The 115,343-nt window shown below is 53.4% G+C and carries 106 protein-coding genes (1 of these 106 running past the window's edge); 47 read left to right on the forward strand and 59 right to left on the reverse strand.

Features of this window, described 5'->3' with window-relative positions; translation table 11 throughout:
* Positions 1 to 111 precede the first annotated feature (111 nt).
* From hemG to pepQ, 4 genes are read right to left on the reverse strand one after another with little or no spacing between them, the layout of a single operon-like run.
* A complete protein-coding gene (hemG, locus tag J5067_RS18415) occupies positions 112 to 651 on the reverse strand; it encodes a menaquinone-dependent protoporphyrinogen IX dehydrogenase (protein ID WP_264645512.1) in 540 nt (179 codons plus the stop codon).
* 31 nt (positions 652 to 682) lie between these two features.
* Complete coding sequence (gene trkH, locus J5067_RS18420) at positions 683 to 2,134, reverse strand: Trk system potassium transporter TrkH (protein WP_264645511.1); 1,452 nt, start codon at positions 2,132 to 2,134, stop codon at positions 683 to 685.
* A 44-nt stretch (positions 2,135 to 2,178) separates the two neighbouring features.
* Positions 2,179 to 2,787, reverse strand: a complete 609-nt coding sequence (locus tag J5067_RS18425) for an IMPACT family protein (RefSeq protein ID WP_264645510.1) — start codon at positions 2,785 to 2,787, stop codon at positions 2,179 to 2,181.
* Positions 2,787 to 4,118, reverse strand: coding sequence for a Xaa-Pro dipeptidase (gene pepQ / locus J5067_RS18430; RefSeq protein ID WP_264645509.1), 1,332 nt, complete (start codon positions 4,116 to 4,118; stop codon positions 2,787 to 2,789). Before pepQ ends, J5067_RS18425 begins: the two co-directional genes overlap by 1 nt.
* Before the next feature lie 183 nt (positions 4,119 to 4,301).
* On the opposite strand from pepQ, the gene fadB reads away from it, so the two are divergent.
* Positions 4,302 to 6,482: a fatty acid oxidation complex subunit alpha FadB gene (gene fadB, locus J5067_RS18435; protein ID WP_264651732.1), complete on the forward strand. Its 2,181-nt coding sequence runs from the start codon at positions 4,302 to 4,304 to the stop codon at positions 6,480 to 6,482.
* Between the two features lie 20 nt (positions 6,483 to 6,502).
* On the forward strand, positions 6,503 to 7,666 hold the full coding sequence (fadA, locus tag J5067_RS18440; protein ID WP_264651733.1) for an acetyl-CoA C-acyltransferase FadA: 1,164 nt from the start codon (positions 6,503 to 6,505) through the stop codon (positions 7,664 to 7,666).
* Positions 7,667 to 7,723: 57 nt separating this feature from the next.
* Here the strand turns inward: fadA and J5067_RS18445 are convergent, their stop codons facing one another.
* Positions 7,724 to 8,746 (reverse strand): LacI family DNA-binding transcriptional regulator, encoded by a 1,023-nt coding sequence (locus tag J5067_RS18445; RefSeq protein WP_264651734.1) that lies wholly within the window; start codon positions 8,744 to 8,746, stop codon positions 7,724 to 7,726.
* Between the two features lie 294 nt (positions 8,747 to 9,040).
* Here J5067_RS18445 and J5067_RS18450 point away from each other — a divergent pair, with 294 nt between their 5' ends.
* Complete coding sequence (locus tag J5067_RS18450; RefSeq protein ID WP_264645505.1) at positions 9,041 to 10,228, forward strand: L-talarate/galactarate dehydratase; 1,188 nt, start codon at positions 9,041 to 9,043, stop codon at positions 10,226 to 10,228.
* 134 nt (positions 10,229 to 10,362) lie between these two features.
* Here J5067_RS18450 and fre read toward each other — a convergent pair whose 3' ends face one another.
* On the reverse strand, positions 10,363 to 11,064 hold the full coding sequence (gene fre / locus J5067_RS18455) for an NAD(P)H-flavin reductase (protein WP_264645504.1): 702 nt from the start codon (positions 11,062 to 11,064) through the stop codon (positions 10,363 to 10,365).
* Between the two features lie 54 nt (positions 11,065 to 11,118).
* Positions 11,119 to 12,606: a 4-hydroxy-3-polyprenylbenzoate decarboxylase gene (gene ubiD, locus J5067_RS18460; protein ID WP_264645503.1), complete on the reverse strand. Its 1,488-nt coding sequence runs from the start codon at positions 12,604 to 12,606 to the stop codon at positions 11,119 to 11,121.
* Between the two features lie 147 nt (positions 12,607 to 12,753).
* On the opposite strand from ubiD, the gene rfaH reads away from it, so the two are divergent.
* Positions 12,754 to 13,242, forward strand: coding sequence for a transcription/translation regulatory transformer protein RfaH (gene rfaH, locus J5067_RS18465; RefSeq protein WP_264645502.1), 489 nt, complete (start codon positions 12,754 to 12,756; stop codon positions 13,240 to 13,242).
* Between the two features lie 81 nt (positions 13,243 to 13,323).
* On the opposite strand, the gene hemB is transcribed toward rfaH, so the two are convergent.
* From hemB to argC, 12 genes are all read right to left on the reverse strand, one after another.
* Positions 13,324 to 14,346, reverse strand: coding sequence for a porphobilinogen synthase (gene hemB / locus J5067_RS18470; RefSeq protein ID WP_264651735.1), 1,023 nt, complete (start codon positions 14,344 to 14,346; stop codon positions 13,324 to 13,326).
* 15 nt (positions 14,347 to 14,361) lie between these two features.
* Positions 14,362 to 15,144, reverse strand: coding sequence for a 3'-5' ssDNA/RNA exonuclease TatD (tatD, locus tag J5067_RS18475; protein ID WP_264645500.1), 783 nt, complete (start codon positions 15,142 to 15,144; stop codon positions 14,362 to 14,364).
* A 108-nt stretch (positions 15,145 to 15,252) separates the two neighbouring features.
* Entirely contained in the window at positions 15,253 to 16,041 is a 789-nt protein-coding gene (tatC, locus tag J5067_RS18480; RefSeq protein WP_264645499.1) for a Sec-independent protein translocase subunit TatC, read from the reverse strand.
* A 3-nt stretch (positions 16,042 to 16,044) separates the two neighbouring features.
* Complete coding sequence (gene tatB / locus J5067_RS18485) at positions 16,045 to 16,674, reverse strand: Sec-independent protein translocase protein TatB (RefSeq protein WP_264651736.1); 630 nt, start codon at positions 16,672 to 16,674, stop codon at positions 16,045 to 16,047.
* Positions 16,675 to 16,677: 3 nt separating this feature from the next.
* Positions 16,678 to 16,959, reverse strand: a complete 282-nt coding sequence (tatA, locus tag J5067_RS18490) for a Sec-independent protein translocase subunit TatA (protein WP_195316054.1) — start codon at positions 16,957 to 16,959, stop codon at positions 16,678 to 16,680.
* A 240-nt stretch (positions 16,960 to 17,199) separates the two neighbouring features.
* Positions 17,200 to 18,843: a ubiquinone biosynthesis regulatory protein kinase UbiB gene (gene ubiB / locus J5067_RS18495; RefSeq protein WP_264645497.1), complete on the reverse strand. Its 1,644-nt coding sequence runs from the start codon at positions 18,841 to 18,843 to the stop codon at positions 17,200 to 17,202.
* On the reverse strand, positions 18,840 to 19,448 hold the full coding sequence (locus J5067_RS18500; protein WP_264645496.1) for an SCP2 domain-containing protein: 609 nt from the start codon (positions 19,446 to 19,448) through the stop codon (positions 18,840 to 18,842). The genes ubiB and J5067_RS18500 overlap by 4 nt, the downstream gene beginning before the upstream one ends.
* Positions 19,449 to 19,472: 24 nt before the next feature.
* Positions 19,473 to 20,228 carry a bifunctional demethylmenaquinone methyltransferase/2-methoxy-6-polyprenyl-1,4-benzoquinol methylase UbiE gene (ubiE, locus tag J5067_RS18505; RefSeq protein WP_264645495.1) on the reverse strand — a complete coding sequence of 252 codons (756 nt, stop codon included), beginning with the start codon at positions 20,226 to 20,228 and terminating at the stop codon, positions 19,473 to 19,475.
* Between the two features lie 263 nt (positions 20,229 to 20,491).
* A complete protein-coding gene (gene rmuC, locus J5067_RS18510; RefSeq protein WP_264651737.1) occupies positions 20,492 to 22,042 on the reverse strand; it encodes a DNA recombination protein RmuC in 1,551 nt (516 codons plus the stop codon).
* 215 nt (positions 22,043 to 22,257) lie between these two features.
* Positions 22,258 to 23,628: an argininosuccinate lyase gene (gene argH / locus J5067_RS18515; RefSeq protein WP_264645526.1), complete on the reverse strand. Its 1,371-nt coding sequence runs from the start codon at positions 23,626 to 23,628 to the stop codon at positions 22,258 to 22,260.
* Between the two features lie 109 nt (positions 23,629 to 23,737).
* Positions 23,738 to 24,511: an acetylglutamate kinase gene (gene argB / locus J5067_RS18520; RefSeq protein ID WP_264645493.1), complete on the reverse strand. Its 774-nt coding sequence runs from the start codon at positions 24,509 to 24,511 to the stop codon at positions 23,738 to 23,740.
* Positions 24,512 to 24,533: 22 nt separating this feature from the next.
* Positions 24,534 to 25,538, reverse strand: coding sequence for an N-acetyl-gamma-glutamyl-phosphate reductase (gene argC / locus J5067_RS18525; RefSeq protein ID WP_264645492.1), 1,005 nt, complete (start codon positions 25,536 to 25,538; stop codon positions 24,534 to 24,536).
* Between the two features lie 270 nt (positions 25,539 to 25,808).
* Between argC and argE the strand changes: the two genes are divergently transcribed.
* A complete protein-coding gene (argE, locus tag J5067_RS18530) occupies positions 25,809 to 26,957 on the forward strand; it encodes an acetylornithine deacetylase (protein ID WP_264645491.1) in 1,149 nt (382 codons plus the stop codon).
* Positions 26,958 to 27,192: 235 nt separating this feature from the next.
* Positions 27,193 to 29,841: a phosphoenolpyruvate carboxylase gene (gene ppc, locus J5067_RS18535; RefSeq protein WP_264651738.1), complete on the forward strand. Its 2,649-nt coding sequence runs from the start codon at positions 27,193 to 27,195 to the stop codon at positions 29,839 to 29,841.
* A 61-nt stretch (positions 29,842 to 29,902) separates the two neighbouring features.
* On the opposite strand, the gene J5067_RS18540 is transcribed toward ppc, so the two are convergent.
* Positions 29,903 to 30,688, reverse strand: a complete 786-nt coding sequence (locus J5067_RS18540) for a tyrosine-protein phosphatase (RefSeq protein WP_264645489.1) — start codon at positions 30,686 to 30,688, stop codon at positions 29,903 to 29,905.
* Between the two features lie 28 nt (positions 30,689 to 30,716).
* Positions 30,717 to 31,484, reverse strand: coding sequence for a uridine phosphorylase (udp, locus tag J5067_RS18545; RefSeq protein ID WP_264651739.1), 768 nt, complete (start codon positions 31,482 to 31,484; stop codon positions 30,717 to 30,719).
* A gap of 172 nt (positions 31,485 to 31,656) precedes the next feature.
* Between udp and J5067_RS18550 the strand changes: the two genes are divergently transcribed.
* Positions 31,657 to 32,484 (forward strand): dienelactone hydrolase family protein, encoded by an 828-nt coding sequence (locus tag J5067_RS18550; RefSeq protein WP_264651740.1) that lies wholly within the window; start codon positions 31,657 to 31,659, stop codon positions 32,482 to 32,484.
* 53 nt (positions 32,485 to 32,537) lie between these two features.
* On the opposite strand, the gene metE is transcribed toward J5067_RS18550, so the two are convergent.
* On the reverse strand, positions 32,538 to 34,805 hold the full coding sequence (metE, locus tag J5067_RS18555; protein WP_264651823.1) for a 5-methyltetrahydropteroyltriglutamate--homocysteine S-methyltransferase: 2,268 nt from the start codon (positions 34,803 to 34,805) through the stop codon (positions 32,538 to 32,540).
* A gap of 103 nt (positions 34,806 to 34,908) precedes the next feature.
* Between metE and metR the strand changes: the two genes are divergently transcribed.
* Positions 34,909 to 35,847: an HTH-type transcriptional regulator MetR gene (gene metR, locus J5067_RS18560; RefSeq protein WP_264645486.1), complete on the forward strand. Its 939-nt coding sequence runs from the start codon at positions 34,909 to 34,911 to the stop codon at positions 35,845 to 35,847.
* Here the strand turns inward: metR and J5067_RS18565 are convergent.
* Entirely contained in the window at positions 35,750 to 36,649 is a 900-nt protein-coding gene (locus J5067_RS18565) for a carboxylate/amino acid/amine transporter (protein WP_264645485.1), read from the reverse strand. The genes metR and J5067_RS18565 overlap by 98 nt on opposite strands.
* Positions 36,650 to 36,745: 96 nt before the next feature.
* Positions 36,746 to 37,264 carry a lipid IV(A) palmitoyltransferase PagP gene (gene pagP / locus J5067_RS18570; protein ID WP_319801689.1) on the reverse strand — a complete coding sequence of 173 codons (519 nt, stop codon included), beginning with the start codon at positions 37,262 to 37,264 and terminating at the stop codon, positions 36,746 to 36,748.
* A gap of 130 nt (positions 37,265 to 37,394) precedes the next feature.
* Between pagP and J5067_RS18575 the strand changes: the two genes are divergently transcribed.
* Positions 37,395 to 37,652, forward strand: a complete 258-nt coding sequence (locus tag J5067_RS18575) for a hypothetical protein (RefSeq protein WP_264651741.1) — start codon at positions 37,395 to 37,397, stop codon at positions 37,650 to 37,652.
* Here the strand turns inward: J5067_RS18575 and cysE are convergent.
* From cysE to J5067_RS18595, 4 genes are all read right to left on the reverse strand, one after another.
* Positions 37,618 to 38,439, reverse strand: coding sequence for a serine O-acetyltransferase (gene cysE / locus J5067_RS18580; RefSeq protein WP_264626276.1), 822 nt, complete (start codon positions 38,437 to 38,439; stop codon positions 37,618 to 37,620). The genes J5067_RS18575 and cysE overlap by 35 nt on opposite strands.
* 280 nt (positions 38,440 to 38,719) lie before the next feature.
* Entirely contained in the window at positions 38,720 to 39,739 is a 1,020-nt protein-coding gene (gene gpsA / locus J5067_RS18585) for an NAD(P)H-dependent glycerol-3-phosphate dehydrogenase (RefSeq protein ID WP_264645483.1), read from the reverse strand.
* Positions 39,739 to 40,224 (reverse strand): protein-export chaperone SecB, encoded by a 486-nt coding sequence (secB, locus tag J5067_RS18590; RefSeq protein WP_264645482.1) that lies wholly within the window; start codon positions 40,222 to 40,224, stop codon positions 39,739 to 39,741. Before secB ends, gpsA begins: the two co-directional genes overlap by 1 nt.
* A gap of 173 nt (positions 40,225 to 40,397) precedes the next feature.
* Positions 40,398 to 40,829 carry a rhodanese-like domain-containing protein gene (locus J5067_RS18595; RefSeq protein WP_264645481.1) on the reverse strand — a complete coding sequence of 144 codons (432 nt, stop codon included), beginning with the start codon at positions 40,827 to 40,829 and terminating at the stop codon, positions 40,398 to 40,400.
* Between the two features lie 332 nt (positions 40,830 to 41,161).
* On the opposite strand from J5067_RS18595, the gene envC reads away from it, so the two are divergent.
* Both envC and J5067_RS18605 read left to right on the forward strand, forming a co-directional pair.
* Positions 41,162 to 42,490: a murein hydrolase activator EnvC gene (envC, locus tag J5067_RS18600; RefSeq protein WP_264651742.1), complete on the forward strand. Its 1,329-nt coding sequence runs from the start codon at positions 41,162 to 41,164 to the stop codon at positions 42,488 to 42,490.
* Positions 42,491 to 42,515: 25 nt separating this feature from the next.
* A complete protein-coding gene (locus J5067_RS18605; protein WP_264651743.1) occupies positions 42,516 to 43,451 on the forward strand; it encodes a divergent polysaccharide deacetylase family protein in 936 nt (311 codons plus the stop codon).
* 41 nt (positions 43,452 to 43,492) lie between these two features.
* Here J5067_RS18605 and tdh read toward each other — a convergent pair whose 3' ends face one another.
* Together tdh and J5067_RS18615 are read right to left on the reverse strand one after the other, a co-directional pair.
* Entirely contained in the window at positions 43,493 to 44,518 is a 1,026-nt protein-coding gene (gene tdh / locus J5067_RS18610; RefSeq protein ID WP_264645478.1) for an L-threonine 3-dehydrogenase, read from the reverse strand.
* A 13-nt stretch (positions 44,519 to 44,531) separates the two neighbouring features.
* Positions 44,532 to 45,728, reverse strand: coding sequence for a glycine C-acetyltransferase (locus J5067_RS18615; protein WP_264651744.1), 1,197 nt, complete (start codon positions 45,726 to 45,728; stop codon positions 44,532 to 44,534).
* A gap of 243 nt (positions 45,729 to 45,971) precedes the next feature.
* Between J5067_RS18615 and rfaD the strand changes: the two genes are divergently transcribed.
* The 15 genes from rfaD (at position 45,972) to coaD (ending at position 61,336) form a co-directional block, all read left to right on the forward strand.
* Complete coding sequence (gene rfaD, locus J5067_RS18620; protein WP_195316079.1) at positions 45,972 to 46,904, forward strand: ADP-glyceromanno-heptose 6-epimerase; 933 nt, start codon at positions 45,972 to 45,974, stop codon at positions 46,902 to 46,904.
* 127 nt (positions 46,905 to 47,031) lie between these two features.
* Positions 47,032 to 48,081 carry an ADP-heptose--LPS heptosyltransferase RfaF gene (gene rfaF / locus J5067_RS18625; protein ID WP_264651745.1) on the forward strand — a complete coding sequence of 350 codons (1,050 nt, stop codon included), beginning with the start codon at positions 47,032 to 47,034 and terminating at the stop codon, positions 48,079 to 48,081.
* On the forward strand, positions 48,081 to 49,100 hold the full coding sequence (gene rfaC / locus J5067_RS18630) for a lipopolysaccharide heptosyltransferase RfaC (RefSeq protein WP_264651746.1): 1,020 nt from the start codon (positions 48,081 to 48,083) through the stop codon (positions 49,098 to 49,100). The genes rfaF and rfaC overlap by 1 nt, the downstream gene beginning before the upstream one ends.
* A gap of 164 nt (positions 49,101 to 49,264) precedes the next feature.
* Positions 49,265 to 50,458, forward strand: coding sequence for an O-antigen ligase (locus J5067_RS18635; RefSeq protein ID WP_264651747.1), 1,194 nt, complete (start codon positions 49,265 to 49,267; stop codon positions 50,456 to 50,458).
* Positions 50,459 to 50,648: 190 nt separating this feature from the next.
* The gene (gene rfaQ / locus J5067_RS18640; protein ID WP_264651748.1) at positions 50,649 to 51,731 is read left to right on the forward strand and encodes a lipopolysaccharide core heptosyltransferase RfaQ; all 1,083 of its coding nucleotides are present in this window, start codon (positions 50,649 to 50,651) and stop codon (positions 51,729 to 51,731) included.
* A 10-nt stretch (positions 51,732 to 51,741) separates the two neighbouring features.
* Positions 51,742 to 52,866 (forward strand): glycosyltransferase family 4 protein, encoded by a 1,125-nt coding sequence (locus J5067_RS18645; protein WP_264651749.1) that lies wholly within the window; start codon positions 51,742 to 51,744, stop codon positions 52,864 to 52,866.
* Positions 52,867 to 53,676, forward strand: coding sequence for a lipopolysaccharide core heptose(I) kinase RfaP (gene rfaP / locus J5067_RS18650; protein WP_264651750.1), 810 nt, complete (start codon positions 52,867 to 52,869; stop codon positions 53,674 to 53,676). It abuts the gene before it with no gap.
* A 20-nt stretch (positions 53,677 to 53,696) separates the two neighbouring features.
* The gene (waaB, locus tag J5067_RS18655; protein ID WP_264651751.1) at positions 53,697 to 54,773 is read left to right on the forward strand and encodes a lipopolysaccharide 1,6-galactosyltransferase; all 1,077 of its coding nucleotides are present in this window, start codon (positions 53,697 to 53,699) and stop codon (positions 54,771 to 54,773) included.
* A 23-nt stretch (positions 54,774 to 54,796) separates the two neighbouring features.
* Entirely contained in the window at positions 54,797 to 55,810 is a 1,014-nt protein-coding gene (waaO, locus tag J5067_RS18660; protein ID WP_264627594.1) for a lipopolysaccharide 3-alpha-galactosyltransferase, read from the forward strand.
* 23 nt (positions 55,811 to 55,833) lie between these two features.
* Positions 55,834 to 56,823, forward strand: a complete 990-nt coding sequence (locus J5067_RS18665) for a glycosyltransferase (protein ID WP_264627595.1) — start codon at positions 55,834 to 55,836, stop codon at positions 56,821 to 56,823.
* A gap of 12 nt (positions 56,824 to 56,835) precedes the next feature.
* On the forward strand, positions 56,836 to 57,855 hold the full coding sequence (locus J5067_RS18670; RefSeq protein WP_264627596.1) for a hypothetical protein: 1,020 nt from the start codon (positions 56,836 to 56,838) through the stop codon (positions 57,853 to 57,855).
* A gap of 85 nt (positions 57,856 to 57,940) precedes the next feature.
* Positions 57,941 to 58,837 carry a hypothetical protein gene (locus J5067_RS18675; protein ID WP_264627597.1) on the forward strand — a complete coding sequence of 299 codons (897 nt, stop codon included), beginning with the start codon at positions 57,941 to 57,943 and terminating at the stop codon, positions 58,835 to 58,837.
* Positions 58,838 to 59,222: 385 nt separating this feature from the next.
* Positions 59,223 to 59,390, forward strand: coding sequence for a hypothetical protein (locus J5067_RS18680; protein ID WP_264627598.1), 168 nt, complete (start codon positions 59,223 to 59,225; stop codon positions 59,388 to 59,390).
* A gap of 148 nt (positions 59,391 to 59,538) precedes the next feature.
* Positions 59,539 to 60,825: a lipid IV(A) 3-deoxy-D-manno-octulosonic acid transferase gene (waaA, locus tag J5067_RS18685; protein WP_264645524.1), complete on the forward strand. Its 1,287-nt coding sequence runs from the start codon at positions 59,539 to 59,541 to the stop codon at positions 60,823 to 60,825.
* 22 nt (positions 60,826 to 60,847) lie between these two features.
* Complete coding sequence (gene coaD / locus J5067_RS18690; RefSeq protein WP_264645465.1) at positions 60,848 to 61,336, forward strand: pantetheine-phosphate adenylyltransferase; 489 nt, start codon at positions 60,848 to 60,850, stop codon at positions 61,334 to 61,336.
* A 46-nt stretch (positions 61,337 to 61,382) separates the two neighbouring features.
* On the opposite strand, the gene J5067_RS18695 is transcribed toward coaD, so the two are convergent.
* From J5067_RS18695 to radC, 5 genes are all read right to left on the reverse strand, one after another.
* Entirely contained in the window at positions 61,383 to 62,180 is a 798-nt protein-coding gene (locus J5067_RS18695) for a glycosyltransferase family A protein (RefSeq protein WP_264645523.1), read from the reverse strand.
* Positions 62,181 to 62,359: 179 nt separating this feature from the next.
* The gene (gene mutM / locus J5067_RS18700; protein ID WP_264651752.1) at positions 62,360 to 63,169 is read right to left on the reverse strand and encodes a bifunctional DNA-formamidopyrimidine glycosylase/DNA-(apurinic or apyrimidinic site) lyase; all 810 of its coding nucleotides are present in this window, start codon (positions 63,167 to 63,169) and stop codon (positions 62,360 to 62,362) included.
* An 81-nt stretch (positions 63,170 to 63,250) separates the two neighbouring features.
* The gene (rpmG, locus tag J5067_RS18705) at positions 63,251 to 63,418 is read right to left on the reverse strand and encodes a 50S ribosomal protein L33 (protein WP_026738454.1); all 168 of its coding nucleotides are present in this window, start codon (positions 63,416 to 63,418) and stop codon (positions 63,251 to 63,253) included.
* 11 nt (positions 63,419 to 63,429) lie between these two features.
* Complete coding sequence (gene rpmB / locus J5067_RS18710) at positions 63,430 to 63,666, reverse strand: 50S ribosomal protein L28 (RefSeq protein ID WP_195314938.1); 237 nt, start codon at positions 63,664 to 63,666, stop codon at positions 63,430 to 63,432.
* Between the two features lie 238 nt (positions 63,667 to 63,904).
* Positions 63,905 to 64,600, reverse strand: a complete 696-nt coding sequence (gene radC, locus J5067_RS18715; RefSeq protein WP_264645463.1) for a DNA repair protein RadC — start codon at positions 64,598 to 64,600, stop codon at positions 63,905 to 63,907.
* Positions 64,601 to 64,768: 168 nt separating this feature from the next.
* Here radC and coaBC point away from each other — a divergent pair, with 168 nt between their 5' ends.
* From coaBC to slmA, 3 genes are all read left to right on the forward strand, one after another.
* A complete protein-coding gene (gene coaBC / locus J5067_RS18720; protein ID WP_264645522.1) occupies positions 64,769 to 66,010 on the forward strand; it encodes a bifunctional phosphopantothenoylcysteine decarboxylase/phosphopantothenate--cysteine ligase CoaBC in 1,242 nt (413 codons plus the stop codon).
* Positions 65,979 to 66,437: a dUTP diphosphatase gene (gene dut / locus J5067_RS18725; RefSeq protein ID WP_264645462.1), complete on the forward strand. Its 459-nt coding sequence runs from the start codon at positions 65,979 to 65,981 to the stop codon at positions 66,435 to 66,437. The genes coaBC and dut overlap by 32 nt, the downstream gene beginning before the upstream one ends.
* 136 nt (positions 66,438 to 66,573) lie before the next feature.
* A complete protein-coding gene (gene slmA, locus J5067_RS18730) occupies positions 66,574 to 67,170 on the forward strand; it encodes a nucleoid occlusion factor SlmA (RefSeq protein ID WP_264645461.1) in 597 nt (198 codons plus the stop codon).
* A gap of 179 nt (positions 67,171 to 67,349) precedes the next feature.
* Here slmA and pyrE read toward each other — a convergent pair whose 3' ends face one another.
* The gene (gene pyrE, locus J5067_RS18735; RefSeq protein ID WP_264645460.1) at positions 67,350 to 67,997 is read right to left on the reverse strand and encodes an orotate phosphoribosyltransferase; all 648 of its coding nucleotides are present in this window, start codon (positions 67,995 to 67,997) and stop codon (positions 67,350 to 67,352) included.
* 148 nt (positions 67,998 to 68,145) lie between these two features.
* Positions 68,146 to 68,883: a ribonuclease PH gene (rph, locus tag J5067_RS18740; RefSeq protein ID WP_264645459.1), complete on the reverse strand. Its 738-nt coding sequence runs from the start codon at positions 68,881 to 68,883 to the stop codon at positions 68,146 to 68,148.
* 222 nt (positions 68,884 to 69,105) lie between these two features.
* On the opposite strand from rph, the gene J5067_RS18745 reads away from it, so the two are divergent.
* The 8 genes from J5067_RS18745 to J5067_RS18780 all read left to right on the forward strand — a co-directional run bounded on the left by J5067_RS18745 (position 69,106) and on the right by J5067_RS18780 (position 78,326).
* Positions 69,106 to 70,071 carry a dipeptide epimerase gene (locus J5067_RS18745; protein ID WP_264651753.1) on the forward strand — a complete coding sequence of 322 codons (966 nt, stop codon included), beginning with the start codon at positions 69,106 to 69,108 and terminating at the stop codon, positions 70,069 to 70,071.
* Positions 70,072 to 70,106: 35 nt separating this feature from the next.
* Complete coding sequence (locus J5067_RS18750; RefSeq protein ID WP_264651754.1) at positions 70,107 to 71,972, forward strand: ABC transporter ATP-binding protein; 1,866 nt, start codon at positions 70,107 to 70,109, stop codon at positions 71,970 to 71,972.
* A gap of 86 nt (positions 71,973 to 72,058) precedes the next feature.
* Positions 72,059 to 73,600 (forward strand): glutathione ABC transporter substrate-binding protein, encoded by a 1,542-nt coding sequence (locus J5067_RS18755; RefSeq protein WP_264645456.1) that lies wholly within the window; start codon positions 72,059 to 72,061, stop codon positions 73,598 to 73,600.
* A gap of 18 nt (positions 73,601 to 73,618) precedes the next feature.
* Positions 73,619 to 74,539: an ABC transporter permease subunit gene (locus J5067_RS18760; protein WP_264651755.1), complete on the forward strand. Its 921-nt coding sequence runs from the start codon at positions 73,619 to 73,621 to the stop codon at positions 74,537 to 74,539.
* Between the two features lie 8 nt (positions 74,540 to 74,547).
* Positions 74,548 to 75,450, forward strand: coding sequence for an ABC transporter permease subunit (locus tag J5067_RS18765; RefSeq protein WP_264645455.1), 903 nt, complete (start codon positions 74,548 to 74,550; stop codon positions 75,448 to 75,450).
* Between the two features lie 7 nt (positions 75,451 to 75,457).
* Positions 75,458 to 76,516, forward strand: coding sequence for a P1 family peptidase (locus J5067_RS18770; RefSeq protein WP_264651756.1), 1,059 nt, complete (start codon positions 75,458 to 75,460; stop codon positions 76,514 to 76,516).
* A 10-nt stretch (positions 76,517 to 76,526) separates the two neighbouring features.
* The gene (locus tag J5067_RS18775) at positions 76,527 to 77,348 is read left to right on the forward strand and encodes a M55 family metallopeptidase (RefSeq protein ID WP_264651757.1); all 822 of its coding nucleotides are present in this window, start codon (positions 76,527 to 76,529) and stop codon (positions 77,346 to 77,348) included.
* A 15-nt stretch (positions 77,349 to 77,363) separates the two neighbouring features.
* Complete coding sequence (locus J5067_RS18780) at positions 77,364 to 78,326, forward strand: isoaspartyl peptidase/L-asparaginase family protein (protein ID WP_264651758.1); 963 nt, start codon at positions 77,364 to 77,366, stop codon at positions 78,324 to 78,326.
* Positions 78,327 to 78,372: 46 nt separating this feature from the next.
* Here the strand turns inward: J5067_RS18780 and J5067_RS18785 are convergent, their stop codons facing one another.
* From J5067_RS18785 to J5067_RS18810, 6 genes are read right to left on the reverse strand one after another with little or no spacing between them, the layout of a single operon-like run.
* Positions 78,373 to 79,893, reverse strand: coding sequence for a serine hydrolase (locus J5067_RS18785; protein WP_264651759.1), 1,521 nt, complete (start codon positions 79,891 to 79,893; stop codon positions 78,373 to 78,375).
* Positions 79,890 to 80,630, reverse strand: a complete 741-nt coding sequence (locus tag J5067_RS18790; protein WP_264645450.1) for an ABC transporter ATP-binding protein — start codon at positions 80,628 to 80,630, stop codon at positions 79,890 to 79,892. Before J5067_RS18790 ends, J5067_RS18785 begins: the two co-directional genes overlap by 4 nt.
* Complete coding sequence (locus J5067_RS18795; RefSeq protein WP_264645449.1) at positions 80,627 to 81,457, reverse strand: ABC transporter ATP-binding protein; 831 nt, start codon at positions 81,455 to 81,457, stop codon at positions 80,627 to 80,629. The genes J5067_RS18790 and J5067_RS18795 overlap by 4 nt, the downstream gene beginning before the upstream one ends.
* Positions 81,458 to 82,360, reverse strand: a complete 903-nt coding sequence (locus J5067_RS18800) for an ABC transporter permease (protein ID WP_264626697.1) — start codon at positions 82,358 to 82,360, stop codon at positions 81,458 to 81,460.
* A complete protein-coding gene (locus tag J5067_RS18805) occupies positions 82,357 to 83,367 on the reverse strand; it encodes an ABC transporter permease (RefSeq protein WP_264645448.1) in 1,011 nt (336 codons plus the stop codon). The genes J5067_RS18800 and J5067_RS18805 overlap by 4 nt, the downstream gene beginning before the upstream one ends.
* Entirely contained in the window at positions 83,367 to 84,962 is a 1,596-nt protein-coding gene (locus tag J5067_RS18810; RefSeq protein ID WP_264651760.1) for an ABC transporter substrate-binding protein, read from the reverse strand. The genes J5067_RS18805 and J5067_RS18810 overlap by 1 nt, the downstream gene beginning before the upstream one ends.
* 200 nt (positions 84,963 to 85,162) lie before the next feature.
* Here J5067_RS18810 and J5067_RS18815 point away from each other — a divergent pair, with 200 nt between their 5' ends.
* The 5 genes from J5067_RS18815 to J5067_RS18835 all read left to right on the forward strand — a co-directional run bounded on the left by J5067_RS18815 (position 85,163) and on the right by J5067_RS18835 (position 89,054).
* Positions 85,163 to 86,242: a dipeptidase gene (locus J5067_RS18815; RefSeq protein WP_264651761.1), complete on the forward strand. Its 1,080-nt coding sequence runs from the start codon at positions 85,163 to 85,165 to the stop codon at positions 86,240 to 86,242.
* Between the two features lie 88 nt (positions 86,243 to 86,330).
* Complete coding sequence (locus J5067_RS18820; protein ID WP_264645445.1) at positions 86,331 to 87,239, forward strand: LysR family transcriptional regulator; 909 nt, start codon at positions 86,331 to 86,333, stop codon at positions 87,237 to 87,239.
* 116 nt (positions 87,240 to 87,355) lie between these two features.
* Positions 87,356 to 88,219: a YicC/YloC family endoribonuclease gene (locus J5067_RS18825; RefSeq protein ID WP_264645444.1), complete on the forward strand. Its 864-nt coding sequence runs from the start codon at positions 87,356 to 87,358 to the stop codon at positions 88,217 to 88,219.
* A 224-nt stretch (positions 88,220 to 88,443) separates the two neighbouring features.
* The gene (locus tag J5067_RS18830; RefSeq protein WP_264628901.1) at positions 88,444 to 88,665 is read left to right on the forward strand and encodes a type II toxin-antitoxin system Phd/YefM family antitoxin; all 222 of its coding nucleotides are present in this window, start codon (positions 88,444 to 88,446) and stop codon (positions 88,663 to 88,665) included.
* A complete protein-coding gene (locus J5067_RS18835; protein ID WP_264645442.1) occupies positions 88,662 to 89,054 on the forward strand; it encodes a type II toxin-antitoxin system death-on-curing family toxin in 393 nt (130 codons plus the stop codon). Before J5067_RS18830 ends, J5067_RS18835 begins: the two co-directional genes overlap by 4 nt.
* Before the next feature lie 44 nt (positions 89,055 to 89,098).
* On the opposite strand, the gene J5067_RS18840 is transcribed toward J5067_RS18835, so the two are convergent.
* From J5067_RS18840 to J5067_RS18855, 4 genes are all read right to left on the reverse strand, one after another.
* Positions 89,099 to 91,729 carry an inverse autotransporter beta domain-containing protein gene (locus J5067_RS18840; RefSeq protein ID WP_264651762.1) on the reverse strand — a complete coding sequence of 877 codons (2,631 nt, stop codon included), beginning with the start codon at positions 91,727 to 91,729 and terminating at the stop codon, positions 89,099 to 89,101.
* 312 nt (positions 91,730 to 92,041) lie between these two features.
* Positions 92,042 to 92,674: a helix-turn-helix domain-containing protein gene (locus J5067_RS18845; protein WP_264627758.1), complete on the reverse strand. Its 633-nt coding sequence runs from the start codon at positions 92,672 to 92,674 to the stop codon at positions 92,042 to 92,044.
* 70 nt (positions 92,675 to 92,744) lie between these two features.
* Positions 92,745 to 93,122: a hypothetical protein gene (locus tag J5067_RS18850; RefSeq protein WP_264627757.1), complete on the reverse strand. Its 378-nt coding sequence runs from the start codon at positions 93,120 to 93,122 to the stop codon at positions 92,745 to 92,747.
* A 13-nt stretch (positions 93,123 to 93,135) separates the two neighbouring features.
* Entirely contained in the window at positions 93,136 to 93,705 is a 570-nt protein-coding gene (locus J5067_RS18855; protein WP_264645440.1) for a helix-turn-helix transcriptional regulator, read from the reverse strand.
* A 1,254-nt stretch (positions 93,706 to 94,959) separates the two neighbouring features.
* Here J5067_RS18855 and J5067_RS18860 point away from each other — a divergent pair.
* Entirely contained in the window at positions 94,960 to 96,123 is a 1,164-nt protein-coding gene (locus tag J5067_RS18860) for a phosphoadenosine phosphosulfate reductase family protein (RefSeq protein WP_264651763.1), read from the forward strand.
* Between the two features lie 45 nt (positions 96,124 to 96,168).
* Here the strand turns inward: J5067_RS18860 and J5067_RS18865 are convergent, their stop codons facing one another.
* The 6 genes from J5067_RS18865 to J5067_RS18890 all read right to left on the reverse strand — a co-directional run bounded on the left by J5067_RS18865 (position 96,169) and on the right by J5067_RS18890 (position 101,977).
* Positions 96,169 to 96,510, reverse strand: coding sequence for a GlpM family protein (locus J5067_RS18865; protein ID WP_264645438.1), 342 nt, complete (start codon positions 96,508 to 96,510; stop codon positions 96,169 to 96,171).
* A gap of 148 nt (positions 96,511 to 96,658) precedes the next feature.
* Entirely contained in the window at positions 96,659 to 97,198 is a 540-nt protein-coding gene (cueP, locus tag J5067_RS18870; protein ID WP_264645437.1) for a copper-binding periplasmic metallochaperone CueP, read from the reverse strand.
* Positions 97,199 to 97,285: 87 nt separating this feature from the next.
* Positions 97,286 to 98,101: a sugar phosphate isomerase/epimerase gene (locus J5067_RS18875; protein WP_264628254.1), complete on the reverse strand. Its 816-nt coding sequence runs from the start codon at positions 98,099 to 98,101 to the stop codon at positions 97,286 to 97,288.
* Positions 98,102 to 98,185: 84 nt separating this feature from the next.
* Complete coding sequence (locus tag J5067_RS18880) at positions 98,186 to 99,463, reverse strand: ABC transporter substrate-binding protein (RefSeq protein ID WP_264645521.1); 1,278 nt, start codon at positions 99,461 to 99,463, stop codon at positions 98,186 to 98,188.
* Positions 99,464 to 99,488: 25 nt separating this feature from the next.
* Entirely contained in the window at positions 99,489 to 100,664 is a 1,176-nt protein-coding gene (locus J5067_RS18885) for an oligogalacturonate lyase family protein (protein ID WP_264651764.1), read from the reverse strand.
* Positions 100,665 to 100,666: 2 nt separating this feature from the next.
* Entirely contained in the window at positions 100,667 to 101,977 is a 1,311-nt protein-coding gene (locus J5067_RS18890; RefSeq protein ID WP_264645434.1) for a Gfo/Idh/MocA family protein, read from the reverse strand.
* A gap of 129 nt (positions 101,978 to 102,106) precedes the next feature.
* On the opposite strand from J5067_RS18890, the gene J5067_RS18895 reads away from it, so the two are divergent.
* Entirely contained in the window at positions 102,107 to 103,702 is a 1,596-nt protein-coding gene (locus tag J5067_RS18895; RefSeq protein ID WP_264645433.1) for a hypothetical protein, read from the forward strand.
* Between the two features lie 257 nt (positions 103,703 to 103,959).
* On the opposite strand, the gene argG is transcribed toward J5067_RS18895, so the two are convergent.
* Positions 103,960 to 105,315 carry an argininosuccinate synthase gene (argG, locus tag J5067_RS18900; protein ID WP_264645432.1) on the reverse strand — a complete coding sequence of 452 codons (1,356 nt, stop codon included), beginning with the start codon at positions 105,313 to 105,315 and terminating at the stop codon, positions 103,960 to 103,962.
* A gap of 487 nt (positions 105,316 to 105,802) precedes the next feature.
* On the opposite strand from argG, the gene J5067_RS18905 reads away from it, so the two are divergent.
* Entirely contained in the window at positions 105,803 to 106,378 is a 576-nt protein-coding gene (locus J5067_RS18905; protein WP_264645431.1) for a DJ-1/PfpI family protein, read from the forward strand.
* 38 nt (positions 106,379 to 106,416) lie between these two features.
* Here the strand turns inward: J5067_RS18905 and xylR are convergent, their stop codons facing one another.
* From xylR to xylF, 4 genes are all read right to left on the reverse strand, one after another.
* Positions 106,417 to 107,601, reverse strand: coding sequence for a D-xylose utilization transcriptional activator XylR (gene xylR, locus J5067_RS18910; RefSeq protein WP_264645430.1), 1,185 nt, complete (start codon positions 107,599 to 107,601; stop codon positions 106,417 to 106,419).
* A 130-nt stretch (positions 107,602 to 107,731) separates the two neighbouring features.
* The gene (xylH, locus tag J5067_RS18915; protein ID WP_264651765.1) at positions 107,732 to 108,934 is read right to left on the reverse strand and encodes a xylose ABC transporter permease XylH; all 1,203 of its coding nucleotides are present in this window, start codon (positions 108,932 to 108,934) and stop codon (positions 107,732 to 107,734) included.
* The gene (locus J5067_RS18920; RefSeq protein ID WP_264645428.1) at positions 108,912 to 110,453 is read right to left on the reverse strand and encodes a xylose ABC transporter ATP-binding protein; all 1,542 of its coding nucleotides are present in this window, start codon (positions 110,451 to 110,453) and stop codon (positions 108,912 to 108,914) included. The genes xylH and J5067_RS18920 overlap by 23 nt, the downstream gene beginning before the upstream one ends.
* Before the next feature lie 84 nt (positions 110,454 to 110,537).
* A complete protein-coding gene (gene xylF, locus J5067_RS18925; RefSeq protein ID WP_264645520.1) occupies positions 110,538 to 111,533 on the reverse strand; it encodes a D-xylose ABC transporter substrate-binding protein in 996 nt (331 codons plus the stop codon).
* A 361-nt stretch (positions 111,534 to 111,894) separates the two neighbouring features.
* Between xylF and xylA the strand changes: the two genes are divergently transcribed.
* The gene (gene xylA / locus J5067_RS18930) at positions 111,895 to 113,214 is read left to right on the forward strand and encodes a xylose isomerase (protein ID WP_264645519.1); all 1,320 of its coding nucleotides are present in this window, start codon (positions 111,895 to 111,897) and stop codon (positions 113,212 to 113,214) included.
* Positions 113,215 to 113,318: 104 nt separating this feature from the next.
* A complete protein-coding gene (gene xylB, locus J5067_RS18935; protein ID WP_264645427.1) occupies positions 113,319 to 114,782 on the forward strand; it encodes a xylulokinase in 1,464 nt (487 codons plus the stop codon).
* Here the strand turns inward: xylB and J5067_RS18940 are convergent.
* Positions 114,779 to 115,343, reverse strand: partial view of an acyltransferase gene (locus J5067_RS18940; RefSeq protein ID WP_264651766.1) — the 3' portion only. It continues 428 nt past the right edge of the window; the window shows 565 of its 993 coding nt (coding positions 429-993); its start codon lies beyond the right edge, outside the window; the stop codon is at positions 114,779 to 114,781. The genes xylB and J5067_RS18940 overlap by 4 nt on opposite strands.

The raw sequence follows: 115,343 nt of genomic DNA on the forward strand, positions 1-115,343 counted from the left end.
TGCCGTGTCAGTGGAGGCGCAGTATAGACACTTCTCGTGCCCTGACAAGGGCTAATTTCAATTTTATTTCTGAGTGCGTATTTTTTCGGCATTGCGTACTAAACATCAGCATTAAACGCGTTTTTTTGCGCCAAGCTGAGCAAATTCATGTGCGAAATGCTCAACCTGTTGCCAATCGGTGTATTCAATCTCTTTACTGCTGTCCGTCTCACCGCCGGTCATTCGCATAATAAGCTGAATCATCACCCGATCGAGCCAACCATAGCGCGGGTAGCGCAATGCACCAGCAAACACACCGCACAGTGCGGGTTGCCACGGTGAGCGCAGCAAAAACTTCCTGGTGTAGGGATTGGTTTGTGCAGTGCGCTTTTCTGGCTTACGAGCGGTCAGATTCACAGAGAAGAAAGCATTTGGCAGACGCTGCAATTCCGCCAAGTGTTGTTTTATAAAGGTGTAGACCTCCGGCTGGAAATGGCCGTAACGCACCGAAGCACCGATCAGAATGCGATCGTAATGCGCGGGTTCGATATGGTCAGCGGCCGTGAGGTTCACCACATCGCACTCTATCTTCCCCTTTAGCACCGTGGCGATATAAGAGGCGATAGCCTTGGTTTGACCATCCTTACTGGAAAAAAGTATCAACGCTTTCATAGGACATTGCTCTTTGGCTTTTTGTTTTAGGTTATGCGCGCCAGAACGTAGGCGTAAACAACACCAGCAAGGTAAAGACTTCAAGGCGCCCGAACAGCATGGTTGAAATCAGAATCCATTTCGCAGCGTCATTCATGGTAGTGAAGTTATCGGCCACTACACCCAATCCTGGCCCCAGATTGTTTAACGTCGCCGTGACAGCGGCAAAAGCAGAAAAATCGTCCACGCCGGTGGCTATAACCGCCAGCATACTGACAATAAACACCAACGCATAGGCGGAGAAAAAGCCCCACACCGCTTCGAGAATACGTTCCGGCAGCGCACGACGTCCAAGCTTTATAGTATAGACCGCGTTAGGGTGCACCAACCGCTTGAGCTCGCGGTGCCCTTGCAAGAACAACAGCAGGATGCGAATCACTTTTAAGCCACCGCCCGTCGACCCTGCGCACCCACCGATAAAGGCAGAGCACAGCAGCAAAACGGGCAGGAATAGCGGCCAGGCGGCAAAGCTGCTGGTGGTAAACCCCGCGGTGGTCGCCATGGACACCACCTGGAAAAACGCCTGATTTAACGTTTGGATACCGCTGTCGTAGACATTATGGAACCACAGCACCAGTGTGCACACCGCCACCAGCGACAGTTGAACAAAGATGAACATGCGGAATTCCGGATCGCGCCCGTATACCTTGAGGCTTCTGCCGCTCAGCATGGCGAAGTGCAAACCGTAATTACAGCCGGAAATCAGCAGAAACACCGCGATGATGGTATTGATGGTGGGGCTGTTGAAATAGCCGATGCTGGCGTCATGGGTTGAAAAGCCACCGATGGCAATGGTGGAAAAGCTGTGCCCGATAGCATCAAACAGTGACATCCCCGCCGACCACAGTGCTACCGCACAGGCCACGGTGAGCAGCACATAGATCATCCATAACGTTTTCGCGGTTTCCGCGATGCGCGGCCGCATTTTGTTGTCTTTCAACGGCCCCGGCATCTCAGCGCGGTAGAGCTGCATGCCCCCAACGCCGAGGATAGGCAGAATTGCCACCGCCAAAACGATGATCCCCATCCCGCCGAACCACTGCAACATCTGCCGGTAAAACAGAATGGCTTTTGGCAGAGAATCCAACCCGACCAGCGTGGTCGCGCCGGTGGTGGTTAAGCCGGAGAACGATTCGAAAAAGGCATCGGTCACGCTGAGGTTCGGATGTTCAGAGAAGATAAACGGCAGTGCCCCTACGCTACCCAGCACGGTCCAAAACAGCACCACAATCAAGAAACCTTCGCGCGAGGCCAGTTCATGCTTGTGTTTACGATTGGGAAACCAGAGCGCGCTGCCAATAAACAGGGCAACCAGAAAGGTTTGCGTGAATGCCCGTCCTGCGCCGTCACGATAAATCAGAGCAACCAGGCCAGGGATAAACATGGTCCCGGAAAACAGAATAACCAGTAACCCAACAATGCGGGTAATGGCGCGCAGGTGCATGGAGAAACATCCTTAACGAGTCATCAAACAGCGCTGAATTATTATCATATAATGGATATTTGCAACGTTCCCCTGCTTATATCGCGCAAACGGCGCACCGTCTCTTCATAAGCACTGTCAGGGATCGCCACCTGCAACGTCACTTCTGCACCGTAATCACAGCGATTCACTTCGCCGCCCATTTGCCGAATCAACGCGCTGACGGGCTCATGTAAGGCATAGTCACATTGTAACCGATACGCCGTGCGCAGCACTTTTTCCAGCGTCTCCACCTGCTTCAGTGCTTGCTGGACACCGCCACCATACGCTTTGACCAATCCCCCGGTACCCAGCGGGATACCGCCATAGTAACGTACCGAGACAGCAGTTATCTCACCGATTCCGCTCCCTATCAGCTGCGCCAGCATGGGTTTTCCCGCCGTTCCCGAGGGCTCACCATCATCCGAAAAGCCGAGCTGTTGCGAATCATCCGGAGCCCCGGCAACAAAGGCCCAGCAGTGGTGTCCAGCATCAGAATAACGCTCGCGCACCTGCTGCACGTAGGCCTTGGCCGCCGCCACACCGTTGGTCGGCGCCAGCAGCGTGATAAAGCGGCTCTTTTTTATCTCTTCGCTGACGCTGACTTCACAAGCCGGAATCTTATAACGTTGCATCAGGCCAGATTCAGATCCCGCGTCATGTTTTCAACGCGTTTCTCATGGAACACGATATTGTCTTCGATGCGAATCCCACCAAACGGTTTCAGCATGTCGATCTTTTTCCAATCAATATGCTGGCTGTATTGTCCACTGCGCCACGGCGCCAGCAATGATTCGATAAAATAGATACCCGGCTCTATGGTCAACACCATACGGGGTTGCATAATACGCGTGCAGCGCAGGTAGGGATGAGCATCTGGCGCGGCCAGGTGCGTGCCGTGTTCGTCCTGCATGAAACCGCCCACATCGTGCACCTGCAAACCCAGCGGATGGCCCAACCCGTGCGGCAAGAATACCCCGGTCAGCCCGCTCTCCACCATCGCCTCTTCGCTCATCCCTTGCACCAGGTGATGACGATGCAGCAGTTTTGCCACGCGCTGATGCATCTGAATATGGTAGTCGGTATAGCGCACGCCGACCCGCATAGACTCAATCAGCGCCTGCTGTTCCTGATTCAAATCCTTGATGAGCTGCGCAAACAGGTGATCGCTTTGCGCGGAATAGGTGCGGGTCAGGTCGGCGGCATAGCCATGATATTCCGCCCCGGCGTCAATCAGGAAACTGCGAACCTCTGACGGTACCCGCTGCTCAAGCTGGGTATAGTGCAGCACCGCGGAGTGCTGATTGAGCGCGACGATATTGTCATACGGCACATCGGTATCCCGATGACCTGTCGCCGTCAGATAGGCCTGATTGATATCGAACTCGCTCATGCCGGACAAAAAAGCTTCATGCGCGGCACGGTGCCCGACCACCGCCGTTTTCTGCGCTTCACGCATACAGAACAGTTCGTAGTCGGTTTTATAGGCCCGATGGTAGTGCAGATAATCCAGTACGGATTTCGGGTTGATATGTTGCGGAGCAATGCCCAGAGACAGCGCACGTTCAGGCACGTAGCCAAGATAGGCCACACGCTCGCGCGCCGCAGGCAGCAGCGAACCAATATCGTCCACCTTGCGCAACACATTCACGTCAATGTCTTTGGTCCAGAAGCTCTCCGGCAATGGCGCAACGTTATGCCAGTAATCGACCGGAGAATAGAACCACAACCGGGGTTTGTTAACGCCGTCTACCCATAGCCAGCAATGGGGCACGTGGGTCACCGGAACCCAGGCTTTAAACTGAGGGTTAACCTTGAAGGGGTATTCCTGATCGTCCAGAAAACGCGTCAGGGGCTCCCCGGAATGAATTAACACCGCATCAAGCTGATGCTGCGTCAGTACGTTTTGCGCGTGCTGTTGCATCGTCGCCAGATGCTGGTGGAACAAAGATGCCAGCTTTTCCATGAAGATCCTCATTAACCACAGCAAGATACGCTCAGTGTATCACAGTGATCGCAGGAGGGTAGCGGCGAGCGCTTTGTGATCGAAATGGCAAATAATTAATCTTTTATTTGCATTTATTTAACATTCGACCACAATCCACTCATCTGGTCGTACCAGATCATTATACGGTTTCTGGAGATCGCTATGCTTTATCAAAGTGAAACGCTCTATGTGCGCTGGTTGGAGGAAGGGATCGCGGAGTTGGTGTTTGCCTCCCCCGGTTCGGTGAATACCCTGGATACCAAAACCGTTGCCAGTCTGGGCAATGCGTTGACCGTGCTTGAGCAGTTGGAAGGCTTGCAAGGCCTGCTGCTGCGCTCGGATAAACCGGCGTTTATCGTCGGTGCCGATATTACCGAATTCTTGTCGCTGTTCGCGGCGCCGCGCGAGCATCTTCAGACCTGGTTGGAACAAGCCAACCGCATTTTCAACCGTCTTGAAGATCTGCCGGTGCCTACGGTAGCCGCCATCAACGGCTATGCCCTCGGCGGCGGCTGCGAATGTGCTCTGGCGGTGGATATCCGTATCGTTACCCCCGCTACGCGCATCGGTCTGCCAGAAGTCAAACTCGGCATCATGCCCGGCTTTGGCGGCTCCGTTCGCCTGCCGCGTCTGTTAGGCGCCGACAGCGCGCTGGAAATCATTGCCGCAGGAAAAGATATCGATGCGTCAGAAGCGTTGAAAATCGGCCTGGTTCAGGCGGTGGTGCCTGATGAAAAACTGGCGGCGGCGGGAGCAGACGTTCTCCGCCAGGCCATTTCCGGTCAGATTGACTGGTTGTCCTACCGCAAACCAAAGCGGGAACCGCTCAAGCTCAATGCAATAGAAGCAGCAATGAGCTTTACCATGGCCAAAGCGGTGGTGGCGCAAACCGCCGGTAAACATTATCCCGCCCCGTTGACCGCAGTAAAAACCGTTGAGGCTGCGGCGGGGATGACGCGCGATGATGCGTTACGCCTCGAGACACAGAATTTTGTGACGCTCACAGCAACCTCAGCCGCACGTGCTTTAGTCGGTATTTTCCTAAACGATCAGTATGTTAAGGGTAAGGCTAAGAAACTGTCAGGTACGGTATCCGTACCGCGGCAGGCCGCCGTGCTGGGCGCTGGCATTATGGGGGGCGGCATCGCCTACCAGTCCGCCTACAAGGGCGTGCCGATTGTGATGAAAGACATCAACGACAAAGCGCTGGCACTGGGCATGGCAGAGGCCGCGAAACTGCTCAACGGCCAGTTGACGCGCGGCAAGCTGGACGGTTTGAAAATGGCGACTATCCTGAGCCAGATTCAGCCAACGCTCGATTATGGCCGCTTTGCGGATATCGATATCGTGGTGGAGGCGGTGGTGGAAAACCCCAGGGTGAAGGGGGAAGTGCTGGCGCAAACGGAAACGCACCTCGCCGAAAATGCCATCCTGGCCTCCAATACCTCCACCATCCCTATCGCGTTACTGGCAAAATCCCTGCAACGTCCTGAGCGGTTCTGCGGCATGCACTTCTTTAATCCGGTGCACCGGATGCCACTGGTGGAAATCATCCGTGGCCCGCAAACCAGCGATGACACCATCGCACGCGTGGTGGCCTACGCCAGCAAGATGGGCAAAACCCCCGTCGTGGTGAACGATTGCCCCGGTTTCTTCGTCAACCGCGTGCTGTTCCCCTACTTTGCCGCTTTCAGCTTGTTGCTGCGCGATGGCGCTGACTTCCGCCAGATAGACAGCGTAATGGAGAAGCAGTTCGGCTGGCCAATGGGACCGGCCTACTTACTGGACGTGGTCGGTATCGATACTGCTCACCATGCACAGGCGGTTATGGCGCAGGGTTTCCCGCAGCGCATGCAGAAAACCGCACGCGACGCTATTGATGTGCTGTTCGAACAGCAACGCTATGGCCAGAAAAACGGGCAAGGGTTCTACCTCTATACGCCCGATAAGAAGGGCAAGCCGGTAAAAGAGCAGGATAAAAGCGTTGATGCGCTGCTGTCGGAGGTCGCCAACGGCAGTCGCACCTTTACCGCACAAGAGATTATCGCCCGCATGATGATCCCGATGGTCAACGAGGTCGCCCGCTGTCTGGAAGAAGGCATTGTCGCCAGCCCCGCAGAAGCTGACATGGCGCTGGTGTATGGGCTGGGGTTCCCGCCGTTCCACGGCGGTGCCTGCCGCTATCTCGATACGCTGGGCAGCCGCGAATACGCGCTACAGGCTGAGGCATTGGCATCCCTCGGGGCGATATATCAGATCCCCGACGGCCTGCGCCAGTTGGCAGAGCGTAACGACAGCTACTATCCCCCAGCGGCACCGCACGCGGGTATCACTCTCGGTTAATCGGCATGAGGTCACAGAATATGGAAAACGTTGTTATTGTCGACACCATCCGCACCCCGATGGGACGCTCAAAAGGGGGTGCATTCCGTCAGGTGCGCGCCGAAGATCTGTCCGCCCACATGATGCGCAGCCTGCTGAGCCGTAACCCGGCGTTGGACGCCCATGAAATAGACGATATCTATTGGGGCTGCGTACAACAAACGCTGGAGCAAGGTTTTAATATCGGCCGCAACGCGGCGCTGTTGGCGGAGATTCCGCCGACCGTGCCCGCCGTCACGGTCAACCGCCTGTGCGGTTCCTCCATGCAGGCACTGCACGATGCCGCCCGCGCCATTATGGTGGGGGATGCCAGCACGTGCCTGATCGGCGGTGTGGAGCACATGGGGCATGTGCCGATGAACCACGGTGTCGATTTTCATCCGGGCCTGAGCCGCACCGTGGCGAAAGCGGCTGCCATGATGGGGCTGACGGCAGAGATGCTGGCACGCATTCATCACATCAGCCGTGACATGCAGGATCAGTTCGCCGCACGCTCTCATCAACGCGCCTGGCAGGCAACCCAACGCGGTGCCTTCCGCCATGAAATCGTCCCCACGGTCGGCCACGACGCCGATGGCATACTGCACGCGTTTCACGATGACGAAGTGATTCGCGCCGATACCACGGTAGAAAGCCTGAGCAGCCTGAAGCCCGCCTTCGATCCGGCGCAGGGCACAGTGACCGCAGGCAATGCCTCCGCCCTCTCTGACGGCGCAGCCGCCATGCTCGTCATGAGTGAATCACGCGCACGGGAGCGGGGCCTGACCGCGCGCGCGCGTATTAAGGCGATGGCAGTGGTCGGCTGCGATGCGTCCATTATGGGCTACGGTCCCGTACCTGCCGTACAGTTGGCGTTAAAGCGCGCAGGGTTGGCGCTGACGGATATCGGGGTGTTTGAACTCAACGAAGCCTTTGCCGCACAAACGTTACCCTGCCTGAAAGATTTAGGGCTGTTGGAAACGATTGATGACAAGGTGAACCTGAACGGTGGGGCTATCGCGCTCGGTCATCCCCTCGGCTGCTCCGGCGCGCGCATTTCCGGCACGCTGATCAATCTGATGGAACAGCGCGACGTGCAGTTTGGGGTAGCGACCATGTGCATCGGTCTTGGTCAGGGCATTGCCACGGTATTTGAACGGGTATGATTTGCCAACGCGCACGTCGGAGCGGTTATCTCTCCGGCGTGGCGCGGAGCACATTCACTAGGCGGAATCGCGCTCAATCAGGGTAAAACCGATATCGATAATCGGGCTTTCCGTGCTTTTTCCTTCAATCTTGTCAGCAAGCAGCGTGGCAGCCTCTTTGCCCATCTTCCAACTGTCGACGCCCAGCGTTGAGATCGACGGCACGTTATGCGCCGCAAACGCCAAATCGCCGAATCCCATGACGGCCAGTTGCTGCGGCACCGCTACGCCTTGCGCTGTCGCTTCCATGATCGCGCCCTGCGCCAGGGTATCAGAGCTACAGACTATTGCCTCCAACGGCTCGCCTTGCGCCAATAGCTGGCGTAGCCCACTGCGCCCCGCCGCCATCGAGGCGGGTAACGGCACAATGATTTCACTCAGCGCGCAGTCGGCTTGGCGCGCTAAGGCATCATATAAACCGTTTTTTCGCTGCGCCGCACGCCGATCCGCGGCCCAAATCAAACCGAAACGCCGATGGCCTTTACCCAGCAGATAGTCTCCTGCGGCAAAGCCAATCTTCTCATGGGAAAAGCCAATCAGCATATCCAGCGGGGTTGGCGTCAAATCCCAAATCTCGACCACCGGAATCTGCGCATTGAGGATGATTTTGCGCAATTCCGGCGTGTGATGAATACCGGTCAACACCACCCCATCAGGGCGACGTGACAATAATGTGGCCACAATTTCCGCTTCTGTTTCATCGGAATATCCCGCCACACACAGCAGCATATGATAGCCGCGCGCGTCCAGCTCATCGCTGATAGCCTGAATGGTATCGACAAACATGGCGTTGTTGATCTGCGGCACCACCACGGCAATAAGCTTGCTGCGGCGAGAGGCCAACCCTCCGGCCAGCAGATTGGGGATATAGCCGGTAATGCGCACCGCCTCCATCACCTTGTCGATGGTTGCCGCCTTCACCAGCTTGGGCGTGTTCAACGCCCGGCTTACCGTCATTGGCGACAGCCCAGATGCTCTGGCGACATCCTCGAGTGTGGGCGTACGCGGTTGGCTACCCTTGGCGCGTTTATCGCTTTTCAATGACGTGTTTCCTTATCAACGGTCAGACTTCCGGCGTTGGCATTATCCTGAATAGTGGAACGGTTTTCCACTCACCTGCCCGGTAGGCAGGATCTTTTCCATAAAATGATTGCGCTATCATTTAAACGATGCCCGTAATATCAATACCAACGCCCCCCTCACAACCCACAGGCTATTACACAGCGACATTGCTTAATTTGTGATCCATTATACAAAAACAGCGCGTAATAATAGCGCCGACAACAGGTTCGATCTAAAAATGTTAGCGCAATCATTTTATTTCAGGATGCCATCATGACCCTACACGCCAATTCAGATGCCGTAAGCTACGCCAAAACTGCACACACCCCGACAGCAGCCGAGACAGGGGATCGTATTGAACAGGTGAAGATCTCCTTAGCCTTTTTACCGCTGGCAACCCCGGTGAGTGATGCCAAAGTGCTGACGGGACGCCAAAAGCCATTAACGGAAGTCGCAATCATATTTGCTGAAATCCGCACCCGGGATGGCTTTGAGGGCGTAGGCTTCAGCTACTCCAAACGCGCGGGGGGTCAGGGTATTTACGCGCATGCCAAGGAAATTGCCGATAATCTGCTCGGCGAAGACCCTAACGATATCGACAAAATCTACACCAAACTGCTGTGGGCCGGTGCTTCCGTAGGGCGCAGCGGGATGGCGGTACAGGCGATCTCCCCGATTGATATTGCGCTGTGGGACATGAAGGCCAAACGCGCCAAATTACCGCTGGCCAAGCTACTGGGCGCACATCGCGATTCGGTGCAGTGCTATAACACCTCGGGCGGTTTCCTGCATACGCCGCTCGATCAGGTGCTAAAAAACGTGGTGATTTCCCGCGAAAATGGCATTGGCGGCATTAAAATCAAAGTCGGCCAGCCGAATACCGCCGAGGATATTCGTCGCCTCACCGCCGTGCGTCAGGCGTTGGGCGATGACTTCCCGTTAATGGTCGATGCCAACCAGCAATGGGATCGTGAAACGGCCATCCGTATGGGCAGGAAAATGGAGGCGTTCAATCTGGTGTGGATTGAGGAACCGCTGGATGCTTATGACGTAGAGGGCCATGCGGCGCTGGCAACCGCGCTGGACACCCCGATCGCCACCGGCGAAATGCTGACCAGCTTCCGAGAACACGAGCAACTGATCCTCGGCAACGCCTGCGACTTCGTCCAGCCAGACGCACCACGCGTTGGCGGCGTGACGCCGTTTTTGAAAATCATGGATCTGGCGGCCAAACACGGTAAGAAACTGGCACCGCACTTCGCGATGGAAGTGCACCTGCACCTCGCCGCTGCCTACCCTATCGAGCCCTGGCTGGAACACTTTGAATGGCTGAATCCGCTATTTAACGAACAGCTTGAACTGCGCGATGGCCGGATGTGGGTCTCTGACCGTGCGGGGTTGGGCTTCACCATCAGCGAACAGGCGCGGCGCTGGACGGTACAAACCTGTGAATTCAAGTAATCGGTAGCGCATCACGTTGCGGCTGGTGCGGGTCTGCCTGGTCACAACGCAAGATGCTTTGGTGCACCTTTGGCACACGTGCTGTTTCCACCCGTTGATGAACTCCGTCGGAAACAGCACGTTTTTTAAGACACTTAAATGAAGGAGAAGGCGTCGCTATACAGGTGGTCAATCAGCGCACCGCGCTCGTTACAGAAGCGCTCGCGAGCAATTTTAGCCATTTCAAAGCGACCGGCGATATAGATATCGTGGCCTGACAGTGTGCCGTAATCCTGTAATACCGCACTGAGCACCGTACCCGTTCTGCCGTGCCACTCCTGTTCCGGTTGCTCAACCACAGGAATAACCTGCAAATGAGCATATTGGCTCGCCAGCGTCTGTAGCTCGTTCAAATCATACAGGTGCTTAATCTCCCGGCCACCCCAGTAAATCGCGACTTCGCGCTCGGGTTGATGCGCCAGCACCGTCAGCAGGATAGAGCGCGCATAAGAGAACCCCGTACCGCCCGCAATCAGGATCAGCGGACGATCGCTCTCTTCGCGCAGCCAGGCCTCACCGTGGGGGATATCCACCGTCAGCGCGCGCTCTTTCAGAATACGATCCATCACCGCCATCGCATACAAGTTCAGCTCTGAGGCCCCCACGTGCAGTTCGATAAACTGCTGTTCCATCGGCGTTGATGCCATCGAGAACGGGCGCTTATCACGCTCATCCATTACCACCATCAAATACTGACCGGCACGGAAAGAGAAAGGGGCTTCCGGCAACAAACGTACCCGATAAACCGTATCCGTTATCGCCTCTACGGATGTCACTTTACAGCTCAATGTTGTCATGCATTCCCTCTAAGGGTGATAAAAGCAAAACGAATAACAGCGGCACACCCTACATCAAGCACGCGGCGGGCTGTCGTTAAAAATGGCAAGCTCATCCCAGATAGCATCGATACGGGCACACACCTCAGGATCTTTCTTGATGGGGTGCCCCCACTCGCGCTGAGTTTCGCCGGGCCACTTATTGGTGGCATCCAGTCCCATTTTGGAACCCAGCCCCGACACCGGCGACGCGAAATCCAGATAGTCTATCGGCGTATTTTCCATCAGTACCGTATCCCGTGCCGGGTCCATACGGGTGGTAATGGCCCAGATCACATCTTTCCAGTCACGGGCATTGATGTCGTCATCGCAGACAATGACAAACTTGGTATACATAAACTGGCGCAGGAAAGACCATACGCCCATCATCACCCGTTTGGCATGACCCGCGTACTGTTTTTTCATAGTGACTACCGCCAGACGATAGGAGCACCCTTCGGGCGGCAGGTAAAAATCGACAATTTCCGGGAACTGCTTTTGCAAAATCGGCACGAACACTTCATTCAACGCCACCCCCAACACAGCAGGCTCATCGGGCGGACGTCCGGTATAGGTTGAGTGGTAAATGGCATCCTGACGCTGCGTGACATGCGTGACGGTAAACACCGGGAAGTTGTCAACTTCATTGTAATAGCCGGTGTGATCGCCATACGGCCCTTCCGCCGCCATTTCGCCCGGTTCAATGTACCCTTCCAGCACAATTTCCGCGCTGGCGGGCACTTCCAAATCGTTGGAGAGGCATTTCACCACTTCGGTTTTATAACCGCGCAGCAGCCCGGCAAAGGCGTATTCGGAAAGCGTATCTGGCACCGGCGTTACCGCACCAAGGATAGTCGCCGGATCGGCACCGAGCGCGACAGACACCGGGAAGCGTTGACCGGGGTTTTCCTGACACCACTCCTGGAAATCCAACGCGCCGCCGCGATGAGATAACCACCGCATGATCAGCTTGTTTTTACCGAGCACCTGCTGGCGATAAATACCGATATTCTGACGCGCCTTGTGCGGCCCGCGCGTAACCGTTAAGCCCCAGGTGATCAAGGGTGCGGCGTCTTCCGGCCAGCACTGCATCACAGGAATACGGGTCAGATCGACGTCTTCCCCTGACCAAACCTGCTCCTGGCAAGGCGCCGATGACAGCCGTTTGGTGGGCATATTGAGCACCTGACGGAATTTGGGCATGTTTTCCATCAGGTCGCGGAATCCTTTGGGCGGCTCAGGCTCTTTCAAAAAGGCCAGCAGCTTGCCGACATCACGCAGCGCCGCCACGCTATCCTGTCCCATGCCCATTGCCACCCGCTCCGGGGTGCCGAACAGGTTGCACAGCACAGGCATGGTATAACCGGTGGGATTTTCAAACAGCAACGCCGGACCACCCGCACGCAGCGTTCTGTCGGCAATCTCCGTCATTTCCAAATGGGGGCTGACAGGGTGGCGAATGCGTTTCAGTTCTCCCTTCTGTTCCAGAAGCGCGAGAAATTCACGTAAATCACGATATTTCATGCTGATTGTCAATGCAGTCTGGGAAAACGACATTATAAGGTTTCTTGCCAATTCTGTCGCTTCTTCGTGCCGCTATTTATCCGCACAGGGTTTTGTTATGCTTCCCGGCAATGTTCATCGACTGACAGATCATCGACACAACACATTATGGAAGCCTGGTATTTATTGTATTGCAAACGTGGGCAGCTGCTGCGTGCCAAGGAACACCTTGAACGCCAGGCCGTTAACTGCCTGAGCCCGATGATCAAAATGGAAAAAGTCGTGCGGGGAAAACGCGCGGAAGTCAGCGAGCCACTGTTTCCCAACTACCTGTTTATTGAGTTCGATCCCGAACGCATCCATACCACCACGATTGCTGCGACACGGGGCGTCAGCCATTTTATCCGTTTCGGCGCTCTGCCTGCCGTCATCCCCGTGAGCGTGATTACCGAACTGGCGCAACACCCGGTGCAGATAATTCACGATCCACAAACGCCGTATCCTGGGGACACCGTGCTGATTACCGAAGGGGTGTTTACCGGACTACAGGCGATTTACAGTGAACCTGATGGTGAAGCCCGCTCCATGCTGCTGCTCAATTTTCTCAACAAGCAGGTGCCGCAAAGCCTCGATAATCGCCAATTCAAGAAGCTATAGTCCGCCGTACCTGATAAAAGAAACGCCGCCGGTGAGAACACTCACGGGCGGCAAACGGATAGGGCTGAACGGAGGAGACGATTAGCGGGAAAGCTGTTCGTCACGCAGCCATTGTGCAACCTGCTTGGCAAAATAGGTCAGCACGCCGTCTGCCCCTGCGCGCTTGAAGCACAGCAGTGATTCCATCACCAACGGCTGCTCCTGAAGCCAGCCGTTGCGAATGGCCGCCATGTGCATGGCATACTCGCCGGAAACCTGATAGGCAAAGGTCGGCACGCCAAACGTTTCTTTAACCCGATGCAGCACATCCAGATAAGGCATACCGGGTTTCACCATCACCATGTCCGCGCCTTCCTGCAAATCCTGAGCCACTTCCTGCAAGGCTTCATCCCCGTTAGCCGGGTCCATCTGATAGGTTTTTTTGTTACCGCCTTTCAGATTGCTTGCCGAGCCGACCGCATCGCGGAAAGGCCCATAGTAGCAAGAGGCGTATTTTGCCGAGTACGCCATGATCTGGGTGTTCACCAGATGCTGCGCTTCCAGCTCAGCGCGAATGGCACCAATGCGCCCATCCATCATGTCGCTTGGTGCAACGATTTCTGCGCCCGCTTGAGCATGACACAGCGCCTGACGCACCAGAACGGCTTTGGTGATGTCATTAATCACATAGCCGTCTTCATCAATGATGCCGTCTTGCCCGTGTGTGGTATAGGGATCCAGGGCAACGTCCGTCAGCAGCCCCAGTTCCGGCACCGCGTCTTTGAGCGTGCGAATCACACGGGGCATCAGCCCTTCGGGGTTGTAGGCTTCCTCGGCATTCAGCGACTTTTTATCGGTATCGATCACCGGGAACAGTGAGAGTACCGGGATACCCAGCTTGGCGACCTCTTCCGCTTCTTTCACCAGAAGATCCAGCGTCACACGATACACGCCCGGCATCGAAGGCACTTCCTGACGCTGATTTTTGCCTTCCATCACAAACACGGGATAAATCAGGTCATTGACCGTCAACTGATTTTCAGCGACAAGGCGACGGCTGAAATCATGACGGCGTAAACGGCGCAGGCGACGGCCAGGAAAAGCGCCGGGAAAAACATTGCTCATAATTATTCTCCAGAATCATGGCAGCCGGAAAATCCGGCGTGCGTTTTCATCTACTTTTTGCCCCAACATACTGGCGTCTTCATCGCGCCAGACAGCAACTTGCTGAACGATATGCGGCAAAAAGCAGGGTTCATTACGCCGGGATGCAGGTTTTGGTGATAAATCCCGGGGTAACAAATAGGGAGCGTCTGTTTCCAACAACAGGCGATCGATGGGAATCTGTTTTAGCAGATGGCGAAGTGCAATTCCGCGCCGTTCATCGCATACCCAACCGGTGATGCCTATCGACAGTCCAAGGCGCAAGCACTCATCCAGTTCCTGTTCGGTCCCCGTGAAACAGTGCAGCACCGCTCCCGGCAGCTTATCCAGCCAGGGAGAGAGTAGCGCGATAAAACGCGCATGGGCGTCACGGCAATGCAGAAAGACGGGTAACGCCAGCTCTGCGGCCAACGCTAACTGCGCGGTAAAGGCGTGTTCCTGCTGATCGGGCGTTGAGAAATTGCGATTAAAATCCAGCCCACACTCGCCCAGCGCCACAACGGCTGGCTGTTGTGCCAACTGCGAAATCTGCTCCGCCACCGCCGTCGACCAACTGCTGGCATCATGGGGATGCACGCCCGCCGTCGACCAGCAATAATCTGGGTATTCCTGTGCCAGTGCCAGCGCCTGTTCACTTTCATGCAGGTTGGTTCCGGTGATGATCATCCCGCTCACCGCAAGCGCCTGAGCACGCTCAATGACCAGAGCACGGTCGTGAGCAAATTGGCTATTGGTCAGATTGACGCCGATATCAAACATGGACATTCCTGAATGGGTAATGACATTCCCGCACTGGCGAGCGTGTCCTGAAGGGAGGCGGATGTAATCGGGAGGAAATCCCCGCCTAGGCGGGGATCACAACAGGATTCAGGACGACGGGCCTTCTTTGCTCTCTTCTGCCTCTGCCTCGCGTTCTTCTGCATCAACCTGACGGCGACCTTTCCCCACGTAAAAACGCGAGCAGAACAGGCCAACTTCAAACAACAGGTACATCGGAATCGCCAACAAGGTCTGCGAGAACACGTCCGGTGGCGTCAACAACATACCGACAACGAAGGCTCCGACCAGCACATAAGGCCGCTTCTTCTTCAAATCTTCCGTGTTGGTCACGCCGCTCCAGCACAGCAGTACAATCGCAATCGGTACCTGGAAAGAGACACCAAACGCCATAAACAGCGCCATCACGAAATCGAGGTAGTTGTTGATATCGGTGGCGATTTGTACACCCTGCGGCGCTGTCTTGGCAAAAAAGCTAAACGCCAGTGGGAACACCACAAAGTAGGCAAATGCCATCCCCGCGTAGAACAGCAAGCTGCTGGAGAACAGCAACGGCATCATCAGGCGACGTTCATGTTTGTACAGCGCCGGGGCGATAAACGCCCAGACTTGATACAACACCAGTGGTGCAGCGACAAACACCGACACGATCATCGTCAGTTTAATCGGCGTAAAGAACGGAGAGGCCACGTCGGTGGCAATCATACTGGCCCCGGCGGGCAGTTGCTCAATAAGCGGTGCCGAGACAATCTGATAGATATCGTTAGCAAAAAAAACCAGCACGACAAATACGCCCAGCACACAAAGAATGCTGTTTAACAGGCGTTTGCGAAGCTCAATCAGGTGACTGATTAACGGTTGTGTATCTTCAACGGCCATAGACTAGCGTTCATCAGCAGAGGGTTGGGAAGGCGCGACAGCCGAGGCAGGCGCTGCGCGCTTATTGGGTACATCATCGTTCGGTGCCACGGCAGCGACAGTCGGCGTTTTTTCAGGCACAACCGTTGCAGAAGGCGCTTCTGGTGAGCTATCCACTGCCGCAGGCGGTGCCACATCGATAAGGGATGAGGGTGACGCAACGGCGGCTTGATCGACAGACGGTAACGCGGCTGGCGAAGACGCCTGTTCGGCGCTGAGAACCCCATCATGAGCCGCTTCAGCATCCGCCAGCGGTTTATGTGGCACCTCACCCAACTGCGCAGTGGCGCTGTCACCGGGTTTCGCATAACCGCGTCGCATGGCATCCGCCGCTTCTTTGAGTTCGTCCATAGAGGCTTTCAGCTCTGGGGAAAGGTTTTTCAGGCTAGCCTGCTCCACCTTCTTCAAACTGTCCTGCAACTCTTGCAACTTCAACTCTTGGGTCAGCTCATTTTGCACCGTAGACGCCAGCGAGCGCAGCGTTCTGACCCAACCAGCAATCGTTTTAACCGCAACGGGCAGGCGTTCAGGCCCGAGAACCACCAGGCCGATCACCATTACGAGCATCAGCTCACCAAATCCGATATCAAACACCGATTATACCTGCTCTTTATGCTGGCTCTTCGTTTCTTCTGATTTTGCGTCAGCCTGTTGTTCCGTGATGGACTTCGTCGCGAAATCGGCATCCTGCTGTGTTTTTTCATTCTGGTTGGCAGATGCGCTGTCAGCGGACGAGGGTTGGTCATCGCTGATGGCTTTTTTAAAGCCTTTAATCGATGCGCCCAAATCAGAGCCTAGCGTTCTCAGCTTGTTAGTACCGAACAGCAGTACCACGATCACCGCGATGATCAACAAGTTCCAAATACTAATACCACCCATACCAATTACCTCTTTTCTACAAAGGGGAGTTATCCATCATCTTTCACACCGCAAACAGTCGTGCGTGCATTTTGTCCAAAAACGAGTCACCGCGCGTTATTCTTGCCCAGCGAATGCATGCCCAGAGGATGCGCCCGGTTTACGTTTCCTGCAACGCCTTTTTCCTGCGGCGGAAAGGCATATAAGGTCAAAGCCGTGACTATTATATACGGCTATTAATAGCGCCTGTCATGATCTGCTTCAACGTGTACGACGCCAACCAATGACCCAGCTCACAACACCAGCGGCCATTAACCCCGCCGACATCACTTCCGGGAGATCCTGACGCCCCACCAACATCAGTAACCCAGCCAGTAGTAGCGTCGCACCTATACCCAATAAATAGTGGGACTGGCTTTGTCGTACTCGCTGCAAACGCAACTCGTCGGTCAAGTGCAAGACGCTTTGCCGCAACTGTCGATGCTGCCGCAAACCATCGTAAATCAACTCGGGAATTTCCGGCAATTTTTCCGCCCAAAACGGCGCTTTTTCTTTCAATCCGCGAATCAGAGCGGCAACCCCCATCTGATCTTTCAGCCACGACTCTAGAAAAGGCTTGGCCGTTTTCCATAAATCCAACTGAGGATAAAGCTGGCGGCCTACTCCCTCAACGTATAGCAGCGTCTTTTGCAGCAAGACCAACTGCGGCTGCACTTCCATGTTGAAGCGGCGCGCCGTGTTGAACAAGTTTAATAACACATGTCCAAAGGAAATCTCTGCCAATGGCTTTTCAAAAATGGGTTCGCACACGGTACGAATCGCAAATTCAAACTCTTCAACATTGGTGTCGGCAGGCACCCAGCCGGAATCCACATGCAGTTCAGCAACGCGGCGATAGTCGCGGTTGAAAAAGGCAATGAAGTTTTCGGCCAAATAGCGCTTATCTTCCTTGTTCAGCGACCCGACGATGCCACAATCGATACCGATATATTGCGGATCTTCCGGGTGTTCTTCGCTGATAAAGATATTGCCCGGATGCATATCGGCATGGAAGAAGCTGTCGCGGAACACCTGAGTAAAGAACACCTGCACGCCACGCTCCGCCAGCAGCGGCATATTGGTACCGTTGGCTTTCAGCGCCTCAACGTCTGAGACCGGAATACCGTAGATACGCTCCATGACCAACATGTTTTCCCTGCAATAATCTGAATAAATTTCAGGAATATACAGCATCGGACTGCCGTCAAAGTTACGGCGCAATTGAATGGCATTCGCGGCTTCACGCAGCAGGTTTAATTCATCAAGCAGGGTTTTCTCGTACTCGCGCACTACCTCACGCGGGCGCAGACGCCGCCCATCCGGCAACAGCATCGGCAGCCAGCCCGCCAAACGGTTCATCAGCCGCATATCCGCCTTGATGACGGGGAGGATATCAGGACGAATCACCTTGATAACCACTTCCTGGCCGTTGGTTTTGAGCCGCGCGGTATGCACCTGTGCGATGGACGCAGAAGCCAGCGGCACTATCTCAAAATCATCAAACCAGCTTTCGAGTGGAATGCCACCCATGGAGAGTTCGATCTGTTCACGGGCCAGTTTGCCGTCAAAAGGATCGACGCGATCCTGAAGGATAGCGAGTTGATCGGCAATCTCTGGTGGAAAAAGATCGCGCCGCGTAGACATCATCTGGCCGAACTTGATCCACACCGGGCCCAATTCCTGCAACGCCAGACGCAGGCGCTCACCAAGCAGTTTGTCCTTATGGCGGTTTGGCATCCAGAACAGGAATTTTCGCCAGATACGCAGCGGTAAGGTAATGCGTAAATGCGGGATAAGCTCATCGAGCCCATAGCTCAACATGACGCGAATAATGTGGTAAAGGCGCAGCAGTTCACTTGGCGTCATGAGGCGGACTCCAGTTTCGCCAGGCGTGCCGCCAGCGTATCGACGTCATTACTCAACGCGGCCACTTCATCATACCACCAGGCCGCTTCTAAACGCCCCGGTGCAAGCCGCCACTCTTCCGTGACAGTTTCCGCCAAATAGCGCCGCTGGCGATCAAATAAACGGCTCGCACCGCGAAACGCCCCTTGCACCGTCTGACCAATGCCTTGAGCAACAACATCGCCCGTGTAGGGCGCAAGCCACTCTGCGGGATCGCACTCTGCCAAATCCAACAGATTGACAACGTGTTGGACAACTTGCATATCCCCTTCAATCACCAGTTCACCGCTACGCATCAGCGATGAAAGCTGCTGGCGATCGCGCAACGTGAGCAGTGCGGGTATCCGGGTGTCTAACTGACAATCCGCCGTATCAGCCCACTGGCTCACCACGTCAACGCGGTGCTCGCCAAAGACCAATACCAGCGGCACCGGCAGTTCTGCTAACACGATTTTGAGCGTTTTTCCCTGTAGTCGCTGGCGCGCCGCTTTCAAGCTACGTTCGCGAAAAAGCAGGCTATTTAACGCCGTTTCCAGCGTGGCCGTCAGCACAGACGTTATCAGCATCAGCGTTTCCCACTATAAAACAACTTAAAATTTGAACCCACGGTGTAACGCGACAATGCCTCCCGTGAGGTTGAAGTAGTTTACACTGTCAAAGCCCGCCTCCACCATCATGCCCTTGAGCGTTTCCTGATCAGGATGCATACGTATCGATTCCGCCAAATAGCGGTAGCTGCCCGCATCTTTGGTCACCATATCACCAATGCGCGGCAAGACATGGAATGAATAGAAATCGTAGACTTTGCTGAGCGGTTTCAACATCGGTTTGGAAAATTCCAGCACCAGCAAGCGGCCGCCGGGCTTCAGGACGCGGAACATGGAGCGCAGCGCTTTGTCTTTATCCGTCACGTTGCGTAAACCGAAAGAAATGGTGATGCAGTCAAAATAGTTATCCGGGAAGGGCAGCGCCTCCGCATTGGCCTGCACATAGCTGACGTTATCAATAATCCCCAGATTGCGGAGCTTTTCGCGTCCCACTTTCAGCATGGAAGCATTGATATCGGCCAGCACCACTTCCCCCGCTTCGCCGACCAGGCGTGAGAATTTAGCCGTTAAATCCCCCGTTCCGCCCGCCAGATCCAGCACCCGCTGGTCGCGTCGGACACCGCTGCACTCAATGGTAAATCGTTTCCAGGCACGATGAATCCCGAAGGACATCAAATCGTTCATCAGGTCATATTTTCCCGCTACTGAGTGAAATACGCCCGCTACCATGGCCTCTTTATCGTTCTTGTCGACAGTGCGAAAACCAAAATGCGTGGTTTTCTCCGGTTCGTTCGTCATGTTCTTCGCCCTACTTTTCCAAATCAGAATTGTGGTCAATCCCCTTTGCGCACTATCGGCTGCACTCGCCGCTCACATTGCGCTGTCGAGCGTTATGCGCAACACGAGCTTGGCGTGTCTGTGCGCGTTTCGCATCAACAATCGAAGAGGAACATCGAATTTTGAAACTACCCCTTAATGGGGAGAGTGTAACAGACCAGGCTTAAAAACCCACCGCTCTGATGCACTGAATAAAGTTGTAAAACGCGAACATTCGTGACGCATCATCGTTGATTCGATGTGCTTGCAGGTTGTTCTCCGCCGGGAGGGACCTCGGTTTGCATTGTTTCAGGCTGCTGAGACAGCCGCCCTTGTTCCTCGTCAGCCTCGGCAGAAAGCACCGCTTGCTCCGCCACGTTGGGGTTTATGGTACGCTTAACCTCAACACCAAGGGAACGGAAACCTTCTACCTGGGCTATCAGATTACCGCGCCCGGAGGCCAGTTTATTCATGGCCTGCCGATAGCTGGCCTGTGACTTATCCAGGCTTTGTCCCAACGTCGACATATCTTCAACGAAGAGACGCAGTTTATCGTACAGCCGAGAGGCTCGATCGGCGATCTGTTGTGCATTGCGGCTTTGCTGTTCATAACGCCACAGATTGGTGATGGTACGTAACGCGACGAGCAGCGTGGTGGGACTAACCAACATGATGTTGTGTTGCAGGGCTTCGCTGATCAATTCTGGATGGCGGTCGATAGCAACCAGAAACGCAGGCTCCACGGGGATAAACATCAGCACATAGTCCAACGAGCGCAGCCCCGGCAATTGCTGGTAATCTTTATTACTCAGCAGTCGGATATGCCCGCGCACGGAGGCGATATGCTCGTTGAGCGCGCTGGCGCGTTCCCCATCATCTTCACTGTTAAAGTAGCGCTCATAGGCCACCAGCGACATCTTGGCATCAATCACCACATCTTTGCCCTGTGGGAGGCGGACGATCACATCCGGCTGCATGCGCCCGTTTGCGCCCGTCTGAATACTGACCTGCGTTTGGTATTCATGGCCTTCACGCAAGCCGGAAGCCTCAAGCACGCGTCCCAGCACCACTTCCCCCCAGTTCCCCTGGGTTTTGTTATCACCTTTCAGGGCTTTGGTCAGGTTGACCGCCTCTCGCGCCATTTGCACGTTGAGTTGCTGCAACTGACGAATTTCATGCGCCAGAGTATGGCGCTCACGCGCTTCACTACCAAACCCTTCCTGAACCTGACGACGGAAACCGTCCAGTTGTTCGCGCAGCGGCGCCAGCAGTTTATCGAGGCTCTGTTGATTTTGCTCACCCACTCGGCGACCGCTGTGCTCAAAAATCCGGTTAGCCAGATTTTCAAACTGCGTCGTCAGGCGTTGTTCGCTGTTGATTAACAGGCGCTGTTTTTCCTCCGCGGCGAGGCGGGTTTCTTCCAAACGGATGGTCACTTCACGCAGCTCTGCTTCCTGCGCACCGTTTGCTTCACGCAGCGCGCGCAGCTCCTGGTTGAGTTGGTTGCACTCCTCTTGCAACCGGGCCATGACCAGCAGCTTTTCCTGATGGGCGGTGAGTTTACCGTGCATCAGACGCAGCTCCATATCATCCTGACGCCGACGTTGTTCGTCCTTATCACGCGCGAGCTGAAGTTCACGTACCACGCTTTGCGCCTGCTGTAACGCTTGTTCTTGTATACGTTGTTCCGTTTCTTGCCGGGCGCGGCGCTGCTGATAACGCAGGCTGGCAACAAGCCATCCCGCCAGCACCCCGACCGCCCCGCCGCCTACGCCGTAAAAGAGGGTGATATCCACGTCGCATTCCTTTCGTTGTCGCCACTGTCCGTCAAAATAAAGTGATACTGTATGTATGTCCAGAAAGAATAGCGCAGGCCAGCGCGAAGCGGCATCGTTGTCGGCAGCGAAATGGTTAAAATGCGAGGCGGTTTGCGTTATGGCTTATCGCCATTGGCTAAATAAAAAAGGGCCGGAAATCCGGCCCTGATACAGATAACATCGCGTTATTGGTATTACAGACGCCCTTTGGCATCGGTAATCGCCTGCGCGACCTGTTGTGGTGACACACCACCTTTGGCAGCGCGCTTTTCCAGACAGGATTGCAGCGACAGGATGGGATACACGTCATCACCAATGGTGGCGCTGAATTTCTGCAAATCCACCAGCGGCAATGCTTCCAGCGGTTTACCCTGCCGAATGGCTTCCACCACTGCCTCACCAACGATGTGATGCGCTTCGCGGAACGGAACGCCTTTCGCCACCAGATAATCGGCCAACTCGGTCGCGTTCGCGTAGCCCTGCTGCGCCGCTTCCTGGCAGCGCGGACGGCGAACCTGAATGCCTTCCAGCACCAGTGCCGCCATCATCAGGCAGTCATGCCAGGTGTCGAGCGCATCGAACAGCCCTTCTTTGTCTTCCTGCATGTCTTTGTTGTACGCCAGTGGCAAACCTTTGAGCGTCATCATCATGCCGGTCAGCGCGCCTTGCACCCGACCCGATTTACCGCGGATCAGTTCCAGCGCATCCGGATTTTTCTTTTGCGGCATCAGAGAGGAGCCGGAGGTTACACGATCGGACAGCTCAACGAACCCGGATTCACCGCTGTTGAAGAAGATCAGATCTTCGGCAAAGCGCGACAGGTGCACCATGCCGATCGAGGCATTAGAGAGCAGTTCCAGTACATGATCGCGATCTGACACCGTATCCAGACTGTTACGCGTGGCAGACGCAAAACCCAGCCAGCCCGCCAGTTGCTCACGATCGATAGGATAGGCCGTCCCAGCTAACGCGCCGCAGCCCAGTGGACTGACGTCGAGGCGTTTTAGCGTATCTTCCAGGCGGCTTTCGTCGCGTGCCAGCATTTCATGGTAGGCCAGACACCAGTGGGCAAAGGTCACCGGTTGGGCGCGCTGCAAATGGGTGTAACCCGGCATCACCGCATCCTGATTCACCTCTGCGGTCGCCACCAACGCGGCGCGCAGTTGGCGCACGGCCAGTTGCAGTTCGCCGATTTGTGCCTTGCACCAGAGTTTAAGATCGGTGGCAACCTGATCGTTACGGCTGCGACCGGTGTGGAGCTTTTTACCCAGATCGCCCACTTTGTCGATCAGCTTCTGCTCTACCCAGCTATGAATATCTTCGGCGTCGCTTTGCAGAATCTGTTCCGGGTCAGCTTGCACTTCGGCCAGCAGCGCGTTCAGCGCCTGCTCTAGCTGCTGTTGTTCCTGCGCGCTGAGTACGTTGACCGTCACCAGCGCTTTTGACCAGCCGATAGAGCCGACGATATCTTGCTCCGCCAGACGGTAATCAAACCGCAGCGAGTCATTAAATTGTTTGAACCGCTGATCTGCCGCCTGACTGAAACGACCGCCCCACAACGCCATAACCGATACTCCCAAAATGTGCTTCAATGTCTTGTAACCATGCGGGCGGACCCGCATGCTCGCTTCCGTTACCGTTCGGCCAACGGAAATGCCTTACAGATTAACAGATTTACGCCTGAATCCGCGTGCCAATCGGCGTGCCGTTAAACAGCGCGGGCAGTTGATCGGCATGACGCCAGCTGGCGATATCTACCGGGCGACCCAACGCGCGAGCGGCATCCAGCGCCGCGTTGACTTTAACGATCATGCCGTCGGTAATAATCCCTTGCGCAATCAGCTGTTCCGCTTTCTGCGCGGTCATTTCAGCGATGCGTTGGCCTTTGCCATCAAGGATACCGCTCACGTCCGACAGCAGAATCAAATCGGCACCCAGCGTCTCTGCGAGCGCGGTTGCGGCCTGATCGGCGTTGACGTTCATCAAATCACCTTGTTCGGTGATGCCGATGGAACTGACGATTGGCAGATACCCGGCGCTCAGCAGCGCATTGGGCAGATCGGCGGAACCCGCCTGTGCTTTGCCCACGTAACCCAGGGATTCATCCAACTGCGTTACCGTAGTCATGCCGCCATCCGCCAGACACAGACCCACCGCGTTGATGGCGTGTTTCTTCGCCCAGGCCAGCAGCGTTTTATTGGCCGAACCGGCCAGCGCACCGGTGATGATGTCGATCTGATCCGCCGGTGTAACGCGCAGCCCGTTTTTCTTCACCACGGGTAACGCCAGTTTTTTCATCAGGTCATCCACCAGGCAGCCGCCGCCGTGCACAATGACCAGCGGGCGCTGGTATTGCTCACGATAGGCAACCAGCGCCGTAAACAGACGCTCCAGCGCTTCTTCGCTGTCCAGTAACACACCGCCCAGTTTGATAATTAACGGATTCATCGCTTTCGTGCCTCAGGATTTGTCAGAGCAAAGATTGGGTTTCAGGGAAACCGAAACGAATATTCAGGCACTGTACAGCTTGCGCCGCCGCACCTTTAAGCAGGTTGTCTTCCGTGGCGACCACAATCAGGTGCTCGTCCTGTACGGAGAAACCGATATCGCAAAACGGCAAGCCAACAACCGATTTTAGCGCCGGAACCCCGTTATCGTAGAGACGCACCAGCGGTTTGTCGTGATAAGCATTGTGGTAGGCTTCCGCTACATCCTGCGCACTGACGCCCGGTTTCAGGCGGCAAGTAATGGTCGCCAGAATCCCACGTGCGAAATTCCCCAGATGCGGCGTGAAGATAACCGGGATACCCAGGTGGGTCGCAATTTCGGGTTGATGGCGGTGATTGAACACGCCATAGGGTTGCAGGCTCACCTCGCAGAAGCTGCTGGTGAGTGAGGCTTTACGCCCGGCGCCGCTCACGCCGCTAACCGCATTGATAACCGGCCACTGGTCGGTGTTAAGCAGTTGCGCATCCACCAGCGGTTTCAGTGCCAACTGTGACGCCGTCGGATAACAACCGGGGACGGCAATCAGTTGCGCTTGCTTGACGCGCTCCGCCTGAAACTCGGCCAGGCCGTACACCGCCTGCGCCAGCCAGTCAGCGTGTTGATGCTCGAAACCGTAATAGCGGCGATAAAATTCAGCATCCTGCACGCGAAACGCGCCGGAGAGATCGAACACCACGCAGCCTGCGGCCAGAAACACCGGCGCAAGATCGTGGCTCACTTTGTGGTCAGTCGCCAGAAACACCACATCGATGCCTTTGGCGGCTTCGGCGGCATCCGTCAACGCCTGCACCGGCAAATCGATGATGCCTTTCAGTTGAGGGTGCAGGTCAGAAATGCGTTTGCCCGCATCAACGCTCTGCGCGGATACCGCAAGTGCGGTGAGGTTCATCTGAGGATGACGATTCAGATAAAGTGCAAGTTCAGCGCCAGTATAACCGCTTGCACCAACAATCAACGTATTCAGCATGGGATCTGCATACCTTCCACTAAAATGATGTAAACAATGCATCGTTAAAAACAGTATCGTTAAAAACAATGTTGTTAAAACAATGTCGTTAAAACAGGGTATCTACAAAACGCCAAACCCGCTAACGGTATTCGACCGGTGCAGGTGTAGACTATCAGGCAATGTCTCATTGAAGGGATCGAAACAGTTTCCTTTCGCTACGCGTTATTGTATTTTTATTCATAATAAATGCATGAATATTGATACTATCCTAACATAAGGCTGTCAACAGTGAAGATGAATTTACCCCCATTTATTGAGCTGTATCGGGCGTTGATCGCGACGCCTTCCATCAGCGCCACCGATCAGGCGCTCGATCAGAGCAATGAAGCATTAATCAATCTGCTCGCCGGGTGGTTTGCTGATTTGGGCTTTCACGTTGAGGTGCAGCCGGTGCCCGGTACACGGCATAAATTCAATCTGCTGGCGCGCATCGGCCAAGGTCAGGGCGGCTTATTGTTGGCTGGGCACACCGATACGGTGCCGTTTGATGATGGCCGCTGGACGCGCGATCCCTTTACCCTGACAGAACACGACAACAAGCTTTATGGGCTGGGCACGGCGGATATGAAAGGCTTCTTCGCCTTTATTCTGGATGCGCTGCGCGATATCGACCCGGCAACACTGACCAAACCGATTTACGTGCTGGCGACCGCCGATGAAGAGACCACCATGGCGGGTGCTAAATATTTCTCTGAATCTACGCAGATACGCCCCGATTGCGCCATCATCGGTGAGCCAACCTCGTTGCAACCGATTCGCGCCCATAAAGGCCATATGTCAAACGCGGTGCGGATTCAGGGACAATCCGGCCATTCGAGCGATCCTTCGCGCGGCGTAAACGCCATCGAACTGATGCACGATGCCATCTCCCACCTGATGGTGTTGCGCAATACGCTGCAAACCCGTTATCACAACGCGGCGTTCCATATCCCCTATCCGACCATGAATTTCGGCCACATCCACGGTGGCGATGCAGCCAACCGCATTTGTGCCTGCTGCGAGTTGCATATGGATATCCGCCCGCTTCCGGGATTGACGCTGAACGATTTGAACGGTCTGGTGACGGAAGCGCTGGCACCGGTGAGTGAGCGTTGGCCGGGACGCGTCAGCGTCAGCGAACTGCACCCACCGATCCCCGGCTATGAGTGCCCGGTGGATCATGCCTTGGTGGGTGTGATTGAGAAATTGCTGGGCGTGCCCACGGACGTGGTGAACTACTGCACCGAAGCACCGTTTATCCAGACGCTGTGCCCGACGCTGGTACTCGGTCCCGGTTCGATTGAACAGGCCCACCAGCCGGATGAATATCTCGACACCGCATTCATCGCCCCAACGCATAAATTGATCACCCAGATGGTGCAACATTTCTGCCGGTAAACGCGAAAGCAGGGGCGTAATAAGCGCCCCTAATCTGCGCATGGATGTAATTAAATTTCACCGATTGCCAATCCCACACGAAAGCAGGTACAACAACAGAGAGGTAAAACCGGCAGGGTGATAAAACAACCAATCGTCAATTGACGAATCCCGCCGGGCGTGGCTAGATGAAGGCAGCGTTTTGCGTCTTTCTATGAAACAAACTTACAAAAAATAGAGATGGGTCAGGGTAAATATGAACGAACAATATTCCGCGATGCGAAGTAATGTGAGCATGCTGGGTAAACTTCTTGGTGACACCATCAAGGATGCATTAGGAGAGAGTATTCTTGATAAGGTCGAGACGATCCGTAAGCTGTCAAAATCGTCCCGCGCAGGCAATGAAAAGCATCGTCAGGAGCTGTTGAACACGCTGCAAAATCTCTCCAATGAGGAGTTGCTCCCGGTCGCGCGCGCCTTCAGCCAGTTTCTTAATCTGACCAACACCGCAGAGCAATATCACTCTATTTCGCCACACGGCGAAGCGGCCAGCAACCCGGAAATTTTATCTCAGGCGTTCGATCGCCTGAAAGCGCAGGCACACTTAAGCGAACGCGATATTCGTGACGCGGTGGAGACGCTCTCCATTGAGCTGGTGCTGACCGCACACCCGACAGAAATCACCCGTCGCACGTTGATTCATAAGCTGGTTGAAGTTAACACCTGCCTGAAACAGCTCGATCACAACGATCTGGCAGACTATGAACGCAACCAGATCATGCGCCGTCTGCGCCAGTTGATCGCCCAGTCTTGGCACACGGATGAGATCCGTAAGATCCGCCCAACGCCCGTAGACGAAGCCAAATGGGGCTTCGCCGTGGTGGAAAACAGCCTGTGGGAAGGGGTGCCCGCCTTCTTGCGCGAGCTGGATGAGCAGTTGGAAAAATCTTTTGGTTTCCGCCTGCCGGTGGATTCTGTCCCCGTGCGCTTTACCTCCTGGATGGGCGGCGACCGCGACGGCAACCCGAACGTAACCGCAAAAATCACCCGTCACGTCCTGCTGCTGAGCCGTTGGAAAGCCGCAGACCTGTTTTTACGTGATATTCAGGTGCTGGTGTCCGAGCTTTCCATGTCGGAATGTACACCGGAACTGCGTGAGCGTGCCGGTATCGCAGAAGGGGAAGAGGTTCAGGAACCTTACCGCGTTATTATGAAATCCCTGCGTGCGCAGCTTAACGCGACCCTGACTTACCTTGAGGGCAGCCTGAAAGGCGAGCGTACGCTGCGTCCGCACGATCTGCTGGAACACAACGAACAGCTGTGGGAACCGCTGCACGCGTGCTACCAATCGCTGCATGCCTGTGGCATGGGCATCATCGCCGATGGCCAACTGCTCGATACCCTGCGCCGCGTGCGCTGCTTCGGGGTGCCATTGGTACGTATCGATGCGCGTCAGGAAAGCACGCGCCACACCGAAGCGCTGGCGGAAATCACCCGTTACCTTGGGCTGGGCGACTACGAAAGCTGGTCTGAATCCGACAAACAGGCGTTCCTGATCCGAGAATTGAGTTCCAAACGTCCTCTGCTGCCCCGTCAGTGGGAACCAAGCGCAGAAACCAAGGAAGTGCTGGATACCTGCCAGGTGATCGCGGAAGCGCCGCAGGGCTCTATCGCCGCGTACGTTATCTCCATGGCGCGCACGCCGTCCGACGTGCTGGCCGTGCACCTGCTGTTAAAAGAAGCGGGCTGCCCCTTCGCCTTGCCGGTCGCTCCGCTGTTTGAAACGCTGGATGACCTGAACAACGCCGACGATGTGATGAAGCAACTGCTGGGTATCGACTGGTATCGCGGCTTTATCCAGGGCAAGCAGATGGTGATGATTGGCTATTCCGACTCCGCTAAAGATGCGGGCGTGATGGCGGCTTCCTGGGCGCAGTATCGCGCGCAGGACGCGCTGATCAAAACCTGCGAGAAAGCAGGCATTGCGCTTACGCTGTTCCACGGTCGCGGTGGCTCCATCGGTCGCGGTGGTGCACCGGCTCACGCCGCCCTGCTGTCACAACCGCCGGGCAGCCTGAAAGGTGGCCTGCGCGTGACCGAACAGGGCGAAATGATCCGCTTCAAGTTCGGCTTACCTGAAGTGACCATCAGCAGTTTGTCGCTCTATACCGGCGCTATCCTTGAGGCCAACCTGCTGCCGCCGCCAGAACCGAAACCGGAATGGCACGACATCATGGATGAACTTTCTCGCGTGTCTTGCGATATGTATCGCGGCTATGTGCGTGAGAATCCAGACTTTGTTCCCTACTTCCGCGCCGCAACGCCGGAGCTGGAACTGGGCAAACTGCCGCTCGGTTCACGCCCGGCGAAACGCCGTCCTAACGGTGGGGTAGAAAGCCTGCGCGCCATTCCGTGGATTTTTGCCTGGACGCAAAACCGCCTGATGCTGCCAGCCTGGCTGGGCGCGGGCGCTGCGTTGCAAAAAATCGTGGAAAATGGGCAGCAGAAATCGCTGGAAACCATGTGCCGCGACTGGCCGTTCTTCTCCACGCGTATCGGGATGCTGGAAATGGTGTTCGCCAAAGCGGACCTGTGGCTGGCGGAATACTACGATCAGCGTCTGGTTGACGAAAAGCTGTGGCCGTTGGGCAAGGAGCTGCGCGACCAGTTGGCGGCAGATATCAACGTGGTGCTACGGATTTCCAACGATGACCATCTGATGGCAGATTTGCCGTGGATTGCGGAGTCTATCGCGCTGCGTAACGTCTATACCGACCCGTTAAACGTGCTGCAAGCCGAGTTGTTACACCGTTCGCGTGAGCATGAGAACCCCAGCCCGGAAGTAGAACTGGCGCTGATGGTGACCATTGCAGGCGTGGCGGCAGGTATGCGTAACACAGGCTAACCGCAACGCCCCTCTCTTCCCGCCTCACACTGAGGCGGGATACCGTCTTCGTTTTACCTATCTAGTCAACCAGATACTTACGCTGCAACTGGTAGCGCGCGTCATCGTCCAGCCCGTAGTCCGTCGCCAGCCAGCGGTTTATCGATCCATAGCGTTCTTTGATGGTTCGCAGTGCGGTCGCCAGAAACGCTTCCTGAACCGAGAGCACAAAGGAGAATTGCGACAGCGCTTTCTCATTCAGCGTATCGGCCAGCGATGTCAGCAGTTGCGTGCGGAAAGGCGCAAGGGTGATATCCGTGACCAGGTAGTCTTCCATCACCGTCTTTTCATCCACGCCGAGCGCAAACAACACCAGCGCGGAGCCGATGCCGGTGCGATCTTTGCCAACGGCACAGTGCTGCACCAACGCCCCCTCTTCTGGCCTCTGCAACAGGGCAACCAGTTGACGATAAGCGGGATTATTGAAGGGCAAACGCCGATAAAGCTCCAGCATAAAGGCCTGCGAGTCAAACGCAGAGAGCTGCTCTGAACCCAACGACTCCAGACTGGCGGTGACCTCGTGGCGAATCGGGTTGGCGGGGCACGTGTGATACTGTGCGCCTTCCCACAGGATATCGGGCTTGGCCGCCGCTTCATCCGGATCGCGATAGTCAACCACATGCGATACGGGAACACCGGCCAGGTGCTCACAGTCAGCGGCACTGAGTTGATCCAACGAACCTGCACGGAACAGTTTGCGCGGGCGAATACGTTGCCCGTCTGCGGTACGCAATCCACCCAAATCACGAAAATTGATGCCGCCCTCTAATGCCAGCAGAGAGGGATGGCGTGGTGCTGATGTTGTCATACAACTCCTTGCAATACGTGGCGAAAACTCAGGCACTCAATAACCGGCGTGCTGCATCCAGCACCACCTTAACGGCAGCGGTTTCCGCCAGCTTCATCGTCGCGACATCCGGCGTTTCCTGCTGGGTGCGGTTGACGATCACACCTGCGACCATGCCCGCCCGCAGGCCCTGGCTGGAACACATGGTGAGCAACGTGGCCGATTCCATTTCATAATTCAACACGCCCATGCTTTGCCACTCTTGCATTGAGCCTTGAAAACGCCGCACGACGCGCCCAGAGTAGGTATCGTAGCGCTCTTGCCCCGGATAAAACGTATCCGACGAGGCGGTCACGCCAATATGCAGCGGGAAACCGGAGGCCTTCGCGGCATCCACCAGCGCGGCGGTGCAGGCAAAATCGGCCACTGCCGGGTACTCCAGCGGCGCAAAGTGCAGGCTGGCACCGTCCAGACGCACGGCGGCCGTCGTCACCAGCACATCACCCACATTCATATCAGGCTGGATCGCCCCGGTGGTACCCACGCGCAGGAAGGTTCTCACACCCAATTGCGCCAACTCTTCTACCGCAATGGAGGTCGAAGGGCCGCCAATACCCGTGGAGCAGATCACCACCGGTTGTCCCGCAAGCGTCGCACGCCAGGTGGTAAATTCGCGGTGCGCGGCCAGAAACACAGGGTTATCCATCTCCCGCGCGATTTTTTCGACCCGTGCCGGATCGCCGGGCACAATGGCTAACGTCGCCCCTTGCAGCCCCTGTTTGGTTAACCCCAGGTGGAACACATCAGATTCAGACATACTCGTCTCCTCATCGTGGGCAAGATAGTAGCGTTACTATCCTAGCGCATCAGTGCCACAACAGCAGTGATATATCTCACTACCAAAAGAAACCAATACAGTGGTATACACTTATTAATTGCGCGTTGTCACACCAATAATCCCTTTTATGCTCAAGAGGAGAAAAAACACCATGAAAGAGGCCGAACCGCTGGAACTCCGACAATCCGATCGGGCAATGACCCGTGCCGTTGCGCCCCATGCCGAGTCAACGATCCTCACCGACAGCCAAGGGATTATCGCAGGTGAGACCACCATTCCGTCCCAAGGTGAACAGCTTCCCGCCTACCTCGCTAAACCGGCATCGGGCGACGGGCCTTACCCTATCATTCTGGTGGTGCAGGAAATTTTTGGCGTGCATCAGCATATTCAGGATGTCTGCCGTCGGCTGGCTAAACAGGGTTATCTCGCCATCGCGCCAGAACTGTATTTCCGTCAGGGCGATCCGCATCAGTATGACGATATCCCGACCTTGTTGAGCGGATTGGTCAGCAAGGTGCCGGATGCACAGGTGCTGTTGGATCTCGATCGCGCAACCAATTGGGCCGTGCGACAGGGCGGCGATGCCAACAAAATTGGCATTACCGGTTTCTGTTGGGGCGGACGAATCAGTTGGCTGTATGCGGCGCACAATCCACAGTTGAAAGCCGCGGTTGCCTGGTACGGTAAATTCTCCGGTAACAAAACCCTGACCACGCCGAAACACCCGGTTGATGTCGCCGCCGATCTCAGTGCGCCGGTGCTCGGGTTATACGGCGCAGAAGACGGCAGTATCCCCTTCGATCAGGTAGAACTGATGCGACAGGCGCTACGCGCCGCCAACGCCACGGCCGAGATTGTGGTGTATCCCGAGGCGGGACATGCTTTCCATGCGGATTATCGCCCCAGCTATCATCAAGCGTCCGCTCAGGATGGCTGGCAGCGTATGCTGGCGTGGTTTGCGCAGTACGGTGTGAAATAGGCAAAAAAAAACGCAGGGAGAAACACCCTGCGTTTGATGTCAAACCAATGAGGTTAGGCTTCGGTTGCGCGCAAGCGCTGCGCGGCTTCCACCATGTTAGCCAGTGACTGACGGGTTTCCGGCCAGCCGCGCGTTTTCAGGCCGCAGTCCGGATTCACCCACAGGCGCTCGGCGGGAATACGCTGTGCCGCTTTACGCAACAGCGCTTCAATCCATTCCACGCTCGGTACGTTCGGTGAGTGGATATCGTACACGCCCGGCCCGATTTCATTCGGGTACTCGAACTCTTCGAACGACTCCAGCAGTTCCATGTCTGAACGCGAGGTTTCGATGGTGATCACGTCAGCATCCAGTGCGGCAATGGAGTCCATGATGTCGTTAAACTCGCAGTAACACATGTGCGTGTGGATCTGGGTGTCATCCCGCACCACTGCGGCATTCAGACGGAAGGCTTCCACGCCCCATGCCAGATAAGCCTGCCAGTCAGAGCGGTGCAGCGGCAGCCCTTCGCGCAGTGCCGGTTCATCAATCTGAATAATACCGATACCTGCACTTTCCAAATCCGCCACTTCATCACGCAGTGCCAGCGCGATCTGCTTGGCAATGGTTTCACGGCTGACATCTTCGCGCGGGAACGACCAGCACAGGATGGTTACCGGCCCGGTTAACATGCCTTTTACCGGCTTGTCGGTCAGGGATTGGGCATATTTGGCCCACTCGACCGTGATCGGTTCCGGACGGCTGATATCGCCGATGATCACTGGCGGCTTCACGCAGCGTGAACCGTAGCTCTGCACCCATCCGTTTTGGGTGAAGATAAAGCCATCCAGGTGCTCACCAAAATACTCGACCATGTCGTTACGTTCGGCTTCACCGTGCACCAGCACGTCCAGACCCAGACGTTCCTGCTCGACAATCGCCTGTTTGATGTGCTCAGCGATGCCCGTGCGGTAGTTGTTGCCATCAAGACGGCCTTGCTTAAAATCCAGACGCAGGCCACGAATTTCCGTGGTTTGCGGGAATGAACCAATGGTCGTGGTCGGCCAATCGGGCAGATTGAAACGGGCACGCTGTGCCTCGGCGCGTACCGGATAGGCGTGTTGGCGCTGGCTGTCCTGCGCGGTAATCGCCGCCAGACGCTGAGTCACCGCCGCATTGTTAACGCGCGTTGAGGTGCTGCGCGCACGGATCGGAGCGCTGTATTCCACCAGTGCAGCACCATCGCCGCTGTTCAGTGCCGCCGTCAACAGCGACAGTTCAGCACACTTTTGCAACGCGAAGGCGAACCAGCTTTTCACTTCGTCATCCAGACGCGTTTCCACGCTCAGATCGATCGGGCTGTGCAGCAGAGAACAGGAAGAGCCAATCCACAGTTGACGTTGCCCCACCAGCGGTTGCAGGCGTTCAAACCAGGTGCTGAGATCGGCACGCCACACGTTACGACCGTTGATCACACCTAACGATACCAGCCAATCAGCCGGCAGTTGCGCCAGCAGCGCAGCGGCATCATCCTTGCCGTGTACCAGATCCACATGCAGCCCTTGTACCGGCAGCGCGCGAATGGTGTCCAGGTTATGACCGATGCTGTCAAAATAGGTGGTCAGCAGCAGTTTGGCCGAGCCCTGCAACGCATCGTAAGCCGGTTTAAAGGCATCCAGCCACTCTTGCGGCAGTTCCAGCACCAGTGCAGGCTCATCAATCTGTACCCACTCGATACCGCGTTTTGCCAGCTCTGCCAGCACCTGCTGATATACCGGCAGAATGTCTTTCAGCAGGGAGAGGCGATCAAACGCATCACCCTTCACTTTGCCCAGCCACAGGTAGGTCACCGGGCCCAACAGCACGGGTTTGACCTTGTGGCCCAGCGCCAGCGCTTCGTCCACTTCATCCAGCAGTTGCGTCCAGGTCAGGGCAAAACGCTGTCCCTGAGTGAATTCGGGCACCATGTAGTGGTAGTTGGTGTTAAACCATTTGGTCATCTCTGCGGCGGCCGCCGGTTCGCCGGTCGGTGCACGGCCACGGCCAATGCGGAACAGCGTGTCGATATCAACCTTGCCATCTGCATTTTGGTGACGCGCAGGCACGTTACCCAGCAGCAGGCTGGTGGTCAGCACGTGATCGTACCAGGCAAAATCACCCACTGGCAGCAGGTCAACGCCAGCCTCTGTCTGCTGTTGCCAGTGACGTGCCCGCAGCGATTTACCCACTTCCAGCAGTTCAGCCTGAGTAAGGTTGCCTGCCCAATAGCCTTCTTGCGCTTTTTTCAGTTCACGGCGCAGTCCGACGCGCGGAAAACCCAGTGTGTGATTTAAAATTGCCATCATTGATCCTCATTTAGCCGTCCAGATGTTTACACATCCATAATCAACAGGTACTGTATAATGCACAAGCGCAAATTATTCACTGTCATTGTGAAGGACTCTCATGATCGAACTGAAACACTTACGGACACTGCAAGCTCTGCGCGGCACAGGCTCGCTGGCAGCCGCAGCCGCGCAGCTTCACCAGACGCAATCGGCGCTTTCCCACCAGTTCAGTGAGCTGGAGCAGCGTCTGGGTTTTCGGCTGTTTGTGCGTAAGAGCCAGCCGCTGCGCTTTACTCCTCAGGGAGAAATTCTGCTGCAATTGGCCGATCAGGTGTTGCCCCAGATTCAACAGGCGTTGCAGGCCTGCAATGAGCCGCATCAGACCACGCTGCGTCTGGCGATTGAGTGCCACAGCTGTATTCAGTGGCTGACGCCTGCTCTGGAGCATTTCCACAGCCAGTGGCCGCAGGTAAACATGGATTTTAAATCCGGTGTCACCTTTGATCCTCAACCGGCCCTGCAACAAGGGGAACTGGATCTGGTGATGACATCGGACATTTTGCCGCGCAGTGGATTGCACTACTCACCAATGTTTGATTTTGAAGTGAGATTGGTGCTGGCCCCCGACCATGCCTTAGCGAGCAAAGAGACCATTTCGCCGGACGATCTCGCCAATGAGATCCTGATGATCTATCCGGTTCAGCGCCAGCGTCTGGACATCTGGCGTCATTTCCTGCAACCGGCAGGCATCAGCCCGACGCTAAAAAGTGTGGATAACACCCTGTTGCTGATTCAGATGGTGGCGGCGCGCATGGGTATTGCCGCGCTGCCTCACTGGGTGGTGGAAAGTTTTGAGCGTCAGGGATTGGTGGTGACCAAAACGCTGGGTGAGGGATTGTGGAGTCGGCTGTACGCTGCGGTGCGCGATGGGGAACAGCGCCAGCCGGTGCTTGAAGCCTTTATTCGTTCTGCCCGCCAGCACGCGTGTTCGCATCTGCCGTTCGTGCGGGATGCTGCACGACCCAGCGCTGGTGTACCCACAAAGCCGCAAGGATAATCAGCGAACCCAGGGCAAAACGCCCCCAGTCGGGCGTCTTCTGCCAGAAGAGGAAGTTAACCAGTAGTCCGGCAGGGACGTGAAAGTTGTTCATGATACTCAGCGTACCGGCATCCACCTTGGTAGCACCGTAGTTCCACATGAAATAGCCCAGGCCGGAGACAATCGCGCCCAAAAAGACCAATACGCCCCACTGTATCGGCGCAGTGGGTAACTTGGCGAAGTTGCCAAACAGTCCCCACGCCACCAGCGTCACCCCAGCAGCCCCGAGATAAAACCAGGAAAACGCACTGTGCTGCGGCATCGGGTGCAGTTCCATCAGGCGCTTATAGCCCACTTGCCCCGCGGCGAAGCAAACATTGGCAGCCTGAATCAACAGAAAGCCATGCCAAAAATGCGCGCTGACGCCATGATAATGGATGACTACCGCTCCCAATACCGCCAGCAATGCGCTAAAGGCATAGCCCCAGCGCAAGCGCCGCCCGCTGATCACATCGTAAATCAACGTGACGTACAACGGTGTCATCACCGAAAACAGCAGCAGGGTCGGAACATCAAGATAGAGATAACTACGGAACAGCAGCAGGTACATCACGCCCAGTTGAATCACGCCGATCAGCAGATACAGCCCCAATACTTTGGCTGAATAACCTCGCCAACGCAGGAACGGCAGAAAAACCACGGCGGCCAGCACTAAACGAAACATAGCAGAGAACCAGCTATCGACCTGTCCCGCCAGATATTCGCCAATCAGGCTGAATGAAAATGCCCACAGAATGGTGGTAATGACCAGTAATAACACGCTGACACCCTAGTAAAAACGATAAGGGGCCATTGTACCGCATTGGCTGCATAATCCCCGACCAATGCGGTTTACATTTGGTTTATATACGAACAGTCAGATTTGCCAGCGCAGCCAGGCAAAAAAGACGTTGCCGTTGTTGTAGGTGCCGGGAATGTAGGTCGCCTGAAAGGAGAGACGCTGATAGTTCACCGAGACCAGCGGCAACAGCACCGGAATCGGGATATAGTGCCAGTTGTCCCGCATGGTAACGCCAGCAGTGAAGCCAGCCCCCAATTGAAAATCCGGGTTGGTGGTCGGCGTCCAGCGTTTTTCGAAACCATAGCCGCCAATCGGCTCCCATTTGTTGAAGGAGTCTTTAAACGCCATCAGATACAGGCCGTGCCAATCACCGTCGGCATCCAGACGCGACACACCGTAGCCCGCGCCCCAGGGACGTTCATTGTACTTGTCTGTTTTCTCTTTGTCGTAAGTCCAGCGGTTATGCCAGGTGATAGCTGGGATATAGAGCTCCTGACTTGACGAGTTCGACCAGGTTTCTGACAAATTAAATTTGGCTTTTTGCCACCAACTGCCCTGCTTACTGTCCTGCACAGCCTCCTTCGACATTTCCACGGGGGAAACCGTTGGGGCAGCGAGGGAAGGAAGCGAGAACAGAAAAGGGAAAAGGATAAATATCACACGTCTCAGATACATCTTTGCTTCTCGTAAACCATCAATATTGTTGCGAGACCTGAACCGTCACATGACAGGGAAAGTCTGGTTTAGGGAAACAGGCCACGGAAAAAAGCCTGTCCAAAGCGGTATTATGACGGATTCACACGCTCTATTGCGTGTAATTGTCGGTGCAGCAGCAATATTTGAGATATTTCTTATAAGAAAATATCCTATTACAGCTGATTATTCGGAGAATATTCGCTACAAAAATCAGGAAAAGCATCTGAAAAACGGCTTGCGAATGGAAACGCTCAAATCCCATCGCCGTATTCAAATCCCCGATTGATTCCGTTGAAGTATTGATCCATGTCCATCGCTGGTTTGTCGCTTTCCGGACGTCCCACAATGCGCGCTGGCACACCCGCCGCCGTGGTATGCGCCGGAACCGGTTGCAACACCACGGAACCTGCGCCAATTTTTGCGCCGCGCCCGACTTCAATATTACCGAGGATCTTGGCACCTGCGCCGATCATGACCCCTTCACGGATCTTGGGATGACGATCGCCGCTGGTTTTCCCGGTCCCACCCAAGGTGACGGATTGCAGGATAGACACGTCATTTTCCACCACTGCGGTTTCGCCGATCACAATCCCGGTGGCATGATCGAGCATGATCCCGCAGCCAATGGTGGCTGCCGGGTGGATATCGACGCCAAACGACACCGAAATCTGGTTCTGAAAATAAATGGCAAGCGCTTTACGCCCTTGATACCAGAGCCAATGACCAATACGGTAGGCCTGAAGCGCATGAAATCCTTTCAGGTAAAGCAGCGGCGTGGAGTATTTATCCACCGCGGGGTCACGCTGACACACCGCGCGAATGTCGCACGCAGCAGAGAGAATCATCTGCGGATCGGCACGATAGGCCTCTTCCACCACTTCGCGAATGGCAATCGCGGGCATGATGGAATTTGCCAGCTTGTTCGCCAGCATATAACTCAACGCGCTGCCCAGGTTTTCATGTTTCAGCAATGTGGCATGAAAAAAGCTGGCCAACATCGGTTCGCAATCAGCCAGCGACCGGCCTTCTGCTTTGATATTTGCCCATACCAATTCCAATTCATCAGTCGACATTGCCTTCACTCCCCTGCCGCACCGTTCATTGCGATGCGCTTACACGTTGCATTTATTGTTATCGCCCGTCACGCTTGCCAAAGACTCGCGTAGCCGCCAGCATACGATATATACCCTAAATAATTCGAGTTGCAGGAAGGCGGCAAGTGAACGAATCCCGATGAGCTTACGCTGGTAAGTGATTCGGGTGAGCGAACGCAGCCAACGCATCTGCAACTTGAAGTATGACGGGTAACGCCAGAAGACCAGCGTCGCCGTTGGCCTCAAGGATAACGGTGTATTATTCGCGCTCGCTTTCGTCTTTGCGCGTTCTGCCAAGCAGGGTAAGCGCCGCCTCGCGCGCCGCTTTGCCACAGTATAAAACCTGCCACAGTTGTTCACTGATGGGCATTTCTACCCCGTGACGCTGCGCCAACGCCAGCACCTCTTTGGTGTTGCGATACCCTTCCACCACCTGACCAATCTTATCCTGAGCGCTTTGCACATCCAGCCCTTGACCCAGCATCATGCCAAAGCGGCGGTTACGGGATTGGTTATCGGTGCAGGTCAACACCAGATCGCCCAGCCCAGCCATCCCCATAAAGGTAGCGGGATCGGCCCCGAGCGCCACGCCAAGCCGCGTCATTTCCGCCAGCCCGCGCGTGATAAGCGCCGTGCGCGCATTGGCACCAAAGCCAATGCCATCGGACATGCCAGCGCCAATAGCAATCACATTTTTTACCGCGCCGCCAAGCTGAACGCCGATAAGATCGGGGTTACTGTAGACGCGAAAACTCTTACCACAGTGCAGCAACGTTTGCAGATCGTCAGAAAACGTTTTGTCTGTCGCGGCCAGCGCGATAGCGGTGGGTAATCCCGCCGCGAGTTCTTTCGCGAACGTCGGGCCAGAAATCACCGCCAGAGGAATAGCTTCACCTAATGCTTCCCGCGCCACATCCTGCAACAATCGTCCGGTTTCTGCCTCCAGCCCTTTTGTCGCCCACACCAAGCGCGCATCGGCACGCAGCAGCGGTTTTAGCTGACGCAGCACGTCACCAAACACATGGCTCGGTACCACCACCAAAATATCACGGCTTGCCGCCAGCGCCTGCGCTAAATCAGACTCGAGGTGCAGCGTATCGGGGAAAGGCACATCCGGCAGGAACGCCTGATTACACCGGGCGGCCTGCAACGTCTGTATGTGCGCAGGATCATGTCCCCACAACACCACGGAGTGACCATTGCGGGCCAGGGTAATCGCCAGGGCGGTGCCGTATGAACCGGCACCCACCACTGTCATGGAAGCATTAGCTGTGCTCATCAGGCATCCAGGCGCGGCGCGCCGTCTTCACCTTCTGCGGGCTGCCCTTCCGTTTGCTGTTGCAGATAGTTCATGAACAGCGCATCGAAGTTCACCGGCGCCAGATTCAACTGCGGGAATGTGCCGCGTGTCACCATGCTGGTCACACATTCACGCGCATAGGGGAACAGAATGTTCGGGCAGTAAGCGCCCAGGCAATGCGCCAGTTGCGTGCCTTCCAGACCGCCAACGGTGAAAATACCCGCTTGCTGAACTTCACACAGGAACGCGGTATTTTCGCCCAGCGTCGAGGTTACCGTTACGCGCAGCACAACTTCATACACGTCTTCCGCCAGTTGGCTGGACGCCGTATCCAGATCAAGTTTAACTTCCGGTTGCCAATCCTGTTGAAACACCTGAGGGGCGTTAGGTGCTTCAAAAGAGACATCCTTGGTGTAAATACGTTGAATCTGAAAAGTCATTTCGGCGGAGTTTTGTTCGGACATGTTGGCTAATACCTTTAATGTTAACGTTTTTAATGCGCCGCATTCACCGTGTGGCTGCGGACGCCAATGTGTGCATTTAAAATCGAACAATGCGCGCAGGGATCCTGCGCCTGGCTACAACCTAGCACACCTTTACGGCATGCTTTAAAGACATTCGGCTTGCGCCATCGCGCTTATTTGCCTTGCACCAGCGGAAGGTTTTCACCGCTCCAGCCGGACAGGCCATCTTTCAGCACAGACACGCGTTCAAAACCGGCTTTCAGCAAATGGTCGGCTGATTCACGTGAGCTGATACCGTTCACGCAAACGACAATCACAGGGCGTGCCTTGTGTTTCTCCAATTCGCCCAGACTGCCGCTCTTAATGTCGTTAGGCAGCAGGTTAATGGCGTTGGCAATGTGGCCACGGCGGAAATCATCACGGTTGCGCAAATCAACGATAACCGCTTCTTCTTTATTGATAAGTTGAATGGCTTCGCCACGCGCGATCTCTTTCACCTTGGAAAGCTTAGTTTTCACGGTCATGACAATAACGGCAACCAACAGTGCAACCCAGCCGATACTCATAATCGGATGCCTGCTTACGAACGACATAATCTCTTGCATGGGGGGTAACAGCTCCCGAATCAGTTAATCAACAAAAATCAAGGTTTCTGAGTATACCTATGCGGTACAGCAATTACAGCCTGTAACAACCAGTAAGCCGCTAAACTGTAACTCTATCTGTGGCATGAATCAGAAAAATCGTAGCGACCGCCGCTAACGGTTGTGCCATTTTATGCGTAATACACTCTTTTTATCTATGCTTGATGCAGTTCATCCTGTGTAAACCTTACCCGAGATGCGCACCTCTGCAATAGGTTCTTTCATTACCGGAAAGAGAAAAGCGCGGTAGGATGACTGGTCAGGGGCTGCCCATCGTGAAATAATCCCACGTTATGAATAAGAAAGCGTCAGTGGTCTCGCCCCGAGTACCATGCAGTGTGCCTGCTCAGGGTTCAAGGTCGGACTCAGGCTTAGGCAAATCGCCGCTGCATGCGCTGCTCGCGATATGTATCAGCGCGGTTTGCGTTGGGGCTTTTGCGTGGCCGACGCTCGGGCTCGGTGCCGATAATCAGCAACAGCTCAAGACGCTGCAACAGGATATCGCGGAGAAGGAAAAACGCGTTCAAGAGCAGAAACAGCAGCGCACTACGCTGCTCAGCCAGTTGCAACAGCAAGAACAATCTATCGCCCGGGCCAGTCGCCAACTGCGTGACACCTCGGGAACGCTTGCCACACTCAGCGAAGAGCTGAAGGCGCTGGCGGCCTCCATCACCAAACTCGAAAGCCAAAGAAAGCAGCAGGAAGCGTTGCTGGCGCGTCAACTGGACGCCGCCTTTCGCCAGGGCCAACACAATGGCTTGCAGTTGATTCTCAGCGGCGAAGAGAGCCAGCGCAGCGAGCGCATTTTGGCCTACTTTGGCTACCTGAATGAAGCTCGCCAGCAAAACATCATCGAGCTGCAACACACCCGCACCGAACTCGCCGCGCAGAGACGGCAGATAGAGCAGAAGCAAGCAACGCAAAAAACGCTGCTCGCCGAGCAGCAAACGCAGCAAAAGGCGTTGGAACAAGCGCGGGGCGAACGTAAACAAACCCTATCCACACTGGAAAGTTCGCTGGAAAAAGATCAGCAGCAACTGACAGAATTACGACAGAATGAAGCACGCCTGCGCGACCAGATTGCCCGCGCTGAACGCGAAGCCAAAGCACGAGCCGAACGCGAAGCGCGCGAGGCGGCCAAGGTGCGTGAACGTGAAGAACAGGCTAAACGCAGCGGCAGCCGTTACCAACCATCAGAAAGTGAGCGTTCACTTATGGCGCGCACTGGCGGGTTGGGCCAACCCGCCGGCCAGGCTCTCTGGCCAGTGAGAGGGCGGGTTGAACACCGTTTTGGCGAGCCATTGCAGGGCGAATTGCGCTGGAAAGGATTGGTGATTGCGGCCCCTGAGGGCACCGATGTCAAAGCCATTGCCGATGGCACGGTGCTGATGGCGGATTGGCTGCAAGGGTATGGACTTGTTGTGGTGTTGCAACACGGCAAGGGAGACATGAGCCTGTATGGCTATAACCAGAGCGCACTGGTGTCGGTCGGCGCACAGGTCAAAGCCGGACAGCCGATCGCACTGGTGGGCACCAGCGGCGGTCAAAGCCAGCCTGCGCTCTACTTTGAAATTCGCCGTCAAGGTCAGGCAGTCAACCCACAACCTTGGTTAGGGAAATAACAGGGAAACCATTTTGCTGATACCGATGTTACGAAAAGTACGCCGTCCGCTTCTCTTCACCTTGTTATTGGCATTCTGTTCATGGGCAACAGCAGGAAAGCTGTCGATCGTGATTGATGATTTCGGCTATCGGCCGCACAACGAAAATCAGATACTGGCGATGCCAACCGCCATCTCGATTGCGGTGTTACCGAACGCGCCCTATGCCCGTGACATGGCGTTAAAGGCCCACCAGCAAGGGCGCGAGATATTGATCCACCTACCGATGGCGCCGATGGGGAAACAGCCTCTCGAGAAAGACACGCTGCGCCCGGAGATGAGCAGTGAAGAGATCGAACGTATTATCCGTCAGGCGGTAAATAACGTTCCTTACGCGGTCGGGTTAAATAACCATATGGGCAGCGCCATGACCTCCAGCCTGCCGGGCATGCAGAAGGTGATGCGGGCGCTCAACGCTTATCAGCTCTACTTTCTCGACAGCATGACCATCGGCAGCAGCCAATCCATTCCAGCCGCGGCGGGCACACAGGTTAAGGTTATCAAGCGTAAAGTCTTTTTAGACGATACCCAAAATGAAGCGGATATCCGCACCCAGTTCAATCGGGCGGTGCAACTGGCGCGCCGTACCGGTTCCGCCATCGCCATTGGTCATCCTCATCCTGCCACCATCAAAGTGCTGCAACAGATGTTGCCCGCTCTGGAGGCCGATATCGTTCTGGTGCGTCCCAGTCAGTTGTTGAATGAGCCGGTTCACTACCAGACGCTGCCTTATGAACCTCGCCCTGCGCAACCGGCGCGTAAACCGTTCCGCAAACCGCAACTGTGCACCATCAAGCAGCCCTTGCCGCCGGTGGGTAACGAGATCTTCTTGAAACTGATTGGGGAAAGCCTGCGTGACAGTGCGCCCGTTCATTTTATTGAGCAGCGCTGGCGCACCTGGGTGACGTCCGGGGAAAAATAAACGCGCAGCGCGCCCTGACCTCGGGGCGCGCTGCGATGCCGTCAATCCCAGTGCAAAATAACTTTGCCGGATTGGCCAGAGCGCATCACGTCAAAGCCTTGCTGAAAGTCATCGATCGGGAAGTGGTGAGTAATAATCGGCGTTAAATCGAGGCCAGATTGGATTAACGACGCCATTTTGTACCAGGTTTCGAACATCTCCCGGCCATAGATGCCTTTGATCGTCAGCCCTTTGAAAATCACCTCGTTCCAATCAACCATCATCGGTTCCGGCGGGATACCAAGCAGCGCCACCCGCCCGCCGTGGTTCATGGCATGCAACAACGCGTGCATCGCGGCTGGCGCGCCGGACATTTCCAGACCCACGTCAAACCCTTCGCGCATCCCGAGCGACAACATGACATCCGCCAGCGTCTCTTGCGCCACATTCACCGCACGCGTAACGCCCATTTTGCGCGCCAACTCCAGCCGATATTCATTGACGTCGGTGATCACCACATGGCGTGCCCCGACGTGGCGGCATATCGCGGCGGCCATAATGCCGATGGGTCCGGCACCAGAGATCAGCACATCTTCGCCAACCATATCGAACGACAGCGCGGTATGTACCGCATTGCCAAAGGGATCGAAAATCGCGGCCAGCTCATCAGAGATCCCATCAGGAATAGGAAACGCATTCAATGCCGGGATCACCAGATATTCGGCAAAGGCACCGGGACGATTAACGCCAACGCCGATGGTGTTACGGCAAAGATGACGCCGTCCGGCGCGGCAATTACGGCAAAAACCGCAGGTGATATGCCCCTCTCCCGCCACGCGATCGCCGATCAGAAAGCCACTGACTTCCTGACCAATGGCAACGATTTCACCCACATATTCGTGCCCGACGATCATTGGAACGGGAATGGTCCTTTGCGACCAGCTATCCCAGTTGTAAATATGCACATCAGTACCGCAAATCGCCGTTTTGCGGATCTTGATCATGATGTCGTTGTGGCCCACCTCCGGCAACGGCGCATCCATCATCCAGATACCGGGCTCCGACTTCAGTTTGGCGAGTGCTTTCATGCGTTTCCCTCCGTTAGCTGACAACACCAAGGCGTTTCCCAACCCGAATAAAGGCAGCCACCGCATGCTCAATCTGCTCCGTGGTGTGCGCGGCCGACATCTGCGTGCGAATGCGCGCTTGCCCTTGCGGCACCACGGGGTAGAAGAAGCCGGTGACGTACACCCCTTCACGCTGCATGGCCAGCGCAAAATCTTGCGCCAGCCGCGCATCCCCCAGCATCACCGGGATAATGGCGTGATCGGCACCTGCCAGCGTAAACCCAGCGGCCGTCATCAGCTTGCGAAACAGCGCAGCGTTTTCCCACAGCCGGGCACGCAATGCATCACCCTGTGCCAGCAAATCCAACACGGCAATGGACGCCGTGACAATAGCCGGGGCCAGCGAGTTGGAAAACAGGTAAGGGCGAGAGCGTTGGCGCAGCCAGTCAATCACCGGTTTGCGCGCCGCGACATAGCCGCCAGACGCACCGCCCAGCGCTTTGCCCAACGTACCGGTCAGAATATCGACGCGCCCCATCACATCGCAGTATTCATGGGAACCTCGGCCCTGCTTGCCGACAAACCCCACCGCGTGCGAGTCATCCACCATCACCAGCGCACCATAACGCTCTGCCACATCGCAAATGCCTTTCAGGTTGGCAATCACGCCATCCATCGAAAAAACGCCGTCGGTCGCCACCATCAGCGTACGAGCCCCGTCCGCTTTTGCCTTTTGCAACTGCGCTTCCAGTTGCTGCATGTCGTTATTGTCATAGCGATAGCGACACGCTTTGCACAACCGGACGCCATCAATGATCGAGGCGTGATTCAGCGCATCGGAGATAATGGCATCGTCATCGCCCAGCAGGGTTTCGAACAGGCCACCGTTGGCGTCAAAACAGGAGGAGTAGAGGATGGCGTCTTCCATGCCGAGGAAATCGGCCAGCTTATTCTCCAGCGTTTTATGGATATCTTGCGTACCACAAATAAAACGCACGGACGCCATGCCGAAGCCGTGGCTGTCTAACCCCGCTTTCGCTGCCGCAATCAGGGTGGGGTTATCCGCCAGCCCCAGATAGTTGTTGGCGCAGAAATTCAGCAAAGGGCCGCCGTCGGCCACCTCGATATCCGCACGCTGTGCCGTAGTGATAATCCTTTCTTCTTTGAACAGACCGTCGGTTCGTGCCGCCATAAGCTGTGCGGACAGACGCTGATAAAACGATGCAGGCATGATGTCACTCCTTTGTGTAAGCCCGTACTCAGCTTAATCAATCCTGTTTATTACGGTGACAGATAACGCCACATAATCTGAAAAATGCCAGTGCGGTCACGACATGCCACAACACCGTCTCGGTAAAACCTTGCGGCAGCGCAAAATGGTGTACTGTCTGTCGTGCAACGAAATGTTATGATGGCAGTCATAAATAGTGTGGAGCGTGGTGCTTCACCCACGAGATTTACAAGGGTTACTCCCATGATCATCGTCACAGGCGGAGCCGGTTTTATCGGCAGCAATATTGTTAAATCATTGAATGACATCGGTTATCGAGACATTTTGGTGGTGGATAACCTGAAAGACGGCACCAAGTTTGTCAATCTGGTCGATCTGGACATTACCGATTACATGGACAAGGAAGACTTCATCGCCAGTATCGTTGCAGGCGACGATCTGGGCGATATCGATGCCATCTTCCATGAAGGCGCATGCTCCTCCACCACCGAGTGGGACGGCAAGTACATGATGGATAACAACTATCAGTACTCGAAAGAGGTGCTGCACTACTGTCTGGAGCGTAGCATCCCGTTCCTGTACGCCTCTTCCGCAGCCACTTACGGCGGACGTACCAGCGACTTTATCGAAGAACGTCAATACGAACAGCCGCTGAACGTTTACGGCTATTCCAAATTCCTGTTCGACCAGTACGTGCGCGATATCCTGCCGCAGGCAGACTCGCAGATTTGCGGCTTCCGCTATTTCAACGTCTACGGCCCGCGCGAAGGGCACAAAGGCAGCATGGCGAGCGTCGCATTTCATCTGAATAATCAGATCAATCAGGGCGAAAATCCGAAACTGTTCTCCGGCAGCGAAAATTTCCAGCGCGACTTTATTTATGTCGGTGATGTGGCTGCGGTTAACCTGTGGTTCTGGCAGCACGGCGTTTCCGGTATTTTCAACTGCGGAACGGGCCGTGCCGAGTCATTCCAGGCCGTGGCCGATGCCGTGCTGGATTTCCACAAGAAAGGCCAGGTGGAATACATCCCCTTCCCTGAAAAACTGAAAGGCCGTTACCAGGCATTCACGCAGGCAGACTTGACCAAACTGCGCGCGGCGGGTTATGACAAGCCATTCAAAACGGTTGCTGAAGGTGTCAGCGACTACCTGACCTGGCTGAACCGCTCCGCGTAAACGCCACAATAATGTGCGGCCGCACGCAGGGATGGCCGCACGTTCCCGGTACGCAGCAGGCACCGGATTGCATCCTTCGATGGCATTCTTCTGTCCACCAAGAAACAGAACATAAAAGATAAACGCTATGAAAATCCTGGTGATCGGCCCGTCATGGGTGGGCGACATGATGATGTCCCACAGCCTGTATCGTTCGCTCAAAGCGCAGTACCCGGATGCACAGATTGATGTCATGGCGCCGGCCTGGTGCCGTCCGCTGCTGGCCCGTATGCCGGAAGTGCGTCAGGCGTTGGCGATGCCGCTCGGGCACGGCGCGCTGGCATTAGGTGAACGTCGACGTTTAGGTGTCTCGCTGCGCGAACAGGGTTACGATCGGGCCTATGTGTTGCCGAACTCGTTTAAATCCGCGCTGGTGCCCTTCTTTGCCAAGGTGCCAGAGCGTACTGGCTGGCGCGGCGAAATGCGTTATGGCTTGCTTAACGATGTGCGGGTATTGGACAAAGCAGCGTTCCCTCTGATGGTACAGCGCTATGTCGCACTGGCCTATCCGCGCGACCAGATTCACCGGGCTGAAGATCTTCCGCAGCCGCTGTTATGGCCGCAGCTACAGGTTACACAGGCAGAAATCGACGCCGTGCTCCCCACTTTTGATTTAGTAAGCGAGCGCTCACTTATTGGTTTCTGCCCCGGCGCTGAATTTGGCCCGGCCAAGCGCTGGCCGCACTATCACTATGCCAGCCTGGCGCAAACGCTGATCGAACGCGGCCATCACGTTGTCCTGTTCGGCTCAGCCAAGGACAACGAGGCGGGAGAAGCGATACGCGACACCTTGCCCGAATCCCTGCGTGCCTTTTGCACCAATCTGGCCGGCAAAACGTCACTGGATCAAGCCGTGGTGCTGATCGCCGCCTGTCACGCTGTGGTCAGCAATGACTCCGGATTAATGCACGTGGCAGCCGCGTTAAACCGCCCTCTGGTGGCACTCTATGGCCCCAGCAGTCCGGATTTCACGCCGCCGCTGTCACATCAGGCCAACGTTATCCGTTTGATTACCGGCTATCATCGCGTGCGTAAAGGCGATGGCGAGCAGGGATATCACCAAAGCCTGATTGATATTCAGCCTGAGCGCGTGCTGGAAGCCTTGACGCCTTACCTCCAGAAACAGGATTATCGCTAATGCGGGTGCTGATCGTTAAAACCTCTTCCATGGGCGATGTTTTGCACACGCTGCCTGCCTTGACGGACGCCATGCGCGTCATCCCCAACTTGCGATTTGACTGGGTGGTGGAAGAAGGGTTTGCCCAGATCCCTACCTGGCACGTCGCCGTTGACCGCGTGATCCCGGTTGCTATCCGCCGCTGGCGTAAAAGCTGGTTCAGCGCAGAAACGCGGCGTGAACGCACGCAATTTAAGCAACAACTGCGAGAACGCCAGTATGATGCCGTGATCGATGCACAGGGTTTGCTGAAAAGTGCGCTGTTGGTCACGCGTCTCGCACGCGGGAAAAAGCATGGTTTAGACAGCAGCAGCGCGCGTGAGCCGCTGGCCAGCATTTTCTATAACTACCGGCACCGCATTGCACGGCAGCAGCACGCCGTCGAACGCATTCGTGCGCTTTTCGCGGCCAGCCTGAGCTACCGTAAGCCCAGTGAGCGGGGGGACTACGGTATCGCCCAGCATTTTCTGGCAGCACCGCCGGAAGATGCCGGACGCTATCTGGTATTCCTGCACGCCACCACACGCGATGAAAAGCATTGGCCCGAATCTCACTGGCTCGAACTGATCGCCAGCCTGCAACCGTCAGGATTGCGCATTAAGCTCCCCTGGGGCGCAGAGCATGAACATCAGCGTGCGCAGCGCCTCGCTGCCGATTTCCCTCACGTCGAGGTGTTACCGCGCCTGAGTTTGCAGCAGGTGGCCGCCGTGCTGGCGGGCGCACAAGCGGTGGTATCCGTCGATACCGGCCTGAGTCACCTGACGGCGGCATTGGATCGTCCCAATATCACGCTCTATGGCCCTACCGATCCTGGGCTCATTGGCGGATATGGTCTCAATCAGGTGGTAGAACAATCTGAAAATCGCCACATGAGCGCCATCTCTGCCGACGCGGTCCGGCAAAAGCTGTCAGAGCTGGTAGACTTACAGCCTCTCGACACGATTCCCCTGCACACATCGGTGCCAAGCGCGCTTCCGTAAAGGCTTGCGCTGGGGCTACACTCATGCCATCCCTGATGGTCGAGATAACGGGGATAGCCCTTGCTACGTGACCCAATGATATGTTGAATGCTTTAAGATACAGTTGGGCAAAATACCCCGCAGTAAGCGCCTCGTTAACCACGAATACGCTGTTTCCAGGGTGCATGCTGACTCTGGCCGTGATGCCATTTAGCACCATCATCGCCGGATGGCTGTTTTATTTGACTGGGGTGTCTGCCGCACTGTATGTGGTTACGCATGTAAAACAGATTCTAGCCGCAAAACGGCTGTTGATATTGCCCATATTGTTGCTACTGATGGGCTGCCTCAACCTTGTTTGGTTTACGCTTTACTATCAACCCGACACGCTTTTTACCGATGTCTACTCCGCTTATCGCACCGCCGGGCATGCAGCGATGCTCGGTGCGTTTATTCTGTTAGCCGCATGCCACCTGCCACATGAAAACCAGCCCGTCGTGAGAATCGGCTCCTTCGCAGTTTGTGTGATGACGCTGGCTTATGCGCTATTTCAGTCCGTTTTTCACGATATGCACCGTGTGGGCCTGATCTTTGGTCCGGCAACCAGCGCGGCCTATTTTATGACGTTTATCGGCGCCCTGAGTGCGCAGGCATTACTCACGCTCAATGTACGCTACAAATATTATCTCTATTTATTCCATTTCTTACTGGTGACCAGTGCCATCATCCTGACCCAGACACGGGCGGCCATTTTTGTTTATCCCCTGATTGGGGCGATGATCCTGTTATCGGAGGTGCGTCATAATAGACGTACCTTGCTTAAGGGCGTGCTGGGCTCCATCGTGACGCTAACGCTCTGCATTGCACTGTTCCACGACACGATCCATAAACGCACCAGTGATTTGATCAATGACATGCGCAGTTACAGCCAGAACAACAGTCAAACCTCGGTAGGCGCACGGTTTGCCATGGTGCAATCCGGCATGGACGCAGGGCTTGCTGCACCGTTCGGGCAATCCGCCGAGCGGCGCGCGGAAGATATCACCGCCCTCGCACAGCAGACGCCAGCCATGAGGGGCGCGGTGAGCTACCTGAACGTGCATCTGCATAACGATGCGATTGAAGCTTTTTCATTGAAAGGCTGGCCCGGTGCGCTACTGATTGTTTTGTTTTATCTCGCGCTCTCTTATTTTTCGATTTTTGTGCTGCGCAGCCACTTCTCCATTGCGCTGTTATTTGCCTTACTTATGTTTGGCTTGAGTGATGTCATTCTCTTTGCTCGAGATATGTTAATGGCGTGGCTGGTCACGTTGTGTCTTGGCATGACACTGACGGGAAAATGGACCCGCCCTGCCTGCGCGCAAGCCCCCTCAGCCTAGCGTAATTATCGCTGTGAGAGGCATACAGCTTTTAGTACCATAGCGGTATAAAATAGTAGAGCGTGTGTATTTATTTATGTGACGCCTGAGAACAATCCGGATAATAGCGCGTAGTTCACTGGTAGCTGAAAAGCCAGGGGCGGTAGCGTGGTCATTTTCTGGTTTAAGTGCGTTGACTGAAGGAAAGCGAGTGAGCCTCAAAACCCTTACCTATAGCCGGATCTTGATTGTAAAGCTGCGTTTTCATGGGGATATGCTGCTGACTACGCCGCTTATCAGCACGCTAAAAGCGCGCTACCCAAAGGCCGCGATTGATGTGTTGCTCTACCAGGACACCATCCCTATCCTTTCCAAGCACCCGGATATCCACCGGTTATACGGTTTGAAAAGAAAAACCGCTGGCGCAATGGAGAAAATCAGTGATTTTGTCACCATGCGCAACACACTTAAACGCAACCGCTATGACCTGATTGTGAATTTGGCCGACCAATGGCCAATAGCGCTGCTGATTAAATCGTTGAACTGCCCTTACAGTCTCTCCATTCAACGCGGAGGAGCCCGGCAGTCACTGTGGCGCGCCTGTTTCACCCACTGTCTGGAACCAACGGGGCAACATATCGTTGAGCAGAACTTCTCTTTGCTCGCCCCTCTGGATGTGCCAGAACAAGACAGAACTCGGCCGCTGTCGCTGTACTACGGCCCGGAAGACGCGGAACGCGTTTTTGCCCTTGCGCCTGAGTTAACGGCAACGCCTTATGTGGTCATTCAGCCGACTGCCAGACAGTCTTTTAAATGCTGGGATAACGATAAATTTGCACAGGTCATTGATCATCTGAAACAGCAAGGATTAGAGGTCGTCCTTACCTGTGGCCCAGGTGCCGAGGATGTGGCGGTGGTGAATGAGATCCACACCCTGTGCGAACACAAACCTACTCTGTCGCTTGCCGGTAAAACGCATTTTCTCGAACTGGCAGCGTTAATCGACAAAGCCGTGCTTTATATCGGCGTCGACTCAGCACCAATGCACATGGCGGCAGCGCTCGCGACGCCAACAATTTGCCTGTTTGGACCGACGGATCACCGTAAATGGAGCCCTTGGTCAGATAACCATATTGTTCTCTGGGCGGGAGACTACACCGCCATGCCCGAGAGAAAGTATCTCGATAGAAATAAAAAATACCTGTCATGTATCCCTGCTCAGGACGTTATTCAAGCCGCAGAAAAACTGCTGGCCTGCCCCACGGGTGCTCCACTAAATACGGCAGAAAGATAAGGAATTCCGCATGAAAATTGCCTTCTGCTTGTATAAATATTTCCCGTTTGGCGGCCTGCAACGCGATTTTCTCAGTATTGCTCAGGCCTGCGTCAGGCAGGGTCACCGCGTGCGTGTGTATGTCTTGTCCTGGCAGGGAGAAGAGCCAGAAAATCTTGAGATTATTTTGGTACCCACTGTCGGTATCAGCAATAACACGCGGCATCAACGCTACAGTGAGTGGGTTCAACATCATTTGCAATTGCACCCAGCCGATCGCGTGGTGGGGTTCAACAAAATGCCTGGGCTAGATTTTTATTACGCCGCTGACGTGTGCTACGCAGAAAAAGTTGAGCAGGAGAAGGGATTTTTCTATCGCTTAACGCCGCGCTACAAGCACTATGCCGCGTTTGAAAAAGCAGTGTTCAGCCCAGGCGTGAAAACCAAAATGCTGATGCTGACTCAGCGCCAGATTGCAGATTTTAAAAAACATTATGGCACGCAGGATGAGCGTTTTCTGATTCTTCCGCCGGGCATTGCACTGGACAGAAAATATGACCAGCAGGCACCCGACGTTCGCCAGACCTTTCGTCATACGCATAATATCCCAGAAAGCGCTCGGGTTTTACTGCAAGTCGGCTCTGATTTCAAGCGTAAGGGCGTCGAGCGCAGCCTGCGCGCCGTTGCCAGCCTGCCGGAAAACCTACGGAAACAGGTCGTTTTTCTGGTTGTCGGCCAAGACAAACCCGATCGTTATCAGACGCTGGCAGGTCAGTTAGGCATTGATAAGCAGGTGCATTTTTTTGCTGGACGTAGCGATGTTCCTGATTTTATGGCCGCCGCAGACCTGCTCCTCCATCCTGCACATCAGGAAGCCGCAGGCATCGTGTTACTTGAAGCGATCACTGCCGGGCTACCGGTTATCGTGACGCAAGTGTGTGGCTATGCGTTCCATATCGATAAGGCGCAAGCAGGCCAGGTTATCGCCTCCCCCTTTAGTCAGGAAGCGCTGAACGCTGCGCTGCACATCGCATTAGAACAAACGGAAACCTTGCATCGTTGGTCGGAGAATGCCCGGCATTATGCCGATACGGAAGATCTTTACAGCTTACCGGAAAAAGCCGCACTGCTGATTTCGGGCCAGGATCGTCACTAAATGAAAAGTGTCATTACGTTAAAAGAGCCGTTCGCCTCACTCTGGCAAGAACATGACCCGTTTGAAGAAGTCAAAAAACTGGATGGCGATGTCTTTCGCGCATTAGAGAGCCGTAAAACATTACGTTTCACCTTGGCCGGACGCTCGTGGTTTATCAAAATACATCGCGGCACGGCATTGAAAGAGGCTCTAAAAAACCTGCTTTCATTGCGCCTGCCCGTATTGGGTGCCGATCGCGAATGGAACGCGATTCACCGCTTACGCGATCTCGGCGTAGACACCATGACCGGAGCAGCATTTGGTCAACGCGGGTTAAACCCGCTACAACGCGAATCTTTTATCATTACTGAAGATTTAAGCCCGGCAATCAGTCTGGAAGATTACTGCGCCAACTGGCCGCAGAATCCGCCAATGCATGCCGAAAAGCGGCGACTGATTCGCCGCGTGGCAGAAATGGTGAGAAAGATGCATGCCGGCGGCGTTAATCACCGCGATTGCTATATTTGCCATTTCTTGCTGCGCCAGCCTTACCAGCCGACCGATAAACAATTTACACTTTCGGTCATCGACCTGCATAGGGCGCAACTTCGCGAGCGTGTTCCGCTGAGATGGCGTAATAAAGATCTTATCGGCCTCTATTTCTCCTCACTCGATATTGGGCTGAGCAAACAGGATCTGTTGTTTTTCCTGAAGATCTATTTTGATCAGCAGCCATTGCGTACTACGCTGCGTCAGGAACAAGCGCTGTTTCACGAAGCATTTACCAAAGCAGAAAAAATTCGAGAAAGAACGGAGCGCAAGGCGCTTTAACCCGAGCCCTGATTATCATTATGAATATACTTTTCGTCGGTGAGGCTACATCCGGTTTCGGCGGGATTGAAACGGTAATAAAAAAAGTCACCAGCTTCCTGGAAAATGACCAAGACGCTGAAAACACCTATACCTTATATTTTCTCTGCCGCGATAACCGCATGGATAAAGCCTGGCTGGAAGGAAAGCACTATATTTGCCATCGTTCCGGTATCAAGATCTCCTTTCTGCGTAGAATGAGCCACGCGTGTGCACTGGCGCGCTTCATTAAACAGAATCAACCCGATACGGTGATTGCTTTTGATGCACCATCCTGTCGAGTTGCGGCACAAGCGATCCGTTACAGTAAGAAAACACTGCCGCTGATTTCATGGCTGCACTACTCACTCGATCACAAAAAGCATGCCGAACAGGCACTGGTCGCAGATCATCACTTGGCTATCAGTTCCGGCATCAAGCAGCAATTAATAAAACGTGGCGTGCCTCCCGAACGCATCTCTGTGATTTTTAATCCGGTCACGCCACAAAGCATCGTGATTCCGCGACCAACGGATAAAGCCGTATTTATCTATGTCGGGCGTCTCAAGTTTGAGGGGCAAAAGCGTATCAAAGATATGCTGGATGCCTTTTCTGGTTTGAAGGGCGAATGGGAATGCCATTTTATTGGTGATGGTTCAGATACCGAAGTCTGCCAGGCCTACGCGCAACAACGGGGTATTGCAGATCGTTTGCATTGGCACGGATGGCAAGAAAAACCGTGGGAATATGTTCAGACAGAGATCAAGCAAGTCTCGGCTTTTGTCATGAGTTCTGCTTTTGAGGGGCTTCCGATGACACTGCTTGAAGCCATGTCTTATGGGATTTATTGCGTTAGCAGCGATTGCCCATCGGGCCCAGGTGATATCATCAAGAATGGTGTGAATGGGCAACTTTATCCACCGGGTGATACGCACCATTTCGTGAAAACATTATCTCAATTGCAAACGAATGAAATAAATTCAAGCATCGAAGAGATCAAAAACTCTATCAGTGAGTTTTATGATAAAAATTATTATGCTAAATTTATAAACGCGATCGCGATTGAAAAGAACAGATGAAAAACTAATAAAGTGGTGACCTTGTGTATTTTAACACTGAGCATGTAATAAAAGAAAAAATAATATTAAACCATAATATTAATGACTCATCTAACGAGGCTTTTAATATAGCCTACGGTATAGACAAAAACTTCATATTTGGCTGTGGAATATCCATAGCGTCTATTTTATTGCATAATAAAAATAAAAAAATTGCATTTCACATCTTTACTGATTTTTTCGACGAAACGAACATTGCTGAATTTACAGACCTTTGTCATCAATACAATACGCAGATTGTCGTTTACATCATAAATTGTGATGAATTAAAACAATTACCAAGCACTAAAAATTGGTCTTATGCAACATACTTTCGTTTTATCATTGCTGATTTTTTCAATAATGTGTTAACCACCGTTCTTTATCTTGATGCTGACATTGTCTGCAATGCAGATCTGGATGAATTGATTAACCTTGATTTGATAGATCATACAGCTGCGGTTGTCTGCGAGGGTGAAAAGCCCTGGTGGACTAAACGCGCCCTTGCATTGGGAGACGCAGAAATAAGCAATGGCTATTTCAATGCTGGCTTTCTTTTAATAAATATACCACGTTGGGGAGAGCAGGATATCAGTCGACAGGCGATGTCACTTCTTGCTGACGATGATGTAAAACAAAAAATATCGTTTTTAGACCAAGACATATTAAATATTTTATTTGTAAACAAAGTTTTGTTTCTAGATAAAAGATACAACACCCAATTCAGCATTAATTATGAATTGAGTGAAAACAAAAAAACACTGACACCAATTACAAAAAACACCGTGTTTATTCATTACATTGGACCAACCAAACCGTGGCATGCATGGGCTAGCGACTACGATTCTTCCCGCTACTTCATGACAGCAAAACAGCATTCACCATGGAAAGAGACTAAACTACTCAAAGCTCATTCGGCCAATCAGTTACGCTATTGTGCTAAGCATCAATTCCACAATAAAAAAATCCTTTCAGGCTTAAAAAGTTATTTCTTGTACTTTTTAAGAAAGATCAGCTGATTTTATTCTAGAAATAATAAATCATGTACTTTGACAACAGCATAGTAAAAAATAAGCTAGCATTTTTGGGTGCTAAAGAAGGCAACACTGAAAAAGCATTACATATTGCGTATGGTATTGATAAGAACTTTTTGTTTGGCGCTGCCGTTTCCGCAACATCAGCTATTATAAATAATAAAATCCCCATTACCCTGCACTTTTTCACCGACACGATAGATGATGATGATAGCCATCGTTTCAAGAAAATGGCTGCTAAATTTAATACAAACATCTATATATATCATATCGACAATACCCCTTTAAAAAACCTACCAACAAAAAACTGGCCATACTCAGCATATTATCGACTGATAGCATTCGATTATCTCGCGTTGTCGATAGATCGTTTGTTATATCTTGACGCTGATATTGTTTGCAAAGGCCCGCTTGATCAGTTAGCAAACTTATCTTTTGATGACAATGTTTGCGCAGTGGTTCCTGATATTAAGGAAATGCACAAGAAAGCAGTAGATAGATTACACTGCCCTGAACTGGATGGTCACTATTTCAACTCGGGTATGATGTTGATGGACTTAAGTAAATGGCATCAGCAGTCGTTCACCGCCAAAGTCATCGCTTTTATTCTCGGTAATGTGGAACTAAAATATCCTGATCAAGATGCACTTAATATTCTGTTATTGAAAAAAACGCATATTTTACCAAGAAAATACAACTGCATTTTTAGTATAAAAAGCGAGTTAAGCGATCGGAGTCATCAGAAATATAACAACATCATTAACGACGACGCGGCTTTAATTCATTATGTTGGCACAACTAAACCATGGAATGAGTGGGGACAATACCCATCAACAATTTTCTTCCAAAAAGCATATCTAGCCTCAGAATGGCATGATGTGCCGTTACTTAAACCGCGAACACCTTTGCAATGGAAGAAAAAGTCAAAACATGAGTTCCGAAAATATCACTTATTTAGCGGAATTTTGGCAAGATTAAAATATATCACAACAAAATAAGAGAATCGTTTCATGAATGTGTATTTTTTAGAATGGAATGCCAATTATGAAAAGCTCATGATAAAAAATTTAGAGTCGCATGGCGTCACAGAAATAAAAAATATCATGAAGCATTTTACAAGAAACAATATTAGACTTAAAAAGGCCAACGTTAATAATTGGTTATTCGTTAAGATACATATTTTTTTAAAACTGAGAAAAGTCAAAAAAGATGATTTAATAATTTGCAATGGATATAGTTTTTTAGGTTTTCTTGATATAATAAAAGCACTCCCATGTAAAAAAGCTTTAGTCATTCGAGATACTATAATTCATTTAGAAAGAGGAATGAAAGAAAACAAAAAATGGCTTCCATCTGATGGAGATATTACCCAAGAAATAGATTCACATTTTGATAAAGTATATAGTTTCGACCCATCTGACTGTAAAAAATACGATTTCATATACTTGAAACAATTCCTTCCATTTACATCCCAAGATATTGACACCATACTTAAAACATCAATAAAAAGCAAATTATCAGAAAAGTCATGTTTTTTTATTGGTGAATACAGACCTGATCGAGAAAAATCTCTCCAAGACCTTTTCCCTTATTTTAAACATTTAAATTACACACCTGATTTTTATCTTTTTGATAAACATAACAAATCAACAAATTACCCATTTTTTTGCAAAAACCAATCTCTTGATTATAAAGAAAATATACAGAGAGTTATTGCGTCTGACGTTGTTATAGAAATAAACCATCCAGGACAAGATGGTTTAACGTTACGAACGATCGAGGCTCTTGCTTTTAACAAAAAAATAATAACCAACAATATAAAAGTAATGCAATATGATTTTTATACTGACGACCGTTTTTTCATATTAGGCTATAATGACATTGACTCTTTACACAGTTTTTTAGAAAGGCCATTAGCACCTGTAGATATTGAATTGATAAAAGAATACACAGCAGATGGAATGTTAAATCGATTGGTCTCAGACATTTACCATCATAACAGCCCTACGCAAAGCAATATATTAAATTAACCGCATACTTTTCCACATCTCTTATTATAATAGAGAGCAACATTCGACTCTTATCTAGGGCATAGCTACAATGCGATTTATAATAATGGCTCCAGCATATACTGAATGGAGTGGTGGAGTTATCGTTCTACATAAATTATGTCATCTTCTCAACCAACTTGGAGAAAATGCTTACTTACATCCTATGGTCAAAGAATATCCTTTATCATGGAAAAATCATTTTACTGAGATAAAAGAGAAAATCAGACTAAAATATAAGAGTGGAAGATATAAAACAAACAAAGCATTCCAAACCCCTGTAATTAATAAATTAACAAACGACGATTTAGAAAATTCCATTATTGTATATCCAGAAATAGTATCAGGAAACCCATTAAAAGCTAAAAATGTAGTCAGATGGTTCTTACACCATCCGGGTTATCAAACAGGAAACGTAAATTATTTCTCTCGCGAACTGTATTTCTCATACGGTGCATTTGGCCGAGATTTTAAGCTATATGGTTCCCACACCTCTGACACAGTACTTCATGTATTTCATCAGATGAATGATATTTATAATGAGATTGGCGCATCTAAAGAACGGACAGGTACCGCATATTGCATCAGAAAAGGTCAAGGAAGAAAGATAATCCATGACCTATCCGATTCAATTCTTATCGATGAAAAAAAGCATGAAGAAGTCGCTGAAATATTCAAGCGTGTAAAGTACTTTATCTCTTATGACCTATACACTGGATATTCGGTGTTTGCCATAATGTGTGGCTGCATTCCGATTGTTGTTCCTGATGAGAACTTATCACTAACGGAATGGCAATCTGACCCCAAGATGCGGTTAGGTATTGCATACGGGTTTGAGCAAATTGAAGAGGCGACCAAGAACCGTAAAATTGCATTAGATTTAGTGTTTGAAAAAGAAAACGAAGCAATTCTTAACGTCAAAAAATTCATAGTTGAATCGAAAGAATATTTCTCCGTAGATTAAATACTTATTTGCATAAAAAGACCTAGTCTATAGTCCCCTCTGCATTAATTACTATACAGATGATTGATTACATTCATTTGCTTTTAAAAATATGGGTAAAAACTTTCAAGTAGTTCATAGCTGAAACATTATAGGGTTAGAAAATATTTCCTTAGGCAACAATGTTAGAATTGATGGATTCACAACCCTTGTTGCATCAGGAAGCGGATTCTTAAATATAGGTTCCTATGCGCAGATTGGCGGATACACGTTTCTTTCTGCGGGTGCAGGAATAATCATCAAAGATTTTTGTGGCCTTTCACAAGGTGTCAAAATTCACAGCAAGTCTGATGACTACTCAGGAAAGAAGCTGACTACTCCAACAATAAGTGAGGAGTACACTGGTGTGATAAAAGGTACAGTGGCCCTCGCGAAACATGTTATCATCGGCTCAGGTGCTGTTGTTCTTCCTAATATAACGCTTGAAGAGGGCGTATCCGTCGGGACACAGTCTCTCGTAACCAAAGATTTAAATGAATGGGCAATGTACTTTGGTTGTTCAGCAAAAAAATGAGAGATAGAGGAAAAGAGCCCCTTATACTCGAAAAATTTTTTTAGCGATTCAGGAACTTAAATAAAAAAATTAATAGCCAGTGCCATAGTCATTCCTTAACAAAAAAGCTAAAATATTTTCAGCGATAACTCTAAAATAGCCAATGCCAATGTTACAAACCCTTTACACCATCTTGCTTTACCTCATTCAACCATTAATCTGGCTCCGTCTGTGGCTGAGAGGGCGCAAAGCGCCTGCCTACCGTCGCCGCTGGAGTGAACGCTATGGATTTTGTGCAGAGAAGGTCAAACCCAACGGTATCATGTTGCATTCGGTCTCGGTTGGCGAAACATTAGCGGCCATTCCCTTGGTCAGAGCGCTTCGTCACCGTTACCCTTCTTTGCCGATTACAGTCACCACCATGACGCCGACCGGCTCAGAGCGGGTACGCTCCGCCTTCGGCAATGATGTCTTTCATGTGTACCTGCCTTACGATCTCCCCTGCGCCCTTAAACGCTTCTTCGATCAGGTGAACCCAAAACTGGTGATCATCATGGAGACCGAACTGTGGCCAAACCTTATTACGGAACTTCATCGCCGTGATATCCCGCTGGTTATTGCCAACGCACGGCTGTCTGAACGCTCAGCGGCAGGCTATAAGAAAATCAGTTCTCTGACACGCCGAATTTTGCGCCGCACAACCTTGATTGCCGCTCAAAACCAAGAGGATGGCGAGCGCTTTATCGATCTCGGTTTACAGCGCTCACACTTAGCGGTCACTGGCAGTCTGAAATTTGATATTTCTGTCACGCCAGAATTAGCAGCAAGAGCCGTAGCACTGCGGCGTCAATGGGCTTCCCGGCGTCCGGTTTGGATTGCAACCAGCACTCACGAGGGTGAAGAAGCGATTATTTTGGCCGCGCACCGTGAACTGCTGATCCGATTTCCCGATTTGCTGTTGATTCTGGTACCTCGCCATCCTGAGCGTTTTCCGACGACTCAGGCGCTTACCCAGAGTCTGGGATTTAGCTACACCTTGCGCAGCAGCGGTGAAGTCCCGGCGGCTGACACACAAGTGGTGATTGGCGATACCATGGGCGAGCTGATGATGCTGTATGGCATTGCTGACATCGCTTTTGTCGGGGGAAGTCTGGTGGAACGGGGAGGACATAACCCGTTGGAGCCTGCGGCACACGCTATCCCGGTATTGATGGGCCCGCATACCTTTAACTTCAAAGATATTTGTCTTAAATTGTCAGAAGCAGGCGGTTTGATCACCGTGAAAGATGCTGACAGTATTGTCAAAGAAGTGAACAGCTTGCTGACGGATGAAGATTATCGGCTCTATTATGGGCGACACGCTGTAGAAGTGCTGCACCAGAATCAGGGAGCGCTTCAGCGCTTGCTCACTCTGCTGGAGCCCTATCTTCCTCCGCGTGCAAACTCGTCTATCTAACCCTCTGGTGCTAAGGAATCCCATGGCGACCAAAGCAATCTACCCAGGTACCTTCGATCCCTTAACCAATGGGCACCTGGATCTGCTCGCCCGCGCTTCACGTCTGTTTGATCATCTCGTGTTAGCCATTGCTGCCAGCCCCGGTAAAAACACGATGTTCAGTTTGGACGAACGCGTCGCATTAGCCCGGCAGGCAACGCAACATTTGACGAATGTTGAGGTAGTGGGATTTTCCGATCTTATGGTGCATTTTGCCCAACAGCAGCAAGCAAATGTGTTAATACGCGGGCTGCGCGCTGTATCGGACTTTGAATATGAGCTTCAGTTGGCAAAAATGAATACTCACTTAATGCCAACGCTGGAGAGCGTATTCCTGATGCCATCGGAAGAATGGTCCTTTATCTCTTCCTCTCTGGTCAAAGAGGTTGCCCGACACGGTGGAGATGTCTCACATTTTCTTCCCGAGGCGATTGGCTCGGCGCTTAAGCAAAAGCTGGCACAGGGTAAGTAAAGCACCATCCGGCGGGTGGGTTCCTCCGCCGGAAATGGCGATGTGATTAACGCGCCAATGCACCGCATAGATAGCGGAACCACCACAGCGGACGCCACCATGTATTTCGCGGAGGCAGTGTCGCGGGCATTACGTTGTTACGGTATTTAATTTCCCAGGTAAAGTTGAGGAAAATACGACTTTGCCCATACTCATAACCGAACAGGCTACACTCTTGCTTCTTACGCTTATCAATCGGCGTATTGGCGGAAAGGTCGCGCTGTAACGTATGGTAACTCTCTTCCCGGTCCACATCCCGTTCAAAACAACGAATGTTCTTCGGCAGGTAATGTTGGCGCGAACCTTGGTATTTCTGATATTTAACGAAGCGGAAATCCTCTGAGCCATAATTTCCGGCAAACTCCTCGTCATAGCCAAAGAAACGCATAAAACGTGCGCGCGACATGAAGAACGTGTTCGGGTGACCATAATACCTGTCGCCCACGTTACACACTTGGCCACGTTTTTTGATGCCGTCTTCACGGCTTTCCCGATAGATTTTGTAAAAATTGCGGCCCGGGTTACGGCAATTGATCAAATAACGGAATGTGGATTCCGGTAACTCATGGTCAAGATCGGTGATGAAAATTTTGTCAGATTTAGCGTAGGTCACCCCTAAATTACGCGCACCGGCCTGATTCCATGGAATATCTTCATTAATCCGTAGCCAGGTGATATTCAGGTCGAAAACGCCAACGTCGTACTCAATGGGCGAACCGTCATCAACAATAACGAACTCAACCGCAGTCCTGATATCTTCCGGCAACTGCTCATACAGTCGCAGCAACGAAAATACGGAATCCATGTTGTTCTGATTGCAGTAAAAATGCGTAACATAGCTCAATTTTATATGCTGCTTATCAAGCGGATGCCGTGCGGCAGTAGAGTACTCGTGGTTCACCGATAAAATCCTCAGCCTTGTTCTTGTTGATGCCCTTCCAGACTCGCCATTCGAACGGCAACCTGGCGTTACTTATCCCAGCATCACTTCTGGCAGCAGCGACAATAAAATGTACTACGCTGCCCATGTTTTTTCGTTAACAACGGTGTTCCGCATACGCGGCAAAGCTCTCCGGCCCGACCATAAACCTGCAATTCCTGCGCAAAATACCCCGGTTTACCATCTGACTGTAAGAAATCCCTTAACGTCGTTCCGCCTTGCTCAATCGAGCGCTGTAACACCCGCTTTATCGACTGAACGAAATGAGCAGATTCTGATTCGTTTAGCGAGCCTGCCGCACGATCGGGGTGAATACCCGCCATAAAGAGGGATTCGCTGGCATAAATATTTCCTACGCCGACCACCACCTTGTTATCCATCACCCACTGCTTAATGGCCGTGTGCTTACCACGAGAACGTTGATGGAGATAGTCGGCAGAGAATTCCTCACTCAAGGGTTCCGGTCCAAGATGAGCAAGTACATTGCTTGCTGCAAGATCCGTCGTCCATAGCCAGGCACCAAAACGTCGGGGATCGGTATAACGCAGCACATGGCCATTGTCCATGACCATATCCACATGATCGTGCTTTGCGGGGGGGAGATATTCCGGCAGAATGCGCAAGCTACCAGACATGCCGAGATGCACAATGATCCAACCACCAGGCAGTTCAAACAGCAGGTATTTCGCCCGACGGTCGATGCTCAAAACAGGTTGGTCACTCAACGAAAGGATCTCGCTGGATACGGGCCAACGCAAGCGGGCATTACGCACTTCAACGTGAAGGATAGTGTGTCCGACAAGATAGGGTGATATCCCGCGGCGGCTCGTTTCAACCTCTGGTAATTCCGGCATTTTCTCCTCCTGAACACTCCCGCGGCTAACGTAGCATAAAAAAACCCGGCCTTGGCCGGGTTTTTAATAAGTCCACTAAAATTACTTGATTTTAGCTTCTTTATAGATCACATGCTGACGGACAACCGGATCGAATTTCTTCAGTTCCAGTTTTTCCGGCTTAGTGCGCTTGTTCTTCGTCGTCGTGTAGTAATGACCAGTACCGGCAGAAGAAACCAGCTTGATCTTCTCGCGAACACCTTTAGCCATGATTCAGTTCCTTAGTACTTTTCACCACGGGTACGCAGATCGGCCAAGACCGCTTCGATACCCTTTTTATCGATAACACGCATACCTTTAGCAGATACGCGCAGCGTGACAAAACGTTTTTCGCCTTCAACCCAGAAACGATGGGAATGCAGGTTAGGCAGAAAACGGCGTTTGGTCGCATTCAGTGCGTGGGAACGGTTATTACCGGTCACCGGACGCTTGCCAGTAACTTGGCAGACTCGGGACATGTCTATTCTCCAAAAATCAAATCAGCTCGAGCTTCGTAGAGGATGTTGGCCGCCTCGTCAGGCTTTAGAGCCCATCTCAGCAACTTTACAAGTAAAGATACTGTCATCAGGGTAAACCTGCTGAGATAGGCTCTTAACGCCACACCCAAGATTCTCAAAGGTGGCGTAGTATACGCTCTAGCGCGGATGTGCTCAAGTCCCGAGCAGCGAAAGATCTCTAAGGATCGCGGAAAATATGCTAAATCCAGCCTCGCTCGGCAAATGACACGTACTCACCACGCCCAATAACCAGGTGATCGAGGACGCGAATGTCCATCAATGCGCATGCCTGAATAATATGCGTCGTTATCATACGATCGGCGCTACTCGGCTCTGCATCCCCTGAAGGGTGATTATGCGCCAGAATGAGCGCCGCCGCATTGGCTTTTAACGCTTCACGCACAATTTCTCTCGGGTGCACCTCGACGCTGGCGATAGTACCTGCAAACATCTCTTGATGTCGAATCACACGGTGCTGATTATCTAGAAACAGCACGGTAAAAATCTCCCGCGCCTGATGCGCCAACGCGGATTGCAGGTACTGTATGGTCAGATCGGGATTCAGCATCGCTTTTTCCTTCACCAAACGCGTTGCATAGAGCCGCCGCGCTAGCTCCGCTACCGCCTGAAATTGAACAAATTTAACCACCCCCATCCCTTTCACGGCGCAAAATGTTTGTTGCTCTGCCATCATGACATGGTAGAGGGAGCCAAAATGATGCAGCAGTTGCTCCGACAGCGCCATCACGTGGACACCCGGAAGCCCAGTGCGCAGAAAAATCGCCAACAGTTCCACATCCGTAAGTGCTTCAGCCCCCGAGGCAATAAGCTTTTCACGCGGAGCCTGATCGTCAATCCACACCGTTGTGCCTCCTTTCCATCGTTGCCCTATCATGGCAGGCTCACGGTAGCGCGGCGAGAGCTCAGGCAAGCGCCTGCACAACCGCACGCAAGACGCCCTGCAACAAAGCATCATGAACACACACAAACGCGAGCAAGATTCCGCTCATCCGGCAAGGTTATGATAAAATGTTTCCTCTTAGGCGTTAATCGGACAAAGATGATGACGGGATTTTCCAATCTGCCTGGGCTCTCCGGTAAAAAAATCGTGCTCGGCATCAGCGGCGGTATTGCCGCTTACAAGTGCCCAGAAATTGTCAGGCGTCTACGCGATCGCGGCGCAGAAGTCCGCGTGGTAATGACACCTGCCGCCAAGGCATTTATTACGCCGCTCACGCTTCAGGCGGTTTCAGGATACCCAGTATCAGACGATCTGCTCGATCCTGCCGCCGAAGCATCGATGGGGCATATTGAGCTGGGAAAATGGGCGGATCTGGTTATTCTTGCCCCCGCAACGGCAGATGTGATTGCACGTTTAGCCGCTGGCATGGCTAACGACCTGCTCACCACGCTTTGTCTGGCGACGGCGGCACCCATCGCCATTGCACCTGCCATGAATCAGCAGATGTATCGCGCGACACCCACACAGGATAATCTTGCCACGTTGGCACGGCGCGGTGGACTTGTTTGGGGACCCGATAGCGGTAGCCAGGCCTGCGGTGATGTTGGTCCCGGTAGAATGATTGATCCATCAGCGATCGTTGCGCTCGCCGACGGATATTTTACGCGCGTCAACGATCTGCAACATCTCAATATTATGATCACGGCGGGACCAACGCGTGAAGCGCTTGATCCGGTACGTTTCATTACCAATCACAGTTCAGGCAAGATGGGATTTGCCATTGCTCAAGCGGCGGCGGAGCGTGGCGCTCACGTAACACTTATCGCCGGCCCCGTGTCCTTGCCAACCCCCGAGGGCGTTCGGCGCATTGACGTGACCAGCGCGCTGGACATGCAACAGGCGGTGATGTCTCATGCGGCACAACAGCAGATTGTCATCGGCTGTGCCGCAGTGGCCGATTACCGGGCTAAACAGATAGCCAACGACAAGATTAAAAAACAGGGTGATGAAATCAGTATCACACTGGTTAAAAACCCAGATATTATTGCAGGGGTTGCAGCCATGTCAGCGGCTCGTCCTTTCGTCGTTGGATTTGCTGCCGAAACCCAGAATGTGGAAGAATACGCGCGACAAAAACTGACGCGAAAAAATCTGGATCTGATTTGCGCGAATGACGTTTCCCTCTCAGGGCAGGGATTCAACAGTGATACCAACGCGTTGCAGCTGTTTTGGCCGGAGGGTGACACCCGTTTACCTCTGTGCGAAAAGCGCCTCCTTGGCCAACATTTAATCGATGAGATTGTCCGCCGTTATGATGAAAAAAATCGACGTAAAAATTCTTGATGCACGCATTGGTCAACAGTTTCCGTTACCGACCTATGCCACCGCAGGCTCGGCCGGCCTTGATCTTCGGGCTTGTATTGATGAAGGGATCGCATTGGCCGCTGGGGAGACGATACTGGTGCCGACCGGTATCGCTATCCATATCGCCGATCCCAGCCTGGCTGCCGTAATCCTCCCTCGCTCAGGGTTGGGGCATAAGCACGGTGTGGTATTAGGTAATCTGGTTGGGCTTATTGACTCTGATTATCAGGGACAACTGATGGTTTCCGTTTGGAACCGTAGCCAGCAAGCCTTCACTATCGAGCCCGGTGAACGCCTGGCACAGATGGTGTTTGTTCCCGTCGTTCAGGCTGAATTTAACATCGTCGATGATTTTGTGGGAACAGAGCGAGGAGAAGGCGGCTTCGGCCATTCTGGTCGCCGTTGATCCGAAAATCGGTATACCCTGCATTACCCCCTGGACACGCGGTCAATCGCGTGTCTTTGTAGTGTTTATTCAGGTCGTTACCCTAAATAATTCTAAATGGTTGTCAGCTTCTTTTTGATCAAGGGTCTTTTCTGACATGGCAGAGAAAGAGAATACGAAAAGGAATCGTCGCGAGGAAATCTTGCAAGCGTTGGCGCAAATGCTGGAGTCCAGCGATGGCAGCCAACGCATCACAACTGCAAAGCTTGCCGCAATGGTCGGGGTTTCCGAAGCCGCACTCTATCGGCACTTTCCCAGCAAAACGCGGATGTTTGACAGCCTTATCGAGTTTATTGAAGATTCGCTGACAACACGTATCAATCTGATTCTGCAAGATGAGAAAGATACGTTCCAGCGCTTGCGGCTGATTTTGTTGCTCATGTTGGGTTTTGCTGAACGCAACCCCGGCCTGACGCGTATCCTGACCGGCCATGCGCTGATGTTCGAACAGGACCGCCTGCAAGAACGCATTAACCAGCTGTTTGAACGCATTGAATCGCAGCTTAAGCAGGTGTTGCGCGAGCACAAGCTACGAGAGGGTAAAGCCCTTACCCATGACGAGTCACTGCTTGCCAGTCAACTACTCGCTTTTTGCGAAGGTATGCTGTCACGCTATGTTCGTTCTGAGTTCCGTTTCCGACCGACACAGGAATTTGATACGCGCTGGCCGTTGTTGGCGGCACAAATATTCTAACCTGCGCTAGTCCTGCATCTGCTGGTATTTTTCGCCTGCTTTTTCTTTCAAAAAATTTAGAAAACAAAGAATAACGCACGTAATAAGCACGTGCGTTATTTTCATACTGTCACTTTATCCCCACAGGATCTCCGGTTTCAACGGCGTTGGCTGAAACCCTCAAGGTGTGGATATAACGACTACGCAGAAATACCGTACCGATCGCGATAGGCCTTCACCGCATCCAGATGCACGGCCATCTCCGGTTTTTCTGCCAAAAAGCTGATCAAGTCTTGCAACGTAATAATGGAAATGACCTGACACTGATAATCACGTTCCACTTCCTGAATGGCAGAAATGGCACCCGTACCACGTTCCTGGCGATCCAGTGCAATCAACACCCCGGCAAGCGTCGCACCATTAGCGGCAATAATGCCCATGGATTCACGTATGGCGGTACCTGCGGTAATCACGTCATCGACCAGCATGATACGGCCTTGCAGCGCGCTGCCGACCAGATTGCCCCCTTCCCCGTGATCTTTGGCTTCTTTGCGGTTGAAGCAGTAAGGCACATCGGTGTCGTGGTGTTCAGCCAACGCGACCGCGGTGGTCGTGGCGATCGGAATCCCTTTGTAAGCCGGCCCGAACAGCACATCAAAGGTAATACTGGCATCCACCAACGCTTCAGCATAAAAACGGCCCAAAAGTGCCAGGTCGCGCCCGGTATTGAATAGCCCGGCATTGAAGAAATAGGGGCTGACACGCCCGGATTTCAATGTGAATTCGCCGAATTTTAATACCTGCTTGCTAAGCGCGAATTCAATAAATTGGCGCTGATAGGCTTTCATTACTGCATCTCCTCGTATCACGGTGAGTATGGTTATGGCTGGAACACCAGCCATAAAAAAAGCGACGCCGAGGTCGCTTTGCAAAAATGGATAACGCCGCTGCCAGGCAACGGCTGATGAAACGACAGGCGGTGTATGCCAGTCATGTTTACTTGAGGTCCGCGACCGGCGCTTGCGTCAGCGCTGCTTTCTGCGCCTCGACGATAGTGTCAATGCCACCGCGCGCCAGAGCGAGCAGCGCCAGCAGCTCTTCGTGGCTGAACGGCTCGCCTTCGGCGGTGCCCTGCACCTCAATCATGCGGCCATCTTCGGTCATGACCACGTTCATGTCCGTTTCCGCGGCAGAATCTTCCACGTATTCGAGATCGCACACAGCTTCACCGGCAACGATCCCCACGGAAACCGCTGCTACCATGCCTTTGAGCGGGCTGGATTTGAGTTGGCCTTTTGCCACCATGCGGTTGAACGCATCCGCCAGTGCAACACACGCGCCAGTAATAGAAGCGGTGCGCGTGCCGCCATCGGCCTGCAATACGTCGCAATCCAGCGTGATGGTGTATTCACCGAGCTTTTCCAGATCAACGGCAGCGCGCAGAGACCGCGCGATAAGGCGCTGGATTTCCAGCGTTCTTCCGCCCTGTTTCCCCTTGGCGGCTTCGCGCGCATTGCGACTATGGGTCGCACGCGGCAGCATGCCGTATTCAGCGGTTACCCAGCCTTTTCCCTGCCCTTTCAGAAAGCGCGGCACGCCTTCTTCTACCGTCGCGTTACACAGCACTTTCGTGTCGCCGAACGCCACTAACACGGAACCTTCCGCATGCTTGGTATAGCCACGCGTTAGCGTGATGGGACGCACCTGTTGTGCACTTCGGCCTGACGGACGCATGAGATTCTCCGGGTTATGCTCTGTTGATTGGCGCGCATTATACGGCCTTCGAACAACAATTCCTACTTTAGCTGCCGCGCGTTTCGCGATATCGGCAGGGGAGTGTTGGCGTCTGCATCAGGGTATAGCCTGAGGTTATACCCTCCCGACAAACAAGTATTCGTCAGTCATTCCCCTGCATGAAATAGTTTTGATTATTCATTCACCAGAGGGATACACGAGATGCGCCAGATGCAGGTTGAGACCGTCAAACTCTCTCTGGCACGCCCGTGCAAGCGTGCGCAGGAACGGCGCAATGCCGTAAGCGTAGTCAGGATTACCGTTGAAGAACAGGGATTTATCGGTTTAGGCGAATGTACCCCCGCGTTTGAATATCAAGAGTCTGCGGCCAGTGTCTGCCGTCAGCTTGACGCCGTGCGTGGCGCTGTAACGCGCGGTGCGTCGAGGGATGAAATCCAAACGCTGCTCCCTCCTGGTGCGGCACGTAACGCACTCGATTGCGCACTCTGGCGCTTAAATGCGGCCCTGCATAAACAAACCGTATGGCAGCAGGTGGGAATACAACCGCCTGCCTCTTTGATCACCACGGAAACGCTGAGCATTGCGTCGTTGGAAAACACGGTGGCAGCGACCCGCGATGCGATATCACGCGGGGCGCAGGTGATAAAGCTCAAGCTGGATCGTAGCGACATCGTTGAGAAAATCGCCGCAGTGCGTGACGCCGCGCCACGGGCCACCCTGATGGTCGATGCCACAGAGAGCTGGGCAGGGATTGATTTACTCAGCCTGTGTCACGCACTGCTGCCCTATAACATCGCGCTGATTGAGCAACCGTTACCGGCAGGCAAAGATCAGGAGTTACTGCGATTTTCGCACCCGATTCCCCTTTGTGCTGATGAAAGTTGTCGCCACGCCGGCGATATTCCCGGTATCCGCCGTCGTTACGAGATGATCAACATCAAGCTGGATAAGTGTGGCGGATTAACAGAAGCACTGGCAATGGTGCGTGAAGCGCGGTTGCACGGGCTAAAGCTGATGGTCGGTTGCCTGGTTGGCTCTTCACTGGCGATGGAAGCCGCACTACCGGTCGCCGCCGCCGCCGACTATGTCGATCTGGATGGCCCACTCTGGCTGGCCGCCGACAGCTCCCCCTATCTGACTTATCACCACGGACGTATCTGGCTATGACGCAGCAAGAGTCCACACTGTTAACCGGAGTCCACATGACGCAACTCGCACAGGCCGCCCCGCTCCCGGCGTCGGCCCCCCCACAAACCGCCATGCCGGTGCTGGAAATCGATGACCTGAGCGTCAGCTTCAGCGGCAGATCGGGCAAGCATGTCGCCCTGAAAAGCGTCTCGTTTTCCGTCAATAAGGGGGAAATCGTCGCCATTGTCGGTGAAAGCGGCTCGGGAAAATCCGTTACGTCGTTAACCGCGATGGGCCTGCTCGCCAACTCGGCGGCGATTGAGCGCGGAAGCATTCATTTCCATTCCCGCCACGGGCAGCGCCACGACTTGCTGAATATGAAAGAGGACGATCGCCGTCAACTGCGCGGACGCGATATGGCGATGATCTTTCAGGAGCCGATGACCTCGCTCAACCCGGTGTTGAAAGTCGGCGATCAGTTGACGGAAGCGCTGCGCGACCACCAGCTTTGCGATGCCGCCACGGCAGATAAAAAAGCGCGCGAGTTACTGCGCAAAGTGCGCATCGCCGATGTCGATCGCGTGATGAAAAGCTACCCAGCTTCGCTCTCCGGTGGCATGCGCCAACGCGTAATGATTGCGCAGGCGCTGGTGTGTGAACCGCAGTTGCTGATTGCCGACGAACCTACCACCGCGCTGGATGTCACCGTACAAGCGCGCATTCTGCACATCCTGCGCGATCTCCAGCAGCAAAGTGATACCGCCGTGCTGTTTATTACCCACGATATGGGGGTGGTGGCTGAAATCGCCGATCGCGTGGTAGTGATGTACCGTGGCGAAGTGGTGGAGCAAGGGTCGGTTGAGCAAATTTTCGCGCATCCGGAGCACCCTTACACTCAAGCCTTGTTAGCCGCAGTGCCAAAGCTGGGGGATATGCGTGACAGCGCCTGGCCGCGTCGTTTTCCGCTGCTGGGACAACAATCCAGCGATAGCGAACAGAAAACCGCTCGCTATGACGCCGATCCGCTGCTGGATATCCGAGGCTTGCGCGTCTACTACCCGATCCGCAGCGGCATTTTCTCCGCCGTCACCCACCGCGTACATGCCGTCGAACAGATTGATTTTTGCGTGTGGCCTGGCGAAACCCTGGCGATTGTCGGGGAGAGCGGCTGTGGAAAATCCACCACCGGGCGTGCGCTGCTGCGTCTGATTCAGAGCGAATCAGAAAGTATTCTGTTTCAGGGCAATGAAATCTCCCAGATGGACGATCGCGCTTTTTTGCCGTTGCGCCGCGAAATCCAAATGGTTTTCCAAGACCCGTATGCGTCATTGAACCCGCGCTTAACCGTCGGTTTTACTATTGCCGAACCGCTGCTGCTGCACGGGCTGGCGCGCTCGCTGGAGGACGCGACGCCCCGCGTGCAGGAACTGCTGAAAAGCGTCGGACTGCCTCCCGAACACGCCCGCCGCTACCCCCACGAGTTTTCCGGCGGCCAGCGCCAACGTATCGCCATCGCCCGCGCCATGGCGCTGCAACCGCAGGTCATTATTGCTGATGAAGCTGTCTCCGCGCTGGATGTCTCGATTCAGGCTCAGGTGGTGAACCTGATGATGGATCTGCAACAAAAAACCGGCGTGTCATGGATTTTCATTTCTCACGACATGGCCGTCGTCGAACGCATCGCCAACCGCGTTGCCGTGATGTATCTCGGTCAGATCGTGGAAATCGGCCCACGTCAGGCGGTGTTCAATAACCCTCAGCATCCCTATACGCAGCGCTTGCTGGCCTCGGTGCCGATTGCCGACCCTCAACAGCGCTGCGTGCGCCAGTTTGATGACAGCGAAATCCCCTCCCCGCTGCGCAAAGCGGGCGAAGAGGTCAACAAAATGACCTATCGGGAAGTCGACCCGCACCACTGGGTCGCCAACGACAGTCATTAATGAAACGCATTGATGAACAAGCAGTTTTAAACATGCCGTTTTTAAACAACAACAACTACAACCCATTCACAACCGGGAGACACAACATGAAGCCACTACGACATCGTTCCGCTCTGGCCCTCGGGCTTTCACTCTGTCTGGCCGCAGCGGCTCAGGCACAAGATCTGCGCATCTCTATCTATGCCGATATTACCGGACTCGATCCGCACGACACTTCAGATACCCTGAGCTACTCCATCCAGAGCGGTATCTTTGAGCGCCTGTTCCAGTTTGATAACCAAATGAAACTGGTCCCGCGTCTGGCAACCGAATACACCAGCAATGACGATGCGACCGAGTTTGTGGTCACGCTGCGCGAAGGCATCACTTTCCAGGACGGCGCGCCGTTTAACGCCGAAGCGGTCAAAGCCAACCTGGATCGCCTGGCCGATCAGAGCAAAGGCTTAAAACGTAATAGCCTGTTCAATATGGTGAAAACCGTCACCGTGTTGTCTCCGACCCAGGTGAAGATTGAACTGAACAAATCGTTCGGTGCCTTCGTCAACACGCTGGCGCACCCGTCTGCCGTGATGCACAGCCCGGAAGCGCTGAAGAAATACCCGGATGAAGCGCAACTGCGCGTCCACCCGGTCGGCACCGGTCCGTTCAAATTCACCGAATGGCAGCAGGGCAAAGACGTCAAGCTGGTCAAGAATGACAGCTACTGGCAGAAAGGCTGGCCGAAAGTGGATAGCGTGACCTTCTACCCGACGCCGGAAGACTCCACGCGCGTGGCGGCCCTGAAATCCAGTCAGGTGGATGCCATTTATCCGCTGCCGTCCGATCTGCTGGCTACCGTACAGAGCGACAGCAAACTGGCCGTCCAACGTGACCCCGGTATCTATCAATTTTGGTTAGCCATGAATAACCTGCGCCCGCCCATGAATGACATCCGCGTGCGTCAGGCACTCAACTACGCCATCAATCGCGATGTGTGGCTGAAAGTCGGCTTCGCGGGCATGGGTACACCGGCAACGTCAGCGATGGCACCGGGTGTTCAATTCTTCCAGGCGCAAACCACCCCGAGCTACAGCTACGATCCGGCCAAAGCCAAGGCGCTGTTGAAAGAAGCGGGTTATCCGGATGGCATCAGCCTCAAGCTGTGGACCACCAACCGTACCGATTACATCCGCAGCGCACAGTTCTTCAAGCAGCAGTTGGAACAGGTGGGCATCAAGATCACCGTGACACCGATGGATTCCGGGATGCGTAACGCCAAACTGTTCGGCGTGAAAGACCCGAAAGAGGCGGAATTCGATCTGTTCTACAACGGCTGGTCACCGTCTACCGGTGATGCCGACTGGGCGCTGCGTCCACTGTATGCCACCGAATCCTGGGTGCCTGCGGCCTATAACGTGGCCTACTACAGCAGTGCTGCCGCCGATAAAGCCATTATGGCTGGCTTGGCTACCGCCGATTTGGGCAAGCGCGCCGCGGCCTACGCCGAAGCACAGAAAGTGATTTGGGGTGATGCGCCAGTGGTGTTCCTGGGTACGCCGGACAATCTGGTCGGTAAAGCGAAAAATCTCTCTGGCGTTTACATGCTGGCAGATGGCTCGTTGATCTTCGATCAGGCTGAATTTAAGTAATCGCACGGGGAGAACGCCATGTTTGCTTATATCGTCCGACGTTTGCTGGAAATGATCCCGGTGCTACTGGTGGTCTCCCTGTTAGTGTTCGGTTTTATCAAGCTGTTACCCGGCGATCCGGCGCGGATTTATGCCGGGCCGGATGCCCCGATTGCCGCCGTGGAGGCTGCTCGCCAACTGTTAGGGCTCAACGATCCGTTGCCACAGCAGTATGTTCGTTGGCTGGGTGGCTTGTTGCGCGGCGATCTGGGCATCACCTATCGCACGCAGCAACCGGTGATGGAGGTGATCGCCAAAAGCTTTATGCCCACTATGTGGCTGGCGTTGGCAGGCTTCGCCTGGTCAGTGGTGCTCGGCCTGTTGATTGGCGTGGTATCGGGATTAAAACGCGGAAAGTGGCAGGATTGGACGTTGATGAGCGCCGCTGTCGGCGGTATCTCCATGCCGCCTTTCTGGCTCGGATTGCTGCTGATCCAGTTTGTGGCGATGCCGTTCGGGGTGTTTTCCGTCAGCGGTTTTAACCAGCCGAGCGATATTGTGTTACCCGCTCTGACGCTGGGTGCTTCCGTGGCCGCCGTGATGGCGCGCTTCACCCGCTCCGCATTTCTTGAAGTGGCACAGGAAGATTATGTACGTACCGCGCGCTCCAAAGGATTACGCCAACGGCTGATCACCTGGAAACACATCATGCGCAACGCGCTGATCCCCATTATCACCATGCTCGGCCTGCAATTTGGTTTTCTGCTGGGCGGCTCGATTGTGGTGGAAAGCGTCTTCAGTTGGCCCGGCCTGGGCTGGCTGCTGATTGAGTCGATCAAAACGCAGGACCAGCCGGTGATTCAGGCGCTGGTGATGCTGTTCGTGTTCGAATTTATTGTTATCAACCTGCTGGTCGACCTGCTCTACGCCGTGGTTAACCCAGCCATTCGTTTACGCTAGGAGCGATCATGAGCCACTCTACTGAGCCTACGATGACCGCCGCCGCGCAGGATAACGCCACCATCCGCTCACCGATGCGTGACTTCTGGCAGGCTTTTATCCAAAACCCGCTGGCGCTGGTGTCCGGCGGATTTATTCTGCTCTTGGTGCTGGTCGCGGCCTTCGCCCCTTGGCTAGCCCCTTTTAACCCGATGGACCCGGATTGGATGGCACTGTCCGCCCCCCCTTCCGCCAGCCACTGGATGGGGACCGACGATCTGGGACGCGATGTGATGAGCCGTATTATCTACGGTTCGCGCATCTCCTTATATATTGGCCTGTTTTCCGTCACGCTCGGCATGGTGGTCGGCATTGTGCTGGGTCTGCTGGCCGGATTTTACGGACGCTGGATCGACATGCTGATCATGCGAAGCGCCGATGTGCTGTTCGCCTTCCCCGGTATGCTGTTGGCTATCGCGGTGGTCGCCATTCTTGGTCCTGGCTTGAATAACGTGATTATCGCCGTCGCGGTATTCAGCGTGCCGGTGTTCGCGCGTATCGTGCGCGCTTCTGCCTTAACCTTGAAACAAGCCGCTTACGTGGAAGCGGTGCGCAGCGCGGGCGCACCGGATCGCGTCTTGCTGATCCGCCATATTCTGCCCGCCACCTTGCCGAACGTGATCGTCTATTTCACCATGCGTATTGGCACCAGTATTCTCACGGCGGCCAGCCTGAGCTTTATCGGTCTTGGCCCTGAGCCGGACGTGCCGGAGTGGGGTAATATCCTCGCGATGAGCCGCAGCATGATGATGGCCGGTCAATGGCACGTCAGTGTCTTCCCGGGTCTGGCGATTTTCTTCACCGTGCTGTCATTCAATTTGTTAGGCGACGCCTTGCGCGATACGCTGGACCCGAAACTGAAGAATGCATGAGAATCCTATGATGGCTTTTCAACAGGCGCAGCTGCACGCCCTATTGCAGCGCTGGCGTGACCACCAGCAAGTCGGCATGCCGCGCATGCCCAGCGGTCCTGGCAACAGCCTGTGCGATGTGGCTGGCGTGCGCGTCGGGCATGAAACGCTGGCGCAGGGCGAGGCGCAAACCGGCGTTACTGCCATTGTGCCGCCCGGTGACAACCTGTTTACGCAGCCGCTGCCGTGCGGTGCCGCGGTCCTGAACGGTTTTGCCAAACCGGTGGGGCTGGTGCAAGTGGAAGAACTGGGGCAACTGCAAACCCCGATCCTGCTGAGTAATACGCTTGCGGTCGGCACACTGTTTACCACGCTGGTGCGCGACGCCATTGCCAAAAACCCTGAACTCGGGCGCTCGCTGCCTACGGTGAACCCGCTGGCGCTGGAATGTAATGACGGCTGGCTGAACGACATTCAGGCATTGTCGGTGACGGAAGCCATAGCGCAGGCCGCACTGCGCAAGGCAGATACCCACTTTGCACGCGGCAGCGTCGGTGCCGGGCGCGGTATGAGCTGCTTCGGTCTGAAAGGCGGTATCGGCACCGCATCTCGTCTGATTCCCAAACTGAATGCCACGCTGGGTGTGCTGGTGCTAGCCAATTTTGGCACGCTGGCATCGCTCACGCTGGATGGATTACACATTGGCCCCTTTATTGAACCGCTGCTTCCCGAGCTGGCGCCACAACGCGATGCAGGGTCAATAATCATCATTATGGCAACCGATGCACCGTTGGATGCACGCCAGCTCGGACGCATCGCCAAACGCGCCGGTGCCGGACTGGGTCGTCTGGGCAGCTATTGGGGCCACGGCTCAGGCGACATCGCCGTCGCTTTTTCCACCCAGCCCACGCCGCAGCCGCCAGAAGACGCAAAGCTGGAATCGATGCTGTGCGCCGCCGCCGATGCCACGGAACATGCCGTACTGGATGCCTTGCTGTGCGCCGAGGCGGTGACCGGTTTTCGCGGCCACCACCGCCCAGACTTGCGACAGGTATTAGATAGTCTTGCACAACACGTTTTAGCGTAAGGACCTAACCATGAAAGTGTTTATTTCTGCCGACATCGAAGGGATCGCCGGCGTGATGCGACCGGAACAGTGCAGCCCCGGACAAGCCGAGTACCAACTGGCTCGCGGGCTGATGGAGCAGGAAGTGAACGCCGCCATTGACGGTGCTTTCTCCGGTGGCGCAACGGAAGTGGTGGTGGCTGACAGCCACGCCGCCATGACCAATCTACGGGCAGAGAATATTGATGCCCGCGCCCGTCTGGTTCAGGGCAAACCGCGCATACTGTCGATGGTCGATGGGCTGGAGCAGCAGGCGTTTGATGGACTGATGTTCATCGGCTACCACAGCGCTGCCGGAGAGCACGGCGTACTGGCGCACACCATCAATGGCCGCGCCTTCTATCGGGTGAAAATCAACGATGAAGTGATGGGTGAGAGCGATATCTATGCCGCTGCCGGTGCCGAAAAAGGCACACCGCTGTGGCTGGTCAGCGGCGATAATATCCTGCAACAGTGGATCGCCCGCTATTATCCCCAAACGGGCTACGCCTGCGTCAAACGCGCCATTTCGCAAACCTCGGCAGAATCGCTCAGCCCAGCGGCAGCGCAGCAACTGATTCGCACACAGGCACAACAGGCCGTGCAGCGCGCGCACCGTGAAAACACCTCGCGTATCGCTGCCCCCTATCATCTTGAACTGATGACTGCCAAACCGGTACTGGCCGATCTGTTTAGCCTGATCCCCGGAGTGGAACGCGGTGATGCAGTGACGGTACACTACACCGCACCCACCATGACAGATATCGTTCGCTTGCTAAGTACATTCTCGTATCTGGCTACCACACAGAACTAATAACAGGGAGATGACATGGTCAAGCCAGTCATAGTGATCCACGGAGGGGCGGGGGCATTGACCCGCTCCGCCATGAGCGCAGAAAAAGAGCAAGCCTACCGCGAAACGTTAAACGCCATTGTCGCCAGCGGCCAGCAGATTCTCAGCCAGGGCGGCAGTGCGCTGGATGCGGTCACCGAAGCGGTGCGTTTGCTGGAAGAGTGCCCGTTGTTTAATGCCGGGCACGGTTCAGTCTTTACGCACGATGAAACCCACGAACTCGATGCCAGCATCATGGATGGCCGCACTCGGGACGCCGGTGCCATTAGTTGCGTCAGCCATATCCGCAATCCGGTGCTGGCAGCAAGGGCCGTCATGGAGCAGAGCCAGCACGTGATGTTTACTGCGGCGGGTGCAGAAGCGTTCGCACGTAAGCAGGGGCTGGAGATGGTCGAACCCGACTTCTTCTCGACCGATGCCCGGCGTGAACAACTACATCATGCTCAAGCAGGAGAAGGGCGTGTCGTGCTGGATCACGATGGTCAGCGCGATGTGGCACAGGGCGAGCCAATCGATCCGGAACGCAAATATGGCACGGTCGGTGCTGTGGCCTTGGACAGCGCAGGCAATCTGGCCGCCGCCACCTCAACCGGCGGCATGACCAACAAGCAGGCCGGACGCGTAGGCGATAGTCCCATCGTTGGTGCAGGCTGTTACGCCAACAATAATACCGTCGCGGTTTCTTGTACCGGCACGGGCGAAGTGTTTATCCGCTGCGTGGCAGCCTATGATGTCTCTGCGTTAATGGAATATGCCGGGCTGACGCTGAAGCAAGCAGGCGAGCGCGTGGTGATGGAAAAACTGTTGCCGCTGGACGGCAGTGGCGGCCTGATCGCCGTCGATAAAGAAGGAAACATCGCTTTGCCGTTCAACAGTGAAGGGATGTATCGCGGTTATGGCTATGTGGGCCAAGCGCCGTGGGTTGGCATTTACCGCTAACATGCAGGTAGCGGAATGCCCTGTGCTGGCATTCCGCTTAGCGTACTTACACCCAGTGAACGTCCCCACGCCGCGCCGTAACCACCCGACTGCGGTTAAGCAAAAACGTCATGTTGTTGCCTTCAATATGCAACGCAAAGCGTTTCTCCCACGGGCCGTCCTGCGCGGTCGCCAATAGCCGACCTTGACCCAGACACTCCAACGACGCAACCGGCGCCGAGGGGCCAACCCCCATCACCAGACGATCGCCCTCAATCACCCATTCACTGCGCCATTCCGGGCAGAACCAACGGCCTTGCGCTTGCGCGAGAGAATCATCACGATGTGGCAGCACAAAGCGTTTGGCAGCGTGGCCTATTTCACCCTCAATCACCGCCCCCTTCTGACGCAACTGCATCGGCAAATGGCTGGAGAGCGATATCGCTCCGTCCTCTGACGGATAGAGCGTCTCGGTTGCGCCCAACCAACAGGCGTTATTGCCACTGATTTCCAGCCACTCGTTGCCGTTTTCCTCCACATACAGCCCCGGCATCAGTGAATGGCCCGGTTGCGGTAACGCTTGCCCGGTCAGCGCCGCCATGATGCGCAGTGCGCAGTCATAGGTGGATACGTCCTCACGGTTCGCTACCAGCGCCAACCCAACGCCACGCTGCGGATCGAGCAGAAAATAGCTCTTATAGCCCGCATGAGAACCACCGTGGCCGACCCAGTGCGCATCACCAAAACGTGAATGAGCAACCCCTAAACCATAGCCGGTCACGCGACCATCCGTTAGCTGGCGCGGTGCGGTCAGGCGCGCCAATACCCCGCGCCCCGGCCCCTCATCGCGCAACAGCGTTTGCAGCCAGGTGCTCAGATCACGCACGCTGCCCGCCACGCTGCCGGACGCAGAAAGATGCAGCCCGGCGCTTGCCAGTTGCCAACCGCTGTCGCTGCGCCAATACCCCGGCACTAACCCAGGCACAATATCGAACCAGGTTTCCGGTGCGTACAGGTGAATATCTAATGGCTGGCAAATATGCTGCTGCAAGCGTTCAGCAAACAAAATGTCCTTGGCTTTCAGCGCCTCCTCCACCAACCGATAACCGGTATTGGAATAGGAAATTTCACTGCCTGCCGGATAGTTCAACTTATCCAGCGCAGCAACAAACGCCAGCAAATCATCAGATTGCGTGGCGTTGTAGACCGATAGCCCAAGCAACGATAGCGTTTCACGCAAATCGTGCAGCCCGGCCGTCATATCCAACGCCTGACCGACGGTAACCTGCCCGCTCGGGCCGCGCAGTTGGGGCAGATGCTGCGCCAACCGGTCGTCGAGTGCGATAATCTCTGCTAACGGGCCGGTGACCAACGAAGCAAATAAATGTTTGGTGACCGAGGCAAAACGCACCACGCTATCAGCGCTAAACGGCGTGCCTTGCGCCAGATCGGCCAGACCACCGCAGCTTAATGCCCGTAACTGATTGCCATCAAACAGCGCAATTGCGCCACCGGGCTGCCCCTCTCCCTGCCATTGCGCCGTGATGGACTGTGCCACCTCCGTCGCCCGCTGCCAATCAAGCGTCATGCGGGTTCCTCCAATGCGATACTCAATGCATATAACTCAGCGGTGTGAGGATGTTGAATCTGCCCGGCACGTAACTGCTGCGCGCTCAGACTCTCCACCATCTCTCCTTGCTGCATCACCCCCACCTGCTCGCACAAGTGGGTCACCACGGCCAGATTATGGCTCACCATCAGGTAGGTCAGCTTACGCTCCTGCCGGATATCTGCCAGCAGATTCAAGATTTCAGCCTGTACCGACACATCCAGCGCAGAGGTCGGTTCATCCAGCAGCAGCACTTGCGGCTCAACAATCAGCGCCCGCGCAATGGCAACGCGTTGGCGCTGTCCGCCGGACAATTGATGCGGGAAACGAAAACGCACCGCCGCAGGCAGCCCCACATCATCCAGCATTTTGGCAATGCGTTGCTCGGCATTGTCGACGCGGTGCACCAACAGTGGCTCTTGCAAAATGCGATCGATGGTTTGGCGCGGATGCAGGGAACCGTATGGGTCTTGAAACACCATCTGCACCTGACGGAAGAAATCCCGCCCGCGTTTGGCACCCAGAGCCATGCCCCCGAACAACATCTCACCCTGCCAGTGATCGTTCAAACCGGCCAGCGCGCGCAGAATGGTCGATTTACCGGAACCACTCTCGCCGACAATACCAAAACTGCCGCCGCTCTCTACCTGAAAAGAGACGCCCTTGACCACCTCGGTAGCGCCAAAGGCGATACGCAAGTTATTTAAGGTAATCATCCGTTTTTCCACGCCTCATCACGTTTCATTACCGGTAGCCGTTCACGTGGATGTTTCAGTGACGGCAAACAGGCCAACAGCCCCTGGGTGTACGGGTGCTGCGCAAGCTGGAGATCTTTGGCTGCCAGCATCTCCACCACCCGCCCGGCATACATCACCGCCACGCGATCGCAGAAATGCGACACCAGCGGCAGGTCATGGCTGATCAAAATCAGCCCCATGCCGCGCTGTGAGACCAAATCGTCGATCAACTTGAGGATATCGGCCTGCACCGTGGCATCCAATGCGCTGGTCGGCTCGTCCGCGATCAGCAGCTCCGGGTCAGGAGCCAGCATCATGGCGATCATCGCCCGTTGCCCCATCCCGCCGGACACCTCATGCGGATAGCGTGCGGCCACCTGCTGCGGTTCGCGAATGCGCACCTGCTCCAACAAATCGGTGGCGGCCGCCAGCGCTGCACGGTGCGAGCCGCCCTTATGCTCACGCCATGCTTCGGCGATCTGTTGACCGATAGTCATCACCGGATTGAGGGAGTATTTCGGGTCTTGCAGAATAAAGCCCACCCGCTTGCCACGAATACGACGTAAGGTTTTTTCATCCGCGCCGCGCAAATCGATGCCGTCAAAGCTGAGCTTATCCGCCTCCACGCGTGCGCTGCCGGGCAGCAGTTGCATCAGGCTGCGCGCCGTCAGGGATTTGCCTGAACCGCTCTCCCCGACAATCGCGAATTTCTCTTTGCCAATACTGAGCGAAATACCACGCACCGCTTCAAACGTCTGCGTGCGACTCGCAAATGTAATTCGCAAATTTTCAATTTCCACCAACATTTAGCGCTCCTTAGGGTCCAGTACGTCACGCAAACCGTCACCCAAAAAGTTAAACGCCAGCGAGGTCATGAAAATGGCGATACACGGCACCAACGGCACCCACCATTCGGAGAATAAGAAACGTCGCGCGGTGGCAATCATGGTGCCCCATTCCGGCGAAGGCGGCTGCGCCCCCATGCCGAGAAAGCCCAGACTGGCCGCCGTGATGATGATAGAACTCATATCCAGTGTGATACGCACCACCAGACTCGGCACGCAGAGCGGCATAATGTGGCGCACGATAATGCGCAACGGCGTCGCCCCGGTGAGCTTGCAGGCGGCGATAAAATCACTGTGACGAAACTGCATGGTTTCTGCCCGCGCCAGGCGCGCATAGGGCGGCCAGGCCGTCAGTGCAATCGCCAGGATGGCGCTCTCGACGCCAGGTTTCAACGCAGCAACAAACGCCAGCGCCAGAATCAAGCGGGGGAAGGAGAGGAAAATATCGGTTACGCGCATCAGGGTTTTATCTAACCAGCCACCGGCATACCCGGCGACACAGCCAATCAGCAGCCCTAACGGCGCAGTCAGCACCACCACGGCGATCACCATGCCGAGCGTGGTACGGCCGCCATACAGAATGCGGGTGTAGATATCACGCCCCAATTCATCCGTGCCGAACCAATGGGCAGCAGAAGGCGGTGCCAATCGGTTGGCCAGATCCTGGAATCCCGGCTGATAAGACGTCAACCAAGGCGCGAGAGATGACAACACCAGTACGGCCAGAATCACCACCAACCCGATCATCGCCATCGGATTAGCCTGTAGCCCCAGCCATAAGCGATAACGTCGCCCCCAGATGGCCTGACGGCGCGTCGCGGGCGTTTCGTCGAGCAACCATGCTCGTGAGACAGGAAAAATCATTTTACGCGCGGGTCCCAAAGTCGATAGAGAATGTCAGCCAGCAAATTGAGCAGCACGTACACGGTGCCCACCAGCAACGTGGCACCGATCACCGGATTCATGTCGGCGTTCATCAATGCCGTGGTGAGGTATTGACCCAGCCCCGGCCAGGCGAACACGTTTTCCGTGACCACCGCCCCTTCCAACAGCCCGGCATAGGTCAGTGCCAGCACGGTCACCAACTGCACCGCAACGGTCGGAAAGGCGTGACGCCAGATCACCCGACGTGACGACAACCCTTTGGCGCGTGCGGTGATGACGAATTCACCGCTCAACGCATTGAGCATAAAAGTGCGCGTCATGCGGGTGATATACGCCATGCTGAAATAGGCGAGGATCAGGACCGGCTGCGCCATGTGCGCCAGCGCATCGTGGAAGGCGGCATAGTCACCCGCCAACAACGAATCCACGGTCAGCAAGCCGGTCACCTGCGGCACCATATCCTGAAAAATGATGTCCTGACGTCCCGGCCCCGGCGCAATACCGAGTACGGCATAGAAAATAAGCAGGCTAAGCAGTGCCAGCACAAACACCGGCAACGAGTGCCCCGCCAGACAAACCACACGAATGGTTTGATCGACCCAGGTACTCTGCCTCACCGCGGCCCACACACCGAGTGGAATACCGACCAGCGCAGCGATAATGATGGCTGCGGTAGCCAACTCCAGCGTTGCCGGGAAGAAACGCGCGATATCCGTCATCACGGGATTGGACGTAAGGATCGACGTGCCGAGATCGCCGTGCAACAGTTGCGAAAGATAGTGGCCAAACTGCACCCACAGGGGCTGATTCAGCCCCATCTCTTCACGCGCACGTTGCACCACGTATTCCGGCGCATTGTCTCCCACCATCGCCAGCACCGGATCGGTGGGCATGATGCGACCGATAAAGAAGGTCAGCACCGACAACCCCAACAGCGTGAGCAGCAAGCTGCCCAGCGTACTGAGAATACGTTTTGCTATCGGCATCAGGCTTTTTTCACCTGATCGTACGGGTTGTCACGCAGTACCGTCATGTTCACGCCGCTGATATTTTTGCGGCAGGCAATCGGCAAGGTGTTTTGCATCAGGAAAATAAACGGGCTGTGCTCACGGTGCTCACGCTGGATGGTTTCATACAGCGCGATACGCTTGGCGGAATCGCTTTCATGCAACGCCTGCTCGGTTAACGTATTGAATTTTTCGTCAGACCAGCCGCAGCGCCATGCCAGAGTACGGCTACGCGCATTTTCCGTGTTATCGAGATTGACGCAGAACGCTTCGGTGTTCGAGTTAGGATCGAAGTAGTCAGCGCCCCAGGCCGTAATCGCCAGTTGGTGCTGGCGAGCACGCATTTTGGTTAATACAGCACGGTTTTCAGAAGAGACCAGCTTCGCCTTGATACCAATCGCACCCAGTTGAGTCTGGATGGCCTGAGCGATATCCGGATACGGCTGAGCAGAATAGTGATCGATGGTGATTTCGAACCCGTCAGGGTAACCCGCTTCTGCCAACAACGCTTTCGCCTTGGCCACATCCTGATGGAACGGCGTATCGTCCAGTGCCGCAGGGAAGCCACCCGGCAGGAAGCTCTGATGCACGCGGTGCGTCAGCGGAATGATGTTTTTCTGGATGGCATCATAATCAATCGCCCATTTCAGTGCCTGCCACACCTGTGGTTTTTTCAGTAATTCATTGGTGGTGTTGCACGACATCAACATGATGGTGGAGACACTACTGCGGATCACGTTGTACTCAGGATCATTAATGATTGGACGCAACTGCTCGCTGGTCAGGTCGCGGGCGATATCCACATCCCCTTTTTGCAGCATCAGTAACTGCGCCGCAGGATCGGTGATGTGCTTCATGATCACGCGCTGAATCTTGCTGTCGGTCTGGAAGTGGGGATTTTTCTCCAGAATGATGCTTTCGCTCGCTTTCCAACTGCGCAGCGTGAACGGGCCAGACCCGGCACTGTGCTGTTTAATCCAGGCGTAGCCGAAATCACCGTTCTGTTGGTTCGCCAGCGCGGCTTTCTTCTGCACGATGCTGCCCACCGGCGCAGAGAGGCAGTAGAGCAGGAAAGATTCTGCCGCCGGTTTGTCCAGATTCAGCACCAGCGTACTGGCATCCGGCGCGGTGATGTGCTGCTCCACGTTATCTTTGGTGAAACCGAACTGGTTGATAATAAAGGCCGGGCTTTTATCCATTTTAACGGCGCGCTGTAACGAGAACGCCGCATCTTCTGCGGTAACCGGCGTGCCATCAGAGAATTTTGCTTTTGGATCAATATGAAAGGTGAAAGTCTTCCCTTCGTTGCTCACTTCCCAGTGCGTGGCAAGCTCGCCTTTCACTTCGCTGGGTTTCAACGGGTTCGGCATCACCAGACGCTGGTAGAGGTTGCCCACAATTTCAGAGCCTACCGCTTCAAAACTTTCATGGGGATCAAGGCTGGTCATGTTATCCAGTTGCATCGCCATCACCAGCATGGTGGGAGGCGTGGCAGCGAAAGCGGAGTGCAGGTTCAGATAGGATAAAAAAGGTACGGCGCCGCAACCGGCGAGAAAACGTCTCCTGGTAAGCATGAATCCCTCAACTTATTGATATATTTAACAATTAATTGGATTTTATTTCATATCCAGCCTTGACATAGCCAAACGGGATTGGCTTAAATGAATGCACCAGGACATCCATTCCCTGCGCAATCATTTGTCCATTTTGGGGCAGCGTGCACCTTAATGGGGCAAATACCGTTTCATCGCATCCTGAGCCGATAACTTTGAATATGTCTAACAATTTCCTAACGGGTACGCAACGTCCTTTCCCTGTTTTTGACGGGCATAACGATGTTTTATTACGCCTCTACGCCTCCCACCGGGAGGATGCGGTCAGTGCCTTTTTACAAGGCCCGGCCGCGGGTCAAATCGATCTGCCGCGTATCCGACAAGGGGGACTGGCTGGCGGATTATTCGCCGTTTATGTTCCATCCCCTAAAGACCCAGCAAAATCTGTACCAGAAAACGACAGTTTGTTTGTGAACCATGCAACGCCGTCGATGGAATCCGCCCGAGAGATAACCTTTTCAATGATTTCCACGCTGTTGCGCATAGAAGCGGCCTCCGCAGGGCAAGCCAAAATTTGCCACAGCGTTGCCGATATTCGTCACTGCATGGCGACGGGAACCCTGGCGATGGTGTTGCACATTGAAGGTGCAGAGGCACTCGACCCCGATCTGGAACTGCTTGATATCCTTCACGCTGCGGGTTTACGCACTCTGGGCCCACTCTGGAGCCGACCGAATATCTTCGGCGACGGCGTACCGTTTCGTTTTCCTTCTTCACCCGATATCGGTTCCGGACTGACGGAAACCGGCCTGCGTCTGGTGAAAGCCTGTAACGCCAAACGCATCATGGTGGATTTGTCGCACATGGACGAAAAAGGGTTCTGGCAGACGGCGCGCATCAGCGATGCCCCGCTGGTTGCCAGCCACTCCAACGCCCACGCACTCTGCGCGCAATCCCGCAATCTCACGGACAAACAGCTGGACGCCATTGGTGAAAGCAACGGTTTTGTCGGCGTGAATTTCGGTACTGCTTTCCTGCGCGCCGATGGTAAAAAAGACCCGAACGCCACGGTGGAAGAGATTGTGCGCCATGTCGATTACCTGCTGAACAAGCTGGGAGAAGACAGCGTCGGTTTTGGTTCCGATTTCGATGGCACCACCGTGCCGCCGGACCTGCATGATGTCGCAGGGCTGCCGCTATTGGTCGAGGCGCTGACGCGGCGCGGATACGATCGCCCATTGTTGGAAAAAATCTGCTACGGCAACTGGTTGCGTGTACTGGAAGCCACCTGGGGCAAATAACCGCCGGGTAACGTACCGGGTGGCGTGGATATTGCATGGAATTTGCTCAAGGTGAAATCATGACCTAACCAACACGGAGCACCTGTCCATGCGCTTACGCCACATCGAAATCTTTCAGGCGATTCTTCAGGCTGGCACCATCAGCGGTGCTGCCCGCTTGCTGAACGTTTCGCAGCCGAACGTCAGCCGGGTGCTCAACCACGCTGAGCAGCAACTGGGATTTGCCCTGTTTGAACGCGGTGCGCAAGGCATGATGGCGACCCGAGAAGGGCGGCGTCTGATCCCTGAAGTACAGGAGCTTTACATCCATCTGCAAGCCATTGGTTCACTGACGGAACAGATGAGAAGAAATCGGGTGCAAACGGTGCGGCTGGGAGCGGCCCATGCGTTTAGCCAAATGGTGGTTGCACCCACTATGGTGGAGTTTCACAAGCAGGAAGCGCGTGTCAACGTCGAGCTGGTGACCGAGCACTTTTCCACCCTGTGCCAAAACATCTTGCAAGACCAACTCGATTTTGCGCTGGTCTTTGGTCAGCAAGTGCCTGCCGCACTGCTGGCTGAGCCGCTGTTTCAGGCCTATATGGTGGCAGTGTTGCCCAAAGACAGCCCGCAGAACGGGCCAGTATCGCTGGAGTGGCTCTGTTCCAATAACCTGATGATGATGCAGCAGCAAGATCCGTTAGGCCAGGTGCTGCACCGGGCGTTGCGCGCCAAAGGGCTGACGCCGATGTCATCGGTGTATATCAAGACCTACTCGGTGATTGCCGACATGGTGCTGGCGGGCGGCGGCGCGGGTATCGTCGATCTGTTTACCGCGCATCGCTACGCCGATATGTTGAAAATCGTGCCGATCGCACAGCCGCTGCCGTTCGAAGTGACGCTGATCAGTCGCCGCGACAATCCGCAATCACGCGCCGCATTGCAGCTGAAGCAACTGATGAAAAACAAATGCTGGGAGATTGCCCGACAAAACGAAGGTCTGTTTCACGCGGCATAATGCGGTAGCGCTCTGAAATCCTGCTCTGCGCCGACCGCTCAACTGATTTTATCCTACCCTGCAAAACCACGGGCGCGTTATACTCGCCCTATCACTTGCTAAACAGGTAAATCCCGATGATCCGCAGTATGACCGCCTACGCCCGCCGTGACATCAAGGGCGGCTGGGGTAACGCCGCGTGGGAGCTTCGCTCCGTTAACCAGCGTTATCTTGAAACATACATCCGTTTACCGGAACAGTTCCGCAGTCTGGAGCCGGTGATTCGTGAGCGTATTCGCGCCCGTCTGACGCGCGGGAAAATCGAATGCAACCTGCGTTTTGAACTCGACCCGAGTGCGCAAGGCAGCTTGATCCTGAATGAAAAACTGGCAAAACAGCTGGTTGAAGCCGCCAACTGGGTCAAAATGCAAAGCGATGAAGGGGAAATCAATCCCGTTGATATTTTGCGTTGGCCGGGCGTGATGTCCGCACAAGATCAAGATCTGGATGCGATCAGCAAAGAGTTGATAGCCGCCCTGGAAGAGGCACTGGATGACTTTATCACCGCGCGGGAAACCGAAGGTGCTGCACTCAAACAGCTTATCGAACAACGCCTTGCTGGCGTGAGCACTGAAGTGGTGAAAGTGCGTGCGCACATGCCGACCATTCTGCAATGGCAGCGCGAACGCCTGCTCAATAAGCTGGAAGAAGCGCAGGTCCAGTTGGAGAACAACCGGCTGGAGCAAGAGTTGGTGCTGTTGGCACAACGCGTTGACGTTGCCGAAGAACTGGACCGGCTCGAGGCGCACGTTAAAGAGACCTACAACATCCTGAAAAAACCGGAAGCCGTTGGCCGCCGTCTGGACTTCATGATGCAAGAATTCAACCGCGAATCAAATACCTTGGCCTCCAAATCCATCAACGCCGACGTCACTGCCAGCGCCATTGAATTGAAGGTGCTGATTGAGCAGATGCGGGAGCAAATCCAGAATATCGAGTAACGTTTCACGCGATCTCATATCGTCTCGCCATCGCTAAAAAAAGCCATTGTAAATAATGGCTTTTTTTCATCCCTCTAATTGCTTCCAAATATCCGTGCCCGGACAACGGGAAGGGATCAACATCGACGCCCAAGTCTAACTATATAATTAATAGTGTATTTTCTATAATTGAATCAAAACAGCACTGAGCGTACAATCCAAATGTACATTTCAGGAGACACATCATGCGTACTTACACCTCAACGCAGGCGCGGGCCAAGATTTCAGAGGTATTGGATGCGGCCATGCATGGCGAACCGGTTGAAATCACCCGCCGAGACGGTAGCGCAGCAGTGGTCATCAGCAAGGCTGAATTTGAGGCATATCAAAACGCCAAGCTGGATGCGGAGTTTGATGTGATGATGCAACGTCATGGTCACACGGTAGAAGCGCTGACAAACCGATGATGTGGGTCAGCGCTCAGGACGTTATCGCCTTCCATAACCGCATATTGCAACGGCTTCCCGGCGTTGCTGGCATGTCCGATCCCGGCAGGGCTGAAGCACTCATCTATCGGGTGCAAAACAGAACGCATTATGAAGGCGTTACCGATGTTTTTGAGCTCGCCGCCACCTACTGGGTCGCTATCGCTCGTGGGCACATTTTTAATGATGGTAATAAGCGCACTGCGTTTTTTGTCACCATGACCTTCCTCTACCGCAACGGCATCAGGATTCGGGATACCGACAATACGCTGGAAAACTTAACGGTAGAGGCCGCCACTGGCGAGAAGGCCGTAGATCAATTAGCACAGCATTTGCGGGACTTAGTGGAGAATGTTATCCCAGCTCGTTAAGAATCTTCATTTGTAATGGCAAGCTGACAGCCCTGGACAGGCAACTACCTAACCACTTGCAACGTCACATGCAGCAGATATTCCACCTCAAAATCTCCCGGGCCGCTTCTCGCAGAGAAATGGACATCACCGACGTAGCGCCCTGGCGGCAAGGTAGCATTATCGTCTGCCGAGAACACCAGCTCGGCATCCATACCGTTCCCGGCCTTGGCGCAACCAATGGCATCATTTAGCGGCCTGAGCTTACAGCCAGAGTGCCGATACCCTCTAAATTTCACCGTATAGCGATTTTCATCCGCTTGATTGGTCAGTGTCGCCACTAAGGCCTGATCGCTGCGTGATGACCAGACCAATTGCTGCGGACCAAGGGTCGGTGCTTTTGCGACAAACCCTAAGGATGAATAGCCTTTGACCGGTACCGAGCGATACCTGACACCTTCGCTGGCGATATCCCATGAATCTTCAATAAATCCCATCGTTTTGACGCTGGCATCACTCACGCTGGAGTGGTTAATGGCGGCGGTAACCGACACCTTACCTTTATCGACACTTTTTAAGCTGACGCTGGCGATTCCCTGGGCAGATGTGGGTGTCTTGCTCGCTGACAAGTGACCAAATGAATGACGCCACTGCACCATGGCATTGGGAACAGCGTTGCCGTGCGCATCGGTAATCAAGGCGGTAAACTGAACATAATCAATGCCATCACCAGTCAGTAAGGATTTATCCGCAGACAGAGACTCTACCTTGGCAGTCGCCATATCGGCGTTAAGCGCAAACGTTGCCGATAGTGATGCCATCGCCACACCATCAAGCTGTGGTGTGACTGAATACACGCCCGCTTTTTTCCCCCTTACCGTTGCAACATAACGACCAGTCGCTCCGCTTTCATGGATTGCACTGAGCGTCACTTCACTGGCAGCGGGTTCCTCCCCCTGCTGGTTTCGCAGCCGGAATGAAAGATGGCCTGCCATGCTGCTTAGGGGCCTATCGTTACTGTCTTTTATCGTCAGGACAATGTTGATGCTGGCCGCATTGTTTGCCACGGCTGAAGCAGGCATAACCGAAAACGTGCTGCGGGCGGTATCCGAGGCCGTACGCATCATGGCCATTGCGGGTGCATGAACGCGTACCCAGGATTTGCCCTGATTAGAACGATGACCCTGCGTATCTACGGCAACGGCGCAAACGCGGTAGCAGTTTTGGGGTTGACCGCCGTCCTTATAGTTAGGTAACACCACCGCATAATTTTGGTATCCACGCGGCAAGATTTTTCCTCCCGCAGCGATCAACGCCGGTGCAGACCACTCCAGGCGAGCGAGCTTATGGGTAGCGCTCACTTCTACATTAAGCGGCTTCTGCTCTCCGGAATACCCATCTATAGCCCGGATCATACTCAAAAAGAGACGCTGCACCTTGCGATACTCAAGCACCAGATGATTTTTGCGCGTAACAAGATCGTAACGCTGTCCCTGCAAACGGCGAGTCGAACCAACCGCTTCAGGATCAAGCTGCCGCTCCCAAGGCTGACTAAGCTGATAGTGAAATTGCAGGCTAAAGCGTGTATCACCGCTTCCTGCTTTCCCACTGCGCCGCTCTGCGCTCAACGTCATCAGTGGGAAGGGGGTATAGTTTACACCTGCACCAATGGCATGAGGATTATGCTGGCGATCGTCCTTACCAAACAGTACCACCTGCTCGCCATAAAACTGCTCATACAATAGTTTCACACCAAGTTGGGGCCAATCAGGTAAATAGGCTTCCGTGCGAATATCCCACCCATTCGCTGGACGCTCTCGCTCATTGTCATAGGGCGCTTTCCAGTTGCTAAGGCGTAGATAACTATTCACTCCCAGTTTCAGGAAATCACGCCAATATTCTATGCCAATCCCCGCACGCACATGATGATGAGAAAAATCGTAGTCGAGAAAACCGTTGCCCCCCACCACAACATCCTGAGTGACGTGACGCATACCTACACCCAGATTTGCCTGCACGCGTTTATCGATATGATGAATACTGCCCTGCGTGAAAAGAAGATTGTCCTGCCTGTCCCGTAAAGGAAGCAGTAAATCAACCTGAGATTTTTTAAGCAAAGAGGCATTATTTGCATCGAGTTGTACACGAGCAGTACCAAAACGACTCAGCCAATGCTGAAACCCACTGCCTGCCTGATCAATAGCAAAGCGATGCAGCTCGGCAATAGCGGTATCGCGCCTTGGATCGTCAGCAAGAAAGGGGCCGACCCGAAGGGCTAATTGAGCAATCTTATGCGAACGTTCATTATCTGGAATTAGCAGGGAAGGCTCAGCACGTTGAAAATTTGTGCTGCTCGATACCAAAGGCATCACTGGGACAATCAGTTCCTCACCGGGTTGAAGATCATCGAATTTATGTAAGAAAGTCCGTGATTCATTTAATTTTCGCAGTATATCCATGCTGACATGCAGGCTTTTTGCTACGGACTGCGGTGATTCACCCATTTTCAACGAATATAGCGTAGTAGGTAGCGAAGCAAGGTGCTCGGAATCAGTGAGAATTTGATGAGTAGATAGTACAGATGAAGAGAAGAGTGAGCCGCTCAGAGCCAGCATGCACAAGAAAAAATACTGTGAGAAAATGGGATTTACTCGCGAAATCCGCAATAAATAAGAAAAGAAATCACGCATAAACATGTACTTCACCTGTAATTCTGAACATAACGAATACAGGAAACGACGGACGCATAAAAAGAGACACAGCATCTTCACATCAGGAAACTATTGTTACCATCGTGTTTTACGCCCGTAATCCTTTAATGATTACGCACACCAAGAATAGAACAAATTCAGCGACTATTCTTTCAAAAAATGACCCAAAACACCGATGGGATAAAAGCAAAAAATGAAAAGATAAAAAACATCAAGGCATTGATTAAAAACAGATTATTTAATATATCTAACCACGTGAGATAGCGGTTATAGACAAAAATAGGTTTAGCCTTTTATTCAAAACTTTTCTGGCAAATCGGAAACAGAGATAAGCTTCCCCTCTTTGGTTTCAATATACCCCCCTTTTTTCAACTCGGACAAAATTCTCATGACATGACTACGGGACAAACCTGTGAGCTTGATAATAATTGAGGCTATGCCAAATTGCATTCTAAAACCCAGTGGTTTATCAATATAATGCAATAATATACTTCTTATCACCTGATAACTATCAGACTTCCCGGATATCAAGTCTCTGCGATATAATTCATTCAGGTTAGCGATCATAACGTAGATAAGACATTCTTCCAGGTGGTTCTCTTTTATTATTTTCAGTAGCGTATCAACATCGCCGTGATAAATAACCGTTTCAGGGCCACCGGTAAAATAAACGGGAAAATAGGCATCATATAAATAATTAACACCAAAGAAAACAGGGGCGTGTAGATGACCAAGAAGAATATCTTCATTTTTTCTATACACAGAGAGAAATCCAGATGACACATAGAAAAACGACATTAAATCCTGCTTACCCTTGGCATTTTTTACCCTCACCATATGAGGCAACAAGTATTTTTTCAATATATTAGTCTTGCTGCTTAATTTTTCTTCAAACAATGGGCAGCGTTTGTCTTCATAATTATATAACATTCTTGATTCTTACCTTATCAGAAAAACCGGTCTTCAATTTGAAGAATTGAACAACATAAAAATGGCAACATCATATTTTATTGGCATAGATACCAATATTGAGCAACTCCAATATTTTTACAAAAATGGCGGTGTCAATGTTTTTTTCAATTACCAAATGTGGACATAGCCTATTGATGTAAAAATTACTTTTATTTTTACTTTCAATTAAGAAAACAATCTTCGTATTTTCTGAAACAGAACGAACTGAAGCTAAAAAATCCTCCGAAATAATCCAAACTCTCTGTGAAGGATCAATGATGAGGATATCGATACTCTGCCGCTTAAGAAGATCGATAACATCTCGTTGTGTTGCAGCAATATAAATAGGTTCAAAGGTATCAAGCAGCGTCTTGGCACCAAGAACAAAGAAAGAATCCAAATCATAGAAAACAATATTACTCGGCATAGTGAAACTCTGATTAAGGTATAATACAGTCTCGAAGTTTTCTCACACCCAATTTTGCGAAGAATCGGCGTTTATATGTCATGATTGTTTTTTCTTTAATTTTCAATTGCTTTGATATATCTCTTACGCTTACACCGCCAGTCATCATAGACAATATGGTATTTTCTCTTGGGCTAAGGACTTTCTTCACATTCAACTTTTTGTCAGGTACGACTTTCGAATCAATGAGCCGATAGCCCGCACAAAACAGATCGATAATGGTTTCATAGAGATGCAAAGGGCTTTTCCTATCGACAACAGAAAGGTCTTTACTAATACTAAGATCTACACACCCTTCGGTGAAAAGCAGGACTCTCACACCCAACGAATAACATTTGATTTTGAAGAGTTCTCTTTTCCTTTCACAATCCAATATATCATCCGTCACGATGACAAGAGATGGAGCATCACTAACAAGCTGGGTGAAAAATTGGCGATAATTTTTTACATGTACGCATTGAATGTTTTTTTTCAGCAGTATTTCAGATACTGTATTACAGAAAAAAGAATCTTGACCAAAGAGTAAAACGTTATTGATTACCATAAATCCTCCGCTACGTATCAATCGCGAGAATTAACTTTCTCGGTAGCCGCACAGGCGTAACGTTGATCATTCTAAAGTTGCCTAATCGAAAAAAGGTCAACCAAGCCGATATCATAAAAAGATGCGAATGAACACGCGCAGCTTCAGTTCGCATCCAGCCATAGCGGAAAGGATTCGAATATTCTTCTTCTCTGCACAAGAACACCAATCTACGGAGTGACCTAAAACAAGTGTAGCTCAAGTATCAAGATAGTGAAGCCGGACACTTTCACTAAGGGTTATTATAAACATGATCCTATAGTGCACCGCGTTTACGTGACCTATCTCCCTTAAACGAACATTGAATTACATATAATTATGATGCTTATCACTCTGTTATAAACTAATTTACAGCACGAGCTTTCGCAAAAACGCCATCATTCTTCCTAACCTCTCGGAGCTCCAGCCTGAGCCCTTACAGGAAAGCTTTCACCTTGCAACCTGCAACACAACGGCGTTTCGAAATGAGAGCAACGTTAATGCGACCCTTCCCTGACACTCAAGAAGCAAACAAGATCGTTGGCAGCATGCCAAATACCACCAAAGTATTACCCCCATACCACAGTAGAATGAAATATGAGTTCAGATAATTCTTGATTTTAATGCCTGCTCATATCAGTCCAGACATTCGAAGTTTTCGCTTATAGCCTGATAAATACCAGCCAATGCCAAAGAATACAGATCTTCTACATTCAATAAAATCAAAACCAAATGGATTTTACCCGTCTGATTCTACTGGGTCACTGTCTCATTTAAGACACAAAAACAAATAAGATATCTCATACTTGACGATAAAAACGATCATTGAAAACACAAAAATCGACCACGCACGCACTTAACGCCCAGACTGACAATTACAACGATTATTAAACAGTAAATAAATAAACTATTAATGGCAGCTAAACCCATGACTATTTCCTTAAAAATATTTGCAATAAATTGAGCGAAAAATGACAAAAAATGACGAAAAAAAGTTTATATTAACGACCATAAAAAATACAAACAGAGGGATAACCCATTTATTACACTTTAACAAAATGATACACATCAAACAGTTAGAATCAAAGAGATAGGATGTCTCTCTTTGCCAACATGTCATTATTAACAAACATGATAACGAGATTCATTTCTCGCATCAGCCATAAAAAATATAAACCCGTCACAGAACGCTATTAGTCGGCAATACAGAAAAAACTTTACCGCCAGGGCAATGAGATGAAAGAGACACATTCCATATCCAACGTTTTTGATGCGGCGTTATTACGCCTTGATATCGTTTTCAGTGATTATGAAAAAGTGTGTATCTCCTTATCTGGAGGAAAAAGTTCAACCGTATTATTACACCTCGCCGCTACTGTTGCTAAAGCTCACGGTAAAAAACTCACCGTGTTGTTTATTGATCAGGAAGCACAACATACGCAAACTATTTCTCATATACAACGTTTGAAACAGCTATACCGCGAGGTAATTGAAAATTTTTATTGGATTGCGTTGCCGCTCACAACAGAAAATAACCAATCCGATCATTCACACACCTGGATATCTTGGGAAGACAACGTTGAATGGTGGAGAATTCCTCCAGCAGGCACCATTACGGATCAGCATATCTTTCCGTTTTACCATTATGCGATGACAGAGGGCAATTTTACCTCTGCGTTTCTGAATTGGCTCTCCTCAGGGAAAACGCTCGCCTTCGTCATGGGAACGTTGTCCAGTGACGCCGCCAATAACGATAGTCAACTGATACAAAAAAGCTATGATGTAGAACGCAATGAACTTCGTACTAAATCAGAGACAAGCAGCCAGATTCATACGCTATATCCTCTTTTTGATTGGCAATCGCAAGACGTATGGTTATTTAACAGCCTATCAAAAGCGCCTTACAACCCCTTGTATGACCTGATGTATCGCTCAGGCGCACCGCGCAGCGGTATGAAAATACAAGAACCTTTCGAACAACAAACCACAGAAATTTCTCAGTGTAAGACAATTCCCGCGCAACAGGCCGCGTTTAATCGCACGGGCCCGTGTGATAATGCCCGCAAACCCAGCGAGGGGACATGGCAAAACCATGCCACATTTCTCTTGAACTCAATGCCGCAGAAAATGGCAGATCAATTCCGCGCCAACATAGATCAGTACCTCAGTTGGCATCGTTCGCGCGGTTTTCTGACGTGTATACCGGATGAAGAGGCGTGTGCTACCGAGGAACACGATATCGTGTCATGGGAAAAGATATGCACCATGATTCTGAGTAATGATTATCGCAGCCTGGCCCTGACAGCTTCACCCTCGCCTTCAGAGGACGCGACGCTTTGCTGTAGCAGAAAAAAATCTCGCAGAAGGCGCAGTAACAGTAATGAAGCCATCTTTCTGTGATATTCGCGCTCATCTTTAAGGAACCCAATCGCTGCCGGGGATGCGCTACTGGTGATAGAAGTGCGCCCAGACTTTGATCAATACAAACGCAGAGGCGCTCCAACAGGCTACTGCGGATAGCAATGCCAGCGGCAGCTTCATGGATGCGGTAAAATAGTAGAGCGATATCAGGTAAATCAGATAGGGAATGACTGACCAGATGCCAAACAGGATGGTGGCTCGTAGCGCTTCAGTACCGCGCTCTGTTCCCACAATGTAATGGGCAATTAAGGCAAAGGTCGGAAACAGCGGGATCAGCCCCGCAATATAGTAGTGTCTGGTCTTAGCCAAAATACCAATCAGCACAACAATGACAGCGCCAAGAATGGCTTTGATTAACAGAGACATTGCAGATTTACCGTGCGGTGACAAGACAATCAGGTGTAACAGAAAAGGAAGGAAAAATACAGGAGCAACCGCTGTGTCGCCAAGGCCGATACGGCATGGTGATAACCACCCCAGCCTACACGCCGAGGTGGAATAATCGTCGGTGTATTTAGACGCTCTTCAGTCGTAGCGTAGTCATGCAGGTTTGGCTGTCATCATAAGTGGCAAAAGGTGCCTGAGCGACACGTCCCTGATAGGTTACCTCAATGGTTCCTTCGGTATTGCGCGGCAACCAGACACCCACAAAACCATTCTGGTAGCTCGTCACGTTCTTATGCACAATGACAGCGCCCTGCTTGTCAGTAATTTTGACGTTGAATGCCGTGTTGGCCAGTTCCCCCTGGCAGCCCGACAAGCTGTGATTAAAGCAGGGGTGCGTTTGCTGGACATAGGGCGCAAACGACAAATAAAACTTGTCGCCCAGCGGATAAACATACTTCTGCTCCCCTTGGGTCAGCATCAATTGGGTCGCATTGATCGATGCAGAATAGGGCAGCGGTCGCACTTGTGCTGATTGGTCAATGGTGTTGACCATCTGTTCAACCGTTTTGCCCGCTAGCCCCTGCTGTGCCAAAAATGATGTAGCATCGGCCTGCACGGCACCGCTCAAGGACAACGTCAGCAATATCGCCATGGTACGCGTATTCATCGTAAGACTCCGTCAGTTGACATTATTAATACCGATGCTAAACCATACCCCTGCTTAAAGACCAGACTATCTGTACGCTTATGTGCGTTACAACTGACGCAAACGCTGGATAAATGGCCCGGACTCCTCAATCACCGCCTGAGCTGACGGTCGGCACAGACACTCGAGCGAGATGGCACCTTGATAATCAAACTGCCGCAACTGACGGTAGATAGCATCAAACGGCAAGTGCCCATAGCCAGGAAAAGCGCGATTAGAATCAGCAAAATGCACATGTCGCAAGCGCGGCCCCATCAATGCAATGGCCTGCGCAAAGTCACGGTCTTCGATATTGCCATGAAACACATCCCACAAAATGCCAACCTGCGGCGGTGAGCCAATAAGATCGAGAAACTGCACCATATCTTCTGCACTGTTCAGATGCTCAGCCTCATAGCGATTCAGTGCTTCAACGATCAGGGTCACGCCGCGTGCGTGCGCATAGTCCAGGCAAGGAGCGAGCCCCTGCGCCAAAAGCTGGCAATAACGTGTTGCGTTCAATGGCGTATCCGCCACACGCAACGAGCCAATCGTGACATAAGATCCCAGCACCGCTGCCGCATCGATATGCTCAAAAAGGCGCTGACGCGTGCGGCGCAAGATTTCCGAGTCTTGTGACAGCAGCGATAGCCCTTCTCGCTTACGCGCCTGCCCGCTGGCAATGGTGGTGCAGCCCAATCCGTGCGAGGCTAACGCATCGGCTATCCGTGCAATATCGATCCCCTGATAATCCGATATGCACAGCTCCGCCGCATCAAATCCACTCGCTTTCAGCCACGCCAAGCCTTTGTTGAGATCGGCCGCGCTGAACGGGGAAAAGGGCGCGTCGTACTGGCAGGTCAGTGTTGCACTAAAGGTAATCATTATCGTGTTCCGTACCTTGGCTATCCCGGTGAAACCGTGTTCCCCGGCGCATGACCGGGGCGTTCATGACGTGATCGAAGGGCGTTATTTCGTGGCACGTTTCAGGATGCGATCGGCGCTTTTCGCAAAGGAAGATGCCGCGTCTTTGACGGACAGGTTCCCCTGATCAATTTTCTGGATAGTTTCATGGTACAGCGCCACAAACTGCGGGTTATCAAAATGGGGGGACGTCGGGATGGCATGCGGCAAGGCCATAAACGATTTCAGTCCGGCCACCACGATATTGTTTTCCTTGATGGTGCCATCCTGTACCAATTGCTGGTATGCCGTGTTGCTGAGCGGCACGCCGCGCTCCAGCCCCATCTCCTTGACACCCGCCGCCTCATTCATCAGGAAATTGACCAGCAGAGCGGCCTCTTCAGGATGTTTGGTGGAGCGTCCGATACTGAGCATCATGGTCGGTTTGAAGAACAATCCCGCGTCTTTCGCTCCCGGCAGCATAAAGAAAGGGCCCAGTTCCAGTTTGTTATAAGGAGGCTGTAGGTTGGTTTCATACATGGTGGCATTGGTGTTCCACATGTAGATCCCTCCCCATTGCCCGCTAATCCACGGCTTCATCTCCCAGGTATTGGCTTTTCCGTAGGAGGCCAGCACTCGCATTGATGGGAAAACGTGGCTGTCGACCAAATCTTTATACAATTGGAAGAACTCTTCCCACTGGGCTGGCGTATAGGTGAATTTCCCCGCTTTATCGTCGATCGCGGCAATGTTGTATTTCTGCACCATATAGGAGTGAAGCAGCGTTAACGACTCCATGTAATCCAGCACCAGCGGATAGCTGTTTTCATCCTTGGCTTTGAAAGCCTTACCCGCCGCTTTTAGCTCATCCCAACTGTTGGGGTAGGCGACACCCGTCTCTTGCCACAGTTTCTGGTTGTAGTAGAAGCTACGCGCGGTAGCCGCCACGGGAATACCGTTCAACTTACCGGCGACCGACACACTCTCCAGCGACTGAGGATCGTACTGCGTTAAATCCAGCGTTTTAGCCACTTTGCGCAAATCGTAAAACCCGCTGCCATCTTTAGAAAAAATCGGCAGCCAGTTCCAGTTGGTCTGGACGACATCCGGCTCCTGACCGCCGGCGATCTGGGTGGTAAAACGGGATAAATAGCCTTCCCATCCCGAGTATTCCGCCTGAACCTTGATATTCGGGTGCTGTTGTTCAAACGCTTTTATCGCCTGGAGCGTCGCCTGGTGGCGGTTGTTTCCTCCCCACCAGGAAAATCTCAACTCGACATTTTCCGCGTACGCCATACCGGATGTGGCAAGCAGCAGGGCTGCGGCAAGCGTGACTGGTTTCATCAACATAGCTAAATCCTCTTATTTATCATTGAATAGCGCGGAGAATAGCGTCGGGAATACAGGCCAGATACAACGCAGGCTTGCCATCCTTATCCGAGGAGAACAACACCTGTTTCTCATCGGGCGTGAAAGACGGGTGAGGATGGGTAACCTGACGATCGCCATCCAGCACCGCCCACGAACTGCTGTGTTTGGCAATTTTGTGGGTTTGTTGGTGCTTCAAATCAAAGAGGTATAAGTAGGGATCGGTGGCATCGCCGTACTTGTCATTGTCAACAATATCAATGGGCTTGCCGGAACCATCGCCAACCGCCAACTGCCCGTTGTCATTGCTCATCACATGCGAACACGGCGGCATCGCAACAATCTTTTCATCAACACCGGTGTCGGGATCAACCCGGCACAGATAGCGTACCGGGCTGTCCTTTACATAGGTGACATACATCATGGCAGAGCCATCTGGTACCCAAAATTCATGGGTATAACTTTCCCCTGGTGCCGGCAATTTGACTCGGCGAATATGGCTGCCATCTTCGTTCATCAGCCACATGCGGGTTTCTACCCGATCCAGTGGCCCTTCATGGCAAAATGCGACGGTATTATCATCATCAGGGCGGTAAATCGGGTGCCCTAACCACTGGTTCTCTTGTAATAGCGTGGTGCGCTCACCCGTTTGCAAATCGATGCGAATCACACGGCAGAGCGGATTTTCTTCATAAAATTGCTGGAATACCGTCCAGTCACTGACGGGCCGCCAGCTATCACGGTGGATTTCCACCCCCACCAACTTGGTGCAGGCGGAGTTAGCCACCCAGGTACCATAACCCACCCACTCATCCGCCACCTGATAGACGGTTTCCTCGGACAAATCCTGCAACGTAACCCGCATCAGCGCGCGTTCGCCCTTCACGTAATAGAGGTATTGCTCGTCAGGAGAAAGGAATCCGCCAAAGGTGTTATCGCCTGCCCCTTGCGTTAGCTGCGTCGCTTTGCCGCTAGCCAGCTCCAACAGGTAATAGTTGCGAAACCCATCGAATTCCGCGGCAAAAATCAGTGACCGACCTTCATCGAGAAAACATTTCTGATAAAAATAATTGCGGTGGCAGATAACGTTCGGGGGTGTCAATCGGGTCACCCGCGCGCCGGTATCCTCATCGATAGATTCATGGTACTCGAGCTGATAAACATCGCCTTTCGCCATTGCTATTGCTCCCTGTTTCGCCGTGACAGCAGCTTTCTGCCCACAGGCAATTCGTTGATAAATACCGGTTGATTACGTTGCATCGAGAGGTTTCCGCACACGCCGGTCAAAATGGACATGGCCCCGGCATGGCTGTCAGCCCGACGTTTAAGCGGATCGGGACCTGGGTTGCCAAACAGCTCTTCCAGGATCAGCGCATCACCGCCACCGTGCCCCCCTTGTCCGTAAGCCACCTCGATACGCTCCGGCGCGCCAAACATCGGATACCAAGTGATATCGCAGTCCATCAGGCTGCCTTCGTTCTTACGTTCTCCCCCGCCATTGACGTAAGAGTTCTCGACCAGCTTCATTTCCAGCCGCCCTTTGCTGCCATTAAAGGCGATGTTCAACCCTTCCCACGGCTGATAGGCGTTGAGGGAGTAGGTCAGCAGCGTTTTGTTGCGGTACTTAACCATCACCGCCAGGGTATCTTCGATGCTGATGCCGTCGCCGAACACGCTCTGATCGCGCAGGTAGCCATCTTCATGCTCCGCATTCAGGTAGAGATCCTTAAGCATCGCCCGCTCCTCCATGTGCAAAGCGAACGGATCGTTGCGCGCAGCCGGTTGGTTATGGCAGCGGGAATAGAACTCGCTCACGCCGCGCCGCTCGGCATTTTCCTTACCGTAGAACCGCAGATCGCCCTGGGCGAAGACGAACTCCGGCACCGAGTCGAGCCAGAAATTGACTAAATCGAAATGGTGGGTGGATTTATGGACCAGCAGCCCGCCGCTGTTGCGCTTGTCGCGGTGCCAACGGCGGAAATAATCAGCGCCGTGTTGGGTATTAAGCAGCCACTCGAAATGCACCGAGAAGACGTCACCGACCGTACCGTTGAGAATGAGTTCACGCAGCTTGCTGTGATGCGGCGCATAGCGATAGTTGAACGTTACCCGCAGATCGCGACCGGTACGTTCTACCGCGTCAACGATCGCCAGACAGCGTTCTTCATCGATGGTCATTGGCTTTTCCGTGATGACATCACAGCCCAACTCCATGGCGCGGATGATGTAGCGATCGTGCGTGCGATCCACGCTGGTGACGATCACGATGTCAGGACGGTGCTGCGCGATCATCGTCTCGAAATCCGCCGCTTTCCAGGTCGCCACCTTCGCATGACCCCACTTCTCCAGATTGCGATTGGCATAATCCATACGCGTCTGGTTCGTATCACAGAGCGCCACCAGACGCGCTGACTGCCTATAGGTGGTCGCAATCGCCTCCAGATACATCCCCGAACGGCCACCGGTGCCAACCAGTGCATAAGTCTTCATCTTCATCTCCCTTTTCCTACCCTCATTGACTACACCGAGATGAACCCACCTGCGATTGACTCCCCCTCCCCCCCGTTCTACTATCCGCATGCTGGTATCAGCGAGCAGGACGCGTGCAGGAGATTCGCCATGGGTAACCCGGTACCGCTGTTATTTCTCGAGGTAAACACCCCTGCCATCTGGCAGTGGGAGACGTTTACCGACGTCATGCGCCATCTCAAAACGTTCCAGTTCAATGGGCTGATCCTGCATCAGCAAACGCTGTTCGCGCTGTTGGCCAAACCCTCACCGCGGTGCCCACCCGCCACGGTGGAACATTTGCTGCTCGCTCGCAGTAATGCCCTGCACTATCTGCAAAACGTGGCGCGGTATTGCGAACAGAACCATATTCAGCTGTGGCTTCAGGGCGAGGCGACGCCAGACTGCCACGACCTGCACCGTAAATTTCCCGAGTTCTTTCTTTCCCAAGACCCACAAAACGACGCGGCGTTTCTTAACCTGTTTTTCGGCGAAACCCTGCCGGAAATCCTGAGCCATTTACCCACCGTGCGCGGCCTGCGCCTTTCGCTCACCACACCTACCGTGCACCAGACGGAGTGGGAATCAGCGCTGCAACGCCTCTACCAGGGCCTGCGTTTACGCGGCTGTCAGTTGGTACTGCGCGACTATCAGGACAAAGCGTGGCCCCGCCAGCAGTTAAAGATGGCGTTGGATGTGTTGCCTGATGATGTACGCGCTTCCGTAAAAGCGACGGAGCTGGACTATCGTCCCGGATTTGCCAACAATCCCACCCTTACTCGCCTGAGTGGCTCCCGTAAGTGGGTGGAATTCGATCTGTGGGGCATCGAATACGGCTGGACGCTGCTCCCCTGTTGCCTGTTAGACGAACTGCAAAAGCGTCTTCACTGGGCCTCCCAAACGCTCGGCGACGAACTTGAGGCGATCACTGCACGCCTCAGTTGGGAATGGCTCCCAAACAATGCGCTACTGGGCTCAGTCAACGAGCTGAATCTGTACGGCCTCTCGCGTCTGATCCGAGCGCCGTCGGTTGCACCGCAAGCGCTGTTTACCGAGTGGCTGGAAACCTACTCTCTGCGTCCTCTGTCACAGCAAGAGATTGACGATCTGTTTGCCATCTATACCTCCAGCCACGACTGGATGTGTAAAACGCCCAGCTTGCTGGGGCGACTGCTGCAACGTCATAGCCGCCCCCCGCATGACTTTGAGCAGGCGCTACAACTGCTGCATATGGACACCCGCAGCGCCAATTGGTCTCAGGCTTTTCAGCCACTGATGCCAGCGGATGATGAGGCCGTCGGTGAGCAGCAAATGCAGCTCATCATCCTGGAAAAACAGAAATCTCGTTTTCTGGCGGAATACCTGCGCGCTCAGGTGGACAAAAAATTACCCGCCATGCCGCTCACTGACGCCTTTAAACACACGCTCACCGCTAGCTGGGAACGCGCCTTCTGGTATACCCGCGCTTACAGCCACATTACCCATGCTTTTGCGCTCCGCTTGTGGATCCACAAATACGGCAATAATCCCGAAAAACACGAACAACTGCGGCAAGCGTTACACACGCTGCGTCACTTCATCACCGAGCTGGAAACCTGGTTTTCTTCGGCAGGCACACAGCACCCTTACACCTTTCACCTACTGCTCGACCCACAGCGCCTGCTTCATTTAGCAGCCAGTCTGGACTGCGACATCACCGCGCCTTGACCGTGAAATGAGCATAAGCAATTCCCTACCGGTAAAACACACAGGAACCCGACGCTCAGCATCAGGAGCGTGACTTATTGGGATAAAGTGTGCAATCACTCACATAATCAACGTTTTGTGTGTGATGACAGTCACAGGTGGGTAGAGTGGAAATGTGACAGCGGTCATTTGTTGACCAGCATGTAGTAACAAAAAAGAGCAAACGAAAAAGGGCACCCGTGGGTGCCCTTTTGAAGAGGAATGCAACAATCAGTGCATTACTTGCTGTTCTTGTCCTGCAACTGTTCAAGGCCTTCCATTTGCGGCAAACCGGTCGCCGCCGAGGAGGAGAGCAGCCCGGTCTCAACGTAGTTGAACAGTTTTTCACGCGTATCAATGATATCCAGATTACGCATCGTCAACTGACCAATACGGTCATCCGGCGAGAACACGGAGTCGCCTTTTTCCATCGTCAGACGTTCCGGCTTGTAGGTCAGGTTATTCGACACCGTATTCAGGATGGAATAGTCATTGCCGCGACGCAGTTCCAGCGTCACTTCACCCGTGACGGCACTGGCCACCCAGCGTTGCAACCCATCACGCAGCATCAGCGCTTGCGGATCGAACCAACGCCCCTGATACAGCAGACGGCCCAACTGGCGACCGTGCGCATGGTATTGCTCAATGGTGTCTTCGTTATGAATGCCGGTAACCAAACGTTCGTAGGCAATGTGCAGCAGCGCCATGCCAGGGGCTTCATAAATGCCACGGCTCTTCGCTTCGATAATACGGTTTTCGATCTGGTCGCTCATGCCCAAACCGTGACGACCGCCAATGCGGTTGGCTTCCAGCATCAGTTCCACATCATCAGCAAAGGTTTTGCCGTTCAGCGCCACCGGATAGCCGCGTTCAAAACGTACCGTGATTTCTTCTGCCGCAATCTTGACGTTCTCATCCCAGAACTTGACGCCCATGATCGGGTTAACGATCTTCACGCTGGAGTTCAGGAATTCCAAATCTTTCGCTTCGTGCGTTGCGCCCAGCATGTTGGAGTCGGTTGAGTAGGCTTTTTCGGCGGACATCTTGTAGTTGAAGCCGGACTGCACCATAAACTCGGACATCTCCTGACGGCCGCCCAGTTCATCGATAAAATCCGTATCCAACCACGGCTTATAGATTTTCAGTTCAGCATTGGTCAGCAGGCCATAGCGATAGAAACGCTCGATATCGTTACCTTTATAAGTGCTGCCGTCACCCCAGATATTCACGCCATCTTCTTTCATGGCCGCGACCAGCATGGTGCCAGTTACCGCACGGCCCAGCGGGGTGGTGTTAAAGTAGGTCAGGCCGCCCGTGGTGTTATGGAAAGCGCCACACTGAATAGCGGCAATGCCTTCGGCAACCAGCTGCTTGCGGCAGTCGATAAGACGGGCATTTTCTGCTCCGTACTCCATTGCGCGACGAGGGATCTCTTCATAGTCATCCTCATCCGGTTGTCCCAGGTTTGCGGTGTAAGCATAAGGAACCGCCCCTTTTTTACGCATCCACAGCAGTGCTGCACTGGTATCCAGGCCTCCGGAGAACGCAATGCCAATACGTTGACCTGCCGGAAGGTGCTTGAGAATCGTCGTCATAAAATAAATCCCTGCTCGATAGACTTATGGAGAGAAGCTTAACAGCCACACCACGATATGTTACGCCATGCATTGATGAGAAAAAATCAGATCGTTATGCGCGTGGCGGCACGCTCATGTACCGATACTGTTCGCCATCCAACAAATGCATATTTATGCAAAATAAGTGAGTTATAATTTAAACATCTTTTTGCCGCGACAGGAAGAGCCGAGTGAGGATTTCTGCAAAAAACCGTCAATCTCGCTACGCTGCCCTCGAATGTAACGGTATCTATGGATTTCTACCACAAAGAATATGCAATGAAGAACAGCTCGGAGAGGAAACAAACCCAGCAGGCAATTATACCGCCATTTCACTACCAATCCAGCGGCTAAAATCGATTTACGCGACGGGAAACCAAATAATAAAACAATGTTTCATTTGAAGGATAAATCTTTGTTATTCTCGGCGAACTATGGTTTCCCTTGCCTATTTGCTGGAGATGTTATGTCTAAGAAAGTCGCCGTCCTGCTGGCGCCAGGCTTTGAAGAAGCAGAGGCGGTTATGGTGATAGATATCCTGCACCGTATGAAGATCGGCGTGAAAATGCTGTCCTGCCAAGACATGCTGGAACTGCGCAGCTACCACAATATCCGCATGTTTGCTGATGCACTGTTGGAAAGAAGCATGGACGAACTGTTCGATGCTGTAGTGATCCCTGGCGGCTTGCAAGGCACGCTGAGTCTGGCAGCGAACCCGCTGGTCACCGAATTTATTCGCCGTCATGACGACGCCGGAAAGCTGATCTGCCCGATTTGTTCTGCGGCAGCGCGCGTGCTGGGCGGCAACAAGCTGCTAAAAGGCCGACGCTATGTCTGCTCCGGCGATCTCTGGAAAGATGTCACGGACGGCGTCTATGTCGATCAAAATGTGGTGGAAGATGGCAACCTGATCAGCGGCAAAGGGTTGGGCGTTGCCTTTGATTTCGCGGGCACCATTGCCTGCCGTTTGACCGGTGATGTTGAAGACACCAACTTCCAGATCGAGCATATCTATTACGATCACTGGCGCGTACCGGCATAAAAACTGCTAGCCCGGCATAATGGATGAGGCCGGGCACTTCACCGATTCACATCTTCACCGAAGCGATCGCGATACTCTTTCGGCGTCAAATCATACTCTTTCCTGAATACCGCATAAAAATAGGGTAGCGACGGGTAACCGCACATCACCGAAATCTCGTTGATCGACAATGAGGTCGACACCAACAGGTTGCGCGCACGCTCGAGTTTTTCCGCATGAATAACACCGTGAATGGTCTGCCCCATTTCATCTTTAAAGCGCTTTTCCAGATTGGAGCGCGACATGCCAACAGCATCCAGCACCTGTTCGACTTTGATACCCTTACAGGCATAGCAACGAATATAGTGCATGGCCTGAATCACTGCCGGATCGTGCACCGAACGGTAATCGGTGGAACTGCGTCCTACCACCCGCACGGGAGGAACCAAAATGCGCTGAAGGGGAATCGCCACCGGATTGTGTAACAACTGATGCAGCAATTTGGCGGCGCGGTAGCCCATCTGCCGTGTACCTTGCGCGACAGAAGAGAGCGCCACCCGAGACAGATAACGCGTCAGCTCTTCATTATCGATACCGATAACACACAGTTTTTCCGGCACTGCGATGTTCAAATATTCGCACACCTGCAACAAATGGCGGGCTCGAGCATCTGTAACGGCGATAATGCCGGTTTGTGGCGGTAAGGCTTGCACCCAGTCGGCCAGGCGATTTTGCGCGTATTGCCAGTTATCCGGCGCGGTTTCCATCCCCTGATACACCACGCCCTGATACTGCTCTGATGCGACCAGTTGACGAAAGGCATACTCACGCTCCTGCGCCCACCCTTTGCCACCCGAAGGCGGCAATCCATAAAAGGCAAAGCGATTAAGCCCTTTCTCTTTCAGATGCATAAACGCACATTGCACCAAGGCATGATTATCGGTCGCGATGTAATGCACAGGCGGATAGTCATCAGGATCGTGATAAGAGCCGCCAACCCCCACCAGTGGCACGCCGACATTCTGCAACGACTGAACAATTTCCCGATCGTCAAAATCGGCAATCACACCATCGCCCAACCAGTCTTTCACATTATCAATACGGCAGCGGAAATCCTCTTCAATAAAAATATCCCAACCGCATTGAGAGGCCTGCAAGTACTCGCCTACGCCCTCCACCACTTGCCGGTCGTAGACTTTATTGGCATTGAACAACAGCGTAATACGGTAGCGCTTTTCAAACATATTCACTGCTCCAGCCGTGGAGATGCCCTTCTCAATAGCACACCCCCACAGTGAGCAAAAATATTTTGCTGATTAATGCGAGCCGCAGCCGGTTTCCTGAAACCCGCTGACATCATGTCATCAGCGACGATCAGCCCTTGCGCTTGGTGGCCGTATCCATCCATACCGCCAACAGCAAAATGCCGCCTTTGACGATGTACTGCCAAAAGGTCGGAACATCCAGCATGCTCATTCCGTTATCTAACGAGGCCATGATAAACGCCCCCATGACCGCCCCGGCCACGCTGCCCACGCCACCGGCCAAACTGGTGCCGCCAATCACGCACGCGGCGATGGCATCCAGCTCGGCAATATTGCCGGCAGACGGTGAACCAGCCCCCAGACGCGAGCTTAAAATCAACCCGGCTACCGCCACCATCAGTCCGTTGATGGCAAAGACCGCCAGCTTGCTGCGTGCGACATTGATGCCCGACAAGCGGGCCGCCTCGATATTGCCGCCAATGGCATAAATGCGACGCCCAAACGCCGTGCGCGTTGCCATAAAGATCCCGCCCAGCATCAGCAGCGTCAAAATCAGCACCGGCGTTGGCACACCACGATAGTCATTCAGCAGATAAATGGCACCCAGCACCAGCACGGCCATCACTGCCATACGCCCGATATCACTGGCCGGACGCGTTACGCCGAGCCCCAGATTGGCCCGCTTTTGCCGCCGACGCCATTGCCAGGCAACAAATGTCAGTAGCCCTGCCACCCCAAGCGTAAACCCCACGCCCGCTGGCAGATAGCTTTGGCCAATCTGCGCCATGGCGCTACTGGTTGGAGAGACGGTGGTACCGTTGGTAATGCCGATGAGAATACCGCGAAACGCCAGCATTCCCGCCAAGGTGACAATAAAAGAGGGCACTTTACGGTACGCCACCCACCAGCCGTTCCAGGCACCCAACAGCAGCCCCAGAAACAGTGTCACCACAATCGTCAGCGGCAGAGGCCATCCGAACCACACGTCAAAGATGGCGGCCAACCCTCCCAGCAACCCCATCATGGAGCCCACCGAGAGATCAATCTCGGCCGAGACGATGACAAACACCATACCGACCGCCAGAATGCCGGTGATGGCCGTCTGGCGCAGCAGGTTAGAGACATTACGCGCGCTGAGATAAGAGCCATCGGTCATCAACGTGAAAAACAGCATAATCGCGATGATGGCGGCAATCATCACAAACACCTGAAGATTCACCTGCTTGAACCAGCGCACGGCCTCACCCGCTTGTGCCGGTTGTTTGGGTGCCAGAGTATCGGCAGAGGCATTAGACGGTGGCGTTTTCAACATGTTGTTCACTCCTCAGCGCGGCTTCCATAACCTGCTCTTGTGTCAAATCGCGATTAACCAAATCCGCTTTTATGCGACCTTCATGCATCACCAGGATACGATCGCTCAGCCCCAGCACCTCGGGCAGCTCGGATGAAATGACGATAATCGCCATCCCCTCTTTGGCTAACTGATTAATAAGTTTATATATTTCATATTTGGCACCGATATCGATACCGCGCGTAGGCTCATCGAGGATCAAAATATCGGGGTTTAACAACAGGCATTTTGCCAACACCGCTTTTTGCTGATTCCCGCCGCTCAGGCGGGCAATGGCTAAATCCTGGCTGGCCGTTTTTACTTTCAGATGGGCAATCGAATGGCGAATCACATCCTGCTCGCGCGCGTCATCCAGTGAAGAAAACAGTCCGGAAAAACGATCGAGCGCTGCCAGCGTGATGTTTTGCGCCACGCTCATCACCGGAACAATGCCATCCTTTTTGCGATCCTCCGGCACCATCGCGATACCCAGCGCCATCGCCTGCTGACAGTCATTGATCACCACCGGCTGCCCCTTCAGCACAATCTCGCCCTGCCAGGGTCCACGGTAAGCGCCAAACAGGCATTGCACCGTTTCGCTCCGGCCGGAGCCAACCAGTCCCGCCACGCCCAGAATTTCACCCCGACGCAGCGCGAAGGAAACATCATTGACGCGACGAATATGGCGATTAACCGGATGCCAGGCCGTCAGGTGCTCGACGCGCAGGATCTCCTCACCAATGTCATGGGCCTCAGAAGGGTAAAGTTCGGTTAGCTCACGCCCCACCATCATGGCGATGATCTGATCTTCGCTAAGCGAGCTGGCAGGGTGGGTGCCAATGTGCTTGCCATCGCGAATCACGCAGATGATGTCCGAAATGGCTTTGACTTCATTCAGCTTGTGGGAAATGTAGATACAGGCGATACCGTGATTGCGCAAATCACGAATGATATCCAGCAAAATCGCGGTTTCGCGCTCAGTCAGTGAGGCGGTGGGTTCATCCAACACCAGCAACCGCACCTGTTTGTTGAGCGCCTTGGCAATCTCCACCAGTTGTTGCTGGCCCAGGCCAAGTTCACCGACTCGGGTATGAGGATCGACTTCAAGTTTGACGCGCGCCAGCATGGTCTGGCAGCGTAAATACATCGCGTCACTGTCCAATACGCCGCGTGTCGTCCACTCATTGCCCAGGAAGACGTTCTCCAACACGCTCATCTCTTTGACCAGCGCCAGTTCCTGATGAATGATGGCGATACCCTTCTGCTCGGTCTCACGAATATGGTTGGCATGCAGCGGATCGCCAGCGAAGACGATATCTCCGTCATAGCTGCCGAAGGGATAAATGGCACACAGCACTTTCATCAGCGTCGATTTGCCCGAACCATTCTCGCCGCACAGCGATAATACTTGTCCGGCTTCGAGCGCCAGGCTGACGTTATCCACCGCCTTTACGCTGCCAAACACCTTGGTGATGTTTTTCATTTCCAACAAGAACGGCATTCTCGCCTCCATCGTTCACTCGCCGCACACCCGATAACGCAGCCAACCCAAGCCCCGGCGTCAGAAGACGCCGGGGCCAGTGACTCACTTCAGATCTGCGGCTTTATGGAACCCATCGGCAATCACGGTGGTTTCAATGTTGGATTTATCGACCGGCACCGGCTCTAACAAATACGACGGCACCGCTTTCAGTCCATTCTCCAGAGAAGCGTTGGATTTGGGGGCTTTACCTGCCCCTAATGCGACGGCAATATCAGCGGCTTCCGTCGCCAGTTTGGTGATCGGCTTGTACACTGTCATGGTTTGCGTGCCAGCAATAATGCGTTTTATCGCTGCCAAATCCGCATCCTGTCCGGAAATCGCCACCTTGCCCGCCAAACCTTGTGCGGCCAGTGCCTGAATCGCACCGCCCGCCGTGGCATCATTGGAGGCGACGACAGCCTGAATATTGTTATTGTTCGCCGTTAGCGCATTTTCCATAATTTTCAAGGCATTTTCTGGCAACCAGGCATCGACCCATTGATCGCCAACGACTTTTATTTTTCCGGCGTCAATCAAGGGTTTTAATATGTTCATTTGCCCTTTACGGAACAATTTTGCATTATTGTCCACCGGCGAACCGCCCATCAGGAAATAATTTCCTTGTGGCACTTTGTCAATCAGGTATTTTGCCTGTAACTCCCCTACTTTTTCATTATCAAACGAGATATAAAAATCCACATCCGCGTTGTTGATCATGCGGTCATAGGCTAACACCTTGATACCTTCGCGTTTTGCTTCTGCAATCACATTGCTAAGTACCTGACCGTTATATGGAATAATAACCAGGACATCAACACCACGATTTATCATGTTTTCTATTTGAGAAATCTGGGTTTCCTCATTGCCGTTCGAGGACTGAACGAACACCGTTGCCCCTTGCGCTTGCGCCTTGGCAACAAAGAGATCGCGATCTTTCTGCCAGCGTTCCAAACGCAAGTCATCGATTGCCATACCAATTTTTACCTCTTTGGCAAATCCGGCATGGCTTATTAACGCAAGTGCGGCACAGGCTGACAGTAAAAAGTGTTTAACTTTCATCATGAGTACCTTTCTTTTTTAACGTTTAACGTGCAGGAAAGAAACGCTACCAAGCAGAAAAAGTGTTGCTGGTAACTGGCGCAGCTTCAATTACAGATTTTCACCAAGCAATTATGTTTTTTGGTTTAATCGTAATTTTATGAAGCCGGTCATATTTTATTGTTATCGTCCTCAACCTTTCCTCATTATTCATGAATGCGCATTCAGAATATTTTTCTCCGTTATTTTTGCGATCGACTGCACACTTAATAATTATCTGAACGCAAGAGTGAAATAACATAATTGAGCAAACGGCTATCCCCTCCGAAGATGAATAAAAATGACCGCTTATCCGCTGAATGACTTTCTTGAGGAGTTCTCCATGCCAACCTATTTTGAACAAATTGAACGTGTTCGTTATGAAGGCCGCGGCACGACAAATCCCTTCGCTTTCCGCCATTACAACCCCGATCAGGAAATTTTGGGGAAACGGATGTCAGAGCATCTGCGTTTCGCCGTCGCCTACTGGCACACCTTCTGCTGGAACGGTGCCGATATGTTTGGCGTCGGCTCGTTTGAGCGCCCCTGGCAAGCGTCAGGGGATCCCCTGGGATTGGCAAAGCAAAAAGCGGATATTGCGTTTGAGTTCTTCCAAAAACTCAACGTGCCTTACTACTGCTTCCACGATGTGGATATCGCACCAGAAGGCAGCTCATTGAATGACTATCTGTATAATTTCCAAACTATTGTCGACAAATTTGCCGAAAAGCAGCAGCAAACGGGAGTAAAACTGCTCTGGGGAACCGCCAACTGCTTTACACACCCTCGCTATGCTGCCGGTGCCGCCACCAACCCGGACCCTGAAATTTTTGCCTGGGCCGCTACCCAGGTCTTTTCTGCCATGAATGCCACTCAGAAGCTCGGGGGAGAAAACTACGTGCTATGGGGCGGGCGCGAAGGGTATGAAACCTTGCTCAATACAGATTTGCGTCAGGAACGGGAACAGATCGGCCGCTTTATGCAGATGGTGGTCGAGCATAAGCATAAAATCGGTTTTCAGGGCACGCTGCTTATCGAACCGAAACCGCAGGAACCCACCAAGCATCAGTACGATTACGATGTGGCAACCGTGTATGGTTTCCTGAAACAGTTCGGTTTAGAGAAAGAGATCAAGGTTAATATTGAAGCAAATCACGCGACGCTGGCAGGGCACACGTTCCACCATGAAATCGCCACCGCCATCGCGCTGGGGATTTTTGGTTCGGTCGATGCCAACCGTGGCGACCCGCAGCTGGGTTGGGATACCGATCAGTTCCCGAACAGCGTGGAAGAGAATGCCTTGATCATGTATGAGATCCTCAAAGCGGGTGGTTTTACCACCGGTGGACTGAATTTTGACGCCAAAGTGCGTCGCCAAAGCACGGACCGCTACGATCTGTTCCACGCCCATATCGGTGCCATGGATACGCTGGCCTTGTCGCTAAAAGTCGCCGCCCGGATGCTGGAAGATGACAAACTGAACCAATGGGTTGCCAAACGCTATGCGGGCTGGAACGGCGAACTCGGACAGCAAATCCTGCAAGGTAAACTGTCCCTTGAACAACTGGCGAAACACGTTCACGCAAAACAGCTCGCCCCGAAACACCAAAGCGGGCATCAGGAGATGTTGGAGAATTTGATCAACGACTACCTCTATCAGTAACGGCCACAAGGCGCCTGTTCCCACGGGTATTGCGCGGGTTCGTGGGAACAGTGCGGTGGGAATTACAGCAGTATAGGCAGATATCTCAACAAGGAACTCACATTATGTATATGGGTATCGATCTCGGCACATCGGGCGTAAAGACCCTCCTGCTGAATGAGGAGGGCAGCGTCATTGCCGCGCAAAGCGCACCGTTAACGGTATCCCGCCCACATCTGCTGTGGTCTGAGCAATCTCCCGAAGCGTGGTGGGAGGCAACCGATGCCACGGTGCAGGCACTGGCAACACAGCACGATTTACATGCCGTTAAGGCTATCGGCCTGACAGGGCAAATGCATGGCGCTACCCTGCTGGATAAACAGCATCGGGTGTTGCGCCCCGCGATGCTGTGGAACGATGGACGCAGTGCCGCCCAGTGCAACACGTTGGAACAACAGGTGCCGGACTCGCGTCAGATTACCGGCAATCTGATGATGCCGGGCTTTACTGCCCCCAAACTGAAATGGGTTCAGGAACACGAGCCCGCGTGTTTTCGACAAATTGACAAGGTTCTGTTACCCAAAGACTACCTGCGCTGGCGTATGACGGGTGAATTTGCCAGCGACATGTCGGATGCCGCCGGTACCCTGTGGCTGGATGTCGGTAAACGGGACTGGAGTGATGCGTTGCTCGCCGCCTGTTCGCTCGATCGCACGGCAATGCCTGGCTTGTTTGAAGGCAATCAGATAACCGGCTACCTTTCTGACGCACTGGCACAGCGTTGGAACATGAATAGCGTCCCGGTGGTTGCCGGTGGCGGCGATAATGCAGCAGGCGCCGTCGGGGTAGGCCTGTGGCAAGCAGGGCAAGCCATGCTGTCACTGGGAACATCCGGCGTCTATTTTGCCGTCAGCGATGGTTTTCTCAGCAACCCGCAGCACGCGGTGCACAGTTTCTGTCATGCCTTGCCGGGCACCTGGCATTTGATGTCGGTGATGTTGAGCGCGGCATCGTGTCTGGATTGGGCCGCCCGGCTGACCCATGCCGAAAGCGTGCCGCAATTACTGGAAGAAGCGGCGCAGGCCGCCGTCAACGTACCGCCCGTCTGGTTCCTCCCCTACCTTTCAGGCGAGCGCACCCCGCACAATAACCCGCAGGCAAAAGGCGCATTTTGGGGGTTAACCCACCAGCATGGCCGGGCAGAGCTGGCGCGCGCCGTGCTGGAAGGCGTTGGGTTCGCGCTTGCCGATGGCATGGACGTGCTGCATATGACCGGACTGCGCCCCACCAGCATCACTTTGATTGGCGGTGGCGCACGCAGCGCGTACTGGCGTCAAATGCTGGCAGATATCAGCGGACAAACGCTGGAATACCGCACCGGCGGCGATGTCGGACCCGCATTGGGGGCGGCACGGCTGGCACAAAGCGCGGTGAATCCCGCTATCTCGCTGGCCGACCTGTTGCCACCGCTGCCCCTGGAACAGGTTCACCAGCCTGATGCCACGCAGCACGCCCGCTATGCGCAGCAACGAGAAACGTTTCGTATGCTCTACCAGCAGTTGCGCCCGTTGATGAGCGATACGAATTAACTGACCCAACGCCGGATGTCGCAACGCTGCACCAGCAGGGAGAGCAACATGCTGCACACCACCGCGCAGAGAAAAACGTAAAAGATATCCAGTATCGGCCAACCGTTCAGGGCCAGATCGCGGGTGCGAATAAAATGAATAATCAGGGCATGGAAGCCATAAATAGCCAGAGAATGGCGGGAGATAAACGAAAATCCGGGCAACGGCACGCTCAGTACTGATGTTTTGAACAAGATCATCAGACACACCGCCGCCATAAACACCAACGGGTTGGCGTAGAGGTAAAAAGTTTGGGTAAAGTTGTCGTTGGCTAACGTCTGCTGCGAGGTGCCCATCGCAATCAGCAGCACGGAGACGACAAACAACGGTGCCGCTGCCAGCGTGACCCAACGCGCGGGCGTCAACGTCCCCAGCGCACGCCCCACCACCGCATACAGCAGGTAGTAAAACGTGTCGCCCACAATATACAGATTGACCGGTAACAACGGGGTATGCCCTATGGTCAGTTCAGGCGTATTGGGGTTGGCAACAACGGCCAGCATCAGCACCACTACGGCAAGA

This window comes from Candidatus Symbiopectobacterium sp. NZEC151 (assembly GCF_025962655.1).
Classification (GTDB): Bacteria; Pseudomonadota; Gammaproteobacteria; order Enterobacterales; family Enterobacteriaceae; genus Symbiopectobacterium.

Excerpts from the sequence above, each read along its gene's own strand:
- hemG (WP_264645512.1), bottom strand. The coding sequence starts at position 651 with ATGAAAGCGTTGATACTTTTTTCCAGTAAGGATGGTCAAACCAAGGCT.
- trkH (WP_264645511.1), bottom strand. The coding sequence starts at position 2,134 with ATGCACCTGCGCGCCATTACCCGCATTGTTGGGTTACTGGTTATTCTG.
- J5067_RS18425 (WP_264645510.1), bottom strand. The coding sequence starts at position 2,787 with ATGCAACGTTATAAGATTCCGGCTTGTGAAGTCAGCGTCAGCGAAGAG.
- pepQ (WP_264645509.1), bottom strand. The coding sequence starts at position 4,118 with ATGGAAAAGCTGGCATCTTTGTTCCACCAGCATCTGGCGACGATGCAA.
- fadB (WP_264651732.1), top strand. The coding sequence starts at position 4,302 with ATGCTTTATCAAAGTGAAACGCTCTATGTGCGCTGGTTGGAGGAAGGG.
- fadA (WP_264651733.1), top strand. The coding sequence starts at position 6,503 with ATGGAAAACGTTGTTATTGTCGACACCATCCGCACCCCGATGGGACGC.
- J5067_RS18450 (WP_264645505.1), top strand. The coding sequence starts at position 9,041 with ATGACCCTACACGCCAATTCAGATGCCGTAAGCTACGCCAAAACTGCA.
- fre (WP_264645504.1), bottom strand. The coding sequence starts at position 11,064 with ATGACAACATTGAGCTGTAAAGTGACATCCGTAGAGGCGATAACGGAT.
- ubiD (WP_264645503.1), bottom strand. The coding sequence starts at position 12,606 with ATGAAATATCGTGATTTACGTGAATTTCTCGCGCTTCTGGAACAGAAG.
- rfaH (WP_264645502.1), top strand. The coding sequence starts at position 12,754 with ATGGAAGCCTGGTATTTATTGTATTGCAAACGTGGGCAGCTGCTGCGT.
- hemB (WP_264651735.1), bottom strand. The coding sequence starts at position 14,346 with ATGAGCAATGTTTTTCCCGGCGCTTTTCCTGGCCGTCGCCTGCGCCGT.
- tatD (WP_264645500.1), bottom strand. The coding sequence starts at position 15,144 with ATGTTTGATATCGGCGTCAATCTGACCAATAGCCAATTTGCTCACGAC.
- tatC (WP_264645499.1), bottom strand. The coding sequence starts at position 16,041 with ATGGCCGTTGAAGATACACAACCGTTAATCAGTCACCTGATTGAGCTT.
- tatA (WP_195316054.1), bottom strand. The coding sequence starts at position 16,959 with ATGGGTGGTATTAGTATTTGGAACTTGTTGATCATCGCGGTGATCGTG.
- ubiB (WP_264645497.1), bottom strand. The coding sequence starts at position 18,843 with ATGACGCCAAGTGAACTGCTGCGCCTTTACCACATTATTCGCGTCATG.
- J5067_RS18500 (WP_264645496.1), bottom strand. The coding sequence starts at position 19,448 with ATGCTGATAACGTCTGTGCTGACGGCCACGCTGGAAACGGCGTTAAAT.
- ubiE (WP_264645495.1), bottom strand. The coding sequence starts at position 20,228 with ATGACGAACGAACCGGAGAAAACCACGCATTTTGGTTTTCGCACTGTC.
- argH (WP_264645526.1), bottom strand. The coding sequence starts at position 23,628 with ATGGCGTTGTGGGGCGGTCGTTTCAGTCAGGCGGCAGATCAGCGGTTC.
- argB (WP_264645493.1), bottom strand. The coding sequence starts at position 24,511 with ATGAATCCGTTAATTATCAAACTGGGCGGTGTGTTACTGGACAGCGAA.
- argC (WP_264645492.1), bottom strand. The coding sequence starts at position 25,538 with ATGCTGAATACGTTGATTGTTGGTGCAAGCGGTTATACTGGCGCTGAA.
- ppc (WP_264651738.1), top strand. The coding sequence starts at position 27,193 with ATGAACGAACAATATTCCGCGATGCGAAGTAATGTGAGCATGCTGGGT.
- J5067_RS18540 (WP_264645489.1), bottom strand. The coding sequence starts at position 30,688 with ATGACAACATCAGCACCACGCCATCCCTCTCTGCTGGCATTAGAGGGC.
- udp (WP_264651739.1), bottom strand. The coding sequence starts at position 31,484 with ATGTCTGAATCTGATGTGTTCCACCTGGGGTTAACCAAACAGGGGCTG.
- J5067_RS18550 (WP_264651740.1), top strand. The coding sequence starts at position 31,657 with ATGAAAGAGGCCGAACCGCTGGAACTCCGACAATCCGATCGGGCAATG.
- metE (WP_264651823.1), bottom strand. The coding sequence starts at position 34,805 with ATGGCAATTTTAAATCACACACTGGGTTTTCCGCGCGTCGGACTGCGC.
- metR (WP_264645486.1), top strand. The coding sequence starts at position 34,909 with ATGATCGAACTGAAACACTTACGGACACTGCAAGCTCTGCGCGGCACA.
- J5067_RS18575 (WP_264651741.1), top strand. The coding sequence starts at position 37,395 with ATGACAGGGAAAGTCTGGTTTAGGGAAACAGGCCACGGAAAAAAGCCT.
- cysE (WP_264626276.1), bottom strand. The coding sequence starts at position 38,439 with ATGTCGACTGATGAATTGGAATTGGTATGGGCAAATATCAAAGCAGAA.
- gpsA (WP_264645483.1), bottom strand. The coding sequence starts at position 39,739 with ATGAGCACAGCTAATGCTTCCATGACAGTGGTGGGTGCCGGTTCATAC.
- secB (WP_264645482.1), bottom strand. The coding sequence starts at position 40,224 with ATGTCCGAACAAAACTCCGCCGAAATGACTTTTCAGATTCAACGTATT.
- J5067_RS18595 (WP_264645481.1), bottom strand. The coding sequence starts at position 40,829 with ATGCAAGAGATTATGTCGTTCGTAAGCAGGCATCCGATTATGAGTATC.
- envC (WP_264651742.1), top strand. The coding sequence starts at position 41,162 with ATGAATAAGAAAGCGTCAGTGGTCTCGCCCCGAGTACCATGCAGTGTG.
- J5067_RS18605 (WP_264651743.1), top strand. The coding sequence starts at position 42,516 with ATGTTACGAAAAGTACGCCGTCCGCTTCTCTTCACCTTGTTATTGGCA.
- tdh (WP_264645478.1), bottom strand. The coding sequence starts at position 44,518 with ATGAAAGCACTCGCCAAACTGAAGTCGGAGCCCGGTATCTGGATGATG.
- J5067_RS18615 (WP_264651744.1), bottom strand. The coding sequence starts at position 45,728 with ATGCCTGCATCGTTTTATCAGCGTCTGTCCGCACAGCTTATGGCGGCA.
- rfaD (WP_195316079.1), top strand. The coding sequence starts at position 45,972 with ATGATCATCGTCACAGGCGGAGCCGGTTTTATCGGCAGCAATATTGTT.
- rfaF (WP_264651745.1), top strand. The coding sequence starts at position 47,032 with ATGAAAATCCTGGTGATCGGCCCGTCATGGGTGGGCGACATGATGATG.
- rfaC (WP_264651746.1), top strand. The coding sequence starts at position 48,081 with ATGCGGGTGCTGATCGTTAAAACCTCTTCCATGGGCGATGTTTTGCAC.
- J5067_RS18635 (WP_264651747.1), top strand. The coding sequence starts at position 49,265 with ATGCTGACTCTGGCCGTGATGCCATTTAGCACCATCATCGCCGGATGG.
- J5067_RS18645 (WP_264651749.1), top strand. The coding sequence starts at position 51,742 with ATGAAAATTGCCTTCTGCTTGTATAAATATTTCCCGTTTGGCGGCCTG.
- rfaP (WP_264651750.1), top strand. The coding sequence starts at position 52,867 with ATGAAAAGTGTCATTACGTTAAAAGAGCCGTTCGCCTCACTCTGGCAA.
- waaB (WP_264651751.1), top strand. The coding sequence starts at position 53,697 with ATGAATATACTTTTCGTCGGTGAGGCTACATCCGGTTTCGGCGGGATT.
- J5067_RS18665 (WP_264627595.1), top strand. The coding sequence starts at position 55,834 with ATGTACTTTGACAACAGCATAGTAAAAAATAAGCTAGCATTTTTGGGT.
- J5067_RS18670 (WP_264627596.1), top strand. The coding sequence starts at position 56,836 with ATGAATGTGTATTTTTTAGAATGGAATGCCAATTATGAAAAGCTCATG.
- J5067_RS18675 (WP_264627597.1), top strand. The coding sequence starts at position 57,941 with ATGGCTCCAGCATATACTGAATGGAGTGGTGGAGTTATCGTTCTACAT.
- waaA (WP_264645524.1), top strand. The coding sequence starts at position 59,539 with ATGTTACAAACCCTTTACACCATCTTGCTTTACCTCATTCAACCATTA.
- coaD (WP_264645465.1), top strand. The coding sequence starts at position 60,848 with ATGGCGACCAAAGCAATCTACCCAGGTACCTTCGATCCCTTAACCAAT.
- J5067_RS18695 (WP_264645523.1), bottom strand. The coding sequence starts at position 62,180 with ATGGATTCCGTATTTTCGTTGCTGCGACTGTATGAGCAGTTGCCGGAA.
- mutM (WP_264651752.1), bottom strand. The coding sequence starts at position 63,169 with ATGCCGGAATTACCAGAGGTTGAAACGAGCCGCCGCGGGATATCACCC.
- rpmG (WP_026738454.1), bottom strand. The coding sequence starts at position 63,418 with ATGGCTAAAGGTGTTCGCGAGAAGATCAAGCTGGTTTCTTCTGCCGGT.
- rpmB (WP_195314938.1), bottom strand. The coding sequence starts at position 63,666 with ATGTCCCGAGTCTGCCAAGTTACTGGCAAGCGTCCGGTGACCGGTAAT.
- radC (WP_264645463.1), bottom strand. The coding sequence starts at position 64,600 with ATGATAGGGCAACGATGGAAAGGAGGCACAACGGTGTGGATTGACGAT.
- coaBC (WP_264645522.1), top strand. The coding sequence starts at position 64,769 with ATGACGGGATTTTCCAATCTGCCTGGGCTCTCCGGTAAAAAAATCGTG.
- dut (WP_264645462.1), top strand. The coding sequence starts at position 65,979 with ATGATGAAAAAAATCGACGTAAAAATTCTTGATGCACGCATTGGTCAA.
- slmA (WP_264645461.1), top strand. The coding sequence starts at position 66,574 with ATGGCAGAGAAAGAGAATACGAAAAGGAATCGTCGCGAGGAAATCTTG.
- pyrE (WP_264645460.1), bottom strand. The coding sequence starts at position 67,997 with ATGAAAGCCTATCAGCGCCAATTTATTGAATTCGCGCTTAGCAAGCAG.
- rph (WP_264645459.1), bottom strand. The coding sequence starts at position 68,883 with ATGCGTCCGTCAGGCCGAAGTGCACAACAGGTGCGTCCCATCACGCTA.
- J5067_RS18745 (WP_264651753.1), top strand. The coding sequence starts at position 69,106 with ATGCGCCAGATGCAGGTTGAGACCGTCAAACTCTCTCTGGCACGCCCG.
- J5067_RS18750 (WP_264651754.1), top strand. The coding sequence starts at position 70,107 with ATGACGCAACTCGCACAGGCCGCCCCGCTCCCGGCGTCGGCCCCCCCA.
- J5067_RS18755 (WP_264645456.1), top strand. The coding sequence starts at position 72,059 with ATGAAGCCACTACGACATCGTTCCGCTCTGGCCCTCGGGCTTTCACTC.
- J5067_RS18760 (WP_264651755.1), top strand. The coding sequence starts at position 73,619 with ATGTTTGCTTATATCGTCCGACGTTTGCTGGAAATGATCCCGGTGCTA.
- J5067_RS18765 (WP_264645455.1), top strand. The coding sequence starts at position 74,548 with ATGAGCCACTCTACTGAGCCTACGATGACCGCCGCCGCGCAGGATAAC.
- J5067_RS18770 (WP_264651756.1), top strand. The coding sequence starts at position 75,458 with ATGATGGCTTTTCAACAGGCGCAGCTGCACGCCCTATTGCAGCGCTGG.
- J5067_RS18775 (WP_264651757.1), top strand. The coding sequence starts at position 76,527 with ATGAAAGTGTTTATTTCTGCCGACATCGAAGGGATCGCCGGCGTGATG.
- J5067_RS18780 (WP_264651758.1), top strand. The coding sequence starts at position 77,364 with ATGGTCAAGCCAGTCATAGTGATCCACGGAGGGGCGGGGGCATTGACC.
- J5067_RS18785 (WP_264651759.1), bottom strand. The coding sequence starts at position 79,893 with ATGACGCTTGATTGGCAGCGGGCGACGGAGGTGGCACAGTCCATCACG.
- J5067_RS18790 (WP_264645450.1), bottom strand. The coding sequence starts at position 80,630 with ATGATTACCTTAAATAACTTGCGTATCGCCTTTGGCGCTACCGAGGTG.
- J5067_RS18795 (WP_264645449.1), bottom strand. The coding sequence starts at position 81,457 with ATGTTGGTGGAAATTGAAAATTTGCGAATTACATTTGCGAGTCGCACG.
- J5067_RS18800 (WP_264626697.1), bottom strand. The coding sequence starts at position 82,360 with ATGATTTTTCCTGTCTCACGAGCATGGTTGCTCGACGAAACGCCCGCG.
- J5067_RS18805 (WP_264645448.1), bottom strand. The coding sequence starts at position 83,367 with ATGCCGATAGCAAAACGTATTCTCAGTACGCTGGGCAGCTTGCTGCTC.
- J5067_RS18810 (WP_264651760.1), bottom strand. The coding sequence starts at position 84,962 with ATGCTTACCAGGAGACGTTTTCTCGCCGGTTGCGGCGCCGTACCTTTT.
- J5067_RS18815 (WP_264651761.1), top strand. The coding sequence starts at position 85,163 with ATGTCTAACAATTTCCTAACGGGTACGCAACGTCCTTTCCCTGTTTTT.
- J5067_RS18820 (WP_264645445.1), top strand. The coding sequence starts at position 86,331 with ATGCGCTTACGCCACATCGAAATCTTTCAGGCGATTCTTCAGGCTGGC.
- J5067_RS18825 (WP_264645444.1), top strand. The coding sequence starts at position 87,356 with ATGATCCGCAGTATGACCGCCTACGCCCGCCGTGACATCAAGGGCGGC.
- J5067_RS18830 (WP_264628901.1), top strand. The coding sequence starts at position 88,444 with ATGCGTACTTACACCTCAACGCAGGCGCGGGCCAAGATTTCAGAGGTA.
- J5067_RS18835 (WP_264645442.1), top strand. The coding sequence starts at position 88,662 with ATGATGTGGGTCAGCGCTCAGGACGTTATCGCCTTCCATAACCGCATA.
- J5067_RS18840 (WP_264651762.1), bottom strand. The coding sequence starts at position 91,729 with ATGTTTATGCGTGATTTCTTTTCTTATTTATTGCGGATTTCGCGAGTA.
- J5067_RS18845 (WP_264627758.1), bottom strand. The coding sequence starts at position 92,674 with ATGTTATATAATTATGAAGACAAACGCTGCCCATTGTTTGAAGAAAAA.
- J5067_RS18850 (WP_264627757.1), bottom strand. The coding sequence starts at position 93,122 with ATGCCGAGTAATATTGTTTTCTATGATTTGGATTCTTTCTTTGTTCTT.
- J5067_RS18855 (WP_264645440.1), bottom strand. The coding sequence starts at position 93,705 with ATGGTAATCAATAACGTTTTACTCTTTGGTCAAGATTCTTTTTTCTGT.
- J5067_RS18860 (WP_264651763.1), top strand. The coding sequence starts at position 94,960 with ATGAAAGAGACACATTCCATATCCAACGTTTTTGATGCGGCGTTATTA.
- J5067_RS18865 (WP_264645438.1), bottom strand. The coding sequence starts at position 96,510 with ATGTCTCTGTTAATCAAAGCCATTCTTGGCGCTGTCATTGTTGTGCTG.
- cueP (WP_264645437.1), bottom strand. The coding sequence starts at position 97,198 with ATGAATACGCGTACCATGGCGATATTGCTGACGTTGTCCTTGAGCGGT.
- J5067_RS18875 (WP_264628254.1), bottom strand. The coding sequence starts at position 98,101 with ATGATTACCTTTAGTGCAACACTGACCTGCCAGTACGACGCGCCCTTT.
- J5067_RS18880 (WP_264645521.1), bottom strand. The coding sequence starts at position 99,463 with ATGAAACCAGTCACGCTTGCCGCAGCCCTGCTGCTTGCCACATCCGGT.
- J5067_RS18885 (WP_264651764.1), bottom strand. The coding sequence starts at position 100,664 with ATGGCGAAAGGCGATGTTTATCAGCTCGAGTACCATGAATCTATCGAT.
- J5067_RS18890 (WP_264645434.1), bottom strand. The coding sequence starts at position 101,977 with ATGAAGACTTATGCACTGGTTGGCACCGGTGGCCGTTCGGGGATGTAT.
- J5067_RS18895 (WP_264645433.1), top strand. The coding sequence starts at position 102,107 with ATGGGTAACCCGGTACCGCTGTTATTTCTCGAGGTAAACACCCCTGCC.
- argG (WP_264645432.1), bottom strand. The coding sequence starts at position 105,315 with ATGACGACGATTCTCAAGCACCTTCCGGCAGGTCAACGTATTGGCATT.
- J5067_RS18905 (WP_264645431.1), top strand. The coding sequence starts at position 105,803 with ATGTCTAAGAAAGTCGCCGTCCTGCTGGCGCCAGGCTTTGAAGAAGCA.
- xylR (WP_264645430.1), bottom strand. The coding sequence starts at position 107,601 with ATGTTTGAAAAGCGCTACCGTATTACGCTGTTGTTCAATGCCAATAAA.
- xylH (WP_264651765.1), bottom strand. The coding sequence starts at position 108,934 with ATGTTGAAAACGCCACCGTCTAATGCCTCTGCCGATACTCTGGCACCC.
- J5067_RS18920 (WP_264645428.1), bottom strand. The coding sequence starts at position 110,453 with ATGCCGTTCTTGTTGGAAATGAAAAACATCACCAAGGTGTTTGGCAGC.
- xylF (WP_264645520.1), bottom strand. The coding sequence starts at position 111,533 with ATGAAAGTTAAACACTTTTTACTGTCAGCCTGTGCCGCACTTGCGTTA.
- xylA (WP_264645519.1), top strand. The coding sequence starts at position 111,895 with ATGCCAACCTATTTTGAACAAATTGAACGTGTTCGTTATGAAGGCCGC.
- xylB (WP_264645427.1), top strand. The coding sequence starts at position 113,319 with ATGTATATGGGTATCGATCTCGGCACATCGGGCGTAAAGACCCTCCTG.